Below are 111,147 nucleotides of genomic sequence, written 5' to 3'. Positions count from 1 at the left end.
TGAAGGTGGATCTGGACGGAAATGTACTCCCGCCCTCGACCTACGGAATCAATCCGGCAGGGTTCACGATCCATTCGGCCATTCATGCGGCGCGTCACGATGTGACCGTTGCAATGCATCTTCATACCGATTGCGGCGTGGCCGTTGCGGCACAGAAGGACGGGCTTTTACCGATCTCGCAACTGGCAATGAACATCATGTCCGATGTTGCCTATCACGACTATGAAGGTCTTGCGCTTGTGGAGGCGGAAAAGGCCCGGCTGGTGGCCGATCTGGGCGAGAAAAATGCCATGATCCTGCGCAACCACGGGACGTTGTCGGTCGGATCCCACCCGTTCCAGGCGTATTTACGTATTTATCTCCTTGAGCGTGCGTGTAAGATACAGACTCTGGCACAGGGCGGCGGGGAGCTGATCCAGTGGGACAAGGAGATGCAGGACAAGGTCTACAAGCAGGGCGAAGAGGGGGTGCTGAACGAATTCTTCCTCGAAATCGCCTGGGCGGCCTTGCGTGCGCGCGTCGACCGGGAATCGCCGGGCTACGATCAGTAGCAGTCTTTTGTGTCCTTCTGATTTCCGCCCCGGCATTTGCCGGCGCGTGGGTTCAGGAAAAAGGCCACGGCATCATAATTTCCGGGCTTTTGCTGTCCGAGGCCGGCAGCAGTCTGGACCGCAATGGCGAACGGCAGCCGGGCCTCTATTTCTCGAAATATGAATCATCATTTTATACGGAATACGGCCTTACAGACCGTTTGACCCTCGTCCTGCAACTTGCGGGTCAACGTGTCAGCCAGGACAATAACGGCATTACGGACACCGCCGAGGGGCTTGCTGCCAGCCGCGCGGGCCTTCAGGCGCGTCTTCTCAGCTTTGGCCGCTGGACGTCATCGGTTCAGATTGCGGGCGTCATTCCCGGCGGAGGTGAAAACGTTGCCGACCGGCCGCTCGGCGATGGCGCCAATGGCGTGGAATTGCGCGCACTGGTAGGACGATCCGTGGGTTCGAACGGGTTTCTGGACTTGCAGCTTGGACGCACATGGCGCGCTGACGAGTATCCGGCGGAAACCCGCCTGGATGCGACCCTGGGCTGGCGCATCCGCGAAAACTACCTCGTAATGGCGCAATCCTTCTATACCGTCGCGGATGCGGACATTGTGCGCAACGGGCGGGAATACAGGCAGCACAAGGTCCAGTTCTCGGCGGGGCGGAATTTTGGCCGTGGCCGTCTGATGGTCGGTGCTTTCACAACCCTCTCCGGCCGGAATGCCATTGATGAAACCGGCCTTGTTGCGAGCTGGTGGCGGTCTTTCTAGTCTTCGCGCGGATAACCGGTTTCATGCATGACATAGGCGATGACATCGCGCCGGTCGGTCTCTTCGCGCAAGCCGACAAAGGACATGCGGTTGCCGGGCAGGAAATCACGCGGATTGGCAAGCCAGCCATCCAGCTGCTCCGGAGTCCAGACAAAGTCCGCGTTTTCCAAAGCGGTTGAATAATTGAAATTCTCGACCGAGCCGGCCTCGCGTCCGAACATGCCGTAGAGATTCGGACCCACGCGGTTACCACCGCCGTCAGCGACCGTATGGCAGGAACCGCACCGCCGGAACAATCTGCGTCCGGAATCGTAATCGGCCTCGGAATAGGGCATGGGCAGATAGGACAGATCAACCGTCTCGGCCGCTGCGGGTGGCTCTGCCGAAGCCGGTGTTGCCGATACCTGTCTGGTGCTTGCAGCCGGATCCGGGGTTTCCGTGTCGTCTACGGTTTCAGAATTGCTGCCCCCGCCACAAGCCGTCAGCAAGCCGGTGGCGGCCACAATGATCATCCAGCGCATCACATCAACTCCATGTCACCTTCCGTTCGGAACCTAGCTGAATATTCAGGCAAATCCACCAGTGGAGCCGGGAATAATTGCCGCACTTGGTCTGGCACCCTGCGGCACCAAAGACGCCCTGTGAAGCTGATCGGGGGCGGCACGCTCCTCCTGTTATTGGCGGCGGAGAAGATGAGCGCTAAGCTGAAGGCAATAGGGAGAACGTGATGATCCTGCTGCTTGTCCTGCTTCAATCGGCCTTGCCGCCGGCGACGTCGCAAACAGAAGAGACAACCCGTACCGACAGATTCGAGGTCGAGTGGAGCTGGTCCAGCGAAAGCCGCTCCGAAGAAGAGACCCGTTCGGAGTTCGAGCGGGCCAATGAGGACAGACCGGCCCGCGCAACGGGGTGGGTGGAAACATCTCTGGGTGTCTATGAATTCCGCGCGCCGGAGCCCGCGGTTTCAGAAGAAGATGACGGGGGACTCGGCGACTTTGATTTCCGACAGAACCCGGGTTCGAACGAAGATTCCGGCAGACGATATGACCGCCTTTCGACCCGGGGGCAGGAATTCGGAAATTGCACGCCTGAAGAATATCGTCAGCGCCGGGCCGCGGCTGATGCACTTGGCGCGAACCGGACAGGTTGCGAGATCGACCGGGACGCTGCCCGAGAAGCCGCGCAGGAGGCTGAGGCCGAAAGTGACACGCCACGCTGGAGCGGGCGCGTCGTGCTGGCCCCCGAGGACACGGAAGACTAGTTCCCTCCGGCATGGCTGACCCATTCCCCACCCAATGGCCTCGACCAGCCTTTCAGGCTGTCGCGATTGACGATGAGGGCCAGGCCTGCCGCGATATTCCCGAGAGCGCCTGCCAAGAGGAGGCCGGCAATTTCTTCCGTCATGTCGGCTCGCTTTCCTTGTCCAAGATGGCAGACGGGCTGATTGATCCCAAACTGGTATTGAGCTGGCTGATGTTGACCCTGGGCGCGCCGGCCGCGCTGGTCGGCCTGCTGGTCCCGATCCGCGAGGCGGGCGCGCTGTTACCACAGCTATTCACTGCAGGTGCGCTCCGCCGCTTGCCGCAGCGCAAATGGGCATGGTCAGCCGGTGCGGCTGTCCAGGGCTTGTCGGCACTGGCGATTGCCTTCGCAGCGCTCACCTTTCGTGGACAAGCCGCCGGACTGGCCATTCTTTTCGCTTTGGCCACGCTGGCTCTGGCGCGCAGCGTTTGTTCGGTCTGCTACAAGGATGTGCTTGGAAAGACGGTTGATAAATCCCGGCGCGGGACCGCAACAGGACTGGCCGGATCCATCGCGTCGGGTGTTGTCATTGTCTTTGCCGGTCTGCTGGCCTCCGGTCTGGTGCAAAGATTTGAACTGGTGGTGTCCGCCATCGTGATGGCAGGCGCAGCCTGGATTGCTGCGGCGCTGCTTTTTACCACGCTGCGTGAGGCCAGAGGCGCAACAGAAGGCGGCAGGTCCGCCATTGCGGCGGCGATGGAAAACCTGGTCTGGCTGCGCAAGGATGCCCAGTTGCGCCGGTTCATAATTGTGCGCTCCTTGCTGACCGCAACGGCGCTGGCCCCACCCTTCATGATCGCAGCCGCCGCCGGGGCAGATGAAGTGCTACCGCTGGGGACGCTGGTTCTGGCTTCCGCGTTGGCCGGACTGCTTAGCGCCTATGTCTGGGGACGATTTTCCGACCGGTCGAGCCGCAAAGTGCTGGTCTATGCCGGGCTGGCAGGCGGGTTCGCCCTCACGATCAGCGCTATGCTTGGCCTGACGGGCTTGCTGCACCCGCTCTATGCGCTCCCGGCGATGATCTTCATCATCATGATTGCCTATCAGGGCGTTCGGCTGGGGCGGTCGACCCATCTGACCGACATGGCAACGGCCGAAACCCGCGCGGCCTATACGGCGCTTTCCAATACGGTTGTGGGTGTGGTTTTGCTGGCGGGCGGTCTGTTCAGTGTGCTTGCGGCGGTCACAGGGCCGGCTGTGGTGTTGCTGGTCATGGCGGGCATGGCCGGGCTGGCGTCTGTCCTGACGCTGGGGCTGGACGAGGTTCAGGCCTGATCCGTCAAACCGGTTGACGGCGGACCCATGATCCGGCCTCCTGCGGCACTAAAGGGGAGGGACGATTATGAAAAATGCCGTAGATCCGAATGAGGCACAGATGCAGGGGTTTATGGAGCTGGGCGATGCGCCGGTCGCCATGTTGAACCTGCTGAAATTTCGCAAAACTGCTGCCTATCCGGACGGGCGCGATGCGGACATCTCCGGCAAGGAGGCGTATTTTCGCTATGCCATCCCGATGACCAAGCTGGTCATGGATGCCGGCGGGACGCTGGATTTTTCTGGCGACGCCCTTCCTCTGCTGATCGGCGAAATGGACGAGGCGTGGGATATGGTGGCAATCATGACCTATCCGTCGCCGAAGACTTTGGCCGAGATCAGCCTGACGCCGGAATTCCAGGAGATCGCCGTCCATCGAAAGGCGGGCCTTGAAGGCCAGCTTCTCATTCCCTGCCGGATGCCGTCGGCGTGAGTGCTCGCGCCTTCGCCTCACAAATGATCAGCAGCCGCCGTATCCGTGCGGCGGTACGGGGGTGGCACGCGGCGCGGCGCGCGCTGACCGGCCAATCGCGGACCTTGCTCGTCTTCCTGGAGCAGGGCGAGCCGTATTCCGAATTGCTCGCCGATGCGCTGCCCGCTTTTGCGCAGCATTACGGGCTGGAGCTGAAAGCGCTGTCTGTGCCCGCGCCGGAAAAATCTGCGGCCCCCGAACCGGACATGCTGGCCGCCTATTCAAAGCGCGATGCGTCGGGCCTGCGCGCGGCCTATGGCATCGCAGCGGCGGATGTCCGGCTCACCCCGGAAGGGGATCCGGCCGCGAATGCCAGCCTGCGCCGGAAGCTGGGCCATTATGGCAGTGGCATGATCTGGTTCGAGGGCGAGTGGTATTGGGGCATTGACCGGCTACACCATCTGGAGCGCCGTCTCGGTGCGAACGAGGATGCGCTGCTCTTTCCGCCGCGCGCCGAGCCGACCCATGCCACAGGCGGATCGTTCGACATGTATTTCTCCTTGCGCAGCCCCTACAGCTATCTGGCGATGATGCGCGCACCGGATCTGGCACGCTTATGGAATGCCGAAATCACGTTGAAACCGATCCTGCCCATGGTGATGCGGTCATTGCCGGTGCCGTCCGAGAAGCGGCTCTATATCGTTCGTGACTGCAAACGCGAGGCTGAGCGTCTGGGCATTCCTTTCGGGAAGATCGAGGACCCGGTCGGGACGGGCGTTGAACGCGGTCTGGCTATTCTTCACCGTGCCATTCCAGAGGGGAAAGGCGTCGATTTTGCACAGAGCTTCTATCGCGGTGTCTGGGCCGAGGGCCTTAATGCGGCAACGGATAGGGGCTTGCGGACAATGACCGAGCGCGCGGGGCTGGACTGGGCCTATGCGCAAGACGCCATGGCTGACGACAGCTGGCGGGACGCGGTGGAAAAAAACCGGCAGGAAATGTTCGCGCTGGGTCTTTGGGGCGTCCCATCCTTTCGGGTGGGTGAGCATTCGGCCTTCGGGCAGGACCGGCTGTGGCAGGTCGGGCGCTGGCTTGAGGAAAGCTAGGCACCGAAGGCCCGGCCGACAAACCAGAAGGTTCCAACCCCGGCCAGTCCCGCTATGACGGCAGACCGGCCCCAGAACAGGACGCGTTCCGGTGTGAACAGGCGCAGGATTGCCAGCCCGGACAGTACCGCGGCGACAATCGCCAGCTGACCCAGTTCCACACCGGCATTGAAGCTGATCAGGGACGGCAGAAGCCGATCACCGGATATATCGATTTCCAGCAAGATGCCGGCAAATCCAACACCATGTACAAGGCCGAACCCGCCGCTGAGCATCGGGGCGGCGAACTCCATCCGGCCGCCTTGTCCCAGCCAGTGGAAATAGAAGACCGTCAGCACGATCAGTCCCAGCCAGGCCGGCCAGGTGAGGAGCCCGCCCGCAAACACCGAAATGCTCGCAAGTGCCAGCAGAACCGCGCCGCCACCCCAGCCCATCCGCCGGAATTCGGCGGACTTTGAAAGCGCCGCTTCGGCTGCGATGAAGAGGATGGAAAACCCGATAAGGGATTCGACCGCGGCCCCCGGCGGTGAGACCCAGCCCAGCACCGCAAGCGCCAGCGTGACGGAATGTCCGAGCGTGAAACCGAGTGTCACAAGGGCCAGCCGCCGCCAACCCGAGACGATGAGCATCAGGCCGAGAACGAAGGCGACATGATCCGGACCGCCGAGAATATGTTCAAAGCCAAGGATCAGGAAGCCGGTCCATCCGGCCGGTCCGGCAAGGCCGTCCGAGCCAAAGCTGGCTGTGGTCTGCCCGCGGGAAAGAATGCGTTCCTGAACGCCGCCGGCACTTTCCAACCTGATGAAGTGAACATGGTTGGCCGACAGCGGCGAAAAAACCTGAACGCCGATTTCGATCTGGCCTTGCGCGTCGCAGATCCAGTTGGCCTGGCCCTCCAGCCGCCCGTCCGCGCGCAGGCGGACAGAAGGCGGGGCATCCAGTGTACAGGCCGTGTCGCCACGCGCCACGCGCAGCCCATCCACCAGCCGCTGCTGATATGCGGATTCCAGCGTTGTCCCTTCGTCTGAGAGCGAGAGAAAAAGCGTGGCCTGCCGTGCATCGAGATAGATCCGGCCGGTCAGGCCGGTCTCTGTTTCGGTCCATGCCGAATTGGAGCGGCTCCGCTCATGCGCGCTGGCCGCGGCGGTCAATCCTGCCAGCAAGACAAGGCTCAAGAGAAAGCGGATCATTCGCCGGAGAAGGGCTGGATGCGGATGTCGGCCTCCCGGCGCAATTCCGCGATATAGGCTTCCAGCGCGGCTTCTGCGGCACGCTCCTGCCAGAGCGCCTCGACGCGGTCGCGATGGGTTTCGAATTCCGGCTGACCGGCTGCTGAAAACTCGATCACGCTCAGCCAGTGATAGCGTCCGCCATTTTCGACCGGCCCGATCTGTTCGCCGGCGCGCAGCGGCAATACCGATGCTGTCAGGCTTCCTCCCAGATAGCGCCGCAGATCCGTCGCCGTCAGCATGCGGTCGGGGGGATGCGCGGAGGGCCGCGCACGGCTGGCTTCGGGTGATGCAGCAGACTCCCAGCGGATTCGATAGCGGTTCTCTGCGGCGAAGAATTCCGGATTGTTCTCGAACAGTGCGCGCAGGTCGTCATCGTCCGGCGTCAGATCGGCATTGGACTGGGCCAGATCGATCATCGTCATCACTATGGTCCGGCGCACGGTGGAGGCATTGCGTGGCAAGTCGAGATCAATCGCACGCTGGAACAGCAATTCCTCATCAATCAGGCGATCCAGGGCCCGCTGGGAGGAATCTTCCGGCAATGCGTTGCGGCTGTCGCGGGCCATGGCTTCCAGCGCAATCTCGACATCCGCGACGGGAATCGGCTGACCGTTGACGATGGCCGCTACCGGACTGCCGGCCTCCAGTGGTTCATCATCCGTCCACAGAGCGCTGAGAAGCACCATCGCCCCGCCCGTTACCGCGCCGATGGCCAACGCCCATTTCGGCAAGGTCATTCGGCCGGCTCTGTCGTGGCTGACGGTTGCAGATGGGTCAGATATATGGGCGAGGACCAGGCCCGATGTTCAACATCGGCGATGCATTCCTCCTCCATATCGGTGCGGTAATCGCCATAGCAGGGATTGACCTCAATACACTGCCCGTTCTCGTCATAGGTGCACCGCAGATTATTGCCGTTCACCTGGCCGGACGGTTCCTGGATGGCCCGCACATAGTAGATCGCATCCCGTCCGCCGGAGACGAATTCGGGGTCGGTGAACTCGACTTCACAGCCTTCGCCAAGGTCATTGCAGGGCAGGACGCGCCAGGCGTCCTCGATCAGCGGGTCGACCGGCTCGCCTTCAAAGATTTGCGGCCGGATACGGACCACTTCGATCCGGGTAATCCGGTAGCGTTCATTCCCGGGATTATAACACTCTCCGCGGCAAAGCTGTTGCAGGCGATCCGGCGTCAGGCCGCGGACAGAATAGTCCGGACAGCCCTCATTCTGACGCAGCGATCCTGCGGCCCGGACCCGGAAGACCGGATTCTCCGCAAGTTCGGCGTCCGCTCCCATGCCGGCCATGCTGTCACCGTTTTCATCAACAAGATCGAACCACAGCAATTGGCGCAGTCCGGATGTGGCGTAGACCTGCCGGTTTTCCAGGGCATTCCAGACGCCATCGCGCGAGCGCTCGCTGACATGAGCGGCGACCAGGCCGCCGCCGGTGAAGAAGCTGGCCTGACGCTCAAGCTCGGTCATCTGGAAACCGGCATTATTGATTAGATCCTCGCGCGTGATGCGGAAGGATTGCGCCGGTGCATCCTCGTCAGGCGGCAGAAAACGATGGGCGACGTCTTCGGTGACGGCACCACCGGCGTCTGTCATATAATGGCGGCCAAATGGCTTGTAGCCAATGCCGGGGCGGGCAGTGTGGGTATCGGATGAACCGATGAAGCCCCAGCGGAAACGGTATTCACTGCCGTCCTCGTCAAAATTGGTCAGGGCCAAACCATATTGCACGCTGGTGAGCGGGTTGAGATTGAACGCCGGCAGGAAGCAATCCTGACACTGTCCGGAATCCAGCCAATCCTCAATGGTTTCGCCGCGCACGGTCAGATGTCCGGCCAGACCGACAAAAGCTGCATTCTCGCGGGCCTCGAAGGCACGATCCGCACATTCCTCATCCGGCAATCCCTGGGCGAGGCAGCGGCGTTCAATAATGACGCCGGCCTGCCAGCAGGAGGGCAGGTAATTGGCGCTGGGCTCCGGGCAGACCGGATTGCCAAGATCACCGGCGATACGCCGCCAGGGCCGGTATTCCTCCGAATTGCCATGGCCGGAAAAAATTTCAATCAGGCGCATGACTTCCGGCCGTTCCTCCGGTTCAAGCTGTTTGTCCCAGCTGGTGCCGGGCGGCGTGTAGAACCCCCAGGCCGAGCCATGCGGAATGATCAGAGGATCGAGCCCCTGGCTTTCCAGCCGTGCCACGAGTTCGCCCGGTGTAGCTGCGATCTCGTAGCAGTCTGCTGGCAGTTCGCCAGATGGAATAGCCTCATCGCATAGAGGCACATCGCGGACATCCTGAACGAAGCGGCCAAAATCATAATAGGTCTGCCGGTTGGCGAGATCGAGGAAAGCGATTTGGGGTGGCAGCATGGCTTGCGCATTATCGCGCAGGGCGCGCACCGTCACCCCCGCCGCGGCGATCGGACGGGTGGCGATCCCGTCGGGATCAAGGGTACGGAAAATAACATTCTTGTGGCCGTAATGGTCATCGGGCAGGGCACCGACCTGCGTCCATTCAAAGCCGACAAAGGGTATAACGTCGGGGATGCCGTCCGCGTCTGAACGGGCCGCACACTGCTGCACGGAATCAATAATCTGCGACCAGCGTGTTGGTGTCAGGGCTTCTGCGTGATCGGTTGCCGCCCAGAAATCCAGCGCGGAACAATAGCGCGCAAAATCACACGCATCAGCGATGGGGTTGGCACCTTCGCCGCGCAATAGCGGCAAGGCCCAGACAAAGGCATCTGTCGAAAATGTGGAGTGAACATGAAGATCGCCGAAAAGAATTTCCGTGTCCGGGCTTTCGCCGAGAGCGTCTGCAGCCGCCTGGATACGGGCGATACGTTCTTCTATGGCTTCCTGCGGAACCGCCTCTGATGTGATTTCACCGGGGCCGCGGGGCTGCCCGTACCAGCCCTGGAACACACCTGCGACATATATGCCGGTTACCAAAACAATGACGGCCAGAATACTGCCACCAATCATCACAATACGCATATTCGACTCCCCCATGTCCGGTGAAAGCCTATACGCGAATGGACGGAAGCAAAAACAATTTCTGTCCCGATCCGGCCGCCCAAAGCGCCACAAAAAACGCCGCCGGGTGTGGCCCGGCGGCGCCTTTGAGGCGATACGCCGATCTAGCGGGAATAAAGCTCCGAGATCGACAGAACGGCATTGGCCGTCGATGAGCCATAGGTTCCGACCCAGATGTCATACTGACCACTGATCGGCGCCATACGCAGCAAGGGGTTCAGCCCCGCATTGCCGCTGTCATCATCGCAGTGCCAGTTACCATTGGGATCATTGATCACCAGAGTGGTGTCCGAGTTGGAACCGACGGAGAAATACAGCTCCGGGAAGGAGCCGCCCTGGAACATGAGGCGGACATCCGGCGCATCAGCGACAAAACCGGCACACTGACCATTACTCCAGCTCGACGCGCTGTTCGCGCCACCGGCGACGACCTGCACTTCAAAAGGATCGGGTGTGAAGCCGGACCTCAGCGTGTAGGTGCCATAGGTCGGAGTGAGTGTGTAATCCGGGCCAGAGGGGCGGCGCGGGGGCGGAGCCGTGACCGGCGCGCTGCCATAGGGCAGCTCGGAAACGGACAATGTGGCCGGTGCCGTATTCCGGCCATAGGTGCCGACCCAGATATCATACTGACCGCTGATAGGCGTCAGTTCAATCAACGGGTTGAGGCCATTGCCGCTGTCGTCATCACACCACCAGGTGCCATTCGGGTCGTTGACGATCAGCGTGGTGTCGGCATTGGACAACGCCGAGAAGTTGATGCGGTTGAAAGCACCGCCGGTGAAGTTGATGCGGATATCCGGTGCGGAGGCGGCATAGCCCCGGCATTCGTAATTTGTCATGGCGCCAACATCGGTGTTGCCACCCGCGACCACCTGGAAAGTCTGCGGATCCGGCAGGAAGCCGGAACGCAGATTATAGGTGCCATAGGTCGGATTCAGATTGTAATCGGGTCCGGACACCGGCGCCGGCATGACCGGAGCGGCCGGCTGAACCGGCGCGCTGCCATAAGGCAGTTCGGAAATGGCCAGCGTGGCAGGTGCCGTATTGCGGCTGTAGGTGCCGACCCAGATGTCATACTGACCGCTGACAGGCGTCAGTTCGATCAACGGGTTGAGGCCATTGCCGCTGTCGTCATCACACCACCAGGTGCCGTTCGGGTCGTTGACGATGAGCGTCGTGTCGGCATTGGAAACGGCAGAAAAATTGATCCGGTCGAAGGAGCCGCCCGAGAAATTGATCCGGACATCGGGCGCCTCGGCGGCATAGCCGGCGCACTGACCGCCAGTTGCGGCGGAGACATTGTTCGGACCGCCCGCGATGACGTTGATGGTCTGTGGATCCGGCAGGAAACCGGAACGCAAATTATAGGTCCCGTAAGTCGGATTGAGATTGTAATTCTGTGCAAGCGCAGGCGCTGTCAGGCAGGCCATTGCCAACACGGCCACACTGAGCGTGGCATGATAATGTTTCATAGATTTCCCCAATGATAATTGGCGCGATTAACCGCGTACGGCGTTGACTATGCGCTTATTGTGGAGATGCGCAATCAAATACACTTCCGAAAGATAAAATAATTTCAAGATGATATAAAACCCAAGCGGAGAATGGCTTGCCAAGCCGAAGCTCGCGTCAGCGAGCGAAGGCTGGTGCGCATCAGCGTATCCGATTCGAACCGGATATTCGCTGAACTCGCAGACTGGAACGAAATCCTCAAAGACGTGTCGATTGATCAGCTTGCCGAGATAGATGATCTGGCAAATGACGACATTGATATCGAAGAAGCCTTGAAAGAGGCGAACGGAGGCGATCATGACTGATCGCCAGAACAAGCGCCCGGCACCGTTCTCGCTCCGTCTCTCTTTTGAAGAACGCACAAAGCTGGAACGGCTCGCGGCTGGTGAGAGCCTCTCATCCTTCATCAAACGCCACGTGTTCACCCAGGAAGGCCAAAGGAATGCTGCGCCGCCAACAAAACGGGGCAAAGCGCCAGTAAAGGATCACATCCTTCTCGGCCAGGTGCTTGCCTCCCTCGGTCGCTCAAGGCTGTCTCAAAACCTCAATCAGCTCGCCAAGGCGGTGAATACGGGCAATCTGCCGCTCGCCTATGATGTCGAGCGCGACCTCAGACAAGCTTGTGGCGATGTCCATGCGATACGCTTTTTGCTTATGCGCGCGCTCGGCATGAATGCTGATGATGAGGCCACTAGCCGGGAGTCAGCGGCGCAAAGCTTCACCCGCTCGTCCTTGGATGCGCGGGAGCTGGGGCTATGATCCTGAAAGGGTCACAGCGCGGCGGCGCGATCCAGCTGGCCGCCCACCTCTTGAAATGCGAGAACGAGCACGTCGAAATTCATGAGATGCGCGGGTTCGTCTCCGATGATCTGCATGGCGCATTCAATGAAGCCCATGCGATCGCCAAGGGGACAAAATGCCAGCAATTCCTCTTCTCGCTAAGTCTCAATCCCCCGCCCTGGGAACAGGTCTCAACAGACGCTTTCGAGCGCGCCGCCGATGCGGCTGAAGAACGGCTCGGGCTGGAAGGCCAGCCACGGGCGATTGTCTTCCACGAAAAGGAAGGCCGCCGTCACGCGCATGTCGTCTGGTCGCGGATCGATACTGAGAACATGCGGGCGATCAATCTCCCGCACTACAAGCGCAAACTCACATCGCTTTCGAAGGAAATCTATCTCGAACATGGCTGGGAATTGCCTGAAGGCCTGCGCGATCCAAATCTGCGCGATCCACTGAATTTCAACCGCGATGAATGGCAGCAAGCCTTACGCGCGGGACGCGATCCGAGAGAGCTCAAACAGGTATTCCAACAGGCTTGGAACCGATCCGATAGCGCAAAAGCCTTTGGGGCTGCGCTGATGGAAAACGGTTTCATCATTGCGCGCGGCGACCGACGCGGCCATGTCGCGGTCGATTATACCGGAGAAGTATACGCAATCGCCAAATACACCGGCGTTCGCGCAAAAGAGGTGCGCGGACGGCTGGGTGATCCTGCGGAGCTAAAGAGCGTCAAGGACACCAAGACGGCATTGCGTGACCGGCTTACCCCTCGTTTGAAAGAATTTTCAGACCGGATGCGCCAAAAGCAGGCTGAGGAACGCCGCCCGCTAAAAGTTGAAGCGAGAGCGCTGGCCAAAGCACACGCAGATGAACGTGCGAGGCTCAAGGCTGGGCAGGAACAGCGTTGGCAGGAGGAAACTGCCGCAAGGCAAGCCCGATTGCGGCCCGGCCTAAAAGGCCTCCTCGATCTCGTCACCGGGAAGGCGCATGCGGTTCGAGCCGCGAATGCTCGGGAAGCCTGGGAAGCTTTGAAACGTGATCAGGCTCAAAAAGATCAGCTGATCACAGATCAGATGAAGGAGCGCCGCGCCTTGCAGGTGCGCATGGATGAACTTCGAAAGGCCCAAATCATGGAGCGCGCGAAGCTTGATCGCACGATCGGTCAGGTGCTGGATATGAAGGGGCGTGCCGCGCTTACGCAAGCCGAGAAGAACCGCGAACGCCTGAAGGACTATCAGGCGAATAACCCGTCACCACGTCAGCCTAAACCGCCAGACCGGGACCATGAGCGCTAATACCAAATAGCCGCAATCCCTCTTCCATGGTATGCGAGGCTTCTGATCTGGTCGCCAGATGGCGATGCTGCACAGAGACGCGGTCATGGCCGACAAGCCAGTCATTACCAAGAAAGAGCTGGATAAGCTCAATGCCGAAATTAAGCGGCTGAAAACGCCTCAAACACCGCAGATGGCTCCTGCGCCCGGCGGCTCAATGCGTCAGCAGGCAAGCAAGGTCCAGATCGCAGCACGCAAACAGGCGATTGAGGGCAAGGAGAAGAAGGCTGAGCAAATGACAGACCGGCTTTATTCTTCCTCCGAGAAAGGCCGGAAGGATTTCAATCAGGCAAGTGGCAAGCCCAAAAACCGTGACGATGGGCGCGAATTATAGTGCATCATATTGAATTTATTGATATAATAAACTCATGTTTAGTCACAAAATAGAAGAAAATGAAGACGGTGAAGCCGTCTATGAATCTTACTGGCACTACTGCCTGAGAGCCGAAAGCGGAAGGGTTCATAAAGGAATACTCGAATATGGACCGTATTCCCGCATGTTCGTGGTTATGCGAGCGCGCCCTGATCTGGAGTTTGGGCTCGTTGAAGCGGCAGAGCAGATTGTGGGGGCCGAAGACTGCTCGTTTGATGAAGCCGTCATCAGCGCGACTTATGAGATCGCGTTTCAGGCCGACATAGAATTGCCCGAGGACTTCCACGAAGCATCAGATGATGAACTAGCGTTCGAGTTCGCCTGGTTCAATTCCCGCAATTGGGATTGGAAGAAACAACAAGGTGCACACACCTAATCAGCGCGGGATCAAAACGTGGTAAATCCACGGCTGACTGCCGCGTCTAACACAAAAAGTTCTTTGTCCAACAAGGACTTCCTCTCCAGCATCGTCACCATATGTTCGGACTGTGCTGGAGTCTATAAAAGATAGAACGTTTCCTGACCAAGGATGGTAGGTTTCACCTCCAGAGTCAGAGTGTGTTATAATGCCGGGTAGATTTAATTTATCATTTAAAGCTTCACAGACTTTATCCTGCATAACAATATAGCGTAGGGCTATGTCGTTAGAACTTGTACCGACTTCCGGCACATTTATAAGTTCGGCAGCTAGTTGGCCTTTTTGTGGCTCTACAATATCAGGATGAGCATACTCAAAAAAATTCTTGGCTGTAGCACCACCACCATCGGGATGGAAAAGTTGACAATCAACAGTAATACACAATGAGTTTGGTGCCGATGCTCCATCCCTAAGATCGACCATATTTGCGGGAACATTGTTCATTAAGCGCATGCGCTCGGTTGTTTGTTCAAGTAAAGTGAAATGCTGTAATATTTGACTGGCCGCTAGCCGTGCGTCCTCATCCGAGATGTCTTTTCCGCCTGACCGGCCCGCCTGCGTCACTGCGTAGCTGAGCGCCGCGAAGAGCGCCACTGCCAGCAAGATCAAGAATAGTACATTTCCTCTACGAGTAACCAAATTCATAAATCAATTATATCAGATAATTCATATATTTAAATATTTATTTGGTAAGTCTTTATCTAAGGCGCGAGCTGTAAGGCTCGGTCTCAAACGCCATCTGCTTCTTCATTTTGAAAGGGCGCATGGATTGGGAAAACCCGACAATCAGGTCTTTGAATTCTGGTCCGGCCAAGGCCTGAGGCTCGACAACCCGCTGCCGTGATCCATCAAGCGGGCTTTCGAACATACCAAGTGACTTGGAGAGATGGTCTGCCGTGCCGTCATGGAGTGCGGGGTTCATGTAGCATTGCACCCGGCAATTCCCGATCATGCCATCGGCATTGGGATAGATATTTCGAATCTGGCCCAGGCTCTGGGCAAACATCCATAGCTTGATGCCGTATTGACGACCGACTTCAAGGGCTTCCTCAATCGGCGGCATGTTGCCCAGGCGCGGAACTTCATCAAGCATGAATAGGACCGGCGGCGCTTTGCCGTCCGGAACCTTTTGCATCAGGCCGCGCAGATGTTGCGCGACCATGACGCGCAATAGCGAGCGATACGGGTCAATCTCGCCTGGGCGTAGTGTGATGTAGAGCGTCGGCGGATGCTCGGTGCGTTGGAATTCCGAGACCTCCCAATCATTTCCGGTGATGACGCGCTCAACACGTGGGCCTTCCCACGCCGAAAGCGCGGATTGAGCAGTCTGAAGGACGCTATCGAGCGTCTTTTCGGTCATATTTTCGATGGAATGCCCGGCCCGCATCATCGCGCGGATTGATGAGGATTTCAGGATCGCGAGGAACTCTTCCCATTCGACCCGGTAGAGGTAATCGAGCACCTGCGCCATGCTGCGCTCATCTGGCTCGGCAAGCGCACACACGGCGGCAACTGAGGCCGTGATCAGGTCCTGCGCCTTGGTCTCCCAGAAAGGGTCATTGGACTTCTTATTCGGAACCAGAAGCATCGATGCCAGGAAGCGGGAATCTTCCCATAGGAAGTCATCGGTATTGCGAATGGACTTTAGGGGATTGAAGGAATGACTTTCATCCGGATCAAGTGGCGCGAACCGGTAAACCGGAAAGCCATTTTCAGCCCGCCAACGGGCGGTGGCTTCAAAGATTTCGCCTTTCACGTCGAGAACGATCGCTGCGCCACGCCATTCGAGCAAGTTGGGCAGTACCTGCGCCTGAGTTTTGCCCGTACCGGGCGAGGCGATCGTGATCAGCGATCCTTCGCCTGAGAAGCGGACCGGCGTATCGCTGCCTTCATGGATGCCTAGGAGCAGACCGGACGGGTCCGGCGCAAAATCGTCGGTCAGATCGCTGGCCGTCGCCCATGCCCCGCCGCCGCGAAGACGGGCCAGGACACGGCTTGAAAGTACGGTGTCAGGATACTTCTTCGTGAAGCGGTCGATGAAACCGAGAAACGCGCTGATCTCGCTGTCCACCGTGTGGGAATAAAAAGAAAAAACCCACTCGATCGCAGATTTGAAATCCTTCACGCTCTGCCCGACCTCTTTGTCGAACAAATAGGAGCAACTCGTGATTTCGGCTTTCCCGTCGCCCCAGACCAGCGCGCCATAGATCGGCTCGGAATTTTTCAGGACACCGGCTGCGGCGAAATACTCGAACAGGCGTAGCATCTCACGTTCGCGCGGCGGCATAGCGGCCAGCTCTCGGTGAAGCGTGGCTTTGACCTTTGCATGTGTTCCATCAACCATGCGGTTAAAATCAATCTTGAAGCTGTAGCCGCCTTCCTTGGTGTCGAATTTCTCATCAATCCGGCCCAGGCGCGCTGAGATGTCATTGCTTTTCGAATTTGTCATGCCTTCGTCCGAATTGCTTGATGCTCTTGCAATATACCCGCATTAATTGAATCGGACATCGTCCCAATTCTAAGGTTAATGACGGAGTATTGAATGTACACGCTTGAGGGAAAATGGAAGATCGAGCTTCACAAGGCAGGCTTGCGGCGCGCGGACGGCAAGGCCGGTGGTGGGCGCGTCATCCTGCTGCGCGCAACTAATATTACCCGTGAAGATACTTTCCCCTTTTCGTTTACCGGGAAAGTTAAGTCTGACGGCATCATCACGGACCGGTTCAAGAAACAATTCGGCGTTCTGCTGCCAGGCGAGACTGAAGAGATACAGCTTCTCAAGGGCACGGGATCAAAGGCAAACCTACATGCCGGTGAGCATGTGGTTTCCGTCTTCTTAGACTCCGTTGCTCTGGAGTTCACCGCAACCGCGATGGGTTGCAAGTTTCGTGGCGAGATTGCCAATCGCACGGATATGTTTACGAAAAGCAGCCTCGATGGGGACGATAATCTCCCCGACTACAGCGAAGACTAGCTGCGAAAAGGCCTCAAGAAGAGGCCTTTTCTTTGACAGCGCGGTAGACGATCCGGCCTTTGCCTTGGAGCAGCTCCATTGGGGTTGCCTTGAGGCTCAGGCTGCCGCCCTGGCCGTCCTTGTGTGGCCAGATCGCTCCGATTTCAGTCCAGCTGGCTTTGGCGTCATCGCCTGTGCCGTCTTGAACCAGATAGACGCGGAAGCTTGGCTTTGCGCCGGTCGTTGCTGATTGAGTCTGGGACATTGGTTTTCCTTTCATTTGATGGTCCTGCCTGATTGCCGAACCTGATGGCAGAGCAGCACCACACCAGCCCGCTCAGGGTCATGAGCAACACGGGTCATCGCGCGCGATGGCTGGCGCGGGCCGCGTATTGACCAGGGGTGAGCGGATGGATGTGGTCAAAAAGACATCGAAAAGGTTCGGTTCTCAGGCCTCACTCGGACCGATAGGGAAGCGCAAGCCCCAATGACTTCAGACGACCTAGCTCTCGACCAAGAATAACGCCTGCAAGGCCTCAAGCTGGTCTGCGTGACGCTCTGGCTCGTTCGCCTTAAACTTCCCCAGATTGAGAAGCTTCCAGCGGACGGCTGGCAGGTCTGCGGCTTGAGGTAAGCCGATCAAATCAAAATCGGGCTCACAGATGTGAACGCCCTCAAGGAACGCGGCGGCATCACCGGTCAATTTGCTGCGCAGCTCGGAAACCAGCCTCTCGCGTGCTGCATAGAGCGTTTCAAGCGGCAACGGCTTGGCCGTCATCCCCTCAAATTCGCGGGTGTAGATATCGCTCAAATCAATCGCCCCCGGATCGAGCAATTCATGCATCGGCCTGTTTGAGCTGATGAGATAAATCAATGTCGCCTGGAAGAGCGCGTCAGTTATCCCCTCTCCATGAAGGAGGTGATGGACATCAAAAAGATCACGGGGATGCGCGCGATCAAGTGCGGCGATGATCTTGCCAGCGAAGATTTCTTCGAATGATATGACAGGCATCTCGGCAAAGCCGAATTCTTCTTCGACGGCTTCATGCACCGTCATAGGCTTTGGCGGAGAGAGGGTGCCGCGCATAACAGGCGAGACTTCGATTTTCACCTGTGCCTCTGGCGTCCGCGCGATGATACGCGTTTCCTGATTGCCGCCTCCGGAAACGATGGTTGCACGCGCTCCGGCAATAGCGCCCTCGATCCTGTTTGCCAAACGCTCCAAAGCCGTCGCTATCGCCTCTAAGCTTTCAGCGCGGTCTTTGATCGGCAGATAGATGAGGTCGATATCAACGGAATAGCGCGGCAGATTGCGGTAAAAGAGATTGATGGCTGTGCCGCCTTTGAGGGCGAGCTCCGGTTCTTCCGCCACAAAGGGAATAAGGCGGACCAGCAAACGGACCTGGGCGGCATAACGCTCACGCATCGTCACCCTCCCGCCCGGTGGTTACAAAATTGGCCGGAACCGTGATCCGGTAGGTCGGGTGTATCTTGCCGCCCTTGACCAGCTGGCGATCGCCTTTGCCGAAATCGAGTTTGCTCTTATCAAGATGCTTCAGCCAGGCGTGGCCATGGCGATCCGCGAAGACAAAAAACAGGCGCACGACCTTCACCTTCCGGCAGTCTGTCAGAAGCGCCATGAGCTTTCGCGGGCTCAGGCTCGGAAGCCCTTGGAACACCATATCGAGCTGATCGAATCCTGCGCCATCCGGCAACTCATCGAGTGCTTCGAGGATTGCGCGCTCCGGGCTCGATACCGGGAATGAAGCGTCGGCTCCAAAGCTGAAGCCAGTGTTTTTCAATGGTTCGACACCAAGCTCAGGATCGGGAAATAGCTTCAGGCCTCGTTCTTCAAAGCGGGCATCGACCTTGATCTTGGATAGCCAGCCGGGGAGCTTCTCCGCATAAAGCGTGACACGCTCCTCACCGCTTAATTGCGCATAGTGGCCATGGCCATGAAGGCTGAGCGCGGTCATGCCGCCCACATGGAATGGTATGTCCATGATCATGTTCATGGACGCGGTGACTGCCTGCCAGCTTAAGGCCTGATCCGCGTCATATGTGCTTGCCGGTCTCAGATAGACGCCGTGCGCAAGGCGCTTTAGCCAGCCTCGCTTCACATAGCCATTGACGGTTGGCCGGGCCACGTCATGGCGCGCAAGCCATCCTGCATCGACCAGCCCGCCTGGCGGCACTGACGAGAGAAGGCTCTTTATTTTTATCTCTTTTTGTTCGTTCATAAGAAACAAATTCGCACATTTTCAAAGAAATGTCGAGATTTCTCTTTGATCTTCCTTAAAAATGTTCGCTATAAGGTAACTTTTTTAGGCTTTTTCAAAGAGACATTATCCCATCACCGTGTGCGCGGCACATTGGTAGTCAGGTAATGCTGGTCAGCCCCTGCGGCCCGGCCATCCCATTCCGCCCTTCTTCAGAGTCATTTGGCCATTGACCAGCCACTGGATTGCAAGCTGAGGGCAACTCCTAAGCTGCGCGCGGCCTGAGTGTAGGTGCAATCGCGGGCGTCCAATGGCGCAGCCGCTCCCTGAAAGGGCCGGAAATGGGTCTGGCCTGGAAGCCTAGGGAGGCCATAATGATACCTGACTTCAAACCATATGAGCTTTGCGCATTGAGCGATGACGAGCTGAACGCGCTCTTTGCCTATATCCGAGAAAAACTCTCCGACACCAAACCGGACAGCGCCGATCGCGCGAGAGCGCTTGATCTGCTGGATGCGATCCGATTTGAGTTTAAGCGCCGGATCGCAAAGCGCTTCGGCTGGATAAACCCAGCTCCCTAGAGGGGCTGGGCGATCCAGGAGCGGCCCATGATCTCGACTTGCGTGATATCGCCGCCGAGGACCATGTCTCGCGCGAAGCTTTCCGTGTCGAAGTAATAGCGCAGATGCTCAGGAATTTCGTTCAGGAGCCCGGTGTCCTCGATATAGCTCTCGGCATATTCGAGCGGCGTGCCCTCGAAGAGGTAGACATCATCAAGATGGCCCAGAACCTCGTCAGCGGTGCAGCTGACGTGCTCGGCGAGATAGATGGCCTTCACGGCATCGTCTTCGTCGAGATTCTCGAACTCCTCAAACCAGAGTTTGAGACTGGCCTGGTTGACGCCGATCGCTCGGAACAGGGCGCAATTATCGCCGTCGATGAATTGGATTTCGTATTCCTCGACAGGATCACCGCATTCGTTGCGGTGAGACGCGGATTTTTCGAGATAGTCCTCGTAATTGCTGAAATAGAAGCCAGCGGCTGAAATGTCGTAAGGTGTAGCGTGATAAATGTTGGTCATGTGTTCCTCCTTTGCTTTGAACGCAGAAGGAACAGCGGGTGCGATAAGTGGCGGGTACAATTGCCTTCACGGGGCCATCAGGCCGTGGCGCGGAAGGTCTGTTGTGGCTGACACGGCAGCCGCTAATTATGCGGGTGATTCAAAGCGGGAGGGATGCGCGCTAACACTATTTCACCGCTAGTCGCCGCATCGACTCTCAAGATTTCCAGTCGCCTTTGGTGCTTTTCGGATCGACGGGTTTGTTGGCTAGAACTTCCAGCACGGTGCATGACGGCATGAGAAATTCCCAGCCGGGCTCCTGGGTGGCTGCGCCACTCCAGTAGCCCGTACAGTACCTTTCAATCAGATTAGCGTTCCACTCCGGGTATTTCTTCATCTCTTGGTGTTGGGGATACTTCAGCCTGAGCAGCGCCTTCTGCATTTCGCCGATCCATGCGAAATCCCAACGTTGAGGCGCGGCGTTTGGCTTGAGCCGGTATATGTACCCGGGTTCAACGACCCCGCAGACCGAAAAATCTGTGTGTTCAAGGCTGTACACAGCGTCGCGCCGGCAGAGCGCCGCGTCGGGCCTCCTTGCTTCCAGCTCGCTCTCTATTCGCGGATCGACCTTATCCCGGCCATTCCCTCGAATTTCGTCGCCGACAGAGTAGAGGATCGAAGACATATGAAAGAACGGGCCCGCGCTAGTAGCCATACTTGTCCTGACGGTCCTTGAAAGCCTTTTCGCCACCTTCCATCGTTGCTGTGATGACACCGCAGATTTCCGGTTTGTCGATCGCGCCAGCGCACGCGATCTTTCGCTCGCCGCTTTCGTCGATATCGAGATGGGCGACAAGCTCGGATGAGCCGTTGACCACAATATTCGCGTTATGACTGGCGAAGATCAGTTGGCGCTTTTGCTTGGCGTTGTGAAGCTTTTCGGTCAGGTCGGTGATGATCTTGTTATCGAGGTCGCCCTCTGGCTGGTCGATAATAAGCGGCCCTCCCGGCTGTTCGAGCAGCATGAACAGCAACGCCGCTGCCCTCTGGCCTTCGGAAGCCTTTTCGAAGGAGATTTCGCGGTCACCGTCGCAGTAAGACAGGTCGATCTCTGGCTTAGCGACAGCCGTGCTAATGGCCTCAACTCGCGCCGCGTCGATGCGCTCGGTCAGTGCTGACCGAATCTTTTCGGTATCGCCCAGCACTGTCATCAGCTCAGCGCATTTTGGCTGCTCTTCGCCGGACGCAGACCCGATTTGCCGCCAGTATAAAAGTGAAAGGCAATCCATTCTCAAACGGTCCGTCACATCTGTCGTTGGAGCGGCAGCCAGAGCCTCCTCTAGACCTTTAATCCGCGTGGCTTCCTGCGAGCCGGTCTTGCTGGCGACGACATCCATTGCATCACAAATCTCTGACGTATCGCCGTTTGGATCGACCACAGCTCTGATCTTGCCGCTGGAAAGCGTCTCGATTTCGTTTGCCCAATCTTGCGTCCGCTCGGTGCGTTTGTGGTTCGTTTCTTTTAGAGTGCTTACTGCCTTTTGCAGAGCTGCGGCCGGATCGCCTGCCGCCTTCAGCTCCGCTTCAAGGTCACCAATCTGGTTGGTGAGGTCGGTGATCTCTTCGCGTAGCTTGATGATCTGAGCCGTCACGGTCTTGTGCTCGCTAAGCTTCTCAAGAACCGCATCGCGCTCATCGCGTGCCTTTTTTAATTGGTTGGCCCACGTAGATTCCGTGACAGTCAGCGTATTGTGTTTTGCCTTAAGTTCGGCCAGGATTTTATTGATGCCGTCACTAAACGTCTTGTAGAGATCGCCATAGGCCTGCCGGATAGCATCTGGCTCGGCGCCGGTAAGATCAGAATTCAGACTGCGTTCGTTCAGTAGCTCCGTAGCGGCCGAGTTTAACTCGCCCAGAATCTGGTCGGCATGTTTAGATGCCTGGATGCGCTTCGAGTCGAATTCATTGGCCTTATCGAAGTAGGCAATAGTCGCCTGATCTTCCTCAGATTGCTTGGGAAGCGTTTTCTCAAGCGCCTTCACGCGCTGCGTGAGCGAATCCCAGCTGGTTTTGAGTTGACGCAGCTTGGCCTGAAGGTGCCAGTGAGAAGTAAGTTGCTGGATTGCCGATCTCACCGTACTTTTTGCGGTTTCGATATCCTGTGAAAGCCGGTCGTCCTCGCGCTTATAATCAGGATTCACGAACTGTAGCAGGTCGGTAAGCTGGGTTTTCTTACCAGCCTGTTTGCCTATTTCCGCCAGCTCGCCCTGACTATATACCACAGCCGGGAAGAGCGCCCGTAATTCCTTAACTGTTACGGTCTGTGTATCACCGTTCGGGTAGGTGACCTGCGGCTGATAGGCGCTCGCCTGCCCGCGCTCAACTTTGAATACGGCACCATCCTGAATGATCGTCAGCGTGACGCGACCACCTTTTGATACGAAGGTATCATTTACAAGCTCGCTAAGCCGCTCAGTGCCGGAATAGTGATCGCGTGGAAAATCATGACAACTGCGACCCAGTCCGAAGGACAAATATTCGAGCAGTGAGCTCTTGCCGCTACCCCGACCACCAATTGCCGAGTTAAGCTCAGGGCTGAGTGGCAAGGTCGTATCCCGAAGGATAGTCGAACCGGCCATTTGGACTCCGGAAACAGCGAGAGATGGTGTCTGCGGTGGTACGATGCAGATGCGCGAGCGGTGGCCAAGGAATGCTTGGCGGATCGCCTCAACAGTGGGCTCTGCCAATTTCATCCAGGTATTGTTTTGTCCAAGTTTCGTAGAATCCGCACTCCGGCTATCAGATGTGGGAAGCGGATAAATTTCCCTTACCGACCAAGTTTTATCAGTGCCAGATAAGCGAGTGCGGTTCTTGTTGCCAAGAGTATCTATAGTTTGGCCCTGATCGAGATATCCTCCGATGTAGGGCATACGTCTAAAGTCACCGTGAGCGCCATCAACTAGAACGGTGTGCTTATTTCCCTGCGAGACATTTGGAAGAATGATGTAACGTCCGCGTAGCCCTTTTATTGTATCCAGCTCCCGGGCAAGGTCCGCATAGTTGATTGCGAGTTGCGTGACCTTCGGACTAATGGCGGCCTTTTCGTCCAGATCAGCATAGGCAATTCCCAGCTTACCTTGTGCCTGGCGACACCAATCGTCGGATAAGTCAGCGTCAAAAATAATCAGGCATTGCTTGCCACCGCTAGCCGTTAGTTCCATGCCAGGAAAAAGCCATAGATCAAATGCGGGATCAGTATTTCTTCGCTCGGCGATAACCTGCCGAACGTAAGGAACCATGACCATCTCATGATGATCGGTCAGAGCGATGGCTTGAAGCGCTTTAGCAATACACTGATCGACAAACTCGTTGGCCCATTTCAAGCGCAAGGCATCAACGTCAGTGACTGTCGCGATTTTGCTTGCTTCCGGTATCACTTTACCCAAGCCGATGGGGCGAACGCCGGTCCAGTTAGGGTCGCGAGGAGTGTGAACCTGGAAATCACATTTTTTCCAGTGAGCGAACGTCATGCCGCTACCCCGCTGACCAAATCCATAAGTTTATCGAAGTCGGTGACGACATCGTATTTCACCTTGTCGGTTTCGATCTGCTGGTTGATCTCGTCGAAGAATTTACGAGCGCATCGGATTTTTGTGCGCTCGATCTCGCGGAGCTTCATCGAGGACATGGAGCCCTTAGTCTCGGCCATGAAATAAATGTGCTTCACGGCCCCGCGTGTGAATGAGATCGCCCAGTCCGGATTGTAATCACCGACCGGTGTCGGAATTAGGAAGCCGCGTGGAAGTTTAGCGTAGACGACCACCTCCTCGCTGGTGTCCAGCTCATCCACGAAGCGGCGCTCCTGACCGGAGTCGATCACGCAATAATCGTAGATATGTTTCTTGAGTTTATCTGTAGCGCGCGAGAAGTCCTGGCCGGTTTGTGCGGCGGTAAAAATGTCTGTCTCGTAACGATCCTCAACCTCATCGTATTGGAGCTTTTCGATCACCGCCGTGGCCTTTTGCTCTTTGATCAGACGCGACGCTTCCGCGATGAAATGCTCCGGGTTGGATTTGAACTGGTCGAAAATTGAGGCCTCGATGCCGGTCAGGATGTGCGCGACGGTTCGCCGGGTGAGCTGGGTGTTTTCGGCGACCTTGCCGACCAGGTCGTAGGTGACGTCGGAATAGACGAAGCCGCCTTTCTCGGTGGAGGTCTCGGTCACCTTAAAGCCCTCGCCAGACTTCAGCTGCTCGTCGGTCAGGGCTGCGGCCTGCTCGCCGCGTTGAACGGTGTATTGCAGCGGCGTCACGCGAAGCTCGCTATCAAGCGTCTTGATCGCTTTGGCAATAAGCTCCTCGGAATCGAATTCGACGCGGTAAACGGCTTTGCGGTTGATCCGCGACCATAGCTCCTGGAATTCCTTCTTCTTGAAATTCGCATTGAGCGGATTGGTCTTGGGCTTCCGGCCATCTTCGATGCGCGGCAGCTTGCTGTCGTCAAAGACACTGTCGATCAGGTCGATGATCTGATCACGATACGGCTCAAGCTCCTCTGCGAAACCCGGCAACTCGCCAGCATCCTTTGCCTGGTGATAGGTGTCCGTGATTGCGTCTGCGTCGTCAGTGAAGTCGTTCTTGAGCAGATAGCGGTAAATCTGCTTCGCCATGGCAGGCGTCACTTCGACCGGGCCATCGTCGGTCTGGAGCACCTTGCCTGTGAAGTAGTCCTCGTCAGCCTTACGCGGGCGAGCAGAGAGCGTTTCAGCGATCTCCGTCTGAAGGCCTTTAACGAAGTCCTTATAGCTCTCGCTCGCGACGACTGTGAGCACGTTGATTTCATGCACGAGCGACGGATGGTCAATCCGATCACCATGGCGATCGACTGAAAGGCGCAAGCCACGACCGACTTCCTGGCGGCGGGATATTGTGTTGTCAGAGTGCTTCAGCATGCACATGACGAAGACATTGGGATTGTCCCAGCCTTCGCGCAGCGCGGAGTGCGAGAAGATAAAGCGTGTCGGCTCTTCGAATGAGAGCAATCGCTCTTTGTCTTTCAGAATAAGGTCGTAAGCGCTCTCGTCGTCGGAGAGTCCTTTTTCCTCGCCAGTTTTCTTTACGGTCGGATCGACCATGCGGTTCTTCTTGTCGATCGAGAAATACCCGTTGTGCGTCTTGGCCGGGTCGATGCCGGCCAGATAGGCCCTGTATTCCTCATTATCGATCGCCAGCTCGGAGAGATATTCCTCCTTCAGCGCGGCATATTCGCGCTCAAACACGCGGGCGTATTCGCCTTTTTCATCCTCCTGATCGTAGTCGCGGTACTTCTTCACCTCGTCGATGAAGAAGAGTGAGAGCACCTTGATGCCTTGGGAGAAAAGCTGCTTCTCCTTGTCGAAATGCGCCTTGATCGTTTCACGGATTTGAATCCGACGAATGTCGTTTTCATTCACGTCGCCCTGGGCCTCTCCGGCAACCAGGCGCTCGCCGTTTTTGAATTCGACCACGTCCTGATTGGCGTCGATCTGCGAGATGACATGGCCGCGATACTGATCCAGCTCGCCAGAGGCCGAATAGAGATCGTCCTTGAATTCGAGGCGTTTCAGCTGGCGTTTGATCTCGCCTGATTTGAGCTTCACCTCCATCTCGATCCGCGCCACAGGGGCTTTCGTCGAGATTTCGATGCCCTCGAGATAGAGGTACGCGTTCGTGCCCGCGAGGCCGCGCGTCTGAATACCGCGCACCGCAATCTTCTTCACGAGCTTCTGGTTATAGGCGTCGAGCGCGTCCAGGCGATGAACCCGATTGTGCTGGGTTTTGTGGGTCGCCGAATAGCGCAGGATCATCAGCGGATTGAATTTCGGCAGCGCATTGAGGGTCGCCGCGCCCTCCATCTTCTGCGGCTCATCCAGGATCAGGATGGGGCGGTTCGCGCTGATCACGTCGATCGGGCGGCGTGACTGGAAGTCGTCCAGCTCATCGTAAATCCGGCGATTGTCAGCCCCCTTGGCGTTGAACGCCTGGATGTTGATGATCATCACATTGATCCCGGCGTCGCTAGAGAAGCTCTCCAGCTCATGCAGGCGCTTGGAATTGTATGTGAAGAAGCGTGCCTTCTTGCCATAGGTCTCGGCGAAGTGGTCCGCTGTGATCTGGAACGACTTTTGAACGCCTTCGCGGATTGCGATGCTCGGCACCATGACAATAAACTTCGACCAGCCATACCGCTTGTGCATCTCGAACATGGTCTTTATGTAGCAGTAGGTTTTGCCGGTTCCGGTCTCCATCTCGATATCGAGATTGATTTTCGCGCCGGGTTTGTAGCCGCCCGTCACAGGCTTGCGCGCGCCCTTGGTGTCTAGGGTCGAGAAGTCCGTAAGCGACTTCGAAAGTGGCAGGTTCTGGCGTTTCTGGACGGCCTGGATATTTTTCAGTAGCGCCGCATCGCCAACCAGAATGTTCTCGTTCTTGAACCCGGCCTCTAGCTCCAGGCGAACATCTTTGCGCTTGCCCGGATCGATCCGATAGCGCAGCGCATCGGACTTCGGTTGGCCTTCGAAACAATCGACCACCGCCTCAACGGCGGCGGTTTGATAGGCTTGGGTTTTGAATTTGAGCTTCATACCGCACCCGCCCTTAAATCGATTTCACATCGGTTGCGGGGGAGAGCTGTTTGAAAATCTGCTCGACATTGATCTTCACGGCATCGGAAACAAAGCCATTGTCGCGGAACACTACACGGGCTGGCTCATGATTGGCCAGCTCCTTCACCAGCTCCTCGGTCACGCCGTAATCGAAGCAGGCGATCAGGTCATAGGGCTCCTCGTTGACGAAGAAGACCGTCCTGCCGCCGACTTCTTGCCTGCTGATCGGAAGTGTTAAATCGACGCCCCAATCCACAAGCACTTGGAATAGGAGGTCTTCCGGGTCAGTCCGGTCGGGCTTTACATTTTCTACAGCATCCAGAAGGGCCTCTTGTTGCGTCATTTCTGGCGAGTACCAGTCGTCGCTCATATTTGTGGTGTCTACGCGGAGGACGCGAATGCCTGCATCAAGATCGAGGTCACCTTCTTTTTGATTAGAGATGTTCTGCGCGGCCCTCTTGATCCTCTCCAAGCAGATTTCCGAGATCGTAGAAAAACCCGCCTTTTGAGCCTCTGAGCCGACCGGTACTTGCTCATCAATTTGAACGGAAATGCACTTCCTCCGAATGCTGTCAACCGCACATTGCTCCATTACCGCATGAGCAAAAGCACCAGACCCTGCGAAAAAGTCTAATGCTACACCACCTTGCTTTGACCCCATCTGAACTAAAAACTGCAATAACGGCACTGGCTTTGGCGTTTCGAAAACCGCCTTGCCATCAAAAAGTTCCTTCAACGCATTTTTCGCACTCTCATTCGTTCCAGCGTCTTCTGCGAAAATTATTGTCTCCGGAGTCAGCCCTCGATCCTTAGCTTCGAGATATGTCTTTATACGCGGAACGCCATTCCCATCTTTACCGAACCAAATCCGGTCTTCTTGAATTGCTCTCTCCATTTCTTTTTCTGTATATACCCAACAGCGACCACTCTCGAGTTCGTGGATTTTTCCATTAGGGGCCTTCAGGTCATAGAATTGTGCCTTTGTTCCGTGTCCGGCTTGAGCGTGAGCAGGGTCTGACTTCCAAGGCCCACGTGGATCATTGTCGGGGTTCTTGTAATTCGCCAAAGCCTTTTCTGACATTGGCAGTTGAGCAATTGGCCGCACACCTTGAAACCGGCCTTTGGTGTAGCAAACGATGTAGTCGTGACGGGATGAGACAACTTTGCGGTTTTCTCGATTAGTGCGTTTTTCCCAAACGAAGTTTGCGATAAAATTCTCTACACCAAATATTTCGTCACATATTCGCTTTAAATTTGCGACTTCTTGGTCTCCGATCGAAATGAAAATCACGCCATCGTCGGCGAGTAAGCGATGGGCGATCTTAATCCTTGGGTATAAAAAGGTGAGCCAATCAGAATGAAAGCGCCCGTTAGATTCCAGATTCGCAACAAGTCGGCTCCCATCGCTGACGGATTGCTTGGATTTCTCAAAATACGAACCGGCATCCTCTGAGAAATCATCATCGTATACAAAATCACCTCCCGTATTATATGGAGGGTCTATGTAAATAATGTTCACGCCGCCCATGAAGGAGTTTTGTATCAGTTTTAGAGCATCTAAATTGTCACCTTCTATAAAAATATTTTCTGTTTTATCGAATTCTACACTTAAGTCCCGCTTGGGCCTAAGAGTTTTCGCGATTGGAGCGTTTGCTGTGAGGATAGCTTCGCGCTTACCCGGCCAATCAAGGCGGTAACGTTCCTGCGGCCCCTTGACGATGTGGTCGGATAGCTCCTGACGAAGCTGATCAAAATCAACCGCATATCGAAGCTTACCGTTCTCATCCGTGGCTTCCGTCACGCAGCCCGGAAAAAGCTCACGAATTTTCGCAATGTTCTCATCGGTGAGGTTCGGGCTGTGCATCTTCAGTTTTTCCATCGGTCGTCCATTCGTCGTTATTTGCTGGCGGCAGGATCTATTGTGACCCGGCCACCAAGTTGTTTGAGTTCAGCGGTCGCAGCACGCAGCTCGGCGTTAATTGCGACCTTTTTGTTGAATTGCTTTTCGCGGGCCAGGCGCGATTTGATCCGCTCAATCTCGCGCTCTTTTGCCCTTATCGCCTCTACCCGAGAGACGCGATCCTGAAGCGTTTCACCTTCGAGGGGCGCTCCAGAAATTAATTCTTTCAATACCTTATCATATAGGCCGCCAAGGTCGAGGGCGCGGGGAAGCGATTTGCGCGGCTTATCCACAGGCTCCCAATCCGCCGCGAAATGCTCGCTCACAACCCATTTGCCTGCGTCGGCGTCGCTTGGGCGCTTATAGGCCGCGACAAGTCTGCGCTCTTCGCCTTTACGTAGTTCAAACAGGATCGGGAATGGAATGGCCCTATCGATCGCCTGGAGCACTTCGTAATCGATATCAGAGCCACGCATGCGCAGCTCAAAGACCTGGATTTCAGGGACGCTGGTTGAGGCGGCGAGATTGATCGTCTCAGGTGCAAGCTTGTAGGCCCAGCTGATTTGATCGACCTGATCGACAAAGCGCTGGCGCTGCTTCGTGCTCAGACCCCCGGCATCATAGATTTTCGATTTCGGCACGACGCGCCCGAAACGGGCGGCTTTGGGATATTCGAAACACCCGGTCATGGCGCCTCCTGGATCACCAGGAAGGCGATCAGCTCGAAGTCATCCAGCCCTGCGATCGTATTCACGAGCGCCGATGTTCTTCCCCCAGAAAACAGGCTATCGATGTCCTTCTCTTCCTTCACCTCGATCATCGAACGGATGGCTGCGCTTAGAAGCTCTGACTGGCGGCTCATATTTCGCCCGTCATCGGTGGTCTCATTGAAGAGGCGGCACACAGCCTGAATTGGCTCAGACTCGCCCTTGCAGCTGGCGCGCATCAGATCGAGGAGCCTCTTCACCTCTGTATGGTCGGCGACAATCTCACCGTCGTGGCCGATATAGACCAGGTAATAGGGGTGCAGGCGGTTTTGCTGGTTGATGTTCACCGCGTCATGAATGTTGCGGAGCGCGAAAATCACACCGGGCGCAAGGCCTAATTCTGGATCGGTGGGCACGACCGCGTGCATGCCGTTTGGCATCCGTTCCAAATCGTCGTGTTCCTTCACGTAATTGAGAAGGTCCATTCGGAAGTCGTTCAAGCCGAGGTCCGTGATCGACACGCCGGTCTTCACATCCTCCAGCTCAATCACCTCCTCTTGGAGCCGCTTCAGCTGATCCTTCCGGTAGGCGATCTCGCTGGATTTAGCTGTCAGAACGTTATCGTCGCCAGTCGCGGTGACGTCCGCGATCATCATGCGATTCTCAACCCGTTCTTTGAGATTGATATATTCATCGAGCGTGATGTCCGGCCAGTAGTTCACCAACTGGATTTCCGAGTTCGGCGATCCGATCCGGTCTATCCGGCCAAAGCGCTGAATGATCCGCACCGGGTTCCAGTGGATGTCGTAATTGATCAGGTAGTCACAGTCCTGAAGGTTCTGACCTTCAGAGATGCAGTCGGTTGCGATTAGGATGTCGATCTCGGCGTCATCGTTCGGCAGAACGAGATGCTTGTCTTTTGATCGCGGCGAGAAAAGCGTCAGGATCGATTGGAAGTCGTAGGACTTCTTGAGCGTTGTCTTCGGCGCGTCGGAGCCGGTAACGCGTCCGGCGTGGAGCCCGGCGCTTTTTGCCAGGTCGCCGGCGATATTCTCGTAGAGATAATTCGCCGTATCTGCGAAGGCTGTGAAGATTAGGACCTTCTTGTTTCCCGCATTGAGCGGCGCGTCGATCTTGTCGCGGATATGCTTTTTCAGGTGCTGAAGTTTCGTATCATCTTCAGGCCGGATCAAATCCATCGAAGCGAGAAGCGCATCGATTAGTGCAAGGTCGCCTTTGAGGTCATGCGTCCAGGACTGCACGTCCATATCGCTTAAATTTATGCGAACCTTCTTCCCGACGGTGAAATCCCCAAGCCCCGACAGGTCTTCGTCGTCCGGGTCGAAGCTGGCCGCGTCGGATGAAAAATCTGATATTTCAAACGCGTGGCCGTTGCGTTCAAAGTCAGCGATCGCGTCCAAGGTCGTGTTCAAATTGGCCTTCAGCGAGCGCAAGGTCAGCCGGAACGCCTGAACGGAACTCTCAAGGCGCTTCAGCAAGTTAGTAGTCATCAGAGCCTGGAGGCTGCGTTCCCGATCTACTTGCTTGAGCGCGCCCCTTCCGCCCTCGACTTGCGTGTCGTAGAGCGCCTCGTACTTTGCGATGCGGCTCGGCAGGATGTAGCTCAGCGGAGCGTAGACAGCGAGCTTCATCATCCCAAGCTGCGCCACGATTTCATTCAGACTCATCACGTCCTTACGCGTGGTGAGGGGGCAATGAAAGGATAATGGCTTGCGGCGCTCGGGGAATTTTCCAATGGCCGTTGTATCGTAGAAAGTTTCGATATGTTTGCGCGACCGGGCGATCGTAACGCTATCGAGAAGCTCGAAGAAATTGAAGTCGAGCATTTTGAGGATCGACGGGGCGGTTCGCTCCTCGGGTGGCAATTTGGACCAGATATTGAACGCGGTCTGGGCGCGCCGAAATATCTCTTCGATGCTGGCTTGTGATTTGAGCTTCTTGCTCAGGCTCTCCGATTGGCCCTCATAGGCTAGCGCCAGCTGGTTTCGCAGGTCGGAAAAATGGTTGTTCACGGGTGTCGCTGAAAGCATCAGCACCTTAGTCTTCACACCCTCGCGGATGACCTGGTTCATCAGCTTTTGATACCGGGTCTCCTTGTCTTTGTAGATATCGTTGTTGCGAAAATTATGGGACTCGTCGATCACAACCAGATCGTAATTACCCCAGTTCACCCGGTTAAGAGGCATCCCGAACGACTCGCCGCTCGTGCGCGACAGGTCCGTGTGGCAGAGGACATCGTAGTTGAAGCGGTCTTTTGCAAAAATATTGGTCTTTAGGTTGGCGTTGAAATTCTGCCAGTTATCGGCGAGCTTTTTCGGGCAGAGCACCAAAACGGCGCGGTTTCTCAGCTCGTAATATTTAATAACAGCCAATGCGGTGAAGGTTTTTCCAAGTCCAACACTGTCAGCGAGAATGCAGCCGTTATAGGTCTCCAGCTTGTTGATGATGCCTGTCGCTGCATCTTTCTGGAAATTGAAAAGTTTGTTCCAGACAGCGCTATCCAGATAGCCAGTCAGGTCGTTTGGAAGCACATCTTCATCGACTTCTTCGAGGAAGTCGTGAAACAAATTGTAGAGGATCAAGAAGTAAATGCGTTCCGGCGAGTTTTCCTGATAAACAGACTCGATGTGCGTGCATATCGCCTCGGTCACGTCCTCCAGCTTATCGGGATCAGCCCAAATCTGATCGAATAGATCAAGGTAGGTGTCAGTGTGAGGCGCACCGTCGAAGCGATTGACGATATTCGAAACCGCATCACCTTTCTGATAGCCTAGATCGACAGCAGTGAAGCCGTTGATCGGCATGTACGCTGTGGGCTGCTTCTGACCGTCAACACACATGAATTGCTGCATGCCTGACCGGGTTTTGTTCGACTTGAAGCGCGCCTTTTTCCGAATCCAATCGGCGCACTCGCGGGCGATCGCTCTTTGCGTGAGTTTGTTGCGAAGCTGAATTTCGAATTCGGAGCCGTACAGGCTTCGCTCCCTCTCTGCCTTCGGGATGAAAAATTCCCGGCGCTCTTTGCGAATTCTGTCAGTAACACCCTCCGGCACAAATGTCGGAGCGGTGAAAATGAAATCGACGCCATCCACCTTCTGAAGCTCTGACTTCAGTGCTTCAAAGGCGTAGATTGAGAAACAGGATGCAGCGATCTTCAGCCGGTCGCCCTTACCGAGGCTCGCTTTTAGATCATCGCCTAAGAGCGCTGTGATATTGTCTATTACCTTCACGCAAGCCCGTCCTTATCGTCATTTTCTCTGTCACGGACCTGAGCCGCAGCTATGGCTTCATGATCCGCAATATGGCTTCGCATATACTCACGGATAACCTGCGCAGCAGGCCGATCCTGAGAGCGACACACTTCAATGAACCTGTCTCGAAGGTCTCGCTCTACGCGGATGCGAAAACCTGAATCTTTGCCCGACATGAGAAAAGTGTATCCATTGTGAGCACAGCCGGATAGCGATTGATGCAAGCTACCCACAACTTTGTCGATCTGTTCTCAAGAGGGCGCTCTCCAACCGGCGCAAGGTTGAGCGAGGTTTCCAAAGGGCGCGACAAGCCCTTTGGTCGATGGGATGGCTCCAAGGAAGGGTAGCGCGAAAGCTCTCTTCCTGGTCTCGATGAAATCGTCCCACTGACGGTGTCCCGCTGAGGCGTCCACAGACAGTGTCTCCATGACATGGCCATGGGGGTATCGGGGGAGCTTGGAGGCTCTACTGATCTGTGATCGAACGGCTGCACGTTCGGACATGGGGCGGTGTCGGAGGGGAGAGGGCATTCTCCGCCTCTGATGAGGGATCAATCGGCGATACGATTGGATGGTGCTGAGGGGGTTCAATACCTGGTCAGCACCACAGCGGGGGTATCCAACAGGGGGCGCAGCGGCCCCTTTGGCAAGATGTGTGGTACTACCACACACATCTTGCGCGCAGAATAAGCGTCTAAAACGGCGGTAATACCGCTCAATTGCTCAGATAAGCCTCAATTTCAGCGGCACGACGCTTTGCTGCTGCGGTAATAGCTTCGGCCATTGCGTCCGGTACGGATGGATCGATCACCTTCTTCACAGCATCTATTGCTTTGGGAAGCTGTTTTACGATCTCGGCCATCACCTCATGCAGCGCTGCAATAGGGAAGCTTACGAGCTTTGCTGTCTGCTCAAAATGACGCGGTGCGATCTCTGGCACCTTGTAGCGCCGTTTGTCTCCGATCGCCATCGCAAGCCGGAATGAATTGCGGGGTATCTGGCGACGATCATGCTGCCACTGGGTAGAGAGGATGTCGTAGAGCGGCGTCAGTCTGAAGCGCCCCTGCGGCTCCAGATACAGGGAAAAATTCTTAGCGTGCCCATCCGTCGCGCCAATCAGCCAGAAGATAATCTGCGCCTTCATGAAGGTCCGCCGGTCGTCGTCCGGTGCATCGCTCGATTTCAGGAGATCGAGGCAGTCTCTGATGCCTGGACCGCCGTCGCTTTCATATTTGCCGGTCGGTAGGATGCCGAGCGCCTGACATATATCTTCCTGGGGAAGCCGCAACAGGCGGCCTTTGTTATCAAGGCGGCGATCAAACCGTTCAATGCTGAGGACCAGGAGGTCATCCTCAAGCTTGAGGATTTCGGTCTGCGCTACTGCCAATCCAAGGGCGCGACAGAGTGCCATGCAGAAATGCTCGTTCTGCACGCTCTCGGTCAGGTCCACTTCGCCATCGGCTGTTTGAACCTTTCCGATCTGAGGCTTTAATATATGGGTGGTTGGCGTGGTGCCGATAGGCTCCATCCATTTGCCATCATGATAAAGAAGCGCTGTTTTGTCCTGTGCGCCCGCCAGTGAAATTCGGAATGCGTCATCACCGCCACGCATACCAAGGGGCGCAACGCTTAAAGAGCGAATACGTTCGGCGATTTCTTCCTCAGTGATGGGGTCACCTTCCGGCGGGCCGGGCGGTGTAGGCATGACATCTTCGGGAATAAATTGAAGCGCGCCAACGCAATCTCGCCCGAGAGCAGCTAACATGGAAAAGGCATCTGTGCCTTCTGCGCTGACTCTCGCCGCAATTCTTGCGCGGATACGATCATCATCTGGAAGCAGATTGTCGAACACTGCGCGAACCGGCATGCCGGTAAACGGGCGATCAACAAGCGGCATGGATGTCGAGACCGGTATTGCATATTCCCAATCGAGCCACTCACGGGCATAATCAAAACGTGTCGCGCCATCGGCAGCGCGCGCCAACTGTCCGACAAGACGGCCATTTAGCGCGACGTTTAAAGCGCCGGATTTTCGTTTCCGACCCATCAGAATAACTCCTCAAGGCTGGGCGTGCTCTTACCGCTGCGCGTTTGCAATGACATTTCGATGCCAAGCGCCGACATAATGTCGAAGATGACTTGAAGTTCTGAGCGCGGCTTGCCGCGCTCAACGGCTGAGATTGTCTGCTGACGGACTCCGGCCTTCTCAGCTAACTGTGTTTGAGTCATGCCACGGCGCTTTCGCTCACGCTGAAGCGCCGCACCGAGTTGTTTTGTATCGCGTATCATCATGTTGAATCTCCAACATTCAATATACGTGATCGCGGATAAAAACGCAATATCCGCGTTCGGGGATAAAGGGACTTTATCAATGTACGCGGATAGGCTTTCTAAAGCAGCTTATAGCTCTCGATCATCCCGGTCTTTGCCCTTATTGCCTCATTCGGGCACCTTCACCAAAGGCTCCATATTGCCAGCATAGCTAGGCCGGGTATCTGGCTTCCAGAGGGTCTAATACTCTGTGCTGAACGCCTCCACTTTCTTCTGCTCTAACGGGTCGACCTTAAGAGGTTTGCCAAAAAAAAGGAGGCTCCGGGGAGCCTCCTTCAATTCGAGTCGGGTTTCGCCTAGCTCTTTTTTTGGTTGTTGTAGTTGTTCACGTAGGCGTTGTAGGCGTTCGAGTTGTTGCCAAACTGGCTCGGCGTGGCGAGGCCGTTGCCGTAACGGGCGTCATTTTGCCCGGCAGTCTGCGGCGTGGTGTTTTTGTACTTGTTGTCCATGTTCGCTCTCCTTATTTGCTGTTAACAACGATGGCCGCACCATCCCACGGAGCGAGCGAACAGCCAAAGCGGCGCTTTTGCGGAACCCCGGTAGACGCTCGCATAGAATTGCGCGACTTTTGACAAAATGCGTCAATGGTGAGCAATGACCCAATTGAAAGATATCGAAAGATGCCTACGCGGTTTCCTGAAGCAGATCGTATTGGTCGATAAGTTCTACGCGTCCCAATCTGAACTCGTTCGGCAAATGTCGGAGTTTGGCTCCACGCAAGAGCAGGCCGTCATGGATCGCTTGGCTGCTGAGCTAGACCTGAAGCCTGTCAGCGCGCTCGATATTCATCTCGAAGCAAGTGAGTTGTCGCGAATTATGAGCGATAGTCGTAATATTACTAAAAATAAGTTGCTATTTTTCCACTCTTTTTGTTACTATAGACATAATAAACAATATTTAGATTATATTAGAATGAATCAAATCGAAGAAAAAGAACCTATTTACTTTCACTTTAATGCGCTAACCAGTGAATCGAGCGTGAAAAGCGAAGCGTTTCTAGAATTGTACCGAGGCACGTATCGGTTGCTGCGGCCTTCACCGTTCAATGCCGATGAAAAGTTCTGTGAGTGCGTGTTAACGATCGGATCTGAGTCTAGCCCATTCGACTGTAGGCTGGTGACACGCTTCACCGACGCGCATGGTCGAGAACGCACCAGCATAGCGGACGGAAAGATTATTCCCGATACGGATCACGCCACTGCGATCTTTGGCTTTCAGCAAGCGGGCATGGGTGTGATCCAGTTCGACACTGTCGAGCTGGATCACGGCGAGCAACGAAAGGTTCTTGATCTCAAGGGGCTTATGCTGGTCGATCTAAAAGGCAGTGGGCCTGCGAGTGCCTGGCCTGTTTATGCCGAGCGTGTTGAGAATCAAGAGGTTCAAGCCAGAGAAATTGAAGTAGCGGATATCTCAGACCTTCCACAGCATGTGACGACGCACCTATTCAAACCCGCGCTTCGATAGCTCATCGCTCGCGTTCATCGCGATCAGGTCTTTTGGCCCTCGACTGAGGCACCTTTTCTTGTGGCACTAGATGCTGGGCGTAGCTTGGACCAGTGTCAGGCTTCCCAAAGGCTTCATATTTCCGCTCGAATGCTACAACTTTCTTAGGCTCGACAGGGCCAGCCCGCTCATCCCGGAATAGCAGCGGATAGGTTATGCGCTCGGCCTTGTCGGCTACGGCGTGCTGTCCGGCGTCCCGCATTACATCGAGCGGAAGTCGCCCGGACTTGTCCCGTGTCCAGAGTGCGGCACAGGCCTCCTGAGTGAGCACCTCGAACAGAAGGCCGGATTTATCGATCCCTGACCAATGCAGCGGAGTCATGCCGTTTTGGTCCTGGCGCTCCGCCAGCCCTGAATCACGCTGCAAAGCGGCATAGAGCCCGGCGGCATCCCCGCTCTTCACCAGATCGAATACGCCATGCTCGCTCTGATGCGCCGCAGCGCCCAAGTCCTGACGCCCTTCCTCCGGAAGGCTCCGCATATACGCTTCGAGCTGTTTGATGCGATCGCGGCTGTCGGCGGTCATGAGTCCGCCTTCAAAGCGATCGTCGTGATCTGAAGCGAAACGGCATCGCGGAGGACCGCGACCATACGATTACCTTGCGCCACGGCGATCCCTTGGTGCTTGCGCTCTATTTTCACGCCGAATGGATCCGGCCCCGTCTGGGTTTCGACGCATTCTGCAAGTCCGTATGGGCGGCCTTCTTCAGTCTCTATGACAATGCTGCGCCCATCAAACTCATATTCGCCTGGATCGGGAGCATCGGTGATCGATCCGAACCGGCAGACGGCCTGGCCGAGTATTTCGGGATCGGTCAGTTCGGGGCTGATATCCAAAGGGCCGTATTTGCGGATCAGATAGAGGTGAAGGCATGCCCAGAACTCATATCGAGGCGTCGAAGCCAATTTGAGCATCTTATCCATGGTCTGATGAGACAGCTTGGCTAACCAGCCCTCTGAGACGCCAGTTGAGGCTATGAAGCGGGCGACAAGCTTCATGTAGGTGGGAAGCTTCACACCAGCTGCCTTCCAGTCTTCAAGCATCAAACGCCTGATGCGTTGCTGCGCATCCGGCGGATAATGGCTCAAAAGCCCGAACTTGGCTGGATCAAAAATCATAAGTCGCAGAATTCTTTTGTAATATTCCGGAATCTTCTCTTTTGCCCGGTACTACCAGACAGGGGGTGGATGGCAAACTCGCGTGCGTGTTCGGGGACGAAAAGACCCCATTTTTGCGAGAATGGCCATGAAAAACGACCAAAACACCAGAAAAATCAACGGTTACAGACAAATCGTTAAAATTCAGCGATTTCAGGGGGTTGGCAGCCAAAATTCTCGCAAACCCTTGGAATCACTAGGCTTGAAGGGCGTTTTATGTTTGACGGGCACCCCGTCCGATATGGTATACTGTAAATATAAACTATTGAATATTTTAAGTTATTAAAAATGGGACGGCATGATCTTGATAAGTATTTGCCTCTCGTGCGCTCGTTCAATTTATCCGATGAGCATAAGCGAGAGTTATTGCAATCCGTCTGGGGTATTGCCCAGAGTTTTGTAGACCGCGCTTATCAACTGGATTCTACACAGCTTTCTATCGCTGTCAGGAAAGAAGAAACTGGCAAAAAGCCTAATTCTTCTTTACGCTTAGGCACAACTCAAAGAGAGCCGAATACGCCAACTGGAGGGCCACAATAATGAACGAAAAGGCCGTCATCTACTGCCGTGTATCTGATACAAAACAAAAGCTTGAGGGCCATGGGCTCGAAAGTCAGGAAGTGCGGTGCATCGATTACGCCGAGCGATGCGGCTATGAGGTCGCCAAGGTCTTCAAAGATGATGCTTCCGGCGGTATTGCTGATCGTCCTCGCTTCGTCGAGATGCTTGCCTTCCTGGAAGCGCGCAAAGCTGAGTCACACATAGTGATCGTCGATGACATCAACCGGATTTCACGCTCACTCGAAGTCCACCTGATGTTCCGCGAGAAATTGAAAGCGATTGGTGCGCGGTTTGAGTCTCCGACACAAAAATTTGGCGAAGGTGCTGATGACCGGATGGTCGAGATGATGCTCGTCAATGTGGCGGAGTATCAGCGCCTGAAGAACGCCGAGCAGACAAAAAACAGAATGTGGGGCCGTCTCAAGAACGGATATTGGGTCTTCCAAGCGCCGCGCGGCTACAAATTCGAGAAGGTCGGCGCTCACGGCAAGCTGCTTGTAAAGAATGAGCCTGTAGCCTCAATCCTAACTGAAGCGCTTGAAGGCTTTGCATCAGGCCGGTTTCAAACGATGGCTGAAGTGAAACGGTTTCTAGAAACGTTCCCGGAATACCCACGGGACACCAAAAAGGGTGAAGTGCGCATTCAAAGAATTCGCCCCCTCCTTACACAGTCTCTCTTCGCAGGTTATGTTGAGCATGAAGGCTGGGGGATCAAGATGACAAAAGGGCATCATGATCCTTTGATTTCGATGGAAACCTTCCAAAAAATACAGGACCGTTTAAACGGGAAGCCCGCGAAAGTGCCCGCAACGCTTAATCTCAATGAGATGATGCCATTGCGCGGATTCGTGCGTTGTAGAAGCTGCGGTGGGCCACTGACTGGTGGTCGCTCGAAAGGCCGTAATAAGTATTACTTCTATTACGAATGTCAGGCGCGTGGGTGCAGTGAGCGCCGTAAATCGATACCTAAGAATCGGATCGAAGGCGACTTTGAGGCGCTTCTTGCATCTATGCAGCCGCGCAAAGAGCTATTCCACCTGTTGCATGCGATGCTGCGCGACCTTTGGGATGCGCAGGCCGAGCGCGGCGCTGCTATGGTCAGCGCGGTGAAGAAGGAACTGGCTGAAATCGAGCGTGATATCGAGCGTCTCGTGGATCGCACGCTCGATACAACTAGCAGCACACTCGCTAAGCGCTATGAACAACGACTTAGCGACCTGGAGGCCAGAAAGCTTGTTTTAATCGAACAACAGAGCCAAATAGGTCGGCCTCAAAGCACCTTTGAGCGGACTTCTCGAACCGCTATGCGGTTCCTCGCTAACCCATTGAATTTGTGGAATTCTAAGCGCATTGAAGACAAGCGTGCGGTGCTGAAATTGACTTTTTCTGACCAGATTTCATATGACCGAAAACAGGGTTATCGAACCGCCAATTTATCGTTACCTTTCAAGGTGTTAGGTCGCATTAATGGGGAGAAAAGAGAGATGGTGCCGGCTGAGGGACTCGAACCCCCGACCCCCTGATTACAAACGCGTGGCGATGGGAAGGCCAGTCAAGCAATTTCAATGGTTTAGGTTTTGCGACTTCCCGTACACTTCCCGTCTATGTCCCGGGGGTCACCCGGATTGTCCCGCTGGGGGTCACACAAATCACGCCCAAGGGGGTCACAAAATTTAATCCATAATGCCCGCGATATATTCTTCGAATTTGTCTCGCATCATTTCGCGCACAAAATTTACTGGGAGTTTTATTTGCGCGGCTACAATTTCCAATGTGGTTTCATTTTTACTCAACTGATCTCGAAAATTGGCGCGAGCATCTGCTTTGCAAAGCACAGCTAATGCCCTCCAAAATGCCTTTTGTTCAGCGCGAAATTGATCTGACATCGGAGCGGTCGGATCGCTAAATTTTTCAACTTGCGTATCGTATTTTTCGGGTGTGTTAGCGCGCTCGCTATCGGTGTCGAATGCGTGCATTAGCTCTTTTGTATAGACCATACGACGCATTTCTTTCGACAGCGATCTGGCCAGCACTATCAAAACTTCGTTGTTGTCCAGAGGAACCGGAGGGCCAAGTGGTCCCTCGATGTAGAAGCCTCTTATTATTTCGGGATTTAGGACGCCGGTCCATTGCTCTTTAACGCCATTGATTCTCGTCAGAGCAATAATTTGATCTCTAATCCAGCTCGTTTTTATGCGGTCTGATTGGTGATCTTGGACATTCTCGTAGAGTTGCCGGAAAGACATAAAAAAAGCGCCACCTAATGTTGAAAAGATGGCGCTTTGTATGGCTTTGAATTACCTAACCGTCAAGATCTGTGTCCGGGTCTAGGCATTCTTGATGTGTTTCAGCGTCGGCGAAATACTTGTTGATTTCGCTCGCGAAATCTTCAGGTGTTGCATCACGATTCGCGCCAGGGAAAAACTTTATGTTTTCCACATTGCTGTCCGTGAACAACCGCTTTTTTAGCAGCTGTGTGTCGATTTGCATAACTCTCTCCGGCATACCAATTGGCACGCTTCTTTCTTCGCCCAAGGTAACGACCTCAAGGATCGTTATAGTACATGTAAGCGCTTAAAGCGCGATTACGACGTTGTTAAGGCAACGTTCATCTTGACGCATTCGAAAATCGCCGAGTGAATCTGAGGTCATCTCAAACCAAAAATCACTTCATTGAATTCGTTGGATTGGAAGCGATTTTCGTGCGCGCAACGTCAAATAAGCTCTGAAGGCCTATTAAGTCAAATGAAATCGGCATTTCAAACTTGCGGCATTTTATCCGTTTTGAACGAGATTGGCGCTTCAAGGGTCTGAAAAAACCAAACTTCTCGTCGATTAATTTGGTGGGGGTCACATCAAGTGTATCCGGCCAGTTTATTGAAACCACAATACAATTTACACAACTTAAGCGAGGGGTCACATTGCGCTGGGGGTCACATTTTGAATGTAGTGTATTCGATTATTGATGTAAGTTATTGAAAATAAATGGTGCCGGCTGAGGGACTCGAACCCCCGACCCCCTGATTACAAATCAGGTGCTCTACCAGCTGAGCTAAGCCGGCCCGCTGATGCGCGATGCTTATAGCGAAGCGATGCCCGCCTGCAAGCAGGCATCGCTGATCACTATCAGAAGAAGCTGAAAATGGCGCCTGCCAGAAGGTAGGCTGCCAGCTGATTGCCGAAATGGATCAGCGTCAGTTCCAGCTTCTGCTTCTCGTAGATATGGGCCAGTAGCGCGGTTGTGGCACTGAAGAAGAGCCAGACAAAAAAGGCGGTCTTCATCGAAGCGAGCAAGCCTTCAGCGCCTTTCCAGTTCAGCACGAGCCCGATACCAATGGCGGCAATCAGCGAATTGGCCAGCCCCTTCGCCATCATCACCGGCATGTTCACATCGCCCATCGTCTCGGGCGTGAACCCGTTCAGCGCCATCCAGCGCTTGCCGAACAGCGGCCCGTACCAGACAAAACCGACGACCATGAAGCCCAACATGGCCAGCAAGGCTGCGATGATATTGATCCCGTAAACGTCCATGCTCTTTTCTCCCCAGTCTTTCGCGCGTATGTCTCGCGCTGGATTCGGGCCCGTCCCGGTTCGCGGGTTCGCGCCTCTGGCGAAAACCCTAAGCATAGATTGCAATCAAGGCGAAGCGAAAATGGCCCGGTATCTGATCACAAGCGCGCTACCCTATATCAACGGGGTGAAGCATCTGGGCAATCTGGCCGGATCGATGTTGCCGGCCGATGTCTATGCGCGTTTTCAACGCCTGCGCGGCCATGAAGTACGCTATATCTGCGCGACGGATGAGCATGGGACGCCGGCGGAACTGGCCGCTGCGGCCGAGGGCATGGATGTGCGCGCCTATTGTGACCGGGAGCATGAGATCCAGCGCGCGGCCGGTGACGGATTTGCGCTGAGCTATGATCATTTCGGCCGCACCTCGAACGCGCCCAATCACCGCCTGACCCAGCATTTCGCGGCGGTGCTGGAAGACAAGGGACTGATCGAGGAGCGCAGCGATCATCAGGTTTATTCCATTGATGATGCCCGCTTTTTGCCGGACCGTTATGTCGAGGGCATATGCCCGCATTGCGATTTTGAGCGCGCCCGCGGCGACCAGTGCGACAATTGCGGACGGCTGCTGGAACCCACCGATCTGAAAGAGCCCTATTCGAAGATATCCGGCTCGAAAAATCTTGAAGTCCGGGAGACGAGACATCTTTATCTGCTGCAGACGAAGATGGAGCCGAAGCTGCGCGCCTGGGTCGATAACGCCGCGGACAAATGGCCATCGCTGGCGGTGTCGATCGCGAATAAATGGCTGGATGAGGGGCTGCGCGACCGCTCGATCACGCGCGATCTCGCCTGGGGTGTGCCGGTGGCGCGCGACGGAGTGATCCGCGAGGGATTCGAGAACAAGGTCTTCTATGTCTGGTTCGATGCGCCCATCGGCTATATCGGCGCGACCGAGGAATGGGCCAGCGCCAATGGCGGCGACTGGGAAAGCTGGTGGCGCACCGACAAGGGCGCCGAGGACGTCACCTATGTGCAGTTCATGGGCAAGGACAATGTCGCTTTCCACACGGTCAGTTTCCCGGCGACCATCCTCGGTTCGCAAGAACCCTGGAAAACAGTCGACCGGCTGAAAGCCTTTAACTGGCTCAACTGGTATGGCGGCAAATTCTCGACCTCGGAAAAGCGCGGCGTCTTCATGGACACGGCGCTGGAGCTCCTGCCGGCCGATTACTGGCGCTGGTATCTGACGGCAAATGCCCCGGAGGGTTCGGACACGCAATTTACCTGGGAGCATTTCCAGGCTTGTGTGAACAAGGATCTCGCAGATGTGCTCGGCAATTTCATCAACCGGATATTGCGCTTCACGGCGTCCCGCTTTGACGGGGCGGTGCCGGCCGGCGGCGAGCCGGGCGAGCACGAGGCCTGGCTGGCGCGGGAAGTGGATGAGCGGCTGGCCGCGATTGCCGACAATCATGAGGCGATGCGTTTTCGCCCGGCGGCGGCGGAAACCCGTGCCCTGTGGGCGGCGGGCAATGAATATCTGACCCGCGCCGAGCCGTGGACGCATTTCAAGACCAACCCGGAAAAAGCCGCTGTCGGCGTCCGCACCGCGCTGAATCTCGCCGTGCTGATGGGCATTGCCGCCCAGCCGGTCATCCCGAATGCGGCGAAGACCATTCTCGATTGTCTTGGCGTGCCGGATGGTAACCGGATGTGGCCGAACGAGCCGGCCGCCGGCCTGCTGGATGTTCTGCCCCACGGTCTCGCTGTCACGCCGCCGGATGTGCTGTTTGCCAAGATTGACGATGACACGGTGGCCGAATGGACGCAGCGCTTTGGCGGCGAGGGCAGCTGAGGCTGGTGGCCACTCCCTCCCGGCATCCGATTGCGGGAACAGAAATCGCGCCGGACGACGGACGATTGCGGGGATAAAATTGGAATCGGCGTTTTTGTCTCCTACTACAACTCCTACAATTCTGGAGGCACGCGCGGGGCGGATGGGCGCGTCTGGCAAGGCGATGGCGGTCATTCTGGCGATTCCAATTTTATCCCCGGCCGGGCTCCCCTGACTCCGGTTTTTCCGGTTTTATCCCCGTAATGTCCGGAAAACGCGCCATGGGGCGGCCCGGCGATGCGGCGCGAACCGGCCCGGCGACGGACAGGGAGTTTAGGCGGAACGCGGCTGGCGGGGATAAGGCGGCGGATGCGGTATTGCCCGAACTGGCGGACATTTGCGTTTCAAGGGCTGGCCTGGCGGCGCACGCTGTGGCGCTCTCTCCCACGAGCCTGATGCGGCGATTTAGTGTTTTAACACAATGATACGAATAAGCCGCGAGTCCGGTGAGGCATGAGGAGCGGGAGAAAGAGGAGTGGGAGAGAGAGGAGCGGGAGAGCGCGGGCCAGGAATCGAGGAGGCAAGGAGAGTCGGTGGGGTGAGGGGGCCGGAAGAAAGAAGAACGGAGGCATGAGGGGCGGGAAAGGCGAGCCGCTTCTCGCACCGCTAGTCCCAATCCCGGCGGCTGAGCCAGACGATCATGGCGGCGAGGGCGGCAAGGCCCCCGATTCCGCCGATGGCGATGGCCAGAAGGGCGCGCTCCGGCTCGCTGGCCAGCACATTCACGGGCATCAGCCAGGGAAAGACCAGCCCCCATTGCGAGGAGGTCGCGGCGACCGCCACGAAGGTACCGCCAATGCCCACCGAAACAGGCAGGGCGAAGCTGGAAAAGCGCAGGGCGATGGCCAGCTGGAAGGCGGTGACGAGAAGGCTCGCCACCCACATTTTCGCAAGGATGGCAACAACCTGCCCATAGGGCGGCACGCCTTCGAGCGCTTCGGTGGACACGAGAATACCGCCAACATGGCCGGACGCGAATATGGCCAGGCCAACCAGCAGGCTGGTCGCACCCATCAGGGCGAAGGCGATCAGCCCCTTGGAAAGGAATATCTGCCAGCGCGGCGTGCCGGTGGCGAGGATGTGCGACCAGACGCCGGTGGAATGTTCCAGCTGGGCGAGGAGGGCGGTCAGACCCGTCGCCGTCATTGGCAGCAGGAAATAGGCCCAGATCGCCGTGCCCGAGAGCGCCGTGCGTGGCCAGTCGCCGGCGCTATTGCCGGAAATGATGACCAGCACGCCCAGCACGGTCATCATCACCGGCGGAACCGCCATCACCAGCAGAACCAGCGAGCCGCGCAATTTGATCAGGTCTGCGATAATCACGCCGATCATGCGGTCTCTCCCGTCAGCGAAAGGAAAATGTCTTCCAGGGCCGGCGGCTTGATCGTCAGCCCGGTCACGGCAATTCCCGCCTCGACCAATTGCCGGTTGATGGCGGCGGCGTCCGCCTCGTTCACGCCGGGCAGGACCAGACCGGCCCCGGATATTTCAGCGTCAGGCCAGTTGTCGGCCAGCGCGGTTCGGGCTCTGGCCGGGTCATCAAGCCGGACCTCCAGTCTGTGCGGCGCGGTGCGGATGAGATCCGACAGCGTGCCCTGAAACAACAAGCGGCCCTGATTCATCACGCCGACATGGCTGGCCATCTGTTCCACCTCGCTGAGCATGTGGCTGGAGACCAGAATTGTGGTGCCAAAGCGCGCCGGGGCGTCGGCGATCAATTGCCGGATTTCCCGTATGCCGGCCGGGTCCAGCCCGTTGGTCGGCTCGTCGAGGACCAGGAGCTCCGGCTCACCCAGAAGCGCCCGCGCAATGCCCAGCCTCTGGCGCATGCCGAGGGAGTATTCGCCCGCCTTGCGGCCCGCCTCTTTTGCCAGATCGACGATGTCGAGCACGCGGTCAATCTCGCCCTTGCCGATACCCCGCATATGACAGGTCACGGCAAGATTCTGGCGGCCGGTCAGGTTGAGATAGAGCGCCGGGGTTTCGACGATGGAGCCGACGCGGGCCAGCGCTACGCGTCGGTTTGACGACAGGTCGTGCCCGGCAATCCGGATACTTCCGGCATCGCGGCGGATCAGGCCCAGCAGCATGCGGATCGTGGTGGTCTTGCCGGCCCCGTTCGGCCCCAGAAAGCCGAAAATCTGACCACGTTCGACACGCAGGCTCAGATCATCCACGGCGGTCAGATCGCCATAATGGCGGCTGAGATTTCTGGTTTCGATTGCTGGACCGGTCACGCTTGGAGTTGTAGCCGGGCCCAATATCGCAAGACTAATTACAGATTATTCAGAATCGAGAACGGGCCGCTCATACTCAACCGGTCTGCGAGACCGGTGCGTGGACAAGAATCCCGCCGGTCTGCGGATAAGGGCGGGGAGACTGGCCAATATGATAGGTTGTGGGTCTGCTGCGGCTGTGAAGGGCATGGGCCTGACCGCGCCCGCCACGGGTGGCTCTGCCATGCTCTTGTATGCTGCGGGCTCTCCGCTGCGGGCAGTCGGGCCAATATTGATCCGCCGGATCAATGTCATCACGTCCGCACCCCCTTGACCGCAATCGCCTGCCGCCGTCCAATGCGCGGCAGAGATTCAAAGGGGACTATCATGCGTCTGTTACTTGCTTCTGCTGCTGCCATTGCGCTGTCCGCCGGTGCGTTCGCGCAGGACGATCTGCGGTCATCCATCCAGTCGGATTATTCCGGCTATCTGGAAAGCCTGTACGAGCATTTTCACGCCAATCCGGAATTGTCGCTGATGGAGGTCGAGACTGCGGCGCGCCTGGCCGAGGAGATTCGCGCGCTCGGCTTCGAGGTGACGGAGAATGTCGGTGGCACCGGTATTGTCGCGGTGATGGAGAATGGCGAGGGGCCGACATTGATGCTGCGGGCGGATATGGACGGGCTGCCGATCGAGGAAAATACCGGGCTGGACTATGCCTCGACGGTGACGGGCACGGACCGGCGCGGTCTGGAAAGCCATGTCATGCATGCCTGTGCACACGATACCCACATGACGGCGCTGGTCGGCGCGGCGCGCCAGATGGTGGAACGCCGCGAGGACTGGTCCGGCACGCTGGTGCTGATCGGGCAGCCGGCCGAGGAGCTGGGGCTGGGCGCGCAGATGATGCTGGATGACGGGCTCTATGAGCGCTTCCCGCTGCCCGATGCCGTGGTGTCCTTTCACACATTCGGCGCCATTCCGGCGGGCATGATCGGCTATGTGCCGGGCTTTGCCATGGCGAATGTCGACTCGGTGGATATCACCGTGCGCGGCATTGGCGCGCATGGCTCCACCCCGCATGTCGGCCGTGACCCGGTCCTGTTGTCGGCCCAGATCATCACTGCCTTGCAGACGCTGGTCAGCCGCGAGATGAACCCGCTGGAATCCGGCGTGGTAACGGTGGGCGCGATCAATGGCGGCACCAAGCACAATATCATCCCGGACGAGGTGCATCTGCAGATCACGGTGCGCTCCTATTCCGATGCCAATCGCGAATTGTTGCTGTCGGGCATTGAGCGCATTGCCCGCGGGCAGGCGATCTCCGCCGGTATTCCGGAAGACCGTCTGCCGATTGTCGAGGTGGAAGAGCCCTATACGCCGGCCACCTATAATGACCCGGACCTGACGGAATCGGGCGTCGCGGTGCTGCAGGACCGCTTTGGCAGCCTCGCCGTGCGCCAGCTCGATCCCGTCATGGGTGGTGAGGACTTCTCGCGCTATGGCCGCACCGAGGAGGATATCCCGATTTTCATGTTCTGGGTCGGCGGCACTCCGCAGGACACGCTGATCGAGTATCAGTCACAGGGGCTGTCCGCACCGGGCAACCACTCCGCCCTGTTTGCCCCGGATGCGGAAAGCTCGATTACCATGGCGACCGAAGGCCTGACCGCGATTGCGCTGGACTTCCTGGCGCCGACCGGCGCGCAATAGACATGGTGGAACGTGTCTCGTCCGGCGCGGTCTGGGAGGACCGCGTCGGCTATCGCCGTGCTGTGAAGGAGGGCCCGCATATCTGGGTCTCCGGCACGGTGGCGGTCGGCGAGGACGGCCGGCCCTATGCCCCCGGCGACATGGAAGCCCAGACGCGGCGCTGTCTTGAAATCATCGAGGCGGCGCTGGTGAAGCTCGGCGCGTCGATGAAGAATGTCCGCCGCACCCGCGTTTTCGTCACCGATATGAGCGCGGATGCGCAGGCCGCCTTCGCGCGGGCGCATTCGGCTGTGTTCGGAGATTTCCCGCCTGCCTCGGCGCTCTATGGCATTTCCGCGCTGGCAGGGCCGGACTTTCTGGTCGAAATCGAGGCCGACGCCTATCTGGCGGAAGACGCATGATGCGTTTCCTGCTTTTGATTCTGTGGGCGGTCTGGCCTGCCACAGCGTTCGCGGATGATCTGGCCGTGCCGTCGGTCTGGGAAAACCAGAGCGGATCGGTGCTTTTTCTCGATACGATGGATGATGGGGGCCGCCTGACCGGGCGTTATGTCAACGGGGCGGCGGGCTATGCCTGCCAGGGCATCGAATATGACGTTGAAGGCCGGGTCTTCGAACCATTGATCACCTTCAATGTGGTCTGGCGCGCGGAGGCGGAAACCTGCCACACCATCACCAGCTGGACCGGCGTGATCGAGGGCGATGTCATCGCCACCGAATGGTCGCTGGTGCGCTGGGTGGCGCCGGACACCGAGAGCGGGGACAGCGGGCCGGGCCGGTATGCCGGGGAGAGCCGGTTTGTGCGCCGCGACCGACGCCATTGTGAGCATTAACGCGTTGCGCGGGCGTGTCAGCCTGCTTAACTGCGGCGCGAAACAGAGGGGCTGACTTCATGGAAACGCTGATTCCCGCCGACAATCATTTCGCCGTCATGGCGGGGCTGTTCGTGATCGCCGCTATCGGTTTTCTGGCCGAAAAATCCCGCATCGGGGCTATTCTGACTGGCGCGGTGGTAGCAATTTTCCTGGCGATATTTGCCGCCAATCTGCGGATCATTCCACAAAGTGCCCCGGCCTATTCCTTCGTCTTCACCTATTTCGTGCCGGTGCTGATCCCGCTCTTCCTGATGAAGGCGGACCTGAAGAAAATCTTTTTCGAGACCGGCCGCATGACGCTGGCATTCGGCGTGGCAGCCCTGGGCACGGTGCTGGGCGCGATTGCGGCTGTCTCGCTGCTGGATTTCGGCGCGGACGAGGCGGGGATCGCCGGCGTGTTCACGGCCACCTATATCGGCGGCTCTGTGAATTACGCCGCATTGCTGGACATAACCGGACTGCGCGCCGATGCGGCTTTTGTCTCGGCGGCGACGGCGGTGGATAATCTGGCGTCAGGCCTGTTCCTGGCGCTGCTCGCCATCCTGCCGGGGTGGCGCTGGCTGGCCACAAGATTTCCTGCCCGTGACCACACGAAAGGCGAGATCGGGGCCGGGGAGAATGGCAAGGCCACGGCGGCCACGCTGACCATCACCATTGCCTTCGCGCTGACCATTGTGGCGCTGGGCGACCTCCTGACAGGGGCGCTGGCCGGCCTGCTCTCAGGAATGGGTGTGGAAGATGCCGCGCGGCAGGCCGGAAACTGGCGCTATGCCATGATCACCGTTCTGACGCTTATCCCCGCGACTCTCATGCCGAAGACCATGGCCCGGCTTCATGGCGGGTATGAGCTGGGGATCGGGCTGGCCTTTGTTTTCTTTGCCGCCATTGCCGCCGGGGCGGATATCCCGTCCCTGATTCAGCAGGCCCCGCTTTTGATGGCGCTGGTCGCGATCCTTCTGGGGGTGCATCTGATCGTGCTGTTCGGCCTGGGGTCGCTCTTGCGCCTGTCCGTGCCCGAACTCATCACCGCTTCCAATGCCGCCATTCTGGGCGCGACGACGGCGCCGGCCCTGGCGGCGGCCAAGGGCTGGAAGGATCTGGTGACGCCGGGCGTGCTGGTCGGGGTGTTCGGCTATGCGCTGGGTACGCTCATTGCCACCGCCGTCTATCAGTTCTGGCCCGGCTAGCCACAGACTCGTCGCTAGGGGAAATTTGGAGTAAACTCTCTCCCGCGAGGGGATTTCAGGGGAGGTATCCTATGCTTCGACTCATTCTCATCATCTCGGCTCTGGCAGTCGGTTTCGTTGCCATCGGCGAGTTGTCATTGGTCGATGCCCAGCAACGCGCCGTCTTGCGCCAGACGCAGGCTCAGACTCAGACCGACACAAGCTTCAGTGACGCATTCCAGTCCGCAATGGAAAGCGGTGATTATGTGCAAGCGGCGGCTCTGGTCAGCTCCGGGCGCGCGACAGGTCATCGTCAGCATCGCGCCATGACGCCATCCGCTTCGTCGTCGGCCGCCACCAGCCTGGCTGCCAACACGCCGCCGCCAGAGACCGCCGACTATACCTGCAACAGTGGCAATTGCGCGTGTGCGGGGGCATCGGACTGTGTGGCCATGGCACCGATCTGTGTCGAGGGCACGATCGGCTGCAATGACTATGGCTGCACCTGTCAGGAAGCGACCGAATAGATCTGCTTCGCTGAACCGGGAAAGGGCAGGGCGTCGTCTTTTACGCCGCCCCCCTTGGCGCGACATCGTCTTGTCTATTCGCCACCCCACATGGGGCACAGACGATTGCGCGGGAATTCCATGCGCGACCGAGTTTCCCCGGCAACGTTAAAGCCTTCTTCGGCGATCCGCTCGCCGAGCTCTTAGAGCGCATTGCGCTTCCCGGCGTCCTTGATCAGGCCTTCGATCAAGGCAATGGCGACAGTGTGCTCGCCATTGGTGACGGGCTTGACCTCGTAATAGGTGGCCAGGGGGTGGAAAGCGGCCGAGCCCGGCTTGCCCTGCCCCCTGGAAAGCCCGAAATCCGCTACCCGGATGCGGCCGATCCGCCGGGTTTATCGATTCCGGAACGCCAGCGCAGTGGAGAAATAGGCTAACGCTGCGGCTGCAATCGACAGCATGAAGGCGCCCGGCAGGGCAAAGACCCATTCGGCCAGCAAAATCGCCGCCAGCCCGCACAGAATGGCAGCGATGGCCGAGATTTCACCGCCGGCGCGGTTGTGCAGACCCGCCAGCACGCAGATCAGCAGTCCGGCGCTTCCGAGCGACGAGGCCAGTTCGACGAGCCCGTAAATGGTTTCCCCCGAGAGCGCGATGAGCAAGGCGGCGATACCGGCGGTGACCGTCAGAATGCGGGCAATTTTCAGCCGCTCGCGCTGGTCTGACGCCGGCCGGATGCGGGCATAGATATTTTCAGTCGCCAGCGCCGCAATCGCCAGCAGTGCCGAATCAACAGTCGAGAGCACGGCGGAAAACAGGGCCCCGGCAAAGATGACGAACAGAAAGGACGGCATCAGCTCGCGCGCCAGAACCGGCAGGAAGAGGTCCCCTTCGCCGGTTTCGATCCCGAGGCCCGGGGCGATAAGCCCGAATGCCAGCGGGATCAGCCCTACCAGGAGATAGAGCCCGGCAGCGATCAGTCCGCCGGTCCGCGCGACCGCAGCGGAACGCGCGCCGAGAAAGCGGGCGATCGGTTCCTGCGCGACGAGACTGCCGAGGATCGGGATCATCCAGACATCCAGCCGCTCCACCCAGCTCTCGCCGGGGCCAACCAGACGCAGGCGTTCCGGATCAATCGCCGCCAGTGCCGCGCCGGGGCCGCCGGCCGCGGCGAGCATCAGGGCCAGCAGCAAGACCAGGCCGACAAGCAGAATCGCGCCTTGCATCATGTCGGTGATCACATCACCCAGCAGACCGCCGAGCGACGTGTAGACGATGACCAGCCCCGTTGCCGCGAGCAACATCGGGACGACACCCATGCCGGTGACAACGGCCATCAGGGTTGCCATGGCCAGCAATTGCGCGGCCGCCCAGATCACCGAGGTGGGAATGGCGACCAGCACGGCCAGCGTCTCCGCACGGGGTCCGAAGCGGTCGCGGAAAAAATCGGCCAGGGTGACATAGCCGCGCTTGCGGAACTGGCCGGCAATCAGCAGTGCCATCAGGAGAAGGGTGATGGCATAGCCAAAGGGTTCGGCGCGTGCGCCCGCCAGCCCTTCCCGGGCAATGGTCGCGGTCGATCCCAGCACCGTTTCGCCGCCAAACCAGGTGGCAAAGACCGAGAGACCGACCGCGATGACGCCGAGGCGGCGGCCCGCAATGAGATAGTCGGTATCGGAGGCGGTGCGCCGCGACGCCCAGGCCGCTATGGCCAGTTGCAGGATGACATAGCCGAAAACGGCCGCAGCCATCATTGCTGTCAGTCCCGTGCGGCATAGGCGGCATACAGCGCAATGGCCGCGGCCGTCGATATGTTCAGGCTCTCGATATTGCCCGTGGTCGGGATCGAGACGAGAAGATCGCAATTGGCGGCGATGCGCGGGCGCAGGCCCTTGTCTTCTGCGCCCATGACCAACACCAGTCCGGGGCCGCCATGCTGGGCGATGGCCTCGGGCAGGGTGGTGGAGGCGCCGCCGTCAAGGCCGATGACGAAACGCCCGGCCTCTTTCAGCTCGATCAGCGTGTCGGCGATATTGGTGACGCGGACATGACGCACGGTCTCGCTTGCGCCGACAGAGGCCTTGGCGAGTGCGCCGAAGAGGGGCGGGGCCTTGCGGTCCTGCAGGATGACGGCGCGGGCACCGAATGCGGCCGCGGACCGGAAGACCGCGCCGACATTGTGCGGATCGGTAACCGAATCGAGCACGACTAGAATGCCATGGGTCGGATCTGCGACCGCTTTCACCGATTCCGGCTCGGGCGCGGTAGCGCGCATGGCAAAGCCCTGATGCACGGCGCCATCGGGCAGATGGGCGGAAATCGCGTCCGGCTTCATATCCTCGAATGGCGTGCCCTCCGGCACTTCGCGCTGGGCGTTCAGGGTCAGCAGCAGGCGTTTCACTTCACGGCGCGGATTTGCCAGCGCGGCCAGGACGGCATGGCGGCCCCACACCCAGCCGATATTATCGCTTTCAAAATCGCGTGAAGACCTTGTTTTATATGCTGAATTGGGGCGGTTGCGCCCTTGGTTCTTCATCACTATAGTCCGCGCTCCGTTGATCGGGGCCTCCTGTAACGCCGCCGTGCGACTGCAATCCGGACCGGATTGACGGAGACGATGTGTTGCATCGGCGTTTTATCTGGCGATAAGACGTTTGTCGCGCATCGAATGCGTATGGAGGGGTGGTCGAGTGGTTAAAGGCACCAGACTGTAAATCTGGCCGCGAGAGCGTACGTTGGTTCGAATCCAACCCCCTCCACCAGCCTTCGCTGACGAAGTCAGAGGAGGCTGCCACGCTGGAGCCCGAAGGGCGAAAGCGGGCACGTGTCGCCGTCAGCTTCGGCTGGGCAAGCCCGGACGCCAGGATCACGGCGGACGGACGCGATGCGGGTATAGCTCAATGGTAGAGCAGCAGCCTTCCAAGCTGAATATGCGGGTTCGATTCCCGCTACCCGCTCCAGCCTTCGCTCGCTGCGCGAGCTTCGGCTGGGCAAGCCAGCCCATAGAATTCGAGCGGAGGCTGTCACGCCGTAGCCTTGGCGAAGGCGGACCACCACATTTCAGCCAGGAAAACCTGATTTTCGCTCGCTGCGCGAGCTTCGGCTGGGCAAGCCAGCCCATAGAATTCGAGCGGAGGCTGTCACGCCGTAGCCTTGGCGAAGGCGGACCACCACATTTCAGCCAGGAAAACCTGATTTTCGCTCGCTGCGCGAGCTTCGGCTGGGCAAGCCATTCATGTTGATCCTCCCTCGCCTCCGCTCGGTCGGTCCTCGCTAAAGCTGCGGGCGCGCGGTCGCGCTTGCCTAACCCTTGCGGGTTCGGGGGCTGACTTATTGTTTCCGCTGCGCGCGGCCCGGGCGCTTGTTGCCACCGCTGATGCTACGGGCCGTGCTCACATGAAACGCGCTCCCCCGCCGTCGCGGGGGCAGGCAGGGCTGGGGCGCTGACGGGTTTGAAATTATTAGCAAAACGGACTTTGCTGCGGGCGCGCGGTCGCGCTTGCCGAACCCTCGCGGGTTCGGGGGCTGTCTTTTTGTTTCCGCTGCGCGCGGTCCGGGCGCTTGTTGCCCCCTCTGATGCTACGGGCTTGCATGAAACGCGCTTCCCCGCCGTCGCGGGGGCAGGCAGGGCCGGGGCGTTGGCGGGTCTGATGAGTCCGGCAAGCCAGACCATATATACGGCACGAAGGCTGTCTGTGTCACACCCGGCCTGTCTATGCAGATGGATTGCCGCAAGCCTCTTGCGTTTATGACAAGCGGACGTTATCCCCCGCGCTCAGTTTTAATGCGCGCCGATCCCGGTGCCGTATTCGGTCAGATCACAAGGAAGAAGAGACATGGCCAAGGAGAAGTTTGAGCGGAACAAGCCGCACGCGAACATTGGCACGATTGGTCACGTTGACCATGGCAAGACGACGCTGACGGCAGCGATCACGAAGTATTTCGGTGATTTCAAGGCGTATGACCAGATTGACGCTGCGCCGGAAGAGAAGGCCCGCGGGATCACGATTTCGACGGCACATGTGGAATATGAGACGGACAATCGTCACTATGCGCACGTCGACTGCCCGGGCCACGCTGACTATGTGAAGAACATGATCACGGGTGCGGCCCAGATGGACGGTGCGATTCTGGTTGTGAACGCAGCGGACGGCCCGATGCCGCAGACGCGCGAGCACATCCTTCTGGCGCGTCAGGTGGGTGTTCCGGCTCTGGTGGTGTTCCTGAACAAGGTTGACCAGGTGGATGACGAGGAGCTTCTGGAGCTCGTCGAGATGGAAGTGCGCGAGCTTCTGTCCTCCTATGAGTTCCCGGGCGACGATATTCCGATCATTGCCGGTTCGGCGCTGGCGGCGCTGGAAGGCCGTGATCCGGAGATTGGCGAGAACAAGATCCGCGAGCTGATGGCGGCTGTGGATGAGTATATCCCGACCCCGGAGCGTCCGGTGGACCTGCCTTTCCTGATGCCGATCGAGGATGTGTTCTCGATTTCGGGCCGGGGGACGGTTGTGACCGGCCGGATCGAGCGCGGCATTGTGAAAGTGGGCGAAGAGATCGAGATTGTCGGTGTGCGTGACACGGTGAAGACGACCTGCACGGGCGTCGAGATGTTCCGCAAGCTGCTGGATCAGGGCCAGGCGGGCGACAATGTCGGCGTGCTCCTGCGCGGTATTGACCGTGAGGGTGTGGAGCGCGGCCAGGTTCTGGCCAAGCCGGGTTCGATCACGCCGCACGCGAAGTTCGAGGCGGAAGCCTATATCCTGACCAAGGAAGAGGGTGGCCGTCACACGCCGTTCTTTACCAATTACCGCCCGCAATTCTACTTCCGGACGACGGATGTGACGGGTGTTGTGACCCTGAAAGAGGGCACGGAGATGGTGATGCCGGGCGATAATGCCGAGCTGAGCGTTGAACTGATCACGCCGATCGCGATGGATCAGGGCCTGCGCTTCGCGATCCGCGAAGGCGGCCGCACGGTCGGCGCCGGCGTGGTCTCCAAGATCACCGACTAAAGCCACGTCCCATACGAGACCGATCAGGGGCGTTGCCACACCGGCAGCGCCCCTTTTTCGTGCCGGAAGGGGTTTGCGGATTTTCCGAATCGCCAAGCATGAACGGAAGTTAAGGTGACAGTAATCCCCTCGGGCGGGATATTGAGCCGGTCTGCAAATCCTGTCTCAAGCGAATATGCGACGATTCCGCAACACCTGTGTGGGCATCTCACCGCCCGGCCGCGGTAATTACATTGCAATCATTGACCCCCAGAGACGCATGCGTCACCATTTGTGACGGTGCTGTGTCGTAATTGCGACTCGGTGATAACAGGGGGCAACCCGAAAAACCAAAGCGGCCGGGTCAACCGGCTTTGTTGATACTGTTAATGACTCGGAGGGAATTCAGAGTGAAACAGAGAACTCTCAAGGCTTGCCTGATGGCAAGCACGCTCATCGGCGGACTGGGCCTCGCGGCTCCCGCCCTTGCGCAAGACGGTGCGTCGGAAGACCGCATCATCGTGACCGGTTCACGGATCGGCCGCAGCGAGCTGACCTCGGTCAGCCCGATCACAGTCGTCAGCCAGGATGACCTGAATGTTCAGGCTGTCCGGACGCTGGAAGACTTTGCCGACCAGATCACATTCGCGCCGGGTGGGGAAACCAACTCGCGCATGAATAACGGTTCGGGCGGACAGGCGACCATCTCGCTTCGCGGCCTCGGCCCGCAGCGGACACTGGTCCTCGTCAATGGCCGCCGTACGACACCGAACAATACCGGTGGTACGGCTGACCTCAACCTGATTCCGGTCTCGCTGATCGGCCGTGTTGAAGTGCTGCGTGACGGTGCCTCGACGGTTTACGGTTCGGACGCGATTGCCGGCGTGGTCAACATCATCACCCGTGATGATGTCGAAGGCTTTGAAGCTTTCGGTCAGTATGATGTGACGGGTGAAGGCGATGGCCAGATCTATCGTTACGGCCTGACTTTCGGCCGCTCCTTCGATGGTGGCCGCTTTACCGCCAATCTCGAATATTTCGATCGCGGCAGCATCAGGCAGGGTGACCGTCCGTTCTCGGCCTGTCCGTGGGCTGAAGTCGGTGGCCAGCTGATCTGTGGCGGCTCCGGCACATCCTATCCGGGGCAGATTTTTGCCTCCGGTCCGGGCGCTGTGGCGGCCATCAATAATGGCGGCGGCGTCATCCTTGATCCGACCACCAATACGCTGCGGGCTTTCACGCCGGCCGATGGCTTCAACTTTGCGACGGCCTCCTACATGGTGACGCCGCAGGAAGTCTTCTCCGGTTTCTTTGATGCCGAGTATGACGTTCTGAACTCTGACCGCTTCGGTCAGGCGACGGCCTATGGTGAATTCATGTTCGCCCAGCGCTCCTCGCAGCAGCAGATGGCACCTGTGGGCACTTTCTGGTTCCCGCTGGTTCCGGCTTTCCACCCGAACAACCCGACCGGTGAGGATGTTTTCATTGCCCGCCGTCTGGCAGAGCTGGATAGCGGCCGTTTCTTCACCCAGGACGCCACGGCTTGGCGGTCGATCTTCGGTCTTGAAGGCATGCTGCCGGCCGGCATTTTCTGGGATACGTCCCTGTCCTATGGCCGCTATGTTGATGCTCAGGTCGTTGACGGTCAGGCCAACCCGATCCGGGCGGCTCAGGTGCTCTGTAATGACCCAGCATCGCTTGCTGCCGGTTCGTGTCAGACCCCGGCCAATCTGATCTGGGACCCGTTCCGCGTTGATACGCTGACCGATACCATCGCCAACTACATGCTGGTGCGTCACTCACCGGTGTCCCGTCAGACCCGTTTGTCCTTCCAGGCGAACCTGTCGGGTGATCTGGGTGGCCTGCAGCTTCCGGGCGGTGAAATCGGCTGGGCTGTGGGTTATGAGCGCCGCCGGGATACCGGTGAGTTCATCCCCGATGGTGCGGCACAGATCGGTCAGATCTACTTCGTCTCGGGCAACTCGACGCAAGGTGAAACCACGTCGCAGGAATTTTATGGTGAGGTCCGCCTTCCCATCCTGTCCGGTGTTGAATTTGCGGAGATTCTGGCGGTCGAGCTTTCGGCCCGTTCGTCAAACTATGACGTGACCGGCACGAATGTGAACTCGTCCTTTGATGCCAACACCTATGCCATCAAGGCCGAGTGGGCGCCGAATGATCAGGTCCGTGTCCGCGGGTCGTTCTCGACCGGCTTCCGGGCTCCGTCGATCGGCGAGCTCTTCGCACCGCAGGCCCAGACCGCTCTGCAGTACACGGATCCGTGTACGAATTACGGGACCAACAACTCGGCCAGTGCCACGCTGATTGCCAACTGTCAGGCTGATGGCCTGCCGGGCAATTTCACCCTGACCTCGACGCAGGCCGCGGGTGTTGCCGGTGGTAACCCGAACCTGCAACCGGAAGAATCGGAAGGTTACACCTTCGGTGTGGTGTTCACGCCGTCGGGGACCCCGATCCTCGAGGACTTCACCTTCTCGGCGGACTATTTCTCCTTCGAGATCACGGGGGCTGTGGGTTCGGCTGACGTCAACACGATTGCCAATTCGTGCTACAACTCACCGAACTTCTCGGATCCGCTCTGCGCCCTGATCGCAGGCCCGGGTTATTCGGGCGTGACCGGTTCGCCTCTGGCCGCTCCCCTTCCGGGACCGGGTGGGGCCCGCCGTTCAGCGGTCGGTGTTCTGGCCGGTGTTCTGGTGACGAATGCCAACCTGTCGACCTATGAGACGTCGGGTGTCGATATCGGAATTGATTATTCCGGTCCGACCTTCGACATCTTTGAATCGACGGCGCAATTCGTGGCCGGTCTGGACATCACCTATCTGGAAAGCTTCGCCTATCAGGTGCTTCCGGGTGGTGCGGTGTCTGAATACGCAGGCCGTTTTGCCCAAGACCCGTTCACGGGTACGCCGGCGGCCTTCCCGGAAATCACCGCCCTGCTGCGTCTGGGTGTGGTCTCGGATAACTGGCAGTTCAACTATGTTGGCCGGTATATCGACGAAGTCACCGACTTCTCGTCGAACCCGAACAATGTGTCGAACACGGCAGAGCGTGTCTTCTATCATGACGTCCAGGCTGCTTACGACTTTGTCGACAGCGGTGTTGGCCTGACCTTCGGTGTGCGCAATCTCGCCAACGAGACGCCGCCTTATGTCTCCAACAATGACGACATGAACACACTGAACCAGACCTATGACACGGCTGGCCGTTACTTCTACGGCCGGGTCACGATCCGCCGCTAGGCAGATCGGTCATAGACCAGGATGTGCGGCGGGCTTCGGCCCGCCGCATTTTTTTGCAGAAGGCTGTTTGCAAATAACCGGGCAGGGTGTAGAAGCCGACGCTCGACGCGCAGCTGACGAAGCTGAACGGAGTGTTTTTTGCGTTCTGTTGTAGGGGTGTAGCTCAGCTGGTAGAGCATCGGTCTCCAAAACCGAGGGCCGGGGGTTCGAGTCCCTCCGCCCCTGCCATTCGAACGAGGACTGGCAAAACGCTGGTGACGGATTAAATAGGTATAATGGCCAAGACGATCGGAAAAACCCCACCTGTCAAAAAGGACGACGCGCCCGCGCCGAAGAAGAAACGGACGAATCCGTTTCAATTCTTCCAGCAGGTCCGCCAGGAAGGCCGCAAGGTCACCTGGACGACGCGTCAGGAAACGATTGTCTCCACGATCATGGTCCTGATCATGGCCGTGCTTGCGGCCCTGTTTTTCTTTGTCGTTGATTCGGGTATTTCCTTCGGGATTACCTGGATTTTGCGTCTTGGCGCTTAGGGGAGTCCGGAACTCATGGCTTCCAGATGGTATATCGTTCAGGCCTATTCCAACTTCGAGAAGAAGGTGGCAGAGGCGATCAAGATCGAAGCGGCCCAGCAAGGGCTGGAAAGCTGCTTTGAAGAAATTCTCGTTCCGACCGAAGAGGTCATGGAGGTGCGCAAGGGGCGCAAGGTCCAGTCCGAACGCAAATACTTCCCGGGTTATGTGCTGGTGAAGATGGATTTGACGGATGCTGCCTACCACCTCGTGAAGAATACGCCGAAAGTCACGGGTTTTCTGGGGTCCGGCAACAAGCCGATGCCCGTATCCGAGACCGAGGTGAAACGCATTCTGGGCCAGATGGAAGAGGATGCCGAGCGTCCGATGCCGACGGTCCATTACGATATCGGTGAGACGGTTCGTGTCACTGACGGCCACTTCCAGAGCTTCAACGGCATCGTGGAGGAAGTGGACGAGGAGAATGCCCGCCTGAAAGTGGCAATCAATATATTCGGCCGGGCCACGCCGGTTGAGCTCGACTACGGTCAGGTCGAAAAAGCGGCCTGATCATACATCCGGGTGCGGGAGGCTGCGGGCAAGACCATGCCGTGGCCGTACCGCGCCCTCCCTGACTGGAGACGAGGGAAATGGCGAAGAAAATCAGCGGCTATATCAAGCTGCAAGTTCCGGCCGGGGCGGCCAATCCGTCCCCGCCAATCGGTCCGGCGCTGGGTCAGCGCGGGGTCAATATCATGGAGTTCTGCAAGGCGTTCAACGCCAAGACGCAAGAGATGGAAAAAGGGATGCCGATCCCGACCGTCATCACCGTCTTTCAGGACAAGTCCTTCACGTTCGAGACCAAGACACCGCCTGCCAGCTTCTATCTGAAGAAGGCGGCCAAGGTTCAAAAGGGTTCCGGCACGGCGGGTTCTGCTGCGCCGATCGCCAAGGTGACGATGGCGCAATGCCGCGAGATCGCCGAAGCGAAAATGCCCGATCTGAACGCAAATGATCTTGATCAGGCCACGAAAATCATCGCGGGTTCTGCCCGTTCGATGGGCCTGGATGTGGTGGAGTAAGTCCGATGGCAAAAGTAGCAAAGAGAATTGGCGCTGCGCGCGCCGGGCTGGATCGCGACAAGCTGCACACGGTTGAAGACGCCGTGGCGTTCGTGAAAGCCAATGCCACCGCCAAGTTTGACGAGACCATCGAGGTCGCGATCAATCTGAATGTCGATCCGCGTCATGCTGACCAGATGGTCCGCGGCGTCTGCAGCCTGCCCAATGGCACGGGCCGTTCGGTCCGGGTGGCGGTTTTCGCCAAGGGCGCGAAAGCCGAGGAAGCCACGAAGGCGGGTGCCGAGATTGTCGGTGCCGAAGACCTGATGGAAGAAATCCAGGGCGGACGGTCCGATTTCGACAAGGTCATCGCGACGCCGGACATGATGCCGCTGGTCGGCCGTCTGGGCAAGGTTCTGGGTCCGCGCGGCCTCATGCCGAACCCGAAGGTCGGCACGGTCACCATGGATGTCACCAAGGCGATTGAAGCGTCCAAGGGCGGTGCGGTTGAATTCCGGGCCGAGAAGGCCGGGATTGTTCATGCCGGTGTCGGCAAGGCCAGCTTCACGGAAAAGGCGCTGAACGAGAATGTGAAGGCTTTCCTTGATGCGATCGTCAAGGCCAAGCCGTCCGGTGCCAAGGGCACCTATCTGAAGAAAATCGCGCTCAGCTCCACCATGGGGCCGGGCGTCAAGATCGACATTTCCGAAGCCGCGGCTGCAGCGCCGTCCGCCTAGGGCTTGTCAAGAAGGAGTTCTGGTGGTTAACACCGCCGGTCCGGGCGGAAGCGGCATTGTGCCAATTCCGTCCAACCTGTCCGAGATCGCAGGGGGCTGACCATCGGGTCGGTCTTAATTCCGCAAGGGCCCTGAGTGAGACAGAGCAAGAATTCGTCGCCCCGCCCTGGCGGTGGTGCCGGTTCGGGCCCTGGGACAGGAATGCGCTACGGCTGCGTGTTCTGATCCGTTCGCGGGGCAGGCACAGACCGCAGCGCCTTCACCGGGCGCTTCATGGGGAAGTGTCCTAACAGGGAGACCGCAAATGGATCGTATGACCAAGGAAGCCTCCGTCGAAGAGCTGAAAGGCATCTTCTCGAGCGGTTCCGTGGTCATTGCTCACTATACGGGCATGACCGTTGCGGAAATGACAGACCTGCGCACCAAGCTCCGGGCAACCGGCGGCACATTCAAGGTGGTGCGTAACCGTCTCGCCAAGATTGCTCTTTCGGGCAAGGCGTCGGAAAGCGCTTCGGAATATTTCAACGGTCCCGTCGGGATCGCTTATTCCGAAGACTTCACGGCGGCTCCGAAAGCGGCTGTCGACTATGCCAAGGGTAATGACAAGTTCCAGATCCTCGGTGGCTTCATGGAAGAGGAAGTGTTCGACGCCAAAGGCGTTGAAGCGCTCTCCAAGATGCCGTCGCGTGAGGAACTTATCGGCACCGTGGCGGCCCGTCTTCTGGGCCAGGCAGGCGAAATCGTCTCGCGGATCAACTCTCCGGCACAGACGCTGGCGGGCCAGATCCAGGTGATCGGCGAAAAAGCCGAATCCTGAGGCACGTCATTCTCCGCTCTCGAACTGACACCATTTATCAAGGACTGAAATCAAATGGCTGATGTAGCTAAACTCGCAGAAGAACTCCTGGGCCTGACCATTCTGGAAGCCAAGGAACTGAACGACATCCTGGAAGAAAAAGGCATCAAGCCGGCCGCTGCTGCGGTCGCTGTTGCCGGTCCGGCTGCTGGCGGTGACGCTGGTGCCGCAGCTGAAGAGAAGGACGATTTCGACGTCATTCTCGTCGCTGCAGGTGACAAGAAAATCAACGTGATCAAGGAAGTGCGCGCGATCACGGGTCTCGGCCTCAAGGAAGCCAAGGATCTGGTTGAAGCTGGCGGCAAGGCCGTCAAGGAAGCCGCTCCGAAGGCTGAAGCCGAAGAGATCAAGAAGAAGCTCGAAGACGCAGGTGCGACTGTCGAGCTGAAATAGGTTCTGCTTGCAGGACCTTCAGGGATATTGACGGACGCATGGGGTTTCCATGCGTCCGTCGACCCGTCTCTGAAACAGAATTCGCCGGTCACAGGCCGCCTGCGCTGTGACTGGCCCGACGCTTTCCGCCCCTTGACCGGGTGGCCGGCGGAGCAGGCAGCCGCATCATTCCGATGCGGGACTGGAACACAAAGGTGCAGCTGACGCTGCAAAGGGAGCCGACATGGGTCTGTCGTTCACCGGCAAAAAGCGCATTCGCAAATCTTTCGGAGTTATTCCCGAAACCGTCCCGATGCCAAACCTGATCGAGGTGCAGAAAAGCTCCTATGATCAGTTCCTGATGAAAGACATCCCCGCTGCCGAGCGCGGCGACGAGGGTCTTCAGGCGGTTTTCAAGTCCGTTTTTCCGATCAAGGATTTTTCGGAGAAATCGGTTCTGGACTTCGTGTCCTATGAATTCGAGCCACCGAAATTCGACGTCGATGAATGCGAGCAGCGCGATCTGACCTACGCCGCGCCGCTGAAGGTGAAAATGCGTCTCGTCGTGTTCGATGTGGACGAGGAAACCGGTGCGCGCTCGGTCAAGGACATCAAGGAGCAGGACGTCTATATGGGCGACATCCCGCTGATGACCGACAAGGGCACATTCGTCATCAACGGCACGGAACGCGTGATCGTATCGCAGATGCACCGGTCGCCGGGCGTGTTCTTCGATCACGACCGGGGCAAGACCCATGCTTCCGGAAAATTCCTGTTTGCCGCACGCATCATTCCGTATCGCGGTTCCTGGCTCGACTTCGAGTTTGACGCCAAGGATGTGGTTCACATGCGTCTCGACCGCCGCCGCAAGCTGCCGGCGACGACGCTCATGTATGCGCTCGGTATGGACCGCGAGGAAATTCTCGCCGCCTTCTATGACCGCATCACCGTGAAAATGGTCAAGGGCGGGTGGGCGATTCCCTTCGTCAAGGAACGCTGGCGCGGAGCCAAGCCGTCCTTTGATCTGATCGACGCGAAATCCGGCGAAGTCGTTGCACCGGCCGGCAAGAAAATTGCCGCCCGCGCGGCCAACAAGCTGGCCGAAGACGGACTCAAGGACATCCTTCTCAGCGATGAAGGCCTGATGGGCCGTTTCGTCGCCGAGGATCTGGTGAATGTCAAAACCGGCGAAATCTATGCCGAAGCCGGCGATGAAATCACCGAGGAAGTGATCGAGGCGCTGCGCGAGCAGAAATTCAAATCGCTCGATATCCTCGACATCGATAACCAGACCAAAGGCCCCTATATCCAGCAGACCCTCGCGGCCGACAAGAATGACACGCGCGACCAGGCTCTGGTCGATATCTACCGCGTGATGCGTCCTGGCGAGCCACCGACGCCGGAAACGGCCGAGGCCATGTTCCAGGGCCTGTTCTTCGATTCGGAACGCTATGACCTGTCTGCGGTGGGCCGCGTGAAAATGAATATGCGCCTTGATCTGGATGCGCCGGATGATGTCCGGGTGCTCCGCAAGGAGGACATTCTGGCGGTTCTCAAGACGCTGGTCGGTCTGCGCGATGGCCACGGCGAAATCGACGATATCGACAATCTCGGCAATCGCCGTTTGCGCTCGGTCGGCGAGCTGATGGAAAACCAGTACCGCATTGGCCTTCTGCGCATGGAGCGGGCGATCAAGGAACGGATGAGCTCGGTCGATATCGAAACCGTCATGCCGCATGATCTGGTCAATGCCAAACCGGCCGCCGCCGCGGTTCGCGAATTCTTCGGCTCGTCGCAGCTGTCGCAATTCATGGACCAGACCAACCCGCTGTCGGAAGTCACCCACAAACGCCGCGTTTCGGCGCTCGGGCCGGGTGGTCTGACGCGTGAACGGGCCGGTTTTGAAGTCCGCGACGTGCACCCGACCCACTATGGCCGGATCTGCCCGATCGAGACGCCGGAAGGTCCGAATATCGGCCTGATCAACTCGCTGTCGACGTTTGCCCGTGTCAACAAGTACGGCTTTATCGAAAGCCCGTACCGCAAGGTGGAAAACGGCAAGCTGACCGATGACGTGCACTATCTCTCCGCCATGGAAGAGGCGCGCTACAACATCGCCCAGGCGAATGCGACGGTCAGTGCGAAGGGCATGCTGGACAATGAATTCGTCAACTGCCGTGTGGGTCCGGGCCGCGATGCGACGCTGATCCCGCGCGAGGATGTGGACTATATCGACGTGTCGCCGAAACAGGTTGTTTCGGTTGCGGCCGCATTGATCCCCTTCCTCGAGAATGATGACGCCAACCGCGCGCTCATGGGATCGAACATGCAGCGTCAGGCGGTTCCGCTTCTGCAAGCCGAAGCGCCGCTGGTCGGCACCGGCATGGAAGAAGTCGTGGCCCGCGATTCCGGTGCGGCGATTGCGGCGCGCCGTGATGGTGTGATCGAGCAGGTGGATGCCACCCGTATCGTGGTCCGCGCCACAGGTGATGTGGATGCGGCCCAGTCCGGCGTGGACATCTACCGTCTGGCCAAATTCCAGCGTTCGAACCAGTCGACCTGTATCAATCAGCGTCCGATCGTGAAGGTCGGCGATGAAGTGCGGGCAGGGGACATCATTGCCGATGGCCCGTCGACCGATCTCGGCGAGCTGGCGCTTGGCAAGAATGTGCTCGTCGCCTTCATGCCCTGGAATGGCTATAACTTCGAGGACTCGATCCTCATCTCCGAACGCATCGTGCGGGATGACGTGTTCACGTCGATCCACCTCGAAGAGTTCGACATCATGGCCCGGGATACCAAGCTGGGGCCGGAAGAGATCACACGCGACATCCCCAATGTCGGTGAGGAAGCGCTCCGCAATCTCGACGAGGCCGGCATTGTGTCGGTCGGTGCCGAGCTGGAAGCCGGTGACATTCTCGTCGGCAAGGTGACTCCCAAGGGCGAGAGCCCGATGACGCCGGAAGAGAAACTTCTGCGCGCCATCTTCGGTGAAAAAGCCTCCGATGTCCGGGATACGTCATTGCGGCTGCCGCCGGGCACAACCGGTACGGTCGTCGAGGTCCGCGTCTTCAACCGTCATGGCGTCGACAAGGATCAACGCGCCATTGCCATCGAGCGTGAGGAAATCGAACGCCTCGGCAAGGACCGTGATGACGAGCTCACCATTCTGGAGCGCAATATCTATTCGCGTCTCGGTGACCTGTTGCTCGGCAAGAAGGCAACCTCCGGGCCCAAGGGCTTCAAAAAGGGTGAGGTCACCCAGGAAGCGCTTGATGATCAGCCGCGCAGTCAGTGGTGGAAAATCGCCATCGACGACGAAAAGGCGATGGGCGAAATCGAAGCGCTGAAGAAGCAGTATGACGACTCCAAGGCACGGCTGGACCGCCGCTTCGAGGACAAGGTCGACAAGCTGCAGCGCGGCGATGAAATGCTCCCGGGCGTGATGAAGATGGTCAAGGTCTTTGTGGCCGTGAAGCGCAAGCTTCAGCCCGGCGACAAGATGGCCGGCCGTCACGGCAACAAGGGTGTGATCTCGAAAATCGCACCGATCGAGGATATGCCGTATCTGGAAGACGGAACGCCGGTTGATCTGGTGCTCAATCCGCTCGGCGTGCCGTCGCGGATGAATGTCGGCCAGATTCTGGAAACCCATCTGGGCTTTGCCTGTAAGGGCCTCGGACGTCAGATCGGCGAGCTCTATGAGGGCTACAAGCGGGATGGCAAGACCCAGGAACTGAAGGCCAAGCTGGCTGAAGTTTATGGCAAGGACCAGGAATTGCCGAAGTCGGACGAGGACCTGGCAGAGCTGGGCCGCAATCTCGCCAATGGCGTTCCGATTGCGACGCCGGTCTTTGACGGGGCCCGCGAGCCCGATATTGTCGACCATCTGCGAATGGCCGGTCTGGATGAATCCGGCCAGTCCAAACTCTATGATGGCCGCACCGGTGAGATGTTCCGCCGCCGCGTGACAGTGGGCATCAAGCATCTTCTGAAGCTGCACCACCTGGTCGATGACAAGATCCACGCGCGTTCGATCGGACCGTACAGCCTGGTGACCCAGCAGCCGCTGGGCGGCAAGGCCCAGTTCGGCGGTCAGCGCTTCGGCGAGATGGAAGTCTGGGCTCTGGAAGCCTATGGCGCCGCCTACACGCTGCAGGAAATGCTGACGGTGAAGTCGGATGACGTCGCCGGCCGGACCAAGGTCTATGAGGCGATTGTCCGCGGCGACGACACGTTCGAGGCCGGTGTTCCGGAAAGCTTCAACGTGCTGGTCAAGGAAATGCGTTCGCTCGGCCTGAATGTCGAACTGAAGAACGAGTAGTTTTTAAATTCCGGCGGAGCTTGCCTGGCTCCGCCGTCACTCCCTTTTAGGAGACGGCAACATGAACCATGAGGTCATGAACATCTTCAACCCGGCTGCCGAAGGCCCGTCCTTCGACCGTATCCGGATCTCGCTCGCCAGCCCGGAAAAGATCCGGTCCTGGTCCTATGGCGAGGTGAAGAAGCCCGAGACCATCAATTACCGGACTTTCAAGCCCGAACGTGATGGTTTGTTCTGTGCCCGTATCTTTGGTCCGACCAAGGATTACGAATGCCTTTGCGGCAAATACAAGCGCATCAAGTTCAAGGGGATTACCTGCGAGAAGTGCGGCGTTGAAGTGACGCTGGCGCGCGTGCGCCGCGAGCGCATGGGCCATATCGAGCTGGCCGCGCCTGTTGCACACATCTGGTTCCTGAAATCGCTTCCGTCGCGGATCGCCATGATCCTCGACATGGCGTTGAAGGATGTCGAGCGGGTGCTTTATTTCGAGCAATTCCTCGTCACAGAGCCGGGTCTGACGCCGCTCCAGCCCTTCCAGCTTCTCACCGAAGAAGAATACATGGATGCGCAGGACGAATATGGCGAAGACGCCTTTACCGCCGGCATCGGTGCCGAGGCGATCCGCGATGTCCTGATGAATATGGACATGGAGGCGGTCGCCCAACAGGTTCGCGAGGACATCAAGGAGACCGGTTCCGAGCTGAAGCTGAAGAAATATGCCAAGCGGCTGAAGCTCCTGGAGAACTTCATTGCCTCGGGCAACCGCCCGGAATGGATGATCCTGACCGTTGTTCCGGTCATTCCGCCGGAATTGCGTCCGCTGGTGCCGCTGGATGGCGGCCGCTTCGCGACCTCGGACCTGAACGATCTCTATCGCCGGGTCATCAACCGCAATAACCGCCTCAAGCGCCTCATCGAGCTGCGCGCGCCGGACATCATCATCCGCAATGAAAAGCGGATGCTGCAGGAATCCGTCGACGCGCTGTTCGACAATGGCCGCCGCGGCCGGGTGATCACGGGCACCAACAAGCGCCCGCTGAAATCCCTGTCTGACATGCTGAAGGGCAAGCAGGGCCGTTTCCGTCAGAACCTGCTCGGCAAGCGCGTCGACTATTCGGGCCGCTCGGTCATCGTGGTGGGTCCGGAACTGAAGCTGCACGAGTGCGGCCTGCCGAAGAAAATGGCGCTGGAACTGTTCAAGCCGTTCATCTATGCGCGGCTGGACGCCAAGGGTCTTTCCGGCACCGTCAAGCAATCGAAGAAGCTGGTCGAGAAAGAACGGCCGGAAGTCTGGGACGTGCTCGACGAGGTGATCCGCGAGCACCCGGTACTGCTTAACCGGGCACCGACGCTTCACCGTCTCGGCATCCAGGCCTTTGAGCCGAAGCTGATCGAAGGCAAGGCCATCCAGCTGCACCCGCTGGTCTGCGCCGCTTTCAATGCCGACTTTGACGGAGACCAGATGGCGGTGCACGTGCCGCTCTCGCTGGAAGCCCAGCTGGAAGCACGTGTCCTGATGATGTCGACAAACAACATCCTGTCGCCGGCCAATGGCAAGCCGATCATCGTGCCGTCCCAGGATATCGTTCTGGGGCTGTATTACCTGTCGGTCGACAAGGATGGCGAAAAGGGCAGTGGCTCGGCTTTCGCAACCATGGCCGAGATGGAAGCCGCCCTGGAAGCCGGTGTGATCACGCTGCATTCGAAAATCTCGATGCGTTATGACACGGTCGACGAGAATAACGAGAAAGTCCGCCTGCGTGTGGAAACCACACCGGGCCGGATGATGATCATTGACCGTCTGCCGAAACACCCGCGCGTGTCGTGGAAGATTGCCGACGAGCTGATGACCAAGAAAGCCATCGGCACGATGATCGACGAGGTCTATCGTCACTGTGGCCAGAAGGCGACGGTCATCTTCGCCGACCAGATCATGGGCCTCGGTTTCCGTGAAGCCTGCAAGGCCGGTATCTCCTTCGGCAAGGACGACATGCTGATCCCGGAAGCCAAGGCGACGCTGGTCAATGAAACCCGCACGCTGGTGGGCGAATACGAGCAGCAATATGTCGATGGCCTCATCACCCGTGGTGAGAAGTACAACAAGGTCGTTGATGCCTGGGCGAAATGTACCGACCGGGTCGCCGACGCCATGATGGACGAGATTGCCCAGCCCTATGATTTCGAAGGCGGCAAGGAAGTGAACTCCGTCTACATGATGGCGCACTCCGGCGCCCGGGGTTCGAAGAACCAGATGAAGCAGCTGGCGGGTATGCGCGGCCTCATGGCCAAGCCGTCGGGCGAGATCATCGAGACGCCGATCGTGTCGAACTTCAAGGAAGGCCTGACCGTCCTTGAATATTTCAACTCGACCCACGGTGCCCGGAAAGGTCTGGCCGATACCGCGCTGAAGACGGCAAACTCGGGTTATCTGACCCGCCGTCTTGTTGACGTGGCGCAGGATTGCATCGTGTCCGAACAGGATTGCGGCACCAGCGAAGGCATCAATATGGAAGCCGTCGTCGACGGCGGTGATATTGTGGTTTCGCTCGGCGACCGTGTTCTCGGACGCTATGCGGCGGAAGATGCCAAGGGCGAGGACGGCAAGGTCGCGATCAAGGCCGGCGAATTCTTCGACGAGGAGAAGGTGCTGGAACTGGAAGCGGCCGGCGTGCAGTCGATCCGCGTGCGGTCACCGCTGACCTGCGAGACCCGGGCGGGCATCTGTGCGACCTGTTATGGCCGTGACCTGGCGCGCGGCACACCAGTGAATATGGGCGAGGCTGTCGGCGTGATCGCGGCCCAGTCCATTGGTGAGCCGGGGACCCAGCTGACCATGCGGACCTTCCACATCGGCGGCACGGCGCAGGTGTCGGAACAGTCCTTCATTGAAGCCACGCATGAAGGCAAGATTGCCTTCGAGAACAGGGCTTCGGTGAAGACGGCCGAAGGCTCCTTCATTGTCATGTCCCGCAACATGCTGCTGAAGATCGTCAACAAGGACGGCAAGGTGCTCGAGTCGCACAAGCTGACCTATGGTGCCAAGCTGCACTTTGACGAAGGCAAGGCCGTCAAGCGCGGCGAGCGCCTGGCCGAATGGGATCCCTATACCACGCCGATCGTCACCGAGACGGGCGGCACGGCCAAGCTGATCGACATTATTGATGGTGTGTCGGTCAAGGATGAGGCCGACGAGGCCACGGGTATCTCTTCCCGCGTGATCATCGACTGGCGTTCGGCCCCGAAAGGTGCCGGCCTCCAGCCCATGGTGGTCGTGCAGGACAAGAATGGCGATCCGGTCAAGTTCGAGAACGGATCTACCGCAAGCTACATGCTCGCTGTGGGGGCCATTCTCTCCGTACAGGACGGCGATACCGTTAAGCCGGGCGATGTGATTGCACGTATCCCGACCGAAGGGGCCAAGACCCGCGACATCACCGGTGGTCTGCCCCGGGTGGCGGAATTGTTCGAAGCCCGCCGGCCAAAGGATCACGCCGTGATCGCGGACATTACCGGACGGGTCGAGTTCGGCCGCGACTACAAGAACAAGCGCCGCATCTCGATCGTCTCGGAGGATGATGCCGAGGTGAAGGTCGATTACCTGGTGCCGAAGGGCAAGCACCTGACGGTCCAGGAAGGCGATATCATCCAGAAGGGCGAGTATCTGCTGGATGGCCATCCAGCGCCGCACGATATCCTGGCGACGCTGGGAACCGAGGCGCTGGCCGGCTATCTGGTCACGGAGATCCAGGAAGTCTATCGCCTGCAGGGCGTGCCGATCAACGACAAGCACATCGAGGTGATTGTCCGGCAAATGCTGCAGAAGATGGAGATTTCCGATCCGGGTGATACCTCATGGCTGGCCGGGGAGCAGGTCGACAAGATCGAATTCCTCGAAGTCAATGACGAGCTGATCCGCAAGAAGAAAAAGCCTGCCGAAGGCAAGCCGGTCCTGCTGGGCATCACCAAGGCCTCGCTGCAGACCCGCTCCTTCATCTCGGCGGCATCGTTCCAGGAAACGACCCGCGTGCTGACCGAAGCTGCTGTCCAGGGCAAGGTCGATATGCTGGAAGGTCTGAAAGAGAACGTCATTGTCGGCCGGCTGATCCCTGCCGGCACCGGTGGCGGCATGCGCCGCTATCAGGTTCTGGCCGACGATCTGGATGCCGATATGCTGGAAGAGCGCAAGAAAGCAGCTGCCGCTGCGGCCGAAGCGCTGCCCACTGAAATCGCTGAAGCTGCGGAAGCGGAAAAAGCGGAAGCAGAGGCTGAAACCAGCGAAGAATAGGGCCGGTTTCCGGACCTGATTACCGGGGGCTGCCGCACAGTGCGGCAGCCCTTTTTGCCGGGAGAAATCCCTCCCGGAAAAATCCGTAACAGGCGCTTGACCTTTGCAAATCCCGCGCATAGGTTCCGCGCCTGATTTTCGGGGGCGAGCCGTAGGCACTTACCGGCCTATACGTCGTCCGGAAATACGGAATTAGTTCAACGGATCGACGGGCGAAGCGCTAGCGCTTGGCACGTCGGCTTTTATGCGTTCCGACCGGCTTTTGGACGAACGCGCAGATAACGGACAGAGGCGTATGCCGACGATTAACCAGCTTATCCGCAAGCCGCGGAAAGACAAACCGAAACGCAACAAGGTGCCGGCCCTGCAGGCCTGCCCGCAACGCCGTGGCGTTTGCACGCGCGTCTATACCACCACGCCGAAGAAGCCGAACTCGGCTCTGCGGAAGGTGGCGAAGGTGCGTCTGACCAACGGGCATGAGGTTGTGAGCTACATCCCGGGTGAGGGCCATAACCTTCAGGAGCACTCCGTGGTCCTGATTCGCGGCGGCCGCGTGAAAGACCTTCCCGGTGTCCGCTATCACATCCTGCGCGGTGTTCTGGATACCCAGGGCGTGAAGGATCGTCGTCAACGCCGTTCGAAATACGGCGCGAAGCGGCCGAAGTAGGAGAGACTTTAAATGTCACGTCGTCACCGCGCGGAAAAACGCGAAATCCTTCCCGACCCGAAATTCGGCGACAAGGATCTGACCAAATTCATGAATTACCTGATGCTCGACGGCAAGAAATCCGCCGCCGAATCCATCGTTTATGGTGCTCTGGAAATGATCGAGGAAAAGGCCAAGCGCCAGCCCGTCTCTATTTTCCACGAAGCCCTGGAAAATGTTTCACCGGACGTCGAGGTCCGTTCCCGCCGCGTGGGTGGTGCGACCTATCAGGTTCCGGTTGAAGTCCGGGCCGAGCGCAAGAAGGCCCTGGCTATCCGTTGGCTGGTGGCGGCTGCGCGCGCCCGCAACGAAAATACCATGCGCGAACGCCTCGCGGCCGAGCTGATGGACGCCTCGTCCAATCGCGGCTCCGCTGTGAAGAAACGGGAAGACACGCACCGGATGGCGGAAGCCAACCGCGCCTTCTCGCACTATCGCTGGTAATACCCCTAACCGCCGACCTCCCCAAGGACGACCACAATGGCCCGCACCCACAAGATCGAAGACTATCGTAACTTCGGTATCATGGCGCATATCGACGCCGGTAAAACGACGACGACCGAGCGTATTCTCTTTTACACCGGCAAGAGCCACAAGATCGGTGAAGTTCATGATGGCGCGGCCACGATGGACTGGATGGAGCAGGAGCAGGAGCGCGGCATCACGATCACGTCGGCTGCGACGACCGCTTTCTGGAAAGACAAGCGCCTGAATATCATCGATACGCCCGGACACGTGGACTTCACCATTGAAGTCGAGCGTTCGCTGCGTGTGCTCGATGGTGCGGTGGCCCTGCTGGATGCCAATGCCGGTGTCGAGCCGCAAACCGAGACGGTGTGGCGCCAGGCTGAAAAGTACCATGTGCCGCGGATGTTCTTCGTCAACAAGATGGACAAGATCGGTGCCGATTTCTACCGCTCCGTCGAAATGATGGTCGAGCGCCTGGGCTGCGTGCCGCTGGTGATCCAGCTGCCGATCGGTGCCGAGAATGATTTTGCCGGCGTCATCGACCTGATCAAGATGAAGGCCATCATCTGGAATGATGAAAGCCTCGGTGCGACATTTGAGGAAGTCGAAATTCCGGCTGACCTGGCTGACAAAGCTGCCGAGTGGCGCGAGAAGATGATCGAGACCGCTGTCGAGCTCGATGAAGCCGCCATGGAAGCCTATCTGGAAGGTGAAGAGCCGTCCGTGGAAACGCTGAAAAAGCTGATCCGCAAGGGCACGATCAATCTCGATTTCCACCCGGTGCTGTGTGGTACGGCGTTCAAGAACAAGGGCGTTCAGCCGCTTCTCGATGCGGTTGTCGACTTCCTGCCGAGCCCGGTTGAAGTGCCCCCGATCAAGGGCATTGATGCCAAGACCGAAGAAGAAGTTGTCCGCAAATCGTCCGATGACGAGGCGCTGTCCATGTTGGCGTTCAAGATCATGAATGACCCGTTTGTCGGCACGCTGACCTTCTGCCGGATTTATTCGGGCAAGCTGGAGACCGGTATTTCGCTTCAGAACACGGTCAAGGAAAAGAAAGAGCGCATCGGCCGCATGTTGCAGATGCACTCCAACTCCCGTGAAGACATCAAGGAAGCCTTTGCCGGTGACATCGTCGCCATCGCCGGGCTGAAAGACACCACCACGGGTGATACGCTCTGTGATCCGATGAAGCCGGTGATCCTCGAGCGCATGGAATTCCCGGATCCGGTGATCGAGATCGCGGTGGAACCGAAATCCAAGGCGGACCAGGAAAAGCTCGGTATCGGCCTGCAGAAGCTGGCAGCCGAAGATCCGTCCTTCCGCGTGTCGACCGACGAGGAATCCGGCCAGACCCGCATGGCGGGCATGGGCGAGCTGCACCTCGACATTCTGGTGGACCGCCTGAAGCGTGAATTCAAGGTCGAGGCGAATATCGGTGCCCCGCAGGTGGCGTATCGTGAAACGCTCGGTCAGGCCGCTGAAATCGTCTACACCCACAAGAAGCAGTCGGGTGGTTCGGGCCAGTTTGCCGAAGTGAAGATCCTGTTCGAGCCGCGTGAGCCGGGTGAGGGGTTCGAGTTCGAATCCAAGGTCGTCGGCGGCAACGTGCCGAAGGAATACATTCCGGGCGTTGAAAAGGGCATCCGCTCTGTCATGGACGGCGGCCTGCTGGCCGGCTTCCCGGTGATCGATTTCAAGGCGACGCTGCTGGACGGCAAGTATCACGATGTCGACTCCAGCGTGCTGGCGTTTGAAATCGCATCGCGCGCTGCGTTCCGCGAGATCAAGGGTCCGGCCAAGATGAAATTGCTGGAGCCGATGATGAAGGTCGAAGTGGTGACTCCGGACGAGTATACCGGTTCGGTCATTGGCGATCTCAACTCCCGCCGCGGTCAGATCCGCGACCAGGAGATGCGGGGCAATGCAACGGTTGTGAACGCACTGGTGCCGCTGGCAAACATGTTCGGCTACATCAATGCACTGCGGTCCTCCACCCAGGGACGGGCGCAGTTCACCATGCAATTCGACCACTATGAGCCTGTTCCGCAGGCTGTGGCCGACGAAGTCATTGCGAAGATCGCCTAGCGGTCCTCGTTTGGAATTAACTCAAGACTTGGAGCACAGACATGGCCAAGGAGAAGTTTGAGCGGACGAAGCCGCACGCGAACATTGGCACGATTGGTCACGTTGACCATGGCAAGACGACGCTGACGGCGGCGATCACGAAGTATTTCGGTGATTTCAAGGCGTATGACCAGATTGACGCTGCGCCGGAAGAGAAGGCCCGCGGGATCACGATTTCGACAGCGCACGTGGAGTATGAGACGGAGAATCGTCACTATGCACACGTCGACTGCCCGGGCCATGCTGACTATGTGAAGAACATGATCACGGGTGCGGCCCAGATGGACGGTGCGATTCTGGTTGTGAACGCAGCGGACGGCCCGATGCCGCAGACGCGCGAGCACATCCTTCTGGCCCGCCAGGTGGGTGTTCCGGCTCTGGTGGTGTTCCTGAACAAGGTTGACCAGGTGGATGACGAGGAGCTTCTGGAGCTCGTCGAGATGGAAGTGCGCGAGCTTCTGTCCTCCTATGAGTTCCCGGGGGATGATATTCCGATCATTGCCGGTTCGGCGCTGGCGGCTCTGGAAGGCCGTGACAATGCCATTGGCGAAGACAAGATCCGCGAACTGATGGCGGCTGTGGATGAGTATATCCCGACCCCGGAGCGTCCGGTGGACCTGCCTTTCCTGATGCCGATCGAGGATGTGTTCTCGATTTCGGGCCGGGGGACGGTTGTGACCGGCCGGATCGAGCGCGGCATTGTGAAAGTGGGCGAAGAGATCGAGATTGTCGGTGTGCGTGACACGGTGAAGACGACCTGCACGGGTGTCGAGATGTTCCGCAAGCTCTTGGACCAGGGCCAGGCGGGCGACAATGTCGGCGTGCTCTTGCGCGGTATTGACCGTGAGGGTGTGGAGCGCGGCCAGGTTCTGGCCAAGCCGGGTTCGATCACGCCGCACGCGAAGTTCGAGGCGGAAGCCTATATCCTGACCAAGGAAGAGGGTGGGCGTCACACGCCGTTCTTCACCAATTACCGCCCGCAATTCTACTTCCGGACGACGGATGTGACGGGTGTTGTGACCCTGAAAGAGGGCACCGAGATGGTGATGCCGGGCGATAATGCCGAGCTGAGCGTTGAACTGATCACGCCGATCGCGATGGATCAGGGCCTGCGCTTCGCGATCCGCGAAGGCGGCCGCACGGTCGGCGCCGGCGTGGTCTCCAAGATCACCGACTAAAGCCACGTCCCATACGTGACCGATCAGGGGCGTTGCCACACCGGCAGCGCCCCTTTTTCGTGCCGGAAGGGGTTTGTCGGGAGCGGTTGCAAGAAACTGTCATCAAAAGCGGTTTTTCGTGTCTGAAAAGCGCTTATGGGTGTTGACGGAAGCGACTCAGACCGGTAGACCCCGCCCCTCGTGAATGGACTGGCGGTGCTTTGCAGCAGACGCAGTCCCATGAAGCGAACAAATTGGTTTTTAGCGCGCCGACGGGTGACCGGGTTGAGTCACTTATCTGTGCGCCTTTAATTGTGTGGACGAACTACGATGGCACAGCAGAATATCCGCATTCGCCTCAAGGCATTCGATCACCGCGTCCTGGACACGTCCGCGCGCGAGATCGTATCGACGGCGAAACGTACCGGCGCCAACGTGCGCGGACCGATCCCGCTGCCGACGCGCATGGAGCGTTTCACGGTGCTGCGTGGCCCGCACATCGACAAGAAATCGCGTGAACAGTTCGAAATCCGGACTCACAAACGCCTCCTCGACATTGTCGATCCCACCCCGCAGACGGTTGACGCGCTGATGAAGCTCGACCTCTCCGCCGGTGTGGACGTCGAGATCAAACTGGGAGCCTAGGTGATGCGCACGGGGCTGATTGCAAAAAAGGTCGGAATGACCCGGGTGTTCGCCGAGGATGGCGCACACATTCCGGTGACCGTTCTGCAACTCGACAATTGCCAGGTTGTGGCTCAGCGGACCGCTGACCGCGACGGCTATGTGGCGCTGCAACTTGGTGCGGGCAAGGCAAAAGCCAAGCGCACATCCAAGGCCATGCGCGGCCATTTCGCCAAGGCGGAAGTCGAGCCGAAGAAGCGCGTGATCGAATTCCGCGTTTCCGAAGACAATCTGATCGAGCCGGGCTCGGAACTGACGGCCGAGCACTTTGTGCCGGGCCAGAAGGTCGATGTCGCCGGCAAGAGCATTGGTAAGGGTTTTGCCGGTGCCATGAAGCGCTGGAATTTCGGCGGTCTGCGGGCAACGCACGGCGTGTCGATCTCACACCGCTCGCACGGTTCGACCGGCCAGTGTCAGGATCCGGGCAAGGTGTTCAAGGGCAAGAAGATGGCGGGCCATCTCGGTGATGCGCGCATCACGGTCCAGAATCTCGAAGTTGTCCGTGTCGATGCCGAGGATGGTTATCTTCTGGTACGCGGTGCGGTTCCGGGTTCCGCCGGTTCGTGGGTCGAGATCCGCGATGCCGTCAAGGGCGCAGGCGATTTCGAGCTGCCGCTGCCGGGCGCGATCCGCAAGGCGATGGAAGATGCGGCTCCGGCCAATGAAGAGCCCGCTTCCCCGGAAGCAGAAATGACCGCTGAAGGTGCTCCGGCTGAGGGTGCTGCAGGCGATGAGGAGTCCCAATCATGAAGGTCGATGTAAAGACCCTCGCCGCAAAGGATGCGGGTGCTGTCGAGCTCGACGATGCCGTTTTCGGCATTGACGAGGTCCGCGCCGATCTCTTGCAGCGTGTCGTGAAGTGGCAGCTGGCACGCCGCCAGGCTGGTACGCACAAGGCTCAGGAGCGCAACGAAGTGTCGCGCACCGGCAAGAAATTCGGCCGCCAGAAGGGTGGCGGTGGTGCCCGTCACGGTAACCGCCGTGCACCGATTTTTGTCGGTGGTGGCAAGGCTCACGGGCCGCGCGTCCGCAGCCATGCGCATGATCTTCCGAAAAAGGTCCGCGCCCTGGCTCTGAAGCACGCCCTGTCGTCGAAGGCCGGTTCTGAATCGCTGATCATCGTTGATGAGGCGGTGATGAAGGACGCCAAGACCAAGAAGGTGCGTGACGCCTTCGCAAAGCTGAATCTCAGCAATGCACTGATCATTGATGGTGACACGGTGGACGCGAATTTCGCGAAGGCCGCTGGCAACATCCCGCACATCGACGTTCTGCCGGCGCAGGGCCTGAATGTTTATGACGTCCTGCGTCATGACCAGCTGGTTCTGACCAAGGCGGCTGTCGAGAAAATCCATGAGCGCTTTGCCGCCAAGGAGACAGCATAATGGCCAAGGTTGCAGTTGAAGCCCGCCACTATGACGCGATCCTGGGTCCGGTGATCACGGAAAAGGCCACGCTGTTGTCGGAAGACGGCAAGGTGGTGTTCCGCGTTCCGCTGACCGCGACCAAGACGGAAATCGCTGAAGCGGTGGAAGCTCTGTTCAAAGTGAAGGTGACGGCGGTGAATACGCTGCGCCTGAAAGGCAAGACCAAGCGTTTCCGTGGCCAGGTTGGCCGGCGCTCGGACATGAAAAAAGCAATCGTGACGCTCGCTGAAGGCGACTCGATTGACGTGACCACGGGGCTCTAGGACCATGGCGCTTAAAACATACAATCCCACCTCACCGGGCCGCCGTGCCCTGGTGCTGGTCGATCGGGAAGGTCTCCACAAGGGCCGTCCGGAAAAAAGCCTCGTTGAGGGCAAGACCAAGAAGGGTGGCCGCAACAATACGGGCCGGATCACTGCCCGCCGTCAGGGCGGGGGTGCCAAGACGCTCTATCGCAAAGTCGACTTCAAGCGGAACAAGCATGATGTCGAAGCAACGGTTGTGCGTCTGGAATATGACCCGAACCGGACCGCTTTCATCGCGCTGATCGAATATGCCGATGGCGAGAAGTCCTATATCCTGGCGCCGCAGCGACTGTCAGAAGGCGACGTTGTCGTTTCCGGCAACCGCGTTGATGTGAAGCCGGGCAATTGCATGCCGCTGAAGTCCATGCCGGTCGGTACCATCGTTCACAATGTGGAGATGAAGCCGGGCAAGGGCGGTCAGATCGCGCGTTCCGCCGGGGGCTATGCCCAGCTGGTCGGCCGCGATGGCGGTTACGCTCAGGTTCGGCTCAATTCGGGTGAGCTTCGTGCCATCCCGGAAATGTGTGTCGCAACGGTCGGAGCTGTCTCCAACCCGGACCACATGAACCAGAATCTCGGTAAGGCCGGCCGCAAGCGCTATATGGGCAAGCGTCCGGCGGTTCGTGGTGTTGCCATGAACCCGATCGATCACCCGCATGGCGGCGGCGAAGGCCGGACGTCAGGCGGCCGTCACCCGGTAACACCTTGGGGCAAGCCCACAAAGGGCCGCAAGACCCGCAAAAACAAGGCTACCGACAAGTTCATCCTCCGCTCGCGCCATCAGCGCAAGTCACGCTAAGGGAGCGCGTTAGATATGCCGCGTTCAGTCTGGAAAGGTCCGTTTGTAGACGGATACCTCCTCAAGAAGGCCGAAGCGTCCCACGCTGAAGGCCGCAAGAAGCCGATCAAGACCTGGTCGCGCCGTTCGACGATCATGCCGCAATTCGTGGGCCTGACCTTTCAGGTCCACAATGGCAGCAAGTTCATCCCGGTGCTCGTGACCGAGGACATGGTTGGTCACAAGCTCGGTGAATTCTCTCCGTCACGGACCTATCACGGTCACGCGGCGGACAAGAAGGCGAGAAGGGGCTGATGATGACCCAGGCACGCCAAAGAGACGAGAACGGCAAGAATCTGCGCCGCGTCGCTGACAATGAAGCGCGCGCGAAGCAGACGATGATCCGTATCAGTGGCCAGAAGCTGAACCTGGTTGCCCAGTCGATCCGGGGCAAGAAGGTCGAGAATGCACGGGCGATCCTCGAGTTTTCCCGCAAGCGTATTGCCAAGGATGTTCTGAAGATCCTCGACAGTGCAATTGCCAATGCCGAAAACAATCATGGCCTCGATATCGACAGCCTGATCGTTTCGGAAGCCTATGTCGGCAAGAATCTGGTGATGAAGCGCTTCCGCGCACGGGCCCGTGGCCGTGCTGCGAAGGTGCTGAAGCCGTTTTCCGAGCTGACAATCATTGTTCGTGAAGTTGAGGAGGCCGCCTGATGGGTCAGAAGGTCAATCCGATCGGGCTGCGGCTCGGCATCAATCGCACATGGGAATCGCGCTGGTACGCGAATACCGGTGAATATGCCGATCTCCTCCATGAGGATATCAAGATCCGTGACATGCTGCGCAAGCGCCTGAAGAATGCCAGCGTGTCAAAGATCGTTATCGAGCGCCCGCACAAGAAGTGCACCGTGACCGTCTATACGGCGCGTCCGGGTGTTGTGATCGGCAAGAAGGGCGCGGATATCGAAGTGATCCGCCGGGCCCTGCAGCAAATCGTCAAGGGTGAGGTCTTCCTCAACCTGGTCGAGGTGCGCAAGCCGGAGATCGACGCCACGCTGGTTGCGGAATCGATTGCCCAGCAGCTGGAACGCCGTGTGGCTTTCCGCCGTGCCATGAAACGCTCGCTGCAGACCGCGATGCGCATGGGCGCCAAGGGCTGCAAGGTGATCTGTGGCGGCCGTCTTGGCGGTGCCGAGATTGCGCGCGTCGAGCAGTATCAGGAAGGTTCGGTGCCGCTGCACACTCTGCGCGCCGATATCGATTATGGAACCGCAGAAGCCTCGACCGCCATGGGCATTATCGGGATCAAGGTCTGGATCTACAAAGGCGAGATCCTGGAGCATGACCCGATGGCCTCCGAGCGCCGTCTTCAGGAATCCGGTGAGCAGCGTGCCCGTCAGGGCAGCGGCAACCGGGCGGCTTAAGCAATAGGGACGACGGAGCGAAAACATGCTTCAACCAAAACGCACCAAGTTCCGCAAGGCGCACAAAGGCCGCATCAAAGGCGCGGCCAAGGGCGGCTTTACGCTGAATTTCGGATCCTATGGCCTCAAGGCCATGGAGCCAGAGCGCGTCACAGCACGCCAGATCGAAGCCACCCGCCGGGCGATTACCCGCCACATGAAGCGGGCCGGCCGGGTCTGGATCCGGATTTTCCCGGATGTGCCTGTGTCGAAGAAACCGACGGAAGTCCGGATGGGTAAGGGTAAGGGGTCGCCGGAATTCTGGGCCGCCCGTGTCAAGCCCGGCCGGATCATGTTCGAGATTGACGGTGTGCCCGAGAATGTTGCGCGTGAAGCGCTGTCTCTTGGCGCCGCCAAACTGCCGGTGAAGACGAAAATCGTCGCCCGGATTGGTGAATAGGAGTGAGTGTCATGGACGCTGTTGATGTTCGCGCACTGAGCGACGATCAGCTGAAGGACGAGCTCCTGAAGCTGAAAAAAGAACAATTCAACCTGCGCTTCCAGCAGGCCTCGGGTCAGTTGCAAAACACGGCCCGCGTTCGTCAGGTTCGCCGCAACATTGCGCGCATCCAGACGATCCAGGCCCAGCGGGTCGCTCAGGCCGGACAAGGGAGCTAGGCGATGCCCAAGCGCGTATTGCAAGGCGTCGTGGTGAGCGACAAGGGTGACAAGACTGTCGTCGTGAAAGTGGAGCGGACCTTTCTGCATCCACTGCTCCGCAAGACGGTTCGCCGCTCCAAGCGTTACCACGCACATGATGAGGCCAATGGCCTCAAAGTGGGTGATCAGACCTTTATTCAGGAATGCGCACCCAAGTCGAAACTGAAACGGTGGGAGGTCGTATCCGCGGACGCATAAGCGCTCCGGGGGATGACCCTGAAGGAGGATCGTTATGATCCAGATGCAAACTAATCTGGACGTTGCCGATAATTCCGGTGCCCGCCGTGTGCAGTGCATCAAGGTACTCGGCGGTGCCAAGCGGCGTTACGCTCATGTGGGCGACATCATTGTGGTGTCGGTCAAGGAAGCGATCCCGCGCGGCCGCGTCAAAAAAGGTGAAGTCCGCCGCGCCGTCGTGGTGCGTGTGGCCAAGGACATCAAACGCAAGGACGGATCGGTTATCCGCTTCGACTCCAATGCGGCTGTCCTCGTGAACAATAATGAAGAGCCGATCGGCACCCGTATTTTCGGACCGGTTCCGCGCGAACTCCGCGCCAAGAACCACATGAAGATCGTGTCGCTGGCTCCGGAGGTGCTGTAGCCATGGCTGCGAAGATCAAAAAGGGCGACAAGGTCGTTGTCCTCGCGGGCCGCGACAAGGGCAAGACGGGCGAAATCGTCCGTGTGATGCCGGCCGAAAACCGCGTCATCGTCCGCGGCGTCAATATCGTGAAGCGCCACCAGCGCCCCACGCAGACGTCAGCTGGCGGTATCGAGACCAAGGAAGCGCCGATCCACGTCTCCAATGTGGCTCTGGCGGATCCGAAGTCGGGTGAAGCCACCCGCGTCGGTTTCAAGATGGAAGGCGACCGCAAGGTCCGCGTGGCCAAGAAATCCGGTGAGGTCATCGATGGCTGATGTGAAAGAATACCAACCGCGTCTGCGCGCGAAATACCGCGAAGAGATCCGTGACCGGCTGAAAGAGAAATTCGGCTACACGAATCCGATGCAGATCCCGCGGATCGAGAAGGTCGTGATCAATATGGGCGTGGGCGAAGCTGCTCAGGATTCCAAGAAGATCAACGGTGCTTATGAGGATTTGCAGCGCATTGCCGGGCAAAAGCCGGTCAAGACCAAGTCGCGCCTGTCGATCGCCGGCTTCAAGCTGCGCGAAGGCCAGGATGTCGGTGTGAAGGTCACGCTGCGCCAGGACCGTATGTATGAATTTCTGGACCGCCTGGTCACGATTGCGCTGCCGCGCGTTCGCGACTTCCGCGGCCTGAACGGAAAGAGCTTCGATGGCCGTGGCAACTACGCCATGGGCCTGAAAGAGCACATCGTGTTTCCCGAGATCGACTACGACAAGGTCGAGAAGATCCGGGGGATGGACATTGTGGTCTGTACGACCGCGCAAACCAATGAAGAAGCGAAAGCCCTGTTGGCCGAGTTCGATTTCCCGTTTTCGAACTGACGCAACAGGAGAGCGGGACCGTCAGGGTTCCGCACGCAGGAGGAAGTAAATGGCGAAGACAAGTGCTGTCGAGCGGAACCGCAAACGCAAGAAGCTTGCCGAGCGGTATGCGGCCAAGCGGGCCGAGCTCAAGGCTATGGCCCGTGATACGTCCAAGCCGGTTGAGGAGCGTTTTGCTGCTCAGCTGAAGCTGGCCGCATTGCCACGGAATTCCGCGCCGACCCGGTATCGCAACCGTTGCGAAATCTCGGGCCGCCCGCGTGGGTTCTACCGCAAGCTGAAAATGTCGCGGATCGCGTTGCGCGACCTGGCCTCGAGCGGGTTCATCCCCGGCATGGTCAAGTCGAGCTGGTGATCGGGAGAGATTGAACCATGTCTATGAACGATCCCCTCGGTGATATGCTGACACGTATCCGGAACGCGCTGATGCGTAACCGGACGACTGTCGCAACACCGGCTTCAAATCTTCGCAAGCGCGTGCTGGATGTGCTCCAGACGGAAGGCTTCATCCGGGGCTATTCCGAAATCGAGCATGCCGATGGCAAGCGCGAGTTCGAAATCGAACTGAAGTATTTCGAGGGCGAGCCTGTTATCGCCGAGATCCGCCGGATCTCGACGCCGGGCCGCCGTGTGTATTCCAAAGTGAAGGATCTCCCGCTGGTCTCGAACGGTCTTGGTATCGCGATTGTCTCCACCCCCATGGGTGTGATGTCCGATGCTGCTGCTCGTGAACAGAATGTCGGCGGCGAAATCCTCTGCAGGGTCAGCTAGGGAGAACGATCATGTCACGTATCGGAAAGCTCCCGATTGCCGTTGGTTCCGGTGTTGAGGTCCGCCTCAATGGCCGTGCGCTGACGCTGAAGGGTCCGAAGGGCGAGTTGAGCCTGACTGCAGTGGAAGACGTCACCCTGTCGCAAGGCGATGAGGGCATTGAAGTCAAGCCCGTGGACGAGAGCAAACGCGCTCGTGCCATGTGGGGCATGACCCGTGCGCTGATCGCCAACATGATGACGGGCGTCACCGAAGGCTTCAACAAGACGTTGGAGCTGCAAGGCGTCGGGTACCGGGCACAGATGCAGGGGTCCAGCCTGAAGCTGGCACTCGGTTTCAGCCACGATGTGGTCTATGAGCCGCCCCAGGGCATTCAGATCCAGGCCCCGAAGCCGACGGAAGTTATTGTTAGCGGGGCTGACAAGCAGATGGTCGGCCAGGTTGCAGCGGAAATTCGCGGATACCGTCCGCCGGAGCCCTACAAGGGCAAGGGCGTTCACTATCAGGGTGAATATGTCCGCCGCAAAGAAGGCAAGAAGAAGTAGGCGCAAATACGATGTTGAGCTCACGCGAAAAAATGAAGCGCCGCGCGCTGCGAAACCGCAGCAAGCTGCGCAAGAAAGTCTCGAACGGCCGGCCGCGTCTTACGGTTTTCCGCTCGTCGAAGCACATCTATGCGCAACTGATCGACGATCAGCAGGGCGTCACACTCGCTGCGGCCTCGACCGCCGAGAAGGATTCGAAAGAATCCGGTGCGAATGTTGAAGCGGCTGCAAGCGTCGGCAAACGCCTGGCAGAGCGCGCCACAAAAGCCGGTATCAAGGACGTCGTCTTTGATCGCGGCGGTTTCATCTTTCACGGACGCATCAAGGCTTTGGCCGAAGCGGCTCGTGAAGGTGGATTGAACTTTTAAGGGAGCGGTTGATGGCTCGTAATGAAGAAAATCGCGGCCGCGGCCGCCGCCGCGACCGGGATGAGGACCAGCAGGACGAAATCGTCGACAAGCTGGTGCACATCAATCGCGTCGCCAAGACGGTGAAGGGTGGCCGGAATTTCCAGTTTGCCGCACTCGTCGTGGTCGGTGACCAGAAGGGCCGCGTCGGTTTCGGTCAGGGCAAGGCCCGCGAAGTGCCGGAAGCGATCCGCAAGGCAACGGAAGAGGCCAAGAAGTCGATGGTCCGCATTCCGCTGCGTGAAGGCCGGACGCTTCATCACGACGCGCCCGGACGTCATGGCGCCGGCAAGGTCGTGCTGCGCGCCGCCCCTCCGGGCACCGGCGTGATTGCCGGCGGTCCGATGCGGGCTGTTCTGGAAACCCTGGGCGTTCAGGATGTGGTCGCGAAGTCGACCGGGTCCTCGAACCCGTACAACATGATCCGCGCGACGTTTGATGCCCTCAAGCATCAGAAGAGCCCGCGTTCGATTGCGGCCAAGCGTGGCATGAAGGTGGCTGACCTGGTCAATCGCCGGAATGATGGCGCTTCGGCTCCGGAATCTCTGGAAGGATAGGGGCGTCAGATGGCTGCCAAGAAAACCCTCAAGGTCCGGCAAACCGGTAGCGCCATCCGGCGCCCGCAGGATCAGCAAAAAACGCTCGTTGGCCTCGGTCTGAACAAGATCGGCCGCGTGCGCGAACTGGAAGATACACCTGCAGTCCGCGGAATGATCCGCAAGGTCTCGCACATGGTGGAAATCGTCGGGGAGTAGGCCTCAGGCCACTCCTTGAAGGAGAATGAGTTATGCGTCTCAATGAATTGCGCGATAATGCCGGCTCGACCAAGACCCGCACCCGTGTGGGCCGCGGTATCGGCTCCGGCAAGGGCAAGACCGGCGGCCGCGGCGTCAAGGGTCAGAAAGCGCGCTCGGGCGTGGCGATCAAGGGCTTTGAAGGCGGTCAGATGCCGCTTCACATGCGTCTGCCGAAGCGGGGCTTCAACAAGCCGAACCGCCTGGCATTTGCAGAGGTGAATATCGGCCGTCTGGAAAAGGCGATTGCCGACAATAAGATCGATGCCAAGAAGCCGATCGATGCCGATGTGCTGATCGCGGCCGGCCTGGTTCGCCGTGCAAAGGATGGCGTCCGCCTCCTTGCGAAAGGCGAGCTGAAGTCCAAAGTAGAGATCACGGTCGCAGGCGCGACCAAGACCGCCATCGAGGCTGTCGAGAAAGCCGGTGGCAAGATCACCGTCGTGGCGCCAAAGGCCAAGAACTCTGACAAGGCTGCTGAGTAATCAGCGGATCACGAGGATAGGCCATGGCTTCTGCTGCTGAACAGCTTGCATCAAACATCAACTTCGCGTCCTTCGCGAAGGCCAAAGAGCTGCAGCAACGGATATTCTTCACCCTGGCCGTTCTCGTGGCCTATCGTCTCGGTACCTATATTCCTGTTCCCGGGATCGACCCGGTCCAGTACCAGGCCGTGTTTGACAGCCAGGCTGGCGGCGTTGTGGGCGTTTTCAATATCTTCTCCGGCGGTGCCGTCGAGCGGATGGCGATTTTTGCCCTGAATGTGATGCCTTACATTTCCGCTTCAATCATCATGCAGCTGATGGCGGCGACCGTGCCATCGCTGGAGAAGCTGAAGAAGGAAGGTGGCGAGCAGGGCCGCAAGCAGATCAACCAGTATTCCCGTTATCTGACCGTGCTTCTGGCCGCGGTGCAGGGCGGCGCGATTGCCATGTCGATGATGCAGCCGGGCGTGAACGGGCAGACTGTAGCCCTGAATCCGGGGCTGTTCTTCCTCGTGTCCACGACGCTGACATTTGTCGGCGGCACCATGCTGTTGATGTGGATGGGCGAGCAGATCACGTCCCGTGGGGTCGGAAACGGCATCTCCCTGATCATCTTTACCGGCATTGTCGCCGTTGTGCCCGGGCTGATCTACAGCCTGTTCGAACAGGCCCGCCAGGGTCAGATTTCGGGTGGCGCGCTTCTGGGCATCATCGCCCTGATGTTGGCGACCTTTGCCTTCGTGGTCTTTATCGAGCGGTCGCAGCGCCGGCTTCTGGTTCAGTATCCGAAACGTCAGCAGGGCCAGCGCATGGTCGGCGGTGACACCTCTTTCCTGCCGCTGAAGCTGAACACGGCGGGCGTGATTCCGGCGATCTTCGCCACTTCGCTGCTGCTGCTGCCGACGACCGTTGCGAACATGTGGGCGACCACCGGTCCGGACTGGTTGCAGCTGATTGCTGCGCAACTCGGCCGCGGACAGCCGCTGTTCATCGCGCTCTATGGTGCGATGGTGATTTTCTTTGCCTTCTTCTACACCTCGATTGTCTTCAATCCCGAGGAAGTGGCCGAGAATCTCCGCAAATATGGCGGCTTCCTTCCGGGCATCCGTCCGGGCAAGCGCACGGCAGAGTATCTCGACTATGTGCTGACGCGCCTCACCATGATCGGCGCGCTCTATCTCGCGGTGGTTGTTCTGATCCCCGAGCTTTTGACCGCCGGTGCGGCAGGGGCCGTGACCTTCGCTCTGGGGGGCACGTCCATCCTGATTATCGTCTCGGTGGCGATGGACACGGTGACACAGATCCAGTCCCACCTGCTGGCGCACCAGTATGAAGGCCTGATCAAGAAGCAGAAGCTCCGGGGCCGTAACCGATGAATCTGGTTCTGTTCGGACCTCCCGGATGCGGCAAGGGAACCCAGGCCAAGCGTCTGGTTGACCAGCGCGGCTGGGTTCAGCTGTCGACCGGCGACATGCTGCGCGCGGCACGATCGGCCGGAACCGAGCTGGGCAACCGGGTTGCGGCCGTCATGGATGGCGGAAATCTCGTCTCGGACGAGATCGTGATCGAGTTGATCGAGGAGCGCCTGCCGGAAGCCGAAAAGGCCGGCGGGGCGATCTTTGACGGATTTCCGCGCACCGTTGCGCAGGCTGAAGCGCTGGACAAGGCGCTCGCCGCTCGCGGTACGCAGGTCGACCGGGTGATCCGCCTGGTAGTCGACAAGGATGAATTGGTCCGCCGTATGGCGAAGCGCGCCGAGGAAGAAGGCCGCGCTGACGACACGGTGGAGGCCTTCAAGGTGCGCCTTGAGGCCTATGAAACGCAAACTGCGCCGTTGATTCCGTACTATGCGGCATCGGGCAAGGTTGTGGACGTTGATGGCATGGGGTCAATCGAAGCGGTTTCCGCTGCGATTGCAACAGCTCTCGACGATTGATGAAATCCCGCAATCTCCCCGGTTGACGGGGGGTGTGCGGACAATATAGATAGCGCCCTTCGCGAAAAAGGGCGGCGTTGCCTCGTCCGGCGATCTGCCGGGGTGGTTTCACCGTCTGTGAATGGCGCGATTTGAGTTAAGGAGAGCATTGTGGCCCGTATCGCCGGCGTCAACATTCCGACGAACAAGCGCGTTGAAATCGCGCTTCGCTACATTCACGGGATCGGTCCCGCGAAGGCGAAAGAAATTTGCGAGAAAGTCGGCATTGCCTCTGAACGGCGTGTCAACGAACTCTCGGACGCGGAAGTCATCCAGATCCGCGAAACCATTGACCGTGACTTTACGGTGGAGGGAGATCTCCGCCGCGAAGTGGCTGTGAATATCAAGCGTCTCATGGACCTTGGTAACTATCGGGGCCTGCGGCATCGCCGTGGCCTGCCCGTTCGCGGCCAGCGCACGCACACCAATGCCCGGACCCGCAAGGGCCCGGCCAAGCCGATTGCCGGCAAGAAGAAATAGGGCGGCCAAGTCATGGCAAAAGCACCAGAACGCATCAAACGCCGCGAGCGGAAGAATATCACGTCAGGCGTGGCTCACGTCAGCGCGAGCTTCAACAATACGAAGGTGACCATCACCGACGCGCAGGGCAACACCATTTCCTGGTCGACGGCCGGGGCCAATGGCTTCAAGGGGTCGCGCAAGTCGACGCCTTATGCTGCGCAGATCGCGGCGGAAGAAGCCGCCAAGAAGGCGATGGATCACGGCATGAAGACGCTGGAAGTCAACGTTTCCGGTCCGGGTTCGGGCCGCGAATCGGCGCTCCGCGCCCTGCAGGCCGCCGGTCTGACCATCACATCCATCCGTGATGTGACGTCGATCCCGCACAATGGTTGCCGGCCGCCGAAACGCCGCCGGGTCTGATCTCCCGCCGGGGGCGTCAGAAAATTGAGAATTCGCGCCACCGGAGGTCCGGCCTGGCGCGCGAAAGAAGGGGTTTAACCCGTGATCGAGAAGAACTGGCAAGAACTCATTCGTCCGATGAAGCCCGAGGTGAAGCCGGGGCACGATCCGGAACGCAGTGCCACCATCATCGCCGAACCGCTGGAGCGCGGCTTTGGCATGACTCTGGGCAATGCGTTGCGCCGTGTACTGCTGTCCTCGCTTCAGGGTGCGGCGATCACCTCGCTGCAGATCGATGGCGTTGTGCACGAGTTTTCTTCCATTCCGGGCGTGCGTGAAGACGTCACCGATATCGTTCTGAACCTGAAGGGTGTTGCCCTTCGCGTTCACAATGAGGGTGAGAAGCGCGTTGTGCTCCGCAAGTCCGGTCCGGGCGAAGTCACCGCGGCCGACATCGAGGAAACCGCAGACGTCGAGATCGTCAACAAGGACCACGTCATCTGCACGCTGGACGAGGGCGCTGAAATCCGTTTCACGCTGACCGTCGACAGTGGCAAGGGCTATGTCCCGGCCGAGCGCAACCGTCCGGAAGATGCGCCGATCGGCCTGATCGCCATCGACTCGCTCTACAGCCCGGTCAAGCGGGTGGCCTATCGCGTGGAAAACACCCGCGAAGGTCAGGTCCTGGACTATGACAAGCTGGTGCTGGACATCGAGACCGATGGCACGGTCACGCCGGAAGATGCGGTGGCCTTTGCCGCGCGCATTCTCCAGGACCAGTTCCAGATCTTCATCAACTTCGAGGAAGCCGTCGAGGCCCGTCCGGCAGAGGATGATCGTCCCGAGCTCGACTTCAACCCGGCGCTTCTCAAGAAAGTGGACGAGCTGGAATTGTCGGTCCGTTCGGCGAACTGCCTGAAGAACGACAATATCGTCTATATCGGCGACCTGATTCAGAAATCCGAGGCAGAAATGCTGCGGACCCCGAATTTCGGCCGCAAATCGCTCAACGAGATCAAGGAAGTTCTCGCCCAGATGGGTCTGCATCTGGGTATGGAAGCGCCGAACTGGCCGCCGGAGAACATCGAGGATCTTGCCAAGAAATATGAGGAAAACGTCTAGTCACGGCGATTGTGAAATCCCCCTGATCTGACACTTTTGGAGAAACCGCCATGCGTCACGGCATCGCTCATCGCAAACTCGGTCGCACCACTTCGCACCGCAAGGCCATGTTTGCCAACATGGCGGCCTCGCTCATTGAACATGAGCAGATCGTCACCACACTTCCCAAAGCCAAGGAAATGAAGCCTTTCATGGACAAGCTGATCACGCTCGCAAAGCGTGGTGATCTGCATGCCCGCCGTCAGGCCATCTCCAAGGTCCGCAATGTCGAGCAGGTCGGCAAGCTGTTTGAAACGCTGGGGCCGCGCTATGCCGAGCGCAATGGCGGCTACACACGCGTTCTGAAAGCCGGTTTCCGTCATGGCGACAACGCGCCGATGGCTGTGATCGAGCTGGTGGACCGTGATCCGGCCGCCCGCGGTGCCGGTGATCGTGCCCGCATGGCTGAAATGGAAGAGTTTGCTGAAGAGTAATCTTCAATTCATGGCGAATTCATTGCAAGGCGGCTTCTTTACGGAAGCCGCCTTTTTCCTATCTAGTGATCAAAACGAAAACCGGAGAGACGCGATGACACGTTTTGCGCTTTCAGTCCTGACAGCTGCAGCCCTGTTCACGTCCGCCTGCCAGGCGCAGGATGACCCGGTAGATCCGGTTCAGACGGATGCGTCCACGGCGGGCGAGGTGGCGGCCGAAACGCCGGCCATGAGTGAAACACTGGCCGATGACAGTTTCCGCGAAGTGCCGGACAGCCAGGCGCAGATGCAGCTCTCCTTCGCGCCGGTCGTGCGGCAGGCGGCGCCAGCGGTCGTCAATGTCTATTCGACGCGTACCGTACAGCGGCAGATGGATCCCTTCTTCAACCGCTTTTTCGGCCAGCAGGGCCCGCGTCAGCAGGGATCGCTCGGCTCGGGCGTGATCGTGGATTCCACCGGTGTCGTTGTCACCAACAATCATGTCGTGCAGGGCGCGGATGAATTGCGCATTGTGCTGAATGACCGGCGGGAATTTGACGCTGAAATCCTGATTGCCGATGAACAGACCGATCTGGCGGTTTTGCGCATCGTCACGGATGAGCCGCTTCCGGCCATGCCTCTGGCGCGGCCCGGCACCGCCGAGATTGGTGATCTGGTGCTGGCGATCGGCAATCCATTCGGTGTGGGTCAGACCGTGACATCGGGCATCGTCTCCGCATTGGCGCGGACCGAAGTCGGGGTCTCGGACTTTGCCTTCTTCATCCAGACCGATGCGGCCATCAATCCGGGCAATTCCGGTGGCGCGTTGATCAATATGGACGGGTCGCTGATTGGCGTGAATTCGGCGATCTATTCACGGTCGGGCGGATCGAACGGGATCGGATTTGCCATTCCTGTTGAAATGGTCCGCCGGGTTGTTGATGCCGCCCTGACCGAGGGCGAGCTGATCCAGCCCTGGCTGGGCGCGCGCCTGCAAACCGTGACCGGGGAAATTGCCAATTCGCTTGGCCTGGACCGGCCGCGCGGGGCGCTGGTCTCGGATATCTATCCCGGTGCCGCCGCGGACGCGGCCGGATTGCGGCAGGGGGATATCGTGCTCGCCATTGATGATGTCGATGTGAATGACGAGCCGGGCGCGCGCTTCCGTTATGCGACACGGGCCATTGGCGAAGCCTCCCGGTTTGCGATCCTGCGGAACGGGGATCGCATCGAGGTGAACGTGCCGGTCGAGGTCGCTCCGGGTGAGGCCGAACCGGCCCGCCGCGTGATCGAGGGACGCAATCCGCTGGCTGGAATGGAGCTAGTCGAGCTCTCGCCCGCCTTCAATCAGGAAGTCGGTTTCGATCCCTTTGCGCGCGGGGTCGTGGTGCTGTCCGTGCAGCGCGGCTCGGCGGCAGACTATTTCGGCTTCCGCCCCGGTGACCGTGTGCTGGAGCTTCTGGACGCCCGTATTGACGAGATTGAGGATATCGAGCGCTTGCTGGACGGGCAGGATGATCTCAAATCCTGGCCCATCGCGATTGAACGCCGGGGCCTCCGTCAGGAAGCCAATCTGCAGCTCTAGGACTGCCGCTCCCGGTTCAGCGTCACCACGCTCCAGACATGACCGAAAGGATCGCGCAGCTTGCCGTGGCGGCCGAAGAATTCATCAGTGACCGGGCGAATGGCGGTGGCTCCGGCCTTGATGGCGCGGTCGAACCATTTGTCGGCATCATCGACGGTGAGATTAATGGTGAAAGTTGTGCGCCCGCCAAGCGTGGGCGGGGCGACATTGCCCGTCATGTCTTCCATTTCGGGTAATTCATCGGCGAGCATCAGCACATGATCATTGATGCGCAAGGTGGCATGGCCCAGCTTGCCCTCATAATCGAAGCGTTCGAGTTCCTCGGCTCCGAAAGCCGTTTTATAGAAGGCGATGGCGGCATCGCCGTCACGCACACTCAGATATGGTGCGACCGATTTCTTCATGGTGCGTCCCTTTGCGTTGCAGGCTAGACTAACCCGATGAGCTCACTGTTTGAAGCCGCCGGTCTGGAAGATGATGCGCCGCGTCCGCTGGCCGACCGGCTGCGTCCGAAAACGCTGGATGAGGTTGTGGGGCAGGATCACCTCCTGAAAGGCGAGGGGCCGATTGCGCGGATGCGGGCGCAGAAGCGCTTTGCCTCCATCATTCTGTGGGGCCCGCCAGGGGTCGGCAAAACCACGATAGCGCGGCTGCTGGCGGAGGAATCCGGTCTGGAATTCGAGCCCTTGTCGGCGGTGTTTTCCGGCGTCGCCGACCTCAAGAAGGCTTTTGACCGCGCCCGTGCCCGGCGGCAGGCGGGCCGCGGCACGCTGCTCTTTGTTGACGAAATCCACCGCTTCAACCGGGCCCAGCAGGATGGCTTCTTGCCGGTGGTGGAAGAGGGCATCATCACGCTGGTCGGGGCGACGACCGAGAATCCCAGCTTCGAGCTGAATGCGGCGCTGCTGTCGCGCGCCCAGGTGCTGGTGCTGAAACGGCTGGAAGCCGATAGCTTGGAGCTGTTGGTGAAACGCGCCGAGGACGATATCGGCCGTCCGCTGCCGGTGACGCCAGAGGCACGGCGCACGGTTCTGGAGCTGGCGAACGGTGATGGCCGGTATCTTTTGAACCTGGTCGAGGAATTATTCTCGCTCGACCGGACCGAGCCGCTCGGGCCGGAAGACCTCTCGACCTATCTGCAACGCCGCGCGCCGGTCTATGACCGCGACCGGGACGAGCACTACAATCTGATTTCCGCCCTGCACAAGTCAGTGCGTGGATCAGACCCTGACGCGGCGCTGTACTGGCTGGCGCGGATGCTGGAGGGGGGTGAAGACCCGCTGTTTCTGGCCCGGCGTCTGGTGCGGATGGCGAATGAGGATATCGGCCTGGCCGATCCCACCGCCATTCACGCGGCGCTGGCGGCCAAGGAGACCTATGATTTCCTCGGGTCACCGGAAGGCGAGCTGGCGCTGGCGCAGGCCGTGGTCCATCTCGCCTGCGCGCCGAAGTCGAATGCGGTTTATAACGCCTACAAGACCGCCAGAAAGGCCGCGAGCGAGACCGGGTCCCTGCCACCGCCCAAACACATCCTCAACGCACCCACGAAGCTTATGAAGTCCGAGGGCTATGGCGAGGGCTATGCCTACGACCATAATGCCGAAGGTGGATTTTCCGGGCAGGATTATTTCCCGGACACAATGAAAGACCGGCCGGTCTTCTACGAGCCGACGGATCGGGGCCGCGAGGCGGCCATTGGCGAGCGGCTGGCGAAGTGGCGGGAGATCAGGGCGATCAAAAAAGGAGGGGCATAATGCGGAGATTTTTGCTGGGTCTGGTGGTGATCGCCGCCACGGTATTCGTGCTCTCACAAGCCGCGCTCTGGTATGGACGGTCCATCTTTGCCGAACCGGATGTCGAGGTAGCCGACAGCGTCACCGGGGCGCTGAATGCCGAGCGCATTGTGCTGGTCTTTGCCCATCCCGATGATGAAATCACTGCGACCGAGCTGATCAGCCGGGCGGTGGAGGAGGGGGCCTTCGTGGCGACGGTTACCGCCACGCGCGGCGAAGCGGGCACGCAGTTCCCGCCCATCGTGGCGCAGGAGCATCTGGGCGTGGTGCGTGAGGGCGAATTACGCCGCCACGGCTTTGCGCTGGGGCTGGACGAGCAGGTGGTGCTGGGCCTGCCCGATGGCGGTGTGCCGGAGGCGATGAGCGAGGCGCAACTGACCGCGCGTGTGCTCGAAGAGCTGGTGCGCCTCCAGCCGGATGCGGTCGTGACCTTCCATCCGCCCAGCGGGGTCTCCCTGCATGAAGATCATATGGCGATGGGGCGGGCGGCTCTGGCGGCCACCCAGCAATATGCCCGCCAGCGCGGCGAGGCGGTGACTCTGGCCTATACGCTGGTGTCGCGGCCCGGTACGCGGCGGTTTGGCGCTGAGCGCTATGCGCGCGTTGCCGATCTGCAGCCGGATCCGGACTTTGCGCTGAATGTGGATGCCGCGCTGAAAACCCGCGCCTGGCGCATTCATGCTTCGCAGGCTGACTATCTGCGGGAGACGACGGGTGTGCCGGCCTGGCTGCTCTACCAGCTATGGACGCAGGAATATTACGCGGTGCGGATTATCGAACCCTAGTTTTCCAATTTACCACGTTGTTGTCCTGTCCTAGTTTCCGCGGCGGAAAAAAGGGGAGGTTTCCATGAAAGTTGACCGGATACATCTGGTATTGGGCTTGCTGTGGCTGATCGCCGGCATGGCGCTGGGTGAGCATATGGGGCGCACGCAGGATCACGGGCAAATGCCCACTCATGCGCACATCATGATGGTCGGCGGTGTCCTGCCCGTGCTGTGGGCGATCCTGATCCGGGTCTGGAGAATGGGATCAGGCGTGCTGGCCTGGGCGCAGCTGGTTTTGCATCATGCCGGCGCCGCGATCATGATCGTCGGCCTCTACAAATTGTATGGCGGCGGCAATGGGGAAACGCTCGGGCCGATGCTGGGGATCAGCGCCATGCTGGTCATTCTGGCGACGGTGCTGATGCTGTTCATGGCCATCCGCGCCCGGCCGGATGCGGCTTAGGCTGGAATCAAAACGGGGAGCCATGGCTCCCCGTTTCATATGTCGATCATGCCAGCGTCGGTGCAACGGCGATAATGACACCGCCGAAAACGGCAAGTGTGAAGCCGATTTGCAGGACAGCTGCGAGGGTTGCGCTCAATCGATCCATGATGGTCATCCTTTTTGTTTTTGGTTTGCCAGTTCATCCGGCAGACAGGAGATGACTTAAGCTTCTCATTTGGATGCACAATTGCTGTTGTGCCATGTCCGCTATGCAAAAATGCATGGATGGGTGCCGCTTGCACGCCGGGCCCAACTCCCATATCTCCCGGCTCCATGACCAATATCCTCCTCATTGGCGCGGGCGGAGCGCTGGGCGCTGTCAGCCGGCACCTTGCCGGACAGTTTTTCCTGCGCACGATCGGACCGGACTGGCCCTATGGCACGTTTGCGGTGAATGTACTTGGCGGGCTGATTATGGGCGGTTTCATCGGCTGGCTGGCACAGGCCGGGCGGGCCGATGCCAATGAGCTGCGCGCCTTTTTTGCGGTCGGCCTGTTGGGTGGATTTACCACCTTCTCGGCGTTTTCGCTGGATGTGGTGGTGATGATCGAGCGCCGGGCCTATGGTGATGCCATCGGCTATGTCGCGGCATCAGTCATTCTTTCCATTCTGGCCCTGTTTGTGGGGCTGATGATTGCACGGCGGATATTCGCATGAGCGGCGTTCAGACGATTATTGTGGAGCAGGCCGAAGCGGGTGCGCGGCTGGACCGCTGGTTCCGCCGGCGCTTTCCGCATATCCCGCAGGGCCGGCTGCAAAAAGCGCTACGCAAGGGCGAGATCCGGGTCGATGGCGGCCGGGCCAAGGCCGATACGCGTGTCGAGGCCGGACAATCCATCCGCATTCCGCCGCTGCCTGACACCGATCCGATGTATCAGGCACCGGAGCCCTCCATCAGCCGCGAGGATGCCGCCTATATCCGCTCGCTGGTGATCTATGAAGACAAGGACGTGCTCGTCTTCAACAAGCCGGCCGGGCTGGCCGTACAGGGCGGATCGAAGACGACGCGCCATCTGGATGGCCTCTTGAATGCATTCGGCAAGGGCGATCAGAAGCCGCGCCTCGTGCACCGGCTGGACCGCGATACGTCCGGCGTTCTGGTGACCGCCAAGACGGTGGGCGCTGCGGCCAGGCTGGCCAAGGCGTTCCAGGCGCGGGAATCGGAAAAAACCTATTGGGCGGTGGTCCCGGGCGTCCCCAAGCCCAAGACCGGCGAGATCAAGGGGTTTCTGAAAAAGGATACGGGCGGCGCCCATGGCCGCGAGATGATGATGTCCGCCGATCATGGCGAGGAGGGGGCGCAGCACTCGCTGACCCGCTACACCGTCGCCGCCGAGGCCGGGCAGAAGGCCAGCTGGCTGGTGATGCGGCCAATTACGGGGCGGACCCATCAGCTGCGTGTGCATGCCTCGATGATGGGCCACGCCATTATCGGTGATCACAAATACAAATCCCACCGCGAGGATCCGGAGAATATCGGCAAGGGGCTGCACTTGCATGCCCGGCGGCTGGTGTTGCATATCGGCGCCAAGCCGCTGGTGCTGGAAGCCGGCCTGCCGCCGCACATGGCGCAGACCTTCAGGGCGCTGGGTTTCGAGCTTTCCCATGTCGATGAAGCGGCGCTGGCGGAGTTGCTGGCATGACGGATATGAAGCTCGCCCTGTTTGATCTGGACGGCACGCTGGTGGATTCCCGCCTGCTGATCGCGGAATCCATGGACGAGGCTTTCCGCAAAAACGGTCTGCCGGGCTGTTCCTATGATCAGGTGCGCCAGATTGTCGGCATTGAATTGTTCGAAGCCATCCCGATGCTGCTGCCCGCGGATTATCCCGCCGAGGGCGCGGTGAAGATCGGCAATGATTTCCGCGAGATTTTCGTGCGCAACCGGTCGGACGGCACGCATACCGAGAGTCTTTATCCCGGGGCGCGGGAGATTTTGGAAGCGCTCGATGCGGAAGGCTGGCTGCTGGGCGTTGCCACCGGCAAGCCGCGCCGCGGGCTGGACCATATCCTGAAAACCCATGATCTGACCGGCGCTTTCGTGACGCTGAACACGTCCTGTACCGGTCCGGGCAAGCCCAATCCGCGCATGGTGATCGAGGCGATGAATGAAACCGGTGTAGAGCCAGACCGTACCATCATGATCGGCGATTCCTCGCATGATATATTGATGGCGCTGAACGCCAGGGTGAGGGCGGCAGGCGTCGCCTGGGGCTTTCACACCGCAGATGAGCTGACCGGTGCGGGCGCGCATTCCGTGCACGAGGATTTTGCCTGTCTGCAACGCGGCCTGACGGCGTTCGGGACGCAGCGGAGCGCGGCATGAAGGGCGAGATGAAAGACGGCGTGCGTCTTCCCAGCCGTGAAGACAGCCTGCCGAAGCGCTTCTACAAGGCCGCTGATGTCACGAAGACAGACGCGGGCTGGGCGGTGCAGCTGGACGGGCGCGGTATCCGCACGCCGATGAAGTCGGCGCTGGCTGTGCCGACCGAGGCCCTGGCGCGCCTGATCGCGCAGGAGTGGGCAGCACAGGGCGAACGCATCGATCCGGCGACCATGCCGCTGACACGTCTGGCGCATGGGGCGATTGATGCGGCCTCCGCCAATCGTGAGGCGGTGCTGGCGGAAGTCGTCAAATATGCCGGGACGGACCTGTTGCGGCATCGCGCAGCAGAATCGGCGCTGGCAGAGCGTCAAGCCGAGGCGTGGGATAATCATCTGCGCTGGGCGGAGAATGTGCTGGGCGCGCGGCTTCCGGCGGTGACCGGCATCATGCCGGCGGAGACATCGCCGCAAGCGCTGGACGCGCTCAGGAGCCGGGCGGCCGGGTATGACAACTGGCAGCTGACGGCATTGATGCAGGCCACGGCGCTGACGACATCGGCGGTTCTGGGCTTTGCGCTGGTGGAAGGGGTGGCCACTGCCGAGGATATTTTCGAGGCCAGCCGCGTGGATGAGGACTATCAGATCGCGCACTGGGGTGAGGATTTCGAAGCGAAGAAGCGCGCCGGGCATCTGAAGGCGGAATGCCTGGCCATTGGTGAGATGCTTGGGGCGCTAAAGAGCTGAGTGGCAGTTCCCCTCCCCTTGATGGGGAGGGTGGCCTGCAAGGCCGGGTGGGGTGATCAACGCAGTGGCTCAATGTTCTCCCCCACCCCTACCCCTCCCCACAGAGGGGGAGGGGAAAACCAAAATCGATACCGCCGCCAGATATCGAAAATTGAGGCGACACCGCCCCAATAAATTGCCTCCTCCGTACGGACAGTGCTAACTGACGGTCAAACCGAATTCGCCAAGAGGGGCATCCATGCAGGACATTCTTGAAGAGCTGGAAAACCGGCGCGAACGCGCGCGTCAGGGTGGCGGCAAGGACCGCGTCGAAAAGCAGCATGAAAAGGGCAAATTATCGGCGCGCGAGCGCATCGAGCTGCTGCTGGACGAAGGCTCGTTTGAAGAATGGGACATGTTTGTCGAGCATCGCTGCACCGATTTCGGCATGGCCGACAAGAAAATCCCCGGCGATGGCGTGGTCACCGGCCATGGCACGATCAATGGCCGCCTGATCTATGTCTTCTCCAAGGATTTCACCGTCTTTGGCGGGTCGCTCTCCTCCACCCACGCCGAGAAAATCGTCAAGATCCAGAAAGCCGCGCTGCAGAATGGGGCGCCGGTGATCGGTATTTTCGATGCCGGCGGTGCCCGGATCCAGGAGGGCGTCGCCTCTCTGGCCGGCTATGCCGACATTTTCCTGCAGAACACGCTGGCGTCGGGCGTCGTGCCGCAGATTTCCGTGATCATGGGCCCGTGTGCCGGCGGCGATGTCTATTCCCCGGCGATTACCGATTTCATCTTCATGGTGCGCGATACCTCTTACATGTATGTGACCGGGCCGGATGTGGTGAAGACCGTCACCAACGAGGTCGTTACCCATGAGGAACTGGGCGGCGCGTCGATCCATGCCAAGAAATCCGGTGTGGCGGACGGGGCCTTCAACAATGATCTGGAAGCCCTGGTGCAGATGCGCCGGCTGATTGATTTCCTGCCACTGTCCAACCGGGAAAAGCCGCCCGTGCGCCCGTCCTATGACCGGCCGGACCGGTCGGAGCCGAGCCTGGATACGCTGGTGCCGCCCAATCCCAACAAGCCCTACGACATTGTCGAGCTGATCGAGAAGACCGCCGATGAGGGCGATTTCTTCGAGATCGCGCCGGATTTCGGCAAGAATATCGTTATCGGTTTCGGCCGCCTTGACGGCCAGCCCGTGGGCTTTGTCGCCAATCAGCCGATGAGCCTGGCCGGGGTTCTGGACATTGATGCCAGCCGCAAGGGCGCGCGCTTTGTGCGCTTCTGCGATGCGTTCAACATCCCGATTGTCACCTTTGTCGACGTGCCCGGCTTCCTGCCCGGCACCAAGCAGGAATATGGCGGCCTCATCAAGCATGGCGCGAAACTGCTCTTCGCCTATGCCGAGGCGACCGTGCCAAAACTGACCGTCATCACCCGCAAGGCCTATGGCGGGGCGTATGATGTGATGAGCTCCAAGCATTTGCGCGGCGACGTGAATTACGCCTGGCCGACAGCGGAAATCGCGGTGATGGGGGCCAAGGGCGCGGCCGAGATCATCCACCGCGGCGATCTCGGAAACGAGGAGGCCATGGCTGCGCACGTCAAGGAATATGAGGACCGCTTCGCCAATCCCTTCGTGGCGGCGGGCCGCGGGTATATCGATGATGTCATCCAGCCGCGCAATACGCGCCGCCGCCTGATCAAGGCGCTAAAGACGCTGGCCAACAAGAAATGCGAAAACCCCTGGAAGAAGCACGATAATATTCCGCTTTAGGCTCGCACCGCCTTCTTGATCACCGTGCCATAGCCCGGACTCACGCAATCAAAGCCCTCGAAATAGCCGCGGCTGGCCAGTCTGCGGTGCAGGCGCGGCAGGTGATAGGGCGGGACGGCGGCGAACATGTGGTGTTCAAGGTGATAATGGACGTGGTTCGGGGCCACGAGGACCCGTTCCAGCCAGTTCGCCTTCGTCGTGTGGGTATTGCGGCGGGGTTCCGGATCATAGCGGTCCATGGCGACGCCATGCTCGCCGATATTGCGCAGGCGCAGGATGGCCGGGAAGACGAAAATCCGCGCCGCCCACCACAGCGCAATGGCCCAGACGGCTCCGGCCAGAGCGAGCGCGCCGATCATCACGGCCTGGAAGGCGAGGAAGGGCAATTTGCCGGAGAGCGTTGCGTCCTTCCATGAAAAGGCGAGCTCCTTCACAAAGGTCTGGCCGGTGAAATCGCGGATGAATTTGCGGCGCAGACTGTCCTTGGTGACGGGATAGCCCTCGACCAGCACATGATCGGGATCGTCCGGCGTCCCGGCATATTTGTGGTGTTTCATGTGATAGTCGCGATAGGCGAGGAAGGGCGCGTCAATCGCCGCGCCCCCAATCCACTTTCCGGCAAATTCGTTCAGCCATTTGGTCCGGAACAGCGACCGGTGCGCGCAATCATGCATGACAATGGCGAAAGCGAGCTGGCGGCCCGCGAGAATCAGGATCGAGACCGGTGCCAGCCAGGGCGACCAGATGGCCAGCGCGAAGGCCGCGATCACCAGTGCGAAATCCCCGCCCAGCATCAGAAAACCGCGCCAGTCGGAGGCGCGGGAGAGATCGCGCAATTCCTCACGCGTCAGGGCATCGGAGAGGGGCATGGTGTTCATGTTGCCAAATTACACCGCTGCGGCCGGATCGCAAAGCCGTGATCGTTCGGCCTCTTGCAAACCGGTTGGCCGATCAACATCTCGGCTGAAGATGATCCACGGGGAGTGATGTTATGAAACTGACCTATGCCGGCCTTGCGGCCATTCTTTCCGCCACGGGCGCGATGGCGGATGATCAGATCGTCATCGTCAACAAGGGCGATGACACGATCTCCATTCTTGATGCGGCCAGCTATGAGAGCGAAGGCCAGGTCACGGTCGGGGCCAATCCGCATGAAGTCTATGTCTCTCCGGATGGCCGTACCGCCTATGTGTCGGATTATGGCGGCGCGCAGGGCACGACGATTTCCGTTGTCGATCTGGACAGCGCGGTGCGCACGGATATCTGGGAGCTGGGCGGCAATCGCGGCCCGCACGGCATCTGGGTCTCGCCGGATGGCGCTTATGTCTGGGCGACGACGGAAACCAGCGGCACGGTGATCGAACTGTCGTCTGCGACGGGCGAGCTGACGAATGTCTGGGAGACCGGCCAGCGCGTCTCGCATCAGCTGGTGCCGACGCCGGACGGCTCAAAACTCTACATCGCCAATATCGGATCCGGCTCGGTGACGGTCATTGACCGCACCACGAACGAGGTCACGACCGTGCCGACCGGTGCGGGCGCGGAAGGCATTGATGTCTCGCCGGACGGTACGGAAGTCTGGGTCACCAACCGCGCCGCGAACACCATTTCGGTGATTGATGTGGCGACGGACACGGTTCTGGAGACGTTTCCATCGGGCGGTACGCTTCCGATCCGGGCGAAATTCACGCCGGATGGCGAGGAAGTCTGGATTTCGAACGGCACGTCTAACCAGGTCGCGGTCTTTCAGGCGGAAAGCCGCGAATTGCTGGCGACGATTGATGTCGGTACAATTCCGATCGGGATTCTGATATCGCCCGAGGGTGAGCGCGTTTTCATCGCCAATACGCAGGACGATTTTGTCACCGTGATCGACCGGCAGGCGCGGACCGTGATTGACCAGATTGCGACCGGAGACGAGCCGGACGGGCTGGCCTGGGCGGTGCGTTAGGCCTCGTCCTTGTCCCTGCCGAGCGCGATATTGCGTCCGACAAGGCTGGCAGCAAGCACCGACAGTATGGCCAGATTGGCGGCCAGTCCCGGCTGACCGCCAAGCAGGCTGGCGATCCCGGCCAGCAGGATGAGCGCCATGCCGGCCTGAACACGGCGGCAGCTGCAGGGCTGGGCCAAGGCATCCATCGGTGAGGCAATCTCTTCGGTATTCACTATCGTTCCGGCGACGAGAATTGTGATCACCACAACGGTCACGACCCAGCCCCGGACGAGGGTTTCAGTGACCGACAGGTCGACACCGCCGCCGACGAAAAACGCCAGAATGCCCATGACAAGCAGCGCGGGGATGGCGAGACGCTGGGGCAGAGTGCTGCGCTCGAAGGCTTCATCTATCGCCAGTGCCATGACGGATATGAAGGGCATCCACCAGGCGCCCTCGATAAAGACCGCGCCCAAATTCAACAGGACCAGCGTGATCACATCGCCGATCATTGCCTGCGGACCGACCGTGCGGTTGACCACACGCACGGCAAACAGCAGCGCCGCCAATGTCAGAAGATCAAAACCATAGCCCAGCGCTGCGGCGAGCACGGCCAGCGCCATGGCGATGAAGGCGGTGGCGTTGTGATCGGGATCCATTTCCCGCCCCAGCGCCCAGGTCAGGAAGGCCGCCAGTGCGCCGAACAGGCCGATGCGCAGCGCCGGGCCCATGCCGGTCTCGCCGATCAGGCTCCAGACAAAAAGGCCGATCGCAATGACGGGCACGAGAATCATCACCGCCAGATTGGTCGGATATTTCGGCTCGACGGGGCGGGCGAGGGCGGAGTATTTGTGAATCGGATGGCTCATCTGTCTTCCCTGACTGGTGCGCCAACTTATCGCTATCGATCATAATGGGAAGCGGGGTAAGCTGCATTCCATGATGCCGTCCCTGCTTGTTTCCGCCGCCATGATTTCAGTGACCGTGGTCATCCACATGGTGGGGCTGATGTTGCTGATGGCCTTTTTGCAGGCGCGTTCGCCCCGCCTGCGGCCATTTCATTCGCGTCTCGGGCAAGGCATTTTCATCGTGTTGACGGTCATGGGGCTGGTTGTGATCCACGCCTTCGAAATGTGGCTCTATGCCCTGCTGTATCGAGTGATCGGGGTTTTTCCCGACATGGAGGCGGCGCTCTATTTCTCCATTTCCGCATTTACCACGGTGGGTTTCGGTGAAGTCTTCATCGAAGGGCCGTGGCGCATCCTCGGAGCGCTGGAAAGCTTCAACGGATTCCTGCTGATCGGATGGTCGACGGCCTTCATGGTTTCCGTTATCGGGCGCATGCGGACGATGGAAATGGACTGGCTGGACCGGTTGCGGAACAGCCCCGACTAGCCTCCTTACTTGCCCCGCGTGCTGCAAGCACGGTAAACCGGTTGAAACCCTTCCAGAGGGGCGAGACAAAAGGGCTTTCATGTTCGAGAAAATTCTGATCGCCAATCGCGGCGAGATTGCCGTGCGCGTTATCAAGACCTGCCAGCGGATGGGGATCCGGACGGTGGCCGTCTATTCCGAGGCGGATGCCCGTTCCAAGGCCGTCGAAATGGCGGATGAGGCTGTCTATATCGGCCCGCCGCCACCGGGAGAGAGCTATCTTCTGATCGACAAGATCATCGCCGTGGCCAAACAGACGGGGGCGCAAGCGGTTCATCCCGGTTTCGGTTTCCTGTCGGAAAACCCGAAATTTCCGATTGCCCTCAGGGAAGCCGGCATTGAGTGGATCGGCCCGAATGTTCATGCCATCGAGGCGATGGGCGACAAGATCACCTCGAAGAAATTTGCGGCGCAAGCCGATGTCAGCACCGTGCCGGGGCATATGGGACTGATCGACGATGCCGATGAAGCGGTCCGGATTTCTGCGGAGATCGGCTTTCCGGTGATGATCAAGGCGTCGGCTGGCGGCGGTGGTAAGGGGATGCGAATAGCCTATTCCGAAGCCGAAGCGCGCGATGGATTCCAGTCTGCCCGGAATGAAGCGAAATCCTCTTTCGGGGATGAGCGTATTTTCATCGAGAAATTCATCGAGCGGCCACGGCATATCGAGATCCAGGTGCTGGGTGACCGGCATGGCAATGTGATCCATCTGGACGAGCGCGAGTGCTCGGTGCAGCGCCGCAATCAGAAAGTCCTGGAAGAAGCGCCCTCGCCCTTCCTCGACAAGGCGACGCGCGAAGCCATGGGGGCCCAGGCCATCGCGCTTTCCAAAGCGGTTGATTATGACAGCGCCGGAACGGTTGAGTTCATCGTCGATGAGGACCGGAATTTCTACTTCCTGGAGATGAATACGCGTTTGCAGGTGGAGCACCCCGTCACCGAGATGACGCACGGGATTGATCTCGTCGAGCAGATGATCCGGATTGCGGCGGGCGAAAAGCTCCAGCTGCGTCAGAAGGACGTCAAGATCAATGGCTGGGCCGTTGAAGCGCGGCTCTATGCCGAGGACCCCTATCGCGGATTCCTGCCGTCCATTGGCCGTCTGAAGCGGTATTCAGAGCCCGCGGAAGGGGCGCTGGGCGAGGGGATGCTGCGCATTGATTCCGGCGTGCGGGAGGGCGACGAAATCTCGCTCTTCTATGACCCGATGATTGCAAAAGTCGTGGCACACGGGAAAACCCGCGAAATTGCCATCGACACCCTGCTGGAAGGGCTGGACCGTTATCATGTGGAAGGCCTTCAATCGAATGCGCCTTTCCTGGCGGCCTGTCTGGAAGAAGCGGAATTCCGCAAGGGCGACATCCATACCGGCTATATTGCCGAGACGTTCCCTGACGGATTTTCGGGTACGGAACCGAGCGAGGAGCAGACGCGCATCATCGCCGGAACCGCAGCTTTCATTCATACCGTCTACATGCGCCGCGCCTCGCGCACGACCGGGCGGATGACGCCGGCGCCGCGTATTCATGTCGAGGAATGGGAAGTGCTGATCGATGGCGACCGCATTCTTGTCGAGATCGAGCTTCCGGACGAGGCGATTGGCGGCGGTACGCCAGCGAAAGTCTGGCTGCCCGAGCTTGGCGGCCAGCCCATCGAGTTCGAAAGTGCCTGGTTGCCGGGTGAGCATGTCTTTGACGGGACAATGGATGGCGATCATTTTGCCGTCGAGTTCAAGAATCTGACGGAAGGCCTGCGTCTGCGTCATCGGGGCTATGCCACAACCGCGATTGTGGCCTCCCACCGGTCGGCGGATCTGCACGAGCTGTTGCCGTTGAGGGATGTCAGCGCCTCTGCCAAGCAGATTACCAGCCCGATGCCGGGACTCGTGGTGAAGCTGGAGGCGGAATCCGGGCAGGAGGTCAAGGCCGGTGAGCCGCTGCTGGTGGTCGAGGCCATGAAAATGGAGAATGTCATCCGCGCCGAAATGGACGGGGTGATCAAGTCCATCGAAGTCACTGCCGGGCAGTCGGTTTCCGCCGATGAATTGCTGATCGAATTTGAATAGGCGGGACGATCCGGGACACTGTCCCGCTTTATCGGGAAGAGCGGGCCGGGTATCGACCGACAGGATCACTCATTCTGGACAGGGACACGCATCATGAATCCTCTCGCAATCGTAACGCCGGTATCGCGCGCAACGCCGATGGCTTTCCTCACGGGCCTTGTCTTGCTGGCCGTGCTGGATGCGGCAAAGACCTGGTACGGGCTCTCGCTTGTTTCGACCGAAGGCGGGGGCGATGGATTCGGCTTTTTCTCCATGGGGCTGTTTGGCCTCATGGTGGTCTTTGTATCCTTCCTCTTCATCAATCGCCGCCGTGATGCCGGAGACGGCATCATGCTCTTCCTCTTGCCGGTCATTCTGGCGGTGTTGATCAGTGTCATCGCCTCGATGGTGATGTTAACGGCCGGCTCGTTTCAGGTCATGGGCGTTTTTGCCGAGGAGCAAGGCCGGGATGTCATGACCGTGGCACAGGATCCGGCCTTCCAGGCGGAGTTTCAGGCCTGGATGGAAGACCGGCCCGAACTGGCCCTGCAAATGGTCGGTCCTGCCGCCTGGGCCGGTTTTGCCGGCTTCTGGGTGACCAGCTTCCTGTTCGGCCTCTGGTTCATGTCGATGAAGCGCGAAAACTGATTGTCGCCTATGACACGATTGACAAGGTGCGGTTTCCCCTCGCAGGGTAGGTGATTATCTATCTGGCAGGGGAGGCCTAACTTATGGATACCGCCAAGCTACAGTCGCTTTTGATTACATTCGAAGGCCGAATCGGGCCGAATTCCCTTATGCAGGGCACCGTCGCGGTGTTCGCGATCGCAATCGTCATCAACCTTTTGGCGATCGTCATTCCATTTATCAGCATTCTTGGAATTGCGCTTCTGTACCCCTTGTTCTGTCTTTACGCCAAACGTTTCCATGATGGTGGCAAGCCGGCCATCTGGACGCTTGCCGTGCTGGCCGGTGTCTTTGTCGGCAGCATGATCCTGTCCGCCATTCTGACCCCGATTTTTGTGGGCGACATGTTCGCTGCGGCGATGCGGGGCGAGGCTGTGACCGGCATGGGCTGGCGGCTGAAAAGCTTTGTTCTCGGTGTTCTGATCAGCGGCGCAACCTATTTTGGCGCTGCATTCATCGTGAACCAGCTGGTCAAGGCAGATGATGGTGATAATGCCTATGGCTCGCGTCCCGCGGATGCCAGCTCGATCAACCCGTTAAGCTGATCTACCGGAAAGGAACCAATTGATGAATCTGTCACACGTATTGTTCAGCCCCAATGGCCGGATCGGGCAACAGGAATACTGGATCGGGATTTTGATCCTGATTGCAGCGAATATCGTGGCCGGCTTCATTCCATTTCTCGGAATTCTGATCAGCCTGTTCCTGATTTATGTCGGGGTTTGCATATACGGGAAGCGTTTGCACGATGCCGGAAAAACAGCCTGGATCCATGGCCTTGTGTGGCTGATTCAAATTGGCCTGGGTATCATCGGGTTTGTGCTGGCCGGGGGCGCGATCATGGCCGTTCTGGCAAATTCCGGCGGCAGCGATCAGGTCAATGCGGCCGCGATCATCGGGGCATCGGGCAGCTTGTTTCTTGTTGGCGGGCTCGGGTTCCTGATCTGGATCGTCTATACAATCTGGGTCGGCATTTCAGCGGGCGATCCCGGCGAGAACCGATTTGGCCCGGCACCCGTTGCGGCGTCTGCTGCAGCCGCACCGGTTCAGCCTGCTCCCGCGCCGGAATCACCACCGGCACAGCCCACGGGAGGGGACGACACGCCCAAGCCCTAGAGTTCGGGCGGCGCGGTCTTTCTGACCGGACCGAAAACGGTTTCGAAAGAATTGAGGAAAGCCTCGTCGGTTTCGGCGAGGCTTTTTTCAATGCCGAGATCGGCAAGACTGGTCACGCCATAACGTGGATCAGCAATGCCGCAGGGCGTAATGCCGTCGAAATGAGACAGGTCCGGTGAGACATTGAGCGCGATACCGTGAAAGGACACCCAGCGGCGCAGGCGCACGCCAATCGCCGCGATCTTGTCCTCGTGACCCTCCCCCTTGTCGGGGCGGTTGACCCAGACGCCGACCCGGCCGCAGCGGCGGTCCGCTTCCACACCGAATCCGGCGAGCGCGCCGATAATCCAGTCTTCAAGTCCTTGCACGAATTTGCGGGCATCGCGTCCGCGTCTGGTCAGATCCAGCATGACATAGCCGACGCGCTGCCCTGGCCCGTGATAGGTATATTCGCCGCCGCGGCCGGTCTCGAATACGGGAAAGCGATCCGGATCCTTCAGATCGGAAATCTTCGCGCTGGTGCCCCCGGTGTAGAGCGGAGGGTGTTCCAGCATCCAGACCAGTTCCGGCGCTTCGCCCGCCGCAATAGCGGCTGCACGGGCTTCCATAAAGGCCACGGCCTCCGCATAGGGGACATAGCCTGTGGAAACTGCCCATTCTGTGTGAATTTCACCCATTGATCCCGTTTCCTTAACCCGCCGGAAAGGCGCATGACTCAACATCGCGATACCGAAAGCATGTTTCAAGCGCGGATGGGAGCAGGGCGTTGAGTCAATTGGGGTCGGTGAAAGTCGAACTGTCGGTCGTGCTGGGGCAATCCGCCATGCCGATTGCGCAATTTCTGCGCATGGGCCGCGGCGCCGTGATTCCGCTCGCCTGCAATGAGGACGAGCCGGTCTGGATTCTGGCGAACGGGCACCCGATTGCGCGTGGTGAAATCATCATCCAGGGGGATCGTGTGACCGTGCAAATCCTTGGCCCTGCTGACGCCAACGACTTCCAGGCTGTCGCTGCCTGATATTTGCGCACAATGATGCTTCACAATTGCATCCGGGCCTGCTATCCCGCGCGCCTTCCGGGGATGCGGCCGTGGCGGAACTGGTAGACGCGCAGCGTTGAGGTCGCTGTGGGGTAAAACCCGTGGAAGTTCGAGTCTTCTCGGCCGCACCATCCCTGATGGCGACAATCGTCAAAGGGGACATATCCAATGACCACACTCGGTACTCCGCTTTCGCCTTCAGCGACAAAAGTCATGTTTCTGGGCGCCGGTGAACTCGGCAAGGAAGTCGTGATCGAACTTCAGCGCCTTGGCGTGGAGGTGATCGCCTGTGACCGCTATGCGGACGCGCCGGGCATGCAGGTGGCGCACCGCAGCCATGTGATCGACATGACCGATGCTCGAGCCATCCGGGCGCTGGTGGAGCTGGAAAGACCCGATCTGATCGTCCCTGAAATCGAAGCGATTGCGACCGAAGAGCTGGGCCGGATCGAGGCTGATGGTCTTGCCACGGTCATTCCGACGGCGCGGGCGACGCAACTCACCATGGATCGCGAAGGGATTCGCTGTCTGGCGGCTGATGAACTCGGCCTCCGGACCAGCCCGTTTGCCTTTGCCAGCGATGGCGAAACGCTGGCACGGGAAGCGGAGCACATCGGATATCCGGTCTTTGTCAAACCGGTCATGTCCTCTTCCGGCAAGGGGCAAAGCTTTGTGAAATCAGCCGATGACATCCAGAAAGCCTGGGAGCATGCCCTGTCGGCCGGGCGGGGCAGGCAGGTCCGCGTCATTGTCGAGGGCGCTGTCGATTTCGACTATGAAATCACCTTGCTGACGGTGCGCCATGCCGGCGGAACGGATTTCTGCGCGCCGATCGGTCATCGCCAGGAGAACGGTGATTATGTCGAAAGCTGGCAGCCGCAGCCGATGAGCGCCGCTGCACTGCAAGCCGCTCAGGAGATGGCGCGAAAAGTCACAGATGCACTGGGCGGGCGCGGTGTGTTCGGTGTTGAGTTGTTCGTAAAGGGCGATGAGGTGTGGTTTTCCGAAGTCAGCCCGCGTCCGCATGATACCGGCCTGGTGACGCTTTCCACCCAGGATCAGAGTGAATTTGCCTTGCATGCCCGCGCCATTCTCGGTCTGCCCGTAGACACCAGCCTGCTGCGGCCGGGGGCGAGCGCCGTGATCTATGGCGGTGTGAATGCGGAGGGGGTCGTTTTCTCCGGTATTGATGTAGCGCTGGAGGTGCCGGGCAGCCAGCTGCGCCTGTTTGGCAAGCCGGTGTCCTATGATAAGCGGCGGATGGGCGTGTCGGTAGCTTACGGCGCGGACATCGAAGAGTCGCGGATGCGCGCAAACCGCTGTGCCTCCGCCATAAAAGTGTCTGAATTTACCGGCTAGTACGGGTGGCGCCCGCCTGGCCACCGGCTATGCTGGGCGCGACCAGTCTGCCGGGGCCGAAATGAGCGATCTAGCACCAGAAATCGAAACAGACGACGAAGCCCAGAGCACGGCCGATACCGATATTGCCGTTGTGGCCCGCCTGGCGACCGCCATTGGTGACCGCGATGGCGGGCAGATCCGCGACATTCTGGCGGAGTTGCACCCGGCCGATGCGGCTGATGTGCTCGAGCAGTTGTCCGCCGATCAGGTCCGGCAGGCCGCCAAGCTGGCTCCGGATGCTTTCACCGGTGAATTGCTCGCCGAATTGCAATGGGATTTGCGGGACGATGTCACCGGGCTTCTGGAGCCGGCCCAGATCGCCGATGCGATCAAGGATCTCGATTCCGATGATGCCGCCCATGTCCTCGAAGAACTTGATGATGATGTCCGTGAGCAGGTCCTGTCCGAAGTCTCTGATGAAGACCGGACCATGCTGGAATCGCATTTCGAGCATGAAGAGGAAACGGCCGGCCGCCTTATGCAGCGCGACTTCGTTGCGGCGCCGGAATTCTGGACCGTCGGAGATGCCATCGATCATATGCGCCGGGCGGGCGAGGACCTGCCGGACATATTCTTCGACATCTATATCGTCGATGCCGCCTTCCATCCCATGGGAGCGGTACCGGTCAGCCAGATCATGCGGTCCCCACGGAGCCGGAAGCTTACGGATCTGATGGATGAAGTGCGCATCCGGATTGCTCCCGAGGTGGATCAGGAAGAAGCCGCCTATCTGTTCGAGAAATACCATTTGTTTTCTGCACCCGTAGTGGACGAGGACGGACGGCTGACCGGTATGCTGACGATCGACGATATGGTCGATGTCATTCAGGAAGAGAACAAGGAAGACATGCTGGCACTAGCCGGTGTGAATGATGCGGGCCTGTCAGACAGCGTCTTTGACTCGGTGCGGTCGCGCGCACCATGGCTGCTGGTCAATCTGGCAACGGCCATTCTGGCGTCCGGCGTTATTGCCCTGTTCGAGGATGCCCTTACGGCGATTGTGGCGCTGGCGGTTCTGATGCCGATTGTCGCGTCGATGGGCGGCAATGCCGGCACGCAGTCGCTGGCGGTGGCTGTGCGGGCCATCGCGTCGCGTGACCTGACCTCGGCCAATGCCCGCCGTGTGATCATCCGCGAGCTGGCGACCGGCATCGTCAATGGCCTGATCTTTGCCGTCGTGATGGGGCTGGTTGCGGCCGTCTGGTTCCAGAATGTACCGCTGGCCGGAGTGATTGCGCTGGCGATGGTGATCAATCTGGCGTTCGCCGGGCTGGCCGGAATTGCCGTGCCGCTTGTGCTCCGCCGGTTCGGCGCCGACCCGGCGGTTGCGTCATCGGTTTTTGTGACCACTGTTACAGATGTGATCGGCTTCTTTGCGTTTCTCGGATTGGCTGCCATCATCCTGTTGTAGATCGGGTTCAATGTGTAACGCGGGGGAAGGAGCAAACTTGTTATGACTGTCTTGCGTTTTCTGACTGTACTTTCCCTGAGTGTTGTAACCGCTGGTGCTGCTCTGGCGGATGGCTATTGGCGGCGCGCCCCGGAATTGCTCGATGCCCGGGCAGGACTGGCGGCGGTCGAATTGAATGGCCGTGTCTATGCGGCCGGTGGGTCGGGCCTGACCGTGCCGAACAGCACGGTTGAGGTTTATGATCCTTCGACTCTCCAATGGCGCGATGACTCATCCCTGCCCCGCGGGCTGGAGCGGTTCGGTCTAGCAGCCGTTGACGGCCGTCTTTATGCGGCGGGCGGATATGCAGCATCGGATCAGGTCGGCGCTTCAGGCAATGATCTGGCGGGATACCGCCGCCCGGAATTTGAACCGCTGCGCCCAAGCGCAGAGATGTGGTCGCTGGACCCGCGGGAAGGCGTCTGGCAGCGCGAAACGGCAATGCCCGGCCCGAAGGCATCCTTCCAGCTCGTTGCGCTTGGCGGCCTGCTCTATGCGATTGGCGGCGAGGACGGGACGGACGGGGTTTTCATTTTCGATCCCGCCTCGAGAAGCTGGAGCGTGATTGGTGCCCCTTCGGAAATCACCCGCCGGGGTGCCGCAGCGGTCGCCATGGATGGACATATCTATTTCATTGGCGGCGTGGATGAAGGCATTGTGACCGGCCGCGTCGACATTTTTGACCCGGAAACCGGAAGCTGGACCATTGGCCCGGCCTTGCCCGAACCGCGCGCTGGCCATGCGGCGGCGGCGCTTGATGGCCGGATCCATATTGCCGGTGGCCGCAGCGAAAGCCTTTCCACCACGCTTTCGAGCCATCTGGTTCTGGACCCCGAATCCGGAGGCTGGCGCGAGGAGGCAGCCCTGGAATCGCCACGTACCGATGCGGCGATGGTCGCGATCAATGGTGAGCTGATGGTGATTGGCGGCGGGGCCGGTGGCGGATTCTTTGCGCCTTTCACAGCCATTGGTGCGACCGACATCTTCACGCCCGCAAACGATTAATCCGTTCGGCGCTGCTCTTGCAGAGCGTCCGCTGAATTACTGGCGGGCCGTCTCGGAATGGAACAATCATGAAGCCGCGTTTGAAATCCACGTCTGCTGCGCGTGAGCTGATCAAGGCTCATGAGCCTTTCGCCTCCAACGCTCACCAGAATGGC

General features: G+C 58.9%; 115 protein-coding genes and 5 tRNA genes (1 of these 120 only partly in view). 85 read left to right on the top strand and 35 right to left on the bottom strand.

Annotated features, from left to right (window positions below; all coding sequences use genetic code 11):
• Window positions 1-551, top strand: the 3' portion of a protein-coding gene (locus tag DBR16_RS07690; RefSeq protein ID WP_109260691.1) for a class II aldolase/adducin family protein. It extends 217 nt beyond the left edge of the window; 551 of the gene's 768 nt are visible here — the last part of the coding sequence; its start codon lies beyond the left edge, outside the window; it ends in the stop codon at window positions 549-551.
• Window positions 552-640: 89 nt separating this feature from the next.
• Window positions 641-1,312, top strand: coding sequence for a hypothetical protein (locus tag DBR16_RS07685; RefSeq protein WP_109260690.1), 672 nt, complete (start codon window positions 641-643; stop codon window positions 1,310-1,312).
• Here the strand turns inward: DBR16_RS07685 and DBR16_RS07680 are convergent.
• Window positions 1,309-1,833, bottom strand: a complete 525-nt coding sequence (locus DBR16_RS07680) for a c-type cytochrome (RefSeq protein ID WP_109260689.1) — start codon at window positions 1,831-1,833, stop codon at window positions 1,309-1,311. The genes DBR16_RS07685 and DBR16_RS07680 overlap by 4 nt on opposite strands.
• A gap of 206 nt (window positions 1,834-2,039) precedes the next feature.
• Here DBR16_RS07680 and DBR16_RS07675 point away from each other — a divergent pair, with 206 nt between their 5' ends.
• From DBR16_RS07675 to DBR16_RS07660, 4 genes are all read left to right on the top strand, one after another.
• Entirely contained in the window at window positions 2,040-2,573 is a 534-nt protein-coding gene (locus DBR16_RS07675; protein WP_109260688.1) for a hypothetical protein, read from the top strand.
• Between the two features lie 11 nt (window positions 2,574-2,584).
• Complete coding sequence (locus DBR16_RS07670; protein WP_109260687.1) at window positions 2,585-3,889, top strand: MFS transporter; 1,305 nt, start codon at window positions 2,585-2,587, stop codon at window positions 3,887-3,889.
• A 67-nt stretch (window positions 3,890-3,956) separates the two neighbouring features.
• Entirely contained in the window at window positions 3,957-4,361 is a 405-nt protein-coding gene (locus DBR16_RS07665) for a DUF1330 domain-containing protein (RefSeq protein ID WP_109260686.1), read from the top strand.
• The gene (locus DBR16_RS07660) at window positions 4,358-5,446 is read left to right on the top strand and encodes a DsbA family protein (RefSeq protein ID WP_125184531.1); all 1,089 of its coding nucleotides are present in this window, start codon (window positions 4,358-4,360) and stop codon (window positions 5,444-5,446) included. The genes DBR16_RS07665 and DBR16_RS07660 overlap by 4 nt, the downstream gene beginning before the upstream one ends.
• Here the strand turns inward: DBR16_RS07660 and DBR16_RS07655 are convergent.
• The 4 genes from DBR16_RS07655 to DBR16_RS14050 form a co-directional block, all read right to left on the bottom strand.
• Window positions 5,443-6,636: a HupE/UreJ family protein gene (locus DBR16_RS07655; RefSeq protein ID WP_109260684.1), complete on the bottom strand. Its 1,194-nt coding sequence runs from the start codon at window positions 6,634-6,636 to the stop codon at window positions 5,443-5,445. The two genes, DBR16_RS07660 and DBR16_RS07655, sit on opposite strands and share 4 nt — an antisense overlap.
• Window positions 6,633-7,415 (bottom strand): hypothetical protein, encoded by a 783-nt coding sequence (locus DBR16_RS07650; protein WP_109260683.1) that lies wholly within the window; start codon window positions 7,413-7,415, stop codon window positions 6,633-6,635. The genes DBR16_RS07655 and DBR16_RS07650 overlap by 4 nt, the downstream gene beginning before the upstream one ends.
• On the bottom strand, window positions 7,412-9,685 hold the full coding sequence (locus tag DBR16_RS07645; protein ID WP_161539440.1) for a DUF3604 domain-containing protein: 2,274 nt from the start codon (window positions 9,683-9,685) through the stop codon (window positions 7,412-7,414). The genes DBR16_RS07650 and DBR16_RS07645 overlap by 4 nt, the downstream gene beginning before the upstream one ends.
• A gap of 143 nt (window positions 9,686-9,828) precedes the next feature.
• Complete coding sequence (locus DBR16_RS14050; protein WP_199288382.1) at window positions 9,829-11,196, bottom strand: hypothetical protein; 1,368 nt, start codon at window positions 11,194-11,196, stop codon at window positions 9,829-9,831.
• 132 nt (window positions 11,197-11,328) lie between these two features.
• Between DBR16_RS14050 and DBR16_RS13885 the strand changes: the two genes are divergently transcribed.
• Together DBR16_RS13885 and DBR16_RS07630 are read left to right on the top strand one after the other, a co-directional pair.
• Entirely contained in the window at window positions 11,329-11,541 is a 213-nt protein-coding gene (locus tag DBR16_RS13885) for a hypothetical protein (RefSeq protein WP_125184530.1), read from the top strand.
• The gene (locus DBR16_RS07630; RefSeq protein ID WP_199288381.1) at window positions 11,534-11,995 is read left to right on the top strand and encodes a hypothetical protein; all 462 of its coding nucleotides are present in this window, start codon (window positions 11,534-11,536) and stop codon (window positions 11,993-11,995) included. The genes DBR16_RS13885 and DBR16_RS07630 overlap by 8 nt, the downstream gene beginning before the upstream one ends.
• Before the next feature lie 11 nt (window positions 11,996-12,006).
• Here the strand turns inward: DBR16_RS07630 and DBR16_RS14145 are convergent, their stop codons facing one another.
• On the bottom strand, window positions 12,007-12,132 hold the full coding sequence (locus DBR16_RS14145) for a hypothetical protein (protein ID WP_267894809.1): 126 nt from the start codon (window positions 12,130-12,132) through the stop codon (window positions 12,007-12,009).
• On the opposite strand from DBR16_RS14145, the gene DBR16_RS07625 reads away from it, so the two are divergent.
• From DBR16_RS07625 to DBR16_RS07615, 3 genes are all read left to right on the top strand, one after another.
• The gene (locus DBR16_RS07625) at window positions 12,082-13,311 is read left to right on the top strand and encodes a relaxase/mobilization nuclease domain-containing protein (RefSeq protein ID WP_233347674.1); all 1,230 of its coding nucleotides are present in this window, start codon (window positions 12,082-12,084) and stop codon (window positions 13,309-13,311) included. The genes DBR16_RS14145 and DBR16_RS07625 overlap by 51 nt on opposite strands.
• A gap of 85 nt (window positions 13,312-13,396) precedes the next feature.
• The gene (locus tag DBR16_RS07620; protein WP_145959647.1) at window positions 13,397-13,684 is read left to right on the top strand and encodes a hypothetical protein; all 288 of its coding nucleotides are present in this window, start codon (window positions 13,397-13,399) and stop codon (window positions 13,682-13,684) included.
• A gap of 34 nt (window positions 13,685-13,718) precedes the next feature.
• The gene (locus DBR16_RS07615; protein ID WP_125184528.1) at window positions 13,719-14,099 is read left to right on the top strand and encodes a hypothetical protein; all 381 of its coding nucleotides are present in this window, start codon (window positions 13,719-13,721) and stop codon (window positions 14,097-14,099) included.
• Here DBR16_RS07615 and DBR16_RS13880 read toward each other — a convergent pair whose 3' ends face one another.
• On the bottom strand, window positions 14,100-14,750 hold the full coding sequence (locus DBR16_RS13880; RefSeq protein ID WP_125184527.1) for a hypothetical protein: 651 nt from the start codon (window positions 14,748-14,750) through the stop codon (window positions 14,100-14,102).
• 88 nt (window positions 14,751-14,838) lie between these two features.
• A complete protein-coding gene (locus DBR16_RS07610) occupies window positions 14,839-16,590 on the bottom strand; it encodes a type IV secretory system conjugative DNA transfer family protein (RefSeq protein WP_109260677.1) in 1,752 nt (583 codons plus the stop codon).
• 93 nt (window positions 16,591-16,683) lie between these two features.
• On the opposite strand from DBR16_RS07610, the gene DBR16_RS07605 reads away from it, so the two are divergent.
• Window positions 16,684-17,115, top strand: a complete 432-nt coding sequence (locus DBR16_RS07605; RefSeq protein ID WP_109260676.1) for a hypothetical protein — start codon at window positions 16,684-16,686, stop codon at window positions 17,113-17,115.
• A 13-nt stretch (window positions 17,116-17,128) separates the two neighbouring features.
• Here DBR16_RS07605 and DBR16_RS07600 read toward each other — a convergent pair whose 3' ends face one another.
• The 3 genes from DBR16_RS07600 to DBR16_RS07590 all read right to left on the bottom strand — a co-directional run bounded on the left by DBR16_RS07600 (window position 17,129) and on the right by DBR16_RS07590 (window position 19,334).
• Window positions 17,129-17,374: a hypothetical protein gene (locus DBR16_RS07600; RefSeq protein WP_233347666.1), complete on the bottom strand. Its 246-nt coding sequence runs from the start codon at window positions 17,372-17,374 to the stop codon at window positions 17,129-17,131.
• 222 nt (window positions 17,375-17,596) lie between these two features.
• Window positions 17,597-18,520: a nucleotidyl transferase AbiEii/AbiGii toxin family protein gene (locus DBR16_RS07595; RefSeq protein ID WP_109260674.1), complete on the bottom strand. Its 924-nt coding sequence runs from the start codon at window positions 18,518-18,520 to the stop codon at window positions 17,597-17,599.
• Complete coding sequence (locus tag DBR16_RS07590; RefSeq protein WP_109260673.1) at window positions 18,513-19,334, bottom strand: type IV toxin-antitoxin system AbiEi family antitoxin domain-containing protein; 822 nt, start codon at window positions 19,332-19,334, stop codon at window positions 18,513-18,515. Before DBR16_RS07590 ends, DBR16_RS07595 begins: the two co-directional genes overlap by 8 nt.
• Before the next feature lie 353 nt (window positions 19,335-19,687).
• On the opposite strand from DBR16_RS07590, the gene DBR16_RS13990 reads away from it, so the two are divergent.
• Entirely contained in the window at window positions 19,688-19,894 is a 207-nt protein-coding gene (locus DBR16_RS13990) for a hypothetical protein (protein ID WP_161539439.1), read from the top strand.
• Here DBR16_RS13990 and DBR16_RS07580 read toward each other — a convergent pair.
• The 10 genes from DBR16_RS07580 to DBR16_RS13985 form a co-directional block, all read right to left on the bottom strand.
• Entirely contained in the window at window positions 19,891-20,394 is a 504-nt protein-coding gene (locus DBR16_RS07580; RefSeq protein WP_109260671.1) for an antirestriction protein ArdA, read from the bottom strand. The genes DBR16_RS13990 and DBR16_RS07580 overlap by 4 nt on opposite strands.
• Window positions 20,395-20,590: 196 nt before the next feature.
• Window positions 20,591-21,058 carry a hypothetical protein gene (locus DBR16_RS07575; RefSeq protein WP_125184526.1) on the bottom strand — a complete coding sequence of 156 codons (468 nt, stop codon included), beginning with the start codon at window positions 21,056-21,058 and terminating at the stop codon, window positions 20,591-20,593.
• Between the two features lie 19 nt (window positions 21,059-21,077).
• Window positions 21,078-23,903 carry a TrlF family AAA-like ATPase gene (locus DBR16_RS07570; protein ID WP_109260669.1) on the bottom strand — a complete coding sequence of 942 codons (2,826 nt, stop codon included), beginning with the start codon at window positions 23,901-23,903 and terminating at the stop codon, window positions 21,078-21,080.
• Window positions 23,900-26,995 carry a type III restriction-modification system endonuclease gene (locus DBR16_RS07565; protein WP_109260668.1) on the bottom strand — a complete coding sequence of 1,032 codons (3,096 nt, stop codon included), beginning with the start codon at window positions 26,993-26,995 and terminating at the stop codon, window positions 23,900-23,902. Before DBR16_RS07565 ends, DBR16_RS07570 begins: the two co-directional genes overlap by 4 nt.
• Window positions 26,996-27,008: 13 nt before the next feature.
• A complete protein-coding gene (locus tag DBR16_RS07560) occupies window positions 27,009-28,895 on the bottom strand; it encodes a site-specific DNA-methyltransferase (RefSeq protein ID WP_170108331.1) in 1,887 nt (628 codons plus the stop codon).
• A gap of 17 nt (window positions 28,896-28,912) precedes the next feature.
• Window positions 28,913-29,605, bottom strand: coding sequence for a DUF4391 domain-containing protein (locus tag DBR16_RS07555; RefSeq protein WP_109260667.1), 693 nt, complete (start codon window positions 29,603-29,605; stop codon window positions 28,913-28,915).
• Window positions 29,602-32,874: a helicase-related protein gene (locus DBR16_RS07550; protein WP_109260666.1), complete on the bottom strand. Its 3,273-nt coding sequence runs from the start codon at window positions 32,872-32,874 to the stop codon at window positions 29,602-29,604. Before DBR16_RS07550 ends, DBR16_RS07555 begins: the two co-directional genes overlap by 4 nt.
• A gap of 735 nt (window positions 32,875-33,609) precedes the next feature.
• On the bottom strand, window positions 33,610-34,941 hold the full coding sequence (locus DBR16_RS07540; protein WP_109260664.1) for a type II toxin-antitoxin system HipA family toxin: 1,332 nt from the start codon (window positions 34,939-34,941) through the stop codon (window positions 33,610-33,612).
• The gene (locus DBR16_RS07535; protein ID WP_109260663.1) at window positions 34,941-35,186 is read right to left on the bottom strand and encodes a helix-turn-helix domain-containing protein; all 246 of its coding nucleotides are present in this window, start codon (window positions 35,184-35,186) and stop codon (window positions 34,941-34,943) included. Before DBR16_RS07535 ends, DBR16_RS07540 begins: the two co-directional genes overlap by 1 nt.
• 335 nt (window positions 35,187-35,521) lie before the next feature.
• Window positions 35,522-35,674 (bottom strand): hypothetical protein, encoded by a 153-nt coding sequence (locus DBR16_RS13985; protein WP_161539438.1) that lies wholly within the window; start codon window positions 35,672-35,674, stop codon window positions 35,522-35,524.
• Between the two features lie 145 nt (window positions 35,675-35,819).
• On the opposite strand from DBR16_RS13985, the gene DBR16_RS07530 reads away from it, so the two are divergent.
• Window positions 35,820-36,689, top strand: a complete 870-nt coding sequence (locus DBR16_RS07530; protein WP_109260662.1) for a hypothetical protein — start codon at window positions 35,820-35,822, stop codon at window positions 36,687-36,689.
• A 1-nt stretch (window position 36,690) separates the two neighbouring features.
• On the opposite strand, the gene DBR16_RS07525 is transcribed toward DBR16_RS07530, so the two are convergent.
• Together DBR16_RS07525 and DBR16_RS07520 are read right to left on the bottom strand one after the other, a co-directional pair.
• The gene (locus tag DBR16_RS07525) at window positions 36,691-37,254 is read right to left on the bottom strand and encodes a hypothetical protein (protein WP_109260661.1); all 564 of its coding nucleotides are present in this window, start codon (window positions 37,252-37,254) and stop codon (window positions 36,691-36,693) included.
• Window positions 37,251-37,847: a hypothetical protein gene (locus tag DBR16_RS07520; protein WP_109260660.1), complete on the bottom strand. Its 597-nt coding sequence runs from the start codon at window positions 37,845-37,847 to the stop codon at window positions 37,251-37,253. The genes DBR16_RS07525 and DBR16_RS07520 overlap by 4 nt, the downstream gene beginning before the upstream one ends.
• Window positions 37,848-38,425: 578 nt before the next feature.
• Between DBR16_RS07520 and DBR16_RS07515 the strand changes: the two genes are divergently transcribed.
• Window positions 38,426-39,970, top strand: coding sequence for a recombinase family protein (locus DBR16_RS07515; RefSeq protein ID WP_109260659.1), 1,545 nt, complete (start codon window positions 38,426-38,428; stop codon window positions 39,968-39,970).
• 150 nt (window positions 39,971-40,120) lie between these two features.
• On the opposite strand, the gene DBR16_RS07510 is transcribed toward DBR16_RS07515, so the two are convergent.
• The 4 genes from DBR16_RS07510 to DBR16_RS07495 form a co-directional block, all read right to left on the bottom strand.
• Window positions 40,121-40,693 (bottom strand): hypothetical protein, encoded by a 573-nt coding sequence (locus DBR16_RS07510; RefSeq protein WP_109260658.1) that lies wholly within the window; start codon window positions 40,691-40,693, stop codon window positions 40,121-40,123.
• Between the two features lie 55 nt (window positions 40,694-40,748).
• A complete protein-coding gene (locus tag DBR16_RS07505; protein ID WP_109260657.1) occupies window positions 40,749-40,937 on the bottom strand; it encodes a hypothetical protein in 189 nt (62 codons plus the stop codon).
• A gap of 496 nt (window positions 40,938-41,433) precedes the next feature.
• A tRNA-Thr gene (locus DBR16_RS07500) sits at window positions 41,434-41,509 on the bottom strand.
• A 64-nt stretch (window positions 41,510-41,573) separates the two neighbouring features.
• The gene (locus tag DBR16_RS07495; protein ID WP_109260656.1) at window positions 41,574-41,978 is read right to left on the bottom strand and encodes a DUF1761 domain-containing protein; all 405 of its coding nucleotides are present in this window, start codon (window positions 41,976-41,978) and stop codon (window positions 41,574-41,576) included.
• Between the two features lie 121 nt (window positions 41,979-42,099).
• On the opposite strand from DBR16_RS07495, the gene metG reads away from it, so the two are divergent.
• A complete protein-coding gene (gene metG / locus DBR16_RS07490) occupies window positions 42,100-43,815 on the top strand; it encodes a methionine--tRNA ligase (protein ID WP_109260655.1) in 1,716 nt (571 codons plus the stop codon).
• A 645-nt stretch (window positions 43,816-44,460) separates the two neighbouring features.
• Here metG and DBR16_RS07480 read toward each other — a convergent pair.
• Complete coding sequence (locus DBR16_RS07480; protein WP_109260653.1) at window positions 44,461-45,186, bottom strand: ABC transporter permease; 726 nt, start codon at window positions 45,184-45,186, stop codon at window positions 44,461-44,463.
• Window positions 45,183-46,091 (bottom strand): ABC transporter ATP-binding protein, encoded by a 909-nt coding sequence (locus tag DBR16_RS07475; protein ID WP_161539437.1) that lies wholly within the window; start codon window positions 46,089-46,091, stop codon window positions 45,183-45,185. Before DBR16_RS07475 ends, DBR16_RS07480 begins: the two co-directional genes overlap by 4 nt.
• Before the next feature lie 366 nt (window positions 46,092-46,457).
• Here DBR16_RS07475 and DBR16_RS07470 point away from each other — a divergent pair, with 366 nt between their 5' ends.
• The 5 genes from DBR16_RS07470 to DBR16_RS07450 all read left to right on the top strand — a co-directional run bounded on the left by DBR16_RS07470 (window position 46,458) and on the right by DBR16_RS07450 (window position 50,350).
• Window positions 46,458-47,783 (top strand): amidohydrolase, encoded by a 1,326-nt coding sequence (locus DBR16_RS07470; RefSeq protein WP_109260651.1) that lies wholly within the window; start codon window positions 46,458-46,460, stop codon window positions 47,781-47,783.
• A gap of 2 nt (window positions 47,784-47,785) precedes the next feature.
• Complete coding sequence (locus tag DBR16_RS07465; RefSeq protein ID WP_109260650.1) at window positions 47,786-48,184, top strand: Rid family hydrolase; 399 nt, start codon at window positions 47,786-47,788, stop codon at window positions 48,182-48,184.
• Window positions 48,181-48,615, top strand: a complete 435-nt coding sequence (locus tag DBR16_RS07460; protein ID WP_109260649.1) for an avidin/streptavidin family protein — start codon at window positions 48,181-48,183, stop codon at window positions 48,613-48,615. The genes DBR16_RS07465 and DBR16_RS07460 overlap by 4 nt, the downstream gene beginning before the upstream one ends.
• Window positions 48,616-48,674: 59 nt before the next feature.
• Window positions 48,675-49,844, top strand: coding sequence for a DUF819 family protein (locus DBR16_RS07455; protein ID WP_109260648.1), 1,170 nt, complete (start codon window positions 48,675-48,677; stop codon window positions 49,842-49,844).
• 71 nt (window positions 49,845-49,915) lie between these two features.
• Window positions 49,916-50,350 carry a hypothetical protein gene (locus tag DBR16_RS07450; protein WP_109260647.1) on the top strand — a complete coding sequence of 145 codons (435 nt, stop codon included), beginning with the start codon at window positions 49,916-49,918 and terminating at the stop codon, window positions 50,348-50,350.
• A gap of 374 nt (window positions 50,351-50,724) precedes the next feature.
• Here DBR16_RS07450 and DBR16_RS07445 read toward each other — a convergent pair whose 3' ends face one another.
• Window positions 50,725-52,083, bottom strand: a complete 1,359-nt coding sequence (locus tag DBR16_RS07445; protein WP_109260646.1) for a sodium:solute symporter family protein — start codon at window positions 52,081-52,083, stop codon at window positions 50,725-50,727.
• A gap of 5 nt (window positions 52,084-52,088) precedes the next feature.
• Window positions 52,089-52,865: a TrmH family RNA methyltransferase gene (locus DBR16_RS07440; protein ID WP_109260645.1), complete on the bottom strand. Its 777-nt coding sequence runs from the start codon at window positions 52,863-52,865 to the stop codon at window positions 52,089-52,091.
• Between the two features lie 140 nt (window positions 52,866-53,005).
• On the opposite strand from DBR16_RS07440, the gene DBR16_RS07435 reads away from it, so the two are divergent.
• From DBR16_RS07435 to DBR16_RS07215, 45 genes are all read left to right on the top strand, one after another.
• A tRNA-Tyr gene (locus DBR16_RS07435) sits at window positions 53,006-53,091 on the top strand.
• A 124-nt stretch (window positions 53,092-53,215) separates the two neighbouring features.
• Window positions 53,216-53,289 (top strand) — tRNA-Gly (locus DBR16_RS07430).
• Between the two features lie 876 nt (window positions 53,290-54,165).
• Window positions 54,166-55,341: an elongation factor Tu gene (gene tuf / locus DBR16_RS07425; RefSeq protein WP_109260644.1), complete on the top strand. Its 1,176-nt coding sequence runs from the start codon at window positions 54,166-54,168 to the stop codon at window positions 55,339-55,341.
• Window positions 55,342-55,760: 419 nt separating this feature from the next.
• Window positions 55,761-58,583, top strand: coding sequence for a TonB-dependent receptor plug domain-containing protein (locus DBR16_RS07420; protein WP_161539436.1), 2,823 nt, complete (start codon window positions 55,761-55,763; stop codon window positions 58,581-58,583).
• A 152-nt stretch (window positions 58,584-58,735) separates the two neighbouring features.
• A tRNA-Trp gene (locus DBR16_RS07415) sits at window positions 58,736-58,811 on the top strand.
• A gap of 47 nt (window positions 58,812-58,858) precedes the next feature.
• Window positions 58,859-59,116 (top strand): preprotein translocase subunit SecE, encoded by a 258-nt coding sequence (secE, locus tag DBR16_RS07410; protein WP_109260642.1) that lies wholly within the window; start codon window positions 58,859-58,861, stop codon window positions 59,114-59,116.
• A 15-nt stretch (window positions 59,117-59,131) separates the two neighbouring features.
• Complete coding sequence (gene nusG, locus DBR16_RS07405; RefSeq protein ID WP_109260641.1) at window positions 59,132-59,665, top strand: transcription termination/antitermination protein NusG; 534 nt, start codon at window positions 59,132-59,134, stop codon at window positions 59,663-59,665.
• An 80-nt stretch (window positions 59,666-59,745) separates the two neighbouring features.
• The gene (rplK, locus tag DBR16_RS07400) at window positions 59,746-60,177 is read left to right on the top strand and encodes a 50S ribosomal protein L11 (RefSeq protein WP_109260640.1); all 432 of its coding nucleotides are present in this window, start codon (window positions 59,746-59,748) and stop codon (window positions 60,175-60,177) included.
• A gap of 5 nt (window positions 60,178-60,182) precedes the next feature.
• Complete coding sequence (rplA, locus tag DBR16_RS07395) at window positions 60,183-60,893, top strand: 50S ribosomal protein L1 (protein ID WP_109260639.1); 711 nt, start codon at window positions 60,183-60,185, stop codon at window positions 60,891-60,893.
• 304 nt (window positions 60,894-61,197) lie between these two features.
• Window positions 61,198-61,710 (top strand): 50S ribosomal protein L10, encoded by a 513-nt coding sequence (gene rplJ, locus DBR16_RS07390; RefSeq protein WP_109260638.1) that lies wholly within the window; start codon window positions 61,198-61,200, stop codon window positions 61,708-61,710.
• A 54-nt stretch (window positions 61,711-61,764) separates the two neighbouring features.
• Window positions 61,765-62,142: a 50S ribosomal protein L7/L12 gene (rplL, locus tag DBR16_RS07385; RefSeq protein ID WP_109260637.1), complete on the top strand. Its 378-nt coding sequence runs from the start codon at window positions 61,765-61,767 to the stop codon at window positions 62,140-62,142.
• A gap of 223 nt (window positions 62,143-62,365) precedes the next feature.
• The gene (gene rpoB, locus DBR16_RS07380; RefSeq protein ID WP_109260636.1) at window positions 62,366-66,445 is read left to right on the top strand and encodes a DNA-directed RNA polymerase subunit beta; all 4,080 of its coding nucleotides are present in this window, start codon (window positions 62,366-62,368) and stop codon (window positions 66,443-66,445) included.
• 61 nt (window positions 66,446-66,506) lie between these two features.
• On the top strand, window positions 66,507-70,730 hold the full coding sequence (rpoC, locus tag DBR16_RS07375; RefSeq protein ID WP_109260635.1) for a DNA-directed RNA polymerase subunit beta': 4,224 nt from the start codon (window positions 66,507-66,509) through the stop codon (window positions 70,728-70,730).
• A 295-nt stretch (window positions 70,731-71,025) separates the two neighbouring features.
• On the top strand, window positions 71,026-71,397 hold the full coding sequence (rpsL, locus tag DBR16_RS07370; RefSeq protein WP_109260634.1) for a 30S ribosomal protein S12: 372 nt from the start codon (window positions 71,026-71,028) through the stop codon (window positions 71,395-71,397).
• A gap of 12 nt (window positions 71,398-71,409) precedes the next feature.
• Window positions 71,410-71,880, top strand: a complete 471-nt coding sequence (gene rpsG, locus DBR16_RS07365) for a 30S ribosomal protein S7 (protein WP_109260633.1) — start codon at window positions 71,410-71,412, stop codon at window positions 71,878-71,880.
• A gap of 36 nt (window positions 71,881-71,916) precedes the next feature.
• Entirely contained in the window at window positions 71,917-73,992 is a 2,076-nt protein-coding gene (fusA, locus tag DBR16_RS07360) for an elongation factor G (protein WP_109260632.1), read from the top strand.
• A gap of 41 nt (window positions 73,993-74,033) precedes the next feature.
• Window positions 74,034-75,209 carry an elongation factor Tu gene (gene tuf / locus DBR16_RS07355; RefSeq protein ID WP_109260631.1) on the top strand — a complete coding sequence of 392 codons (1,176 nt, stop codon included), beginning with the start codon at window positions 74,034-74,036 and terminating at the stop codon, window positions 75,207-75,209.
• A gap of 309 nt (window positions 75,210-75,518) precedes the next feature.
• Window positions 75,519-75,833, top strand: a complete 315-nt coding sequence (gene rpsJ, locus DBR16_RS07350) for a 30S ribosomal protein S10 (RefSeq protein ID WP_109260630.1) — start codon at window positions 75,519-75,521, stop codon at window positions 75,831-75,833.
• A gap of 3 nt (window positions 75,834-75,836) precedes the next feature.
• Window positions 75,837-76,622, top strand: a complete 786-nt coding sequence (gene rplC, locus DBR16_RS07345; RefSeq protein ID WP_199288380.1) for a 50S ribosomal protein L3 — start codon at window positions 75,837-75,839, stop codon at window positions 76,620-76,622.
• A complete protein-coding gene (gene rplD, locus DBR16_RS07340) occupies window positions 76,619-77,257 on the top strand; it encodes a 50S ribosomal protein L4 (RefSeq protein WP_109260628.1) in 639 nt (212 codons plus the stop codon). The genes rplC and rplD overlap by 4 nt, the downstream gene beginning before the upstream one ends.
• Window positions 77,257-77,562 carry a 50S ribosomal protein L23 gene (locus tag DBR16_RS07335; protein ID WP_109260627.1) on the top strand — a complete coding sequence of 102 codons (306 nt, stop codon included), beginning with the start codon at window positions 77,257-77,259 and terminating at the stop codon, window positions 77,560-77,562. The genes rplD and DBR16_RS07335 overlap by 1 nt, the downstream gene beginning before the upstream one ends.
• Window positions 77,563-77,566: 4 nt before the next feature.
• Entirely contained in the window at window positions 77,567-78,403 is an 837-nt protein-coding gene (rplB, locus tag DBR16_RS07330; RefSeq protein WP_109260626.1) for a 50S ribosomal protein L2, read from the top strand.
• 15 nt (window positions 78,404-78,418) lie between these two features.
• Entirely contained in the window at window positions 78,419-78,697 is a 279-nt protein-coding gene (rpsS, locus tag DBR16_RS07325; protein WP_109260625.1) for a 30S ribosomal protein S19, read from the top strand.
• Between the two features lie 2 nt (window positions 78,698-78,699).
• Complete coding sequence (gene rplV / locus DBR16_RS07320; protein WP_109260728.1) at window positions 78,700-79,101, top strand: 50S ribosomal protein L22; 402 nt, start codon at window positions 78,700-78,702, stop codon at window positions 79,099-79,101.
• The gene (rpsC, locus tag DBR16_RS07315) at window positions 79,101-79,811 is read left to right on the top strand and encodes a 30S ribosomal protein S3 (protein ID WP_109260624.1); all 711 of its coding nucleotides are present in this window, start codon (window positions 79,101-79,103) and stop codon (window positions 79,809-79,811) included. The genes rplV and rpsC overlap by 1 nt, the downstream gene beginning before the upstream one ends.
• 25 nt (window positions 79,812-79,836) lie before the next feature.
• Window positions 79,837-80,250, top strand: coding sequence for a 50S ribosomal protein L16 (gene rplP / locus DBR16_RS07310; protein ID WP_109260623.1), 414 nt, complete (start codon window positions 79,837-79,839; stop codon window positions 80,248-80,250).
• Between the two features lie 11 nt (window positions 80,251-80,261).
• On the top strand, window positions 80,262-80,468 hold the full coding sequence (rpmC, locus tag DBR16_RS07305; RefSeq protein ID WP_109260622.1) for a 50S ribosomal protein L29: 207 nt from the start codon (window positions 80,262-80,264) through the stop codon (window positions 80,466-80,468).
• A gap of 3 nt (window positions 80,469-80,471) precedes the next feature.
• Window positions 80,472-80,708 carry a 30S ribosomal protein S17 gene (rpsQ, locus tag DBR16_RS07300; RefSeq protein ID WP_109260621.1) on the top strand — a complete coding sequence of 79 codons (237 nt, stop codon included), beginning with the start codon at window positions 80,472-80,474 and terminating at the stop codon, window positions 80,706-80,708.
• A gap of 34 nt (window positions 80,709-80,742) precedes the next feature.
• Complete coding sequence (rplN, locus tag DBR16_RS07295; RefSeq protein ID WP_109260620.1) at window positions 80,743-81,111, top strand: 50S ribosomal protein L14; 369 nt, start codon at window positions 80,743-80,745, stop codon at window positions 81,109-81,111.
• 2 nt (window positions 81,112-81,113) lie between these two features.
• Complete coding sequence (gene rplX, locus DBR16_RS07290; protein ID WP_109260619.1) at window positions 81,114-81,428, top strand: 50S ribosomal protein L24; 315 nt, start codon at window positions 81,114-81,116, stop codon at window positions 81,426-81,428.
• Complete coding sequence (gene rplE, locus DBR16_RS07285; protein WP_109260618.1) at window positions 81,421-81,981, top strand: 50S ribosomal protein L5; 561 nt, start codon at window positions 81,421-81,423, stop codon at window positions 81,979-81,981. The genes rplX and rplE overlap by 8 nt, the downstream gene beginning before the upstream one ends.
• A 49-nt stretch (window positions 81,982-82,030) precedes the next feature.
• Window positions 82,031-82,336, top strand: a complete 306-nt coding sequence (rpsN, locus tag DBR16_RS07280) for a 30S ribosomal protein S14 (protein ID WP_109260617.1) — start codon at window positions 82,031-82,033, stop codon at window positions 82,334-82,336.
• A gap of 17 nt (window positions 82,337-82,353) precedes the next feature.
• Window positions 82,354-82,752, top strand: coding sequence for a 30S ribosomal protein S8 (gene rpsH / locus DBR16_RS07275; protein ID WP_109260616.1), 399 nt, complete (start codon window positions 82,354-82,356; stop codon window positions 82,750-82,752).
• Window positions 82,753-82,763: 11 nt separating this feature from the next.
• The gene (rplF, locus tag DBR16_RS07270; protein WP_109260615.1) at window positions 82,764-83,297 is read left to right on the top strand and encodes a 50S ribosomal protein L6; all 534 of its coding nucleotides are present in this window, start codon (window positions 82,764-82,766) and stop codon (window positions 83,295-83,297) included.
• Window positions 83,298-83,308: 11 nt separating this feature from the next.
• Window positions 83,309-83,665 (top strand): 50S ribosomal protein L18, encoded by a 357-nt coding sequence (rplR, locus tag DBR16_RS07265; protein ID WP_109260614.1) that lies wholly within the window; start codon window positions 83,309-83,311, stop codon window positions 83,663-83,665.
• 11 nt (window positions 83,666-83,676) lie between these two features.
• Window positions 83,677-84,261, top strand: coding sequence for a 30S ribosomal protein S5 (rpsE, locus tag DBR16_RS07260; protein ID WP_109260613.1), 585 nt, complete (start codon window positions 83,677-83,679; stop codon window positions 84,259-84,261).
• 9 nt (window positions 84,262-84,270) lie between these two features.
• On the top strand, window positions 84,271-84,459 hold the full coding sequence (gene rpmD / locus DBR16_RS07255; protein ID WP_109260612.1) for a 50S ribosomal protein L30: 189 nt from the start codon (window positions 84,271-84,273) through the stop codon (window positions 84,457-84,459).
• A 32-nt stretch (window positions 84,460-84,491) separates the two neighbouring features.
• Window positions 84,492-84,983, top strand: coding sequence for a 50S ribosomal protein L15 (gene rplO, locus DBR16_RS07250; RefSeq protein WP_109260611.1), 492 nt, complete (start codon window positions 84,492-84,494; stop codon window positions 84,981-84,983).
• 23 nt (window positions 84,984-85,006) lie between these two features.
• Window positions 85,007-86,359: a preprotein translocase subunit SecY gene (gene secY, locus DBR16_RS07245; protein ID WP_109260610.1), complete on the top strand. Its 1,353-nt coding sequence runs from the start codon at window positions 85,007-85,009 to the stop codon at window positions 86,357-86,359.
• Window positions 86,356-86,919 carry an adenylate kinase gene (locus DBR16_RS07240; protein ID WP_109260609.1) on the top strand — a complete coding sequence of 188 codons (564 nt, stop codon included), beginning with the start codon at window positions 86,356-86,358 and terminating at the stop codon, window positions 86,917-86,919. The genes secY and DBR16_RS07240 overlap by 4 nt, the downstream gene beginning before the upstream one ends.
• Before the next feature lie 150 nt (window positions 86,920-87,069).
• Complete coding sequence (gene rpsM, locus DBR16_RS07235) at window positions 87,070-87,438, top strand: 30S ribosomal protein S13 (RefSeq protein ID WP_109260608.1); 369 nt, start codon at window positions 87,070-87,072, stop codon at window positions 87,436-87,438.
• A 12-nt stretch (window positions 87,439-87,450) separates the two neighbouring features.
• Entirely contained in the window at window positions 87,451-87,840 is a 390-nt protein-coding gene (gene rpsK, locus DBR16_RS07230; RefSeq protein WP_109260607.1) for a 30S ribosomal protein S11, read from the top strand.
• Between the two features lie 81 nt (window positions 87,841-87,921).
• Window positions 87,922-88,941, top strand: a complete 1,020-nt coding sequence (locus tag DBR16_RS07225) for a DNA-directed RNA polymerase subunit alpha (protein ID WP_109260606.1) — start codon at window positions 87,922-87,924, stop codon at window positions 88,939-88,941.
• Window positions 88,942-88,991: 50 nt separating this feature from the next.
• Window positions 88,992-89,414: a 50S ribosomal protein L17 gene (gene rplQ / locus DBR16_RS07220; protein ID WP_109260605.1), complete on the top strand. Its 423-nt coding sequence runs from the start codon at window positions 88,992-88,994 to the stop codon at window positions 89,412-89,414.
• A 94-nt stretch (window positions 89,415-89,508) separates the two neighbouring features.
• Complete coding sequence (locus tag DBR16_RS07215) at window positions 89,509-90,978, top strand: Do family serine endopeptidase (protein WP_233347664.1); 1,470 nt, start codon at window positions 89,509-89,511, stop codon at window positions 90,976-90,978.
• Here DBR16_RS07215 and DBR16_RS07210 read toward each other — a convergent pair.
• Window positions 90,975-91,382 (bottom strand): VOC family protein, encoded by a 408-nt coding sequence (locus tag DBR16_RS07210; protein WP_109260604.1) that lies wholly within the window; start codon window positions 91,380-91,382, stop codon window positions 90,975-90,977. The genes DBR16_RS07215 and DBR16_RS07210 overlap by 4 nt on opposite strands.
• Before the next feature lie 36 nt (window positions 91,383-91,418).
• On the opposite strand from DBR16_RS07210, the gene DBR16_RS07205 reads away from it, so the two are divergent.
• The 8 genes from DBR16_RS07205 (at window position 91,419) to DBR16_RS07170 (ending at window position 98,883) form a co-directional block, all read left to right on the top strand.
• On the top strand, window positions 91,419-92,732 hold the full coding sequence (locus tag DBR16_RS07205; protein ID WP_109260603.1) for a replication-associated recombination protein A: 1,314 nt from the start codon (window positions 91,419-91,421) through the stop codon (window positions 92,730-92,732).
• Window positions 92,732-93,556 (top strand): PIG-L deacetylase family protein, encoded by an 825-nt coding sequence (locus DBR16_RS07200; RefSeq protein ID WP_109260602.1) that lies wholly within the window; start codon window positions 92,732-92,734, stop codon window positions 93,554-93,556. The genes DBR16_RS07205 and DBR16_RS07200 overlap by 1 nt, the downstream gene beginning before the upstream one ends.
• Before the next feature lie 64 nt (window positions 93,557-93,620).
• Entirely contained in the window at window positions 93,621-94,001 is a 381-nt protein-coding gene (locus tag DBR16_RS07195; protein ID WP_109260601.1) for a TonB-dependent receptor, read from the top strand.
• Window positions 94,002-94,316: 315 nt separating this feature from the next.
• Window positions 94,317-94,700, top strand: a complete 384-nt coding sequence (gene crcB / locus DBR16_RS07190) for a fluoride efflux transporter CrcB (RefSeq protein ID WP_109260600.1) — start codon at window positions 94,317-94,319, stop codon at window positions 94,698-94,700.
• Window positions 94,697-95,686 carry an RluA family pseudouridine synthase gene (locus tag DBR16_RS07185; RefSeq protein WP_109260599.1) on the top strand — a complete coding sequence of 330 codons (990 nt, stop codon included), beginning with the start codon at window positions 94,697-94,699 and terminating at the stop codon, window positions 95,684-95,686. Before crcB ends, DBR16_RS07185 begins: the two co-directional genes overlap by 4 nt.
• Window positions 95,683-96,369, top strand: coding sequence for an HAD-IA family hydrolase (locus DBR16_RS07180; protein WP_109260598.1), 687 nt, complete (start codon window positions 95,683-95,685; stop codon window positions 96,367-96,369). Before DBR16_RS07185 ends, DBR16_RS07180 begins: the two co-directional genes overlap by 4 nt.
• Window positions 96,366-97,112 carry an ATP12 family chaperone protein gene (locus DBR16_RS07175; RefSeq protein ID WP_109260597.1) on the top strand — a complete coding sequence of 249 codons (747 nt, stop codon included), beginning with the start codon at window positions 96,366-96,368 and terminating at the stop codon, window positions 97,110-97,112. Before DBR16_RS07180 ends, DBR16_RS07175 begins: the two co-directional genes overlap by 4 nt.
• A gap of 238 nt (window positions 97,113-97,350) precedes the next feature.
• Entirely contained in the window at window positions 97,351-98,883 is a 1,533-nt protein-coding gene (locus tag DBR16_RS07170; protein WP_109260596.1) for an acyl-CoA carboxylase subunit beta, read from the top strand.
• Here the strand turns inward: DBR16_RS07170 and DBR16_RS07165 are convergent.
• Window positions 98,880-99,761: a fatty acid desaturase family protein gene (locus DBR16_RS07165; protein ID WP_109260595.1), complete on the bottom strand. Its 882-nt coding sequence runs from the start codon at window positions 99,759-99,761 to the stop codon at window positions 98,880-98,882. The genes DBR16_RS07170 and DBR16_RS07165 overlap by 4 nt on opposite strands.
• 113 nt (window positions 99,762-99,874) lie before the next feature.
• On the opposite strand from DBR16_RS07165, the gene DBR16_RS07160 reads away from it, so the two are divergent.
• Window positions 99,875-100,834 carry a YncE family protein gene (locus tag DBR16_RS07160; protein WP_109260594.1) on the top strand — a complete coding sequence of 320 codons (960 nt, stop codon included), beginning with the start codon at window positions 99,875-99,877 and terminating at the stop codon, window positions 100,832-100,834.
• On the opposite strand, the gene DBR16_RS07155 is transcribed toward DBR16_RS07160, so the two are convergent.
• On the bottom strand, window positions 100,831-101,685 hold the full coding sequence (locus DBR16_RS07155; RefSeq protein ID WP_109260593.1) for a hypothetical protein: 855 nt from the start codon (window positions 101,683-101,685) through the stop codon (window positions 100,831-100,833). The genes DBR16_RS07160 and DBR16_RS07155 overlap by 4 nt on opposite strands.
• 70 nt (window positions 101,686-101,755) lie before the next feature.
• On the opposite strand from DBR16_RS07155, the gene DBR16_RS07150 reads away from it, so the two are divergent.
• From DBR16_RS07150 to DBR16_RS07130, 5 genes are all read left to right on the top strand, one after another.
• Window positions 101,756-102,211 carry an ion channel gene (locus DBR16_RS07150; protein WP_109260592.1) on the top strand — a complete coding sequence of 152 codons (456 nt, stop codon included), beginning with the start codon at window positions 101,756-101,758 and terminating at the stop codon, window positions 102,209-102,211.
• 79 nt (window positions 102,212-102,290) lie between these two features.
• The gene (locus tag DBR16_RS07145; protein WP_109260591.1) at window positions 102,291-104,315 is read left to right on the top strand and encodes an acetyl-CoA carboxylase biotin carboxylase subunit; all 2,025 of its coding nucleotides are present in this window, start codon (window positions 102,291-102,293) and stop codon (window positions 104,313-104,315) included.
• 93 nt (window positions 104,316-104,408) lie between these two features.
• Window positions 104,409-104,942: a hypothetical protein gene (locus DBR16_RS07140; protein ID WP_109260590.1), complete on the top strand. Its 534-nt coding sequence runs from the start codon at window positions 104,409-104,411 to the stop codon at window positions 104,940-104,942.
• A gap of 83 nt (window positions 104,943-105,025) precedes the next feature.
• Window positions 105,026-105,526, top strand: a complete 501-nt coding sequence (locus tag DBR16_RS07135) for a DUF805 domain-containing protein (protein ID WP_109260589.1) — start codon at window positions 105,026-105,028, stop codon at window positions 105,524-105,526.
• Window positions 105,527-105,548: 22 nt separating this feature from the next.
• Complete coding sequence (locus DBR16_RS07130; RefSeq protein WP_109260588.1) at window positions 105,549-106,097, top strand: DUF805 domain-containing protein; 549 nt, start codon at window positions 105,549-105,551, stop codon at window positions 106,095-106,097.
• Here DBR16_RS07130 and lipB read toward each other — a convergent pair.
• Window positions 106,094-106,774, bottom strand: coding sequence for a lipoyl(octanoyl) transferase LipB (gene lipB / locus DBR16_RS07125; protein ID WP_109260587.1), 681 nt, complete (start codon window positions 106,772-106,774; stop codon window positions 106,094-106,096). The two genes, DBR16_RS07130 and lipB, sit on opposite strands and share 4 nt — an antisense overlap.
• A gap of 89 nt (window positions 106,775-106,863) precedes the next feature.
• Here lipB and DBR16_RS07120 point away from each other — a divergent pair, with 89 nt between their 5' ends.
• From DBR16_RS07120 to DBR16_RS07100, 5 genes are all read left to right on the top strand, one after another.
• Window positions 106,864-107,115, top strand: coding sequence for a FliM/FliN family flagellar motor switch protein (locus DBR16_RS07120; RefSeq protein ID WP_109260586.1), 252 nt, complete (start codon window positions 106,864-106,866; stop codon window positions 107,113-107,115).
• A gap of 65 nt (window positions 107,116-107,180) precedes the next feature.
• Window positions 107,181-107,267: transfer RNA gene (locus DBR16_RS07115), tRNA-Leu, on the top strand.
• Between the two features lie 37 nt (window positions 107,268-107,304).
• Complete coding sequence (gene purT / locus DBR16_RS07110; protein WP_109260585.1) at window positions 107,305-108,495, top strand: formate-dependent phosphoribosylglycinamide formyltransferase; 1,191 nt, start codon at window positions 107,305-107,307, stop codon at window positions 108,493-108,495.
• Window positions 108,496-108,556: 61 nt separating this feature from the next.
• Entirely contained in the window at window positions 108,557-109,948 is a 1,392-nt protein-coding gene (gene mgtE / locus DBR16_RS07105) for a magnesium transporter (RefSeq protein WP_109260584.1), read from the top strand.
• A gap of 42 nt (window positions 109,949-109,990) precedes the next feature.
• Window positions 109,991-110,992, top strand: coding sequence for a Kelch repeat-containing protein (locus tag DBR16_RS07100; RefSeq protein ID WP_109260583.1), 1,002 nt, complete (start codon window positions 109,991-109,993; stop codon window positions 110,990-110,992).
• Window positions 110,993-111,147: the final 155 nt, after the last annotated feature.

The organism is Hyphobacterium indicum (assembly GCF_003129605.1).
GTDB lineage: Bacteria > Pseudomonadota > Alphaproteobacteria > Caulobacterales > Maricaulaceae > Hyphobacterium > Hyphobacterium indicum.
The sequence above is the reverse complement of the archived record's forward strand: the minus strand, read 5'-3'. Positions and strand labels throughout refer to the sequence as shown.

Excerpts from the sequence above, each read along its gene's own strand:
- rpmC (WP_109260622.1), top strand. The coding sequence starts at position 80,262 with ATGGACGCTGTTGATGTTCGCGCACTGAGCGACGATCAGCTGAAGGAC.
- DBR16_RS07450 (WP_109260647.1), top strand. The coding sequence starts at position 49,916 with ATGCTTCGACTCATTCTCATCATCTCGGCTCTGGCAGTCGGTTTCGTT.
- DBR16_RS07440 (WP_109260645.1), bottom strand. The coding sequence starts at position 52,865 with ATGAAGAACCAAGGGCGCAACCGCCCCAATTCAGCATATAAAACAAGG.
- DBR16_RS07180 (WP_109260598.1), top strand. The coding sequence starts at position 95,683 with ATGACGGATATGAAGCTCGCCCTGTTTGATCTGGACGGCACGCTGGTG.
- DBR16_RS07240 (WP_109260609.1), top strand. The coding sequence starts at position 86,356 with ATGAATCTGGTTCTGTTCGGACCTCCCGGATGCGGCAAGGGAACCCAG.
- DBR16_RS07160 (WP_109260594.1), top strand. The coding sequence starts at position 99,875 with ATGAAACTGACCTATGCCGGCCTTGCGGCCATTCTTTCCGCCACGGGC.
- secY (WP_109260610.1), top strand. The coding sequence starts at position 85,007 with ATGGCTTCTGCTGCTGAACAGCTTGCATCAAACATCAACTTCGCGTCC.
- rplA (WP_109260639.1), top strand. The coding sequence starts at position 60,183 with ATGGCAAAAGTAGCAAAGAGAATTGGCGCTGCGCGCGCCGGGCTGGAT.
- DBR16_RS07665 (WP_109260686.1), top strand. The coding sequence starts at position 3,957 with ATGAAAAATGCCGTAGATCCGAATGAGGCACAGATGCAGGGGTTTATG.
- DBR16_RS07460 (WP_109260649.1), top strand. The coding sequence starts at position 48,181 with ATGATGCGTTTCCTGCTTTTGATTCTGTGGGCGGTCTGGCCTGCCACA.
- DBR16_RS07610 (WP_109260677.1), bottom strand. The coding sequence starts at position 16,590 with ATGACAAATTCGAAAAGCAATGACATCTCAGCGCGCCTGGGCCGGATT.
- DBR16_RS07155 (WP_109260593.1), bottom strand. The coding sequence starts at position 101,685 with ATGAGCCATCCGATTCACAAATACTCCGCCCTCGCCCGCCCCGTCGAG.
- rplV (WP_109260728.1), top strand. The coding sequence starts at position 78,700 with ATGACCCAGGCACGCCAAAGAGACGAGAACGGCAAGAATCTGCGCCGC.
- rplD (WP_109260628.1), top strand. The coding sequence starts at position 76,619 with ATGAAGGTCGATGTAAAGACCCTCGCCGCAAAGGATGCGGGTGCTGTC.
- rplE (WP_109260618.1), top strand. The coding sequence starts at position 81,421 with ATGGCTGATGTGAAAGAATACCAACCGCGTCTGCGCGCGAAATACCGC.
- DBR16_RS07335 (WP_109260627.1), top strand. The coding sequence starts at position 77,257 with ATGGCCAAGGTTGCAGTTGAAGCCCGCCACTATGACGCGATCCTGGGT.
- rpsN (WP_109260617.1), top strand. The coding sequence starts at position 82,031 with ATGGCGAAGACAAGTGCTGTCGAGCGGAACCGCAAACGCAAGAAGCTT.
- DBR16_RS07510 (WP_109260658.1), bottom strand. The coding sequence starts at position 40,693 with ATGTCTTTCCGGCAACTCTACGAGAATGTCCAAGATCACCAATCAGAC.
- metG (WP_109260655.1), top strand. The coding sequence starts at position 42,100 with ATGGCCCGGTATCTGATCACAAGCGCGCTACCCTATATCAACGGGGTG.
- rplP (WP_109260623.1), top strand. The coding sequence starts at position 79,837 with ATGCTTCAACCAAAACGCACCAAGTTCCGCAAGGCGCACAAAGGCCGC.
- rpsL (WP_109260634.1), top strand. The coding sequence starts at position 71,026 with ATGCCGACGATTAACCAGCTTATCCGCAAGCCGCGGAAAGACAAACCG.
- DBR16_RS13985 (WP_161539438.1), bottom strand. The coding sequence starts at position 35,674 with ATGGACAACAAGTACAAAAACACCACGCCGCAGACTGCCGGGCAAAAT.
- DBR16_RS07205 (WP_109260603.1), top strand. The coding sequence starts at position 91,419 with ATGAGCTCACTGTTTGAAGCCGCCGGTCTGGAAGATGATGCGCCGCGT.
- DBR16_RS07515 (WP_109260659.1), top strand. The coding sequence starts at position 38,426 with ATGAACGAAAAGGCCGTCATCTACTGCCGTGTATCTGATACAAAACAA.
- DBR16_RS07100 (WP_109260583.1), top strand. The coding sequence starts at position 109,991 with ATGACTGTCTTGCGTTTTCTGACTGTACTTTCCCTGAGTGTTGTAACC.
- DBR16_RS07175 (WP_109260597.1), top strand. The coding sequence starts at position 96,366 with ATGAAGGGCGAGATGAAAGACGGCGTGCGTCTTCCCAGCCGTGAAGAC.
- DBR16_RS07595 (WP_109260674.1), bottom strand. The coding sequence starts at position 18,520 with ATGCGTGAGCGTTATGCCGCCCAGGTCCGTTTGCTGGTCCGCCTTATT.
- DBR16_RS07645 (WP_161539440.1), bottom strand. The coding sequence starts at position 9,685 with ATGCGTATTGTGATGATTGGTGGCAGTATTCTGGCCGTCATTGTTTTG.
- rpsJ (WP_109260630.1), top strand. The coding sequence starts at position 75,519 with ATGGCACAGCAGAATATCCGCATTCGCCTCAAGGCATTCGATCACCGC.
- DBR16_RS07615 (WP_125184528.1), top strand. The coding sequence starts at position 13,719 with ATGTTTAGTCACAAAATAGAAGAAAATGAAGACGGTGAAGCCGTCTAT.
- DBR16_RS07670 (WP_109260687.1), top strand. The coding sequence starts at position 2,585 with ATGGCTGACCCATTCCCCACCCAATGGCCTCGACCAGCCTTTCAGGCT.
- DBR16_RS07535 (WP_109260663.1), bottom strand. The coding sequence starts at position 35,186 with ATGATGATACGCGATACAAAACAACTCGGTGCGGCGCTTCAGCGTGAG.
- rplQ (WP_109260605.1), top strand. The coding sequence starts at position 88,992 with ATGCGTCACGGCATCGCTCATCGCAAACTCGGTCGCACCACTTCGCAC.
- DBR16_RS07145 (WP_109260591.1), top strand. The coding sequence starts at position 102,291 with ATGTTCGAGAAAATTCTGATCGCCAATCGCGGCGAGATTGCCGTGCGC.
- DBR16_RS07200 (WP_109260602.1), top strand. The coding sequence starts at position 92,732 with ATGCGGAGATTTTTGCTGGGTCTGGTGGTGATCGCCGCCACGGTATTC.
- DBR16_RS07680 (WP_109260689.1), bottom strand. The coding sequence starts at position 1,833 with ATGCGCTGGATGATCATTGTGGCCGCCACCGGCTTGCTGACGGCTTGT.
- DBR16_RS14145 (WP_267894809.1), bottom strand. The coding sequence starts at position 12,132 with ATGGGCTTCATTGAATGCGCCATGCAGATCATCGGAGACGAACCCGCG.
- rpsQ (WP_109260621.1), top strand. The coding sequence starts at position 80,472 with ATGCCCAAGCGCGTATTGCAAGGCGTCGTGGTGAGCGACAAGGGTGAC.
- rpsS (WP_109260625.1), top strand. The coding sequence starts at position 78,419 with ATGCCGCGTTCAGTCTGGAAAGGTCCGTTTGTAGACGGATACCTCCTC.
- DBR16_RS07495 (WP_109260656.1), bottom strand. The coding sequence starts at position 41,978 with ATGGACGTTTACGGGATCAATATCATCGCAGCCTTGCTGGCCATGTTG.
- DBR16_RS07655 (WP_109260684.1), bottom strand. The coding sequence starts at position 6,636 with ATGATCCGCTTTCTCTTGAGCCTTGTCTTGCTGGCAGGATTGACCGCC.
- tuf (WP_109260644.1), top strand. The coding sequence starts at position 54,166 with ATGGCCAAGGAGAAGTTTGAGCGGAACAAGCCGCACGCGAACATTGGC.
- rpsK (WP_109260607.1), top strand. The coding sequence starts at position 87,451 with ATGGCAAAAGCACCAGAACGCATCAAACGCCGCGAGCGGAAGAATATC.
- DBR16_RS07215 (WP_233347664.1), top strand. The coding sequence starts at position 89,509 with ATGACACGTTTTGCGCTTTCAGTCCTGACAGCTGCAGCCCTGTTCACG.
- DBR16_RS07605 (WP_109260676.1), top strand. The coding sequence starts at position 16,684 with ATGTACACGCTTGAGGGAAAATGGAAGATCGAGCTTCACAAGGCAGGC.
- crcB (WP_109260600.1), top strand. The coding sequence starts at position 94,317 with ATGACCAATATCCTCCTCATTGGCGCGGGCGGAGCGCTGGGCGCTGTC.
- DBR16_RS07580 (WP_109260671.1), bottom strand. The coding sequence starts at position 20,394 with ATGACCAACATTTATCACGCTACACCTTACGACATTTCAGCCGCTGGC.
- DBR16_RS07530 (WP_109260662.1), top strand. The coding sequence starts at position 35,820 with ATGACCCAATTGAAAGATATCGAAAGATGCCTACGCGGTTTCCTGAAG.
- DBR16_RS07150 (WP_109260592.1), top strand. The coding sequence starts at position 101,756 with ATGATGCCGTCCCTGCTTGTTTCCGCCGCCATGATTTCAGTGACCGTG.
- DBR16_RS14050 (WP_199288382.1), bottom strand. The coding sequence starts at position 11,196 with ATGAAACATTATCATGCCACGCTCAGTGTGGCCGTGTTGGCAATGGCC.
- DBR16_RS07570 (WP_109260669.1), bottom strand. The coding sequence starts at position 23,903 with ATGACGTTCGCTCACTGGAAAAAATGTGATTTCCAGGTTCACACTCCT.
- DBR16_RS07540 (WP_109260664.1), bottom strand. The coding sequence starts at position 34,941 with ATGGGTCGGAAACGAAAATCCGGCGCTTTAAACGTCGCGCTAAATGGC.
- rplC (WP_199288380.1), top strand. The coding sequence starts at position 75,837 with ATGCGCACGGGGCTGATTGCAAAAAAGGTCGGAATGACCCGGGTGTTC.
- DBR16_RS07505 (WP_109260657.1), bottom strand. The coding sequence starts at position 40,937 with ATGCAAATCGACACACAGCTGCTAAAAAAGCGGTTGTTCACGGACAGC.
- purT (WP_109260585.1), top strand. The coding sequence starts at position 107,305 with ATGACCACACTCGGTACTCCGCTTTCGCCTTCAGCGACAAAAGTCATG.
- DBR16_RS07650 (WP_109260683.1), bottom strand. The coding sequence starts at position 7,415 with ATGACCTTGCCGAAATGGGCGTTGGCCATCGGCGCGGTAACGGGCGGG.
- DBR16_RS07565 (WP_109260668.1), bottom strand. The coding sequence starts at position 26,995 with ATGAAGCTCAAATTCAAAACCCAAGCCTATCAAACCGCCGCCGTTGAG.
- DBR16_RS07470 (WP_109260651.1), top strand. The coding sequence starts at position 46,458 with ATGCGTCTGTTACTTGCTTCTGCTGCTGCCATTGCGCTGTCCGCCGGT.
- DBR16_RS07675 (WP_109260688.1), top strand. The coding sequence starts at position 2,040 with ATGATCCTGCTGCTTGTCCTGCTTCAATCGGCCTTGCCGCCGGCGACG.
- DBR16_RS07445 (WP_109260646.1), bottom strand. The coding sequence starts at position 52,083 with ATGATGGCTGCGGCCGTTTTCGGCTATGTCATCCTGCAACTGGCCATA.
- rpsH (WP_109260616.1), top strand. The coding sequence starts at position 82,354 with ATGTCTATGAACGATCCCCTCGGTGATATGCTGACACGTATCCGGAAC.
- rplR (WP_109260614.1), top strand. The coding sequence starts at position 83,309 with ATGTTGAGCTCACGCGAAAAAATGAAGCGCCGCGCGCTGCGAAACCGC.
- DBR16_RS07135 (WP_109260589.1), top strand. The coding sequence starts at position 105,026 with ATGGATACCGCCAAGCTACAGTCGCTTTTGATTACATTCGAAGGCCGA.
- DBR16_RS07555 (WP_109260667.1), bottom strand. The coding sequence starts at position 29,605 with ATGACCGGGTGTTTCGAATATCCCAAAGCCGCCCGTTTCGGGCGCGTC.
- secE (WP_109260642.1), top strand. The coding sequence starts at position 58,859 with ATGGCCAAGACGATCGGAAAAACCCCACCTGTCAAAAAGGACGACGCG.
- DBR16_RS07185 (WP_109260599.1), top strand. The coding sequence starts at position 94,697 with ATGAGCGGCGTTCAGACGATTATTGTGGAGCAGGCCGAAGCGGGTGCG.
- mgtE (WP_109260584.1), top strand. The coding sequence starts at position 108,557 with ATGAGCGATCTAGCACCAGAAATCGAAACAGACGACGAAGCCCAGAGC.
- rpsG (WP_109260633.1), top strand. The coding sequence starts at position 71,410 with ATGTCACGTCGTCACCGCGCGGAAAAACGCGAAATCCTTCCCGACCCG.
- DBR16_RS07590 (WP_109260673.1), bottom strand. The coding sequence starts at position 19,334 with ATGAACGAACAAAAAGAGATAAAAATAAAGAGCCTTCTCTCGTCAGTG.
- rplJ (WP_109260638.1), top strand. The coding sequence starts at position 61,198 with ATGGATCGTATGACCAAGGAAGCCTCCGTCGAAGAGCTGAAAGGCATC.
- DBR16_RS07480 (WP_109260653.1), bottom strand. The coding sequence starts at position 45,186 with ATGATCGGCGTGATTATCGCAGACCTGATCAAATTGCGCGGCTCGCTG.
- DBR16_RS07455 (WP_109260648.1), top strand. The coding sequence starts at position 48,675 with ATGGAAACGCTGATTCCCGCCGACAATCATTTCGCCGTCATGGCGGGG.
- rplO (WP_109260611.1), top strand. The coding sequence starts at position 84,492 with ATGCGTCTCAATGAATTGCGCGATAATGCCGGCTCGACCAAGACCCGC.
- DBR16_RS07625 (WP_233347674.1), top strand. The coding sequence starts at position 12,082 with ATGCGCGGGTTCGTCTCCGATGATCTGCATGGCGCATTCAATGAAGCC.
- rplN (WP_109260620.1), top strand. The coding sequence starts at position 80,743 with ATGATCCAGATGCAAACTAATCTGGACGTTGCCGATAATTCCGGTGCC.
- rpsE (WP_109260613.1), top strand. The coding sequence starts at position 83,677 with ATGGCTCGTAATGAAGAAAATCGCGGCCGCGGCCGCCGCCGCGACCGG.
- rplB (WP_109260626.1), top strand. The coding sequence starts at position 77,567 with ATGGCGCTTAAAACATACAATCCCACCTCACCGGGCCGCCGTGCCCTG.
- DBR16_RS07130 (WP_109260588.1), top strand. The coding sequence starts at position 105,549 with ATGAATCTGTCACACGTATTGTTCAGCCCCAATGGCCGGATCGGGCAA.
- DBR16_RS07165 (WP_109260595.1), bottom strand. The coding sequence starts at position 99,761 with ATGAACACCATGCCCCTCTCCGATGCCCTGACGCGTGAGGAATTGCGC.
- DBR16_RS07465 (WP_109260650.1), top strand. The coding sequence starts at position 47,786 with ATGGTGGAACGTGTCTCGTCCGGCGCGGTCTGGGAGGACCGCGTCGGC.
- rpoB (WP_109260636.1), top strand. The coding sequence starts at position 62,366 with ATGGGTCTGTCGTTCACCGGCAAAAAGCGCATTCGCAAATCTTTCGGA.
- DBR16_RS07170 (WP_109260596.1), top strand. The coding sequence starts at position 97,351 with ATGCAGGACATTCTTGAAGAGCTGGAAAACCGGCGCGAACGCGCGCGT.
- tuf (WP_109260631.1), top strand. The coding sequence starts at position 74,034 with ATGGCCAAGGAGAAGTTTGAGCGGACGAAGCCGCACGCGAACATTGGC.
- DBR16_RS07520 (WP_109260660.1), bottom strand. The coding sequence starts at position 37,847 with ATGATTTTTGATCCAGCCAAGTTCGGGCTTTTGAGCCATTATCCGCCG.
- DBR16_RS07420 (WP_161539436.1), top strand. The coding sequence starts at position 55,761 with ATGGCAAGCACGCTCATCGGCGGACTGGGCCTCGCGGCTCCCGCCCTT.
- DBR16_RS07140 (WP_109260590.1), top strand. The coding sequence starts at position 104,409 with ATGAATCCTCTCGCAATCGTAACGCCGGTATCGCGCGCAACGCCGATG.
- rpoC (WP_109260635.1), top strand. The coding sequence starts at position 66,507 with ATGAACCATGAGGTCATGAACATCTTCAACCCGGCTGCCGAAGGCCCG.
- DBR16_RS07195 (WP_109260601.1), top strand. The coding sequence starts at position 93,621 with ATGAAAGTTGACCGGATACATCTGGTATTGGGCTTGCTGTGGCTGATC.
- DBR16_RS07620 (WP_145959647.1), top strand. The coding sequence starts at position 13,397 with ATGGCCGACAAGCCAGTCATTACCAAGAAAGAGCTGGATAAGCTCAAT.
- rplL (WP_109260637.1), top strand. The coding sequence starts at position 61,765 with ATGGCTGATGTAGCTAAACTCGCAGAAGAACTCCTGGGCCTGACCATT.
- DBR16_RS07575 (WP_125184526.1), bottom strand. The coding sequence starts at position 21,058 with ATGTCTTCGATCCTCTACTCTGTCGGCGACGAAATTCGAGGGAATGGC.
- rplF (WP_109260615.1), top strand. The coding sequence starts at position 82,764 with ATGTCACGTATCGGAAAGCTCCCGATTGCCGTTGGTTCCGGTGTTGAG.
- rpsC (WP_109260624.1), top strand. The coding sequence starts at position 79,101 with ATGGGTCAGAAGGTCAATCCGATCGGGCTGCGGCTCGGCATCAATCGC.
- DBR16_RS07560 (WP_170108331.1), bottom strand. The coding sequence starts at position 28,895 with ATGGAAAAACTGAAGATGCACAGCCCGAACCTCACCGATGAGAACATT.
- DBR16_RS13885 (WP_125184530.1), top strand. The coding sequence starts at position 11,329 with ATGGCTTGCCAAGCCGAAGCTCGCGTCAGCGAGCGAAGGCTGGTGCGC.
- DBR16_RS13990 (WP_161539439.1), top strand. The coding sequence starts at position 19,688 with ATGATACCTGACTTCAAACCATATGAGCTTTGCGCATTGAGCGATGAC.
- fusA (WP_109260632.1), top strand. The coding sequence starts at position 71,917 with ATGGCCCGCACCCACAAGATCGAAGACTATCGTAACTTCGGTATCATG.
- DBR16_RS07600 (WP_233347666.1), bottom strand. The coding sequence starts at position 17,374 with ATGAAAGGAAAACCAATGTCCCAGACTCAATCAGCAACGACCGGCGCA.
- DBR16_RS07210 (WP_109260604.1), bottom strand. The coding sequence starts at position 91,382 with ATGAAGAAATCGGTCGCACCATATCTGAGTGTGCGTGACGGCGATGCC.
- rplK (WP_109260640.1), top strand. The coding sequence starts at position 59,746 with ATGGCGAAGAAAATCAGCGGCTATATCAAGCTGCAAGTTCCGGCCGGG.
- DBR16_RS07525 (WP_109260661.1), bottom strand. The coding sequence starts at position 37,254 with ATGACCGCCGACAGCCGCGATCGCATCAAACAGCTCGAAGCGTATATG.
- nusG (WP_109260641.1), top strand. The coding sequence starts at position 59,132 with ATGGCTTCCAGATGGTATATCGTTCAGGCCTATTCCAACTTCGAGAAG.
- lipB (WP_109260587.1), bottom strand. The coding sequence starts at position 106,774 with ATGGGTGAAATTCACACAGAATGGGCAGTTTCCACAGGCTATGTCCCC.
- rpmD (WP_109260612.1), top strand. The coding sequence starts at position 84,271 with ATGGCTGCCAAGAAAACCCTCAAGGTCCGGCAAACCGGTAGCGCCATC.
- DBR16_RS07630 (WP_199288381.1), top strand. The coding sequence starts at position 11,534 with ATGACTGATCGCCAGAACAAGCGCCCGGCACCGTTCTCGCTCCGTCTC.
- rplX (WP_109260619.1), top strand. The coding sequence starts at position 81,114 with ATGGCTGCGAAGATCAAAAAGGGCGACAAGGTCGTTGTCCTCGCGGGC.